General features: G+C 71.3%; 101 protein-coding genes, 7 tRNA genes and 1 pseudogene (1 of these 109 running past the window's edge). 48 read left to right on the plus strand and 61 right to left on the minus strand.

The features are described from left to right. Nucleotides 1-319: 319 nt before the first annotated feature. Nucleotides 320-805: a hypothetical protein gene (locus tag ABH941_RS17515; RefSeq protein ID WP_370130219.1), complete on the plus strand. Its 486-nt coding sequence runs from the start codon at nt 320-322 to the stop codon at nt 803-805. Nucleotides 806-980: 175 nt separating this feature from the next. Continuing rightward, a complete protein-coding gene (locus ABH941_RS17520; RefSeq protein ID WP_370130221.1) occupies nt 981-1,184 on the plus strand; it encodes a cold-shock protein in 204 nt (67 codons plus the stop codon). 92 nt (nt 1,185-1,276) lie between these two features. Here the strand turns inward: ABH941_RS17520 and ABH941_RS17525 are convergent, their stop codons facing one another. Beyond that, nucleotides 1,277-1,663: a hypothetical protein gene (locus ABH941_RS17525; RefSeq protein WP_370130222.1), complete on the minus strand. Its 387-nt coding sequence runs from the start codon at nt 1,661-1,663 to the stop codon at nt 1,277-1,279. A gap of 476 nt (nt 1,664-2,139) precedes the next feature. Between ABH941_RS17525 and ABH941_RS17530 the strand changes: the two genes are divergently transcribed. Then, entirely contained in the window at nt 2,140-2,787 is a 648-nt protein-coding gene (locus ABH941_RS17530) for a DUF4328 domain-containing protein (protein ID WP_370130223.1), read from the plus strand. Nucleotides 2,788-2,850: 63 nt separating this feature from the next. On the opposite strand, the gene cyaB is transcribed toward ABH941_RS17530, so the two are convergent. After that, nucleotides 2,851-3,405 (minus strand): class IV adenylate cyclase, encoded by a 555-nt coding sequence (gene cyaB, locus ABH941_RS17535; RefSeq protein ID WP_370130224.1) that lies wholly within the window; start codon nt 3,403-3,405, stop codon nt 2,851-2,853. 14 nt (nt 3,406-3,419) lie between these two features. Next, entirely contained in the window at nt 3,420-4,262 is an 843-nt protein-coding gene (locus ABH941_RS17540) for a helix-turn-helix domain-containing protein (protein WP_370130225.1), read from the minus strand. A 116-nt stretch (nt 4,263-4,378) separates the two neighbouring features. Here ABH941_RS17540 and ABH941_RS17545 point away from each other — a divergent pair, with 116 nt between their 5' ends. From ABH941_RS17545 to ABH941_RS17560, 4 genes are all read left to right on the plus strand, one after another. Beyond that, nucleotides 4,379-4,603, plus strand: a complete 225-nt coding sequence (locus ABH941_RS17545; RefSeq protein WP_370130226.1) for a hypothetical protein — start codon at nt 4,379-4,381, stop codon at nt 4,601-4,603. Then, on the plus strand, nt 4,600-4,833 hold the full coding sequence (locus ABH941_RS17550; RefSeq protein WP_370130227.1) for a hypothetical protein: 234 nt from the start codon (nt 4,600-4,602) through the stop codon (nt 4,831-4,833). The genes ABH941_RS17545 and ABH941_RS17550 overlap by 4 nt, the downstream gene beginning before the upstream one ends. Beyond that, nucleotides 4,830-5,078 carry a hypothetical protein gene (locus tag ABH941_RS17555; RefSeq protein ID WP_370130228.1) on the plus strand — a complete coding sequence of 83 codons (249 nt, stop codon included), beginning with the start codon at nt 4,830-4,832 and terminating at the stop codon, nt 5,076-5,078. Before ABH941_RS17550 ends, ABH941_RS17555 begins: the two co-directional genes overlap by 4 nt. A 135-nt stretch (nt 5,079-5,213) precedes the next feature. Beyond that, nucleotides 5,214-5,354, plus strand: coding sequence for a hypothetical protein (locus ABH941_RS17560; RefSeq protein WP_370130229.1), 141 nt, complete (start codon nt 5,214-5,216; stop codon nt 5,352-5,354). A gap of 323 nt (nt 5,355-5,677) precedes the next feature. Here the strand turns inward: ABH941_RS17560 and ABH941_RS17565 are convergent, their stop codons facing one another. Continuing rightward, entirely contained in the window at nt 5,678-5,803 is a 126-nt protein-coding gene (locus ABH941_RS17565) for a hypothetical protein (RefSeq protein WP_370130230.1), read from the minus strand. 675 nt (nt 5,804-6,478) lie between these two features. Here ABH941_RS17565 and ABH941_RS17570 point away from each other — a divergent pair. Then, the gene (locus ABH941_RS17570) at nt 6,479-6,688 is read left to right on the plus strand and encodes a hypothetical protein (RefSeq protein WP_370130231.1); all 210 of its coding nucleotides are present in this window, start codon (nt 6,479-6,481) and stop codon (nt 6,686-6,688) included. A gap of 111 nt (nt 6,689-6,799) precedes the next feature. Here the strand turns inward: ABH941_RS17570 and ABH941_RS17575 are convergent. The 4 genes from ABH941_RS17575 to ABH941_RS17590 form a co-directional block, all read right to left on the minus strand. Further along, a tRNA-Lys gene (locus ABH941_RS17575) sits at nt 6,800-6,875 on the minus strand. 420 nt (nt 6,876-7,295) lie between these two features. Then, nucleotides 7,296-9,608: a DEAD/DEAH box helicase gene (locus ABH941_RS17580; RefSeq protein ID WP_370130232.1), complete on the minus strand. Its 2,313-nt coding sequence runs from the start codon at nt 9,606-9,608 to the stop codon at nt 7,296-7,298. Between the two features lie 281 nt (nt 9,609-9,889). Beyond that, nucleotides 9,890-10,513: a hypothetical protein gene (locus ABH941_RS17585; RefSeq protein WP_370130233.1), complete on the minus strand. Its 624-nt coding sequence runs from the start codon at nt 10,511-10,513 to the stop codon at nt 9,890-9,892. A gap of 116 nt (nt 10,514-10,629) precedes the next feature. Beyond that, nucleotides 10,630-10,980, minus strand: coding sequence for a metallopeptidase family protein (locus ABH941_RS17590; RefSeq protein WP_370130234.1), 351 nt, complete (start codon nt 10,978-10,980; stop codon nt 10,630-10,632). A gap of 153 nt (nt 10,981-11,133) precedes the next feature. Between ABH941_RS17590 and ABH941_RS17595 the strand changes: the two genes are divergently transcribed. The 5 genes from ABH941_RS17595 (at nt 11,134) to glsA (ending at nt 14,134) form a co-directional block, all read left to right on the plus strand. Beyond that, nucleotides 11,134-11,206: transfer RNA gene (locus ABH941_RS17595), tRNA-Glu, on the plus strand. A gap of 33 nt (nt 11,207-11,239) precedes the next feature. After that, nucleotides 11,240-11,313: transfer RNA gene (locus ABH941_RS17600), tRNA-Asp, on the plus strand. Between the two features lie 28 nt (nt 11,314-11,341). Further along, nucleotides 11,342-11,415 (plus strand) — tRNA-Phe (locus ABH941_RS17605). 251 nt (nt 11,416-11,666) lie between these two features. Then, a complete protein-coding gene (locus tag ABH941_RS17610) occupies nt 11,667-12,866 on the plus strand; it encodes a hypothetical protein (RefSeq protein WP_370130540.1) in 1,200 nt (399 codons plus the stop codon). Further along, entirely contained in the window at nt 12,863-14,134 is a 1,272-nt protein-coding gene (gene glsA / locus ABH941_RS17615) for a glutaminase A (RefSeq protein ID WP_370130235.1), read from the plus strand. The genes ABH941_RS17610 and glsA overlap by 4 nt, the downstream gene beginning before the upstream one ends. Nucleotides 14,135-14,307: 173 nt before the next feature. Here glsA and ABH941_RS17620 read toward each other — a convergent pair whose 3' ends face one another. The 3 genes and pseudogenes from ABH941_RS17620 to ABH941_RS17630 form a co-directional block, all read right to left on the minus strand. Beyond that, complete coding sequence (locus ABH941_RS17620; protein WP_370130236.1) at nt 14,308-15,969, minus strand: AbgT family transporter; 1,662 nt, start codon at nt 15,967-15,969, stop codon at nt 14,308-14,310. Between the two features lie 84 nt (nt 15,970-16,053). Then, nucleotides 16,054-16,677: a hypothetical protein gene (locus ABH941_RS17625; RefSeq protein WP_370130238.1), complete on the minus strand. Its 624-nt coding sequence runs from the start codon at nt 16,675-16,677 to the stop codon at nt 16,054-16,056. A gap of 97 nt (nt 16,678-16,774) precedes the next feature. Beyond that, nucleotides 16,775-17,960 (minus strand): annotated as a pseudogene (locus ABH941_RS17630) (IS701 family transposase); the annotation flags it as partial. A 128-nt stretch (nt 17,961-18,088) separates the two neighbouring features. Here ABH941_RS17630 and ABH941_RS17635 point away from each other — a divergent pair. The 3 genes from ABH941_RS17635 to ABH941_RS17645 all read left to right on the plus strand — a co-directional run bounded on the left by ABH941_RS17635 (nt 18,089) and on the right by ABH941_RS17645 (nt 19,699). After that, the gene (locus ABH941_RS17635; RefSeq protein WP_370130239.1) at nt 18,089-18,769 is read left to right on the plus strand and encodes a glycerophosphodiester phosphodiesterase; all 681 of its coding nucleotides are present in this window, start codon (nt 18,089-18,091) and stop codon (nt 18,767-18,769) included. A 59-nt stretch (nt 18,770-18,828) separates the two neighbouring features. Beyond that, nucleotides 18,829-19,545, plus strand: coding sequence for a VIT family protein (locus tag ABH941_RS17640; protein WP_370130240.1), 717 nt, complete (start codon nt 18,829-18,831; stop codon nt 19,543-19,545). Between the two features lie 80 nt (nt 19,546-19,625). Beyond that, a tRNA-Asp gene (locus ABH941_RS17645) sits at nt 19,626-19,699 on the plus strand. 256 nt (nt 19,700-19,955) lie between these two features. Here ABH941_RS17645 and bldC read toward each other — a convergent pair. Then, nucleotides 19,956-20,162, minus strand: coding sequence for a developmental transcriptional regulator BldC (gene bldC / locus ABH941_RS17650; protein ID WP_003949541.1), 207 nt, complete (start codon nt 20,160-20,162; stop codon nt 19,956-19,958). 590 nt (nt 20,163-20,752) lie between these two features. Next, nucleotides 20,753-21,718 (minus strand): hypothetical protein, encoded by a 966-nt coding sequence (locus ABH941_RS17655; RefSeq protein ID WP_370130241.1) that lies wholly within the window; start codon nt 21,716-21,718, stop codon nt 20,753-20,755. A gap of 118 nt (nt 21,719-21,836) precedes the next feature. Here ABH941_RS17655 and ABH941_RS17660 point away from each other — a divergent pair, with 118 nt between their 5' ends. Beyond that, a complete protein-coding gene (locus ABH941_RS17660) occupies nt 21,837-22,955 on the plus strand; it encodes a Glu/Leu/Phe/Val dehydrogenase dimerization domain-containing protein (RefSeq protein WP_370130541.1) in 1,119 nt (372 codons plus the stop codon). Nucleotides 22,956-23,295: 340 nt separating this feature from the next. Beyond that, nucleotides 23,296-23,556 carry a DUF3073 domain-containing protein gene (locus tag ABH941_RS17665; RefSeq protein ID WP_134002249.1) on the plus strand — a complete coding sequence of 87 codons (261 nt, stop codon included), beginning with the start codon at nt 23,296-23,298 and terminating at the stop codon, nt 23,554-23,556. Nucleotides 23,557-23,715: 159 nt separating this feature from the next. Here ABH941_RS17665 and purM read toward each other — a convergent pair whose 3' ends face one another. The 3 genes from purM to ABH941_RS17680 form a co-directional block, all read right to left on the minus strand. After that, nucleotides 23,716-24,819 (minus strand): phosphoribosylformylglycinamidine cyclo-ligase, encoded by a 1,104-nt coding sequence (gene purM / locus ABH941_RS17670; protein WP_370130243.1) that lies wholly within the window; start codon nt 24,817-24,819, stop codon nt 23,716-23,718. A gap of 32 nt (nt 24,820-24,851) precedes the next feature. Beyond that, a complete protein-coding gene (gene purF, locus ABH941_RS17675; protein WP_134002253.1) occupies nt 24,852-26,435 on the minus strand; it encodes an amidophosphoribosyltransferase in 1,584 nt (527 codons plus the stop codon). A 100-nt stretch (nt 26,436-26,535) separates the two neighbouring features. Beyond that, a complete protein-coding gene (locus tag ABH941_RS17680) occupies nt 26,536-27,408 on the minus strand; it encodes a sterol carrier family protein (protein ID WP_370130245.1) in 873 nt (290 codons plus the stop codon). Between the two features lie 63 nt (nt 27,409-27,471). Between ABH941_RS17680 and ABH941_RS17685 the strand changes: the two genes are divergently transcribed. After that, nucleotides 27,472-28,422, plus strand: coding sequence for a DMT family transporter (locus ABH941_RS17685; RefSeq protein ID WP_370130246.1), 951 nt, complete (start codon nt 27,472-27,474; stop codon nt 28,420-28,422). A 771-nt stretch (nt 28,423-29,193) separates the two neighbouring features. Further along, entirely contained in the window at nt 29,194-29,583 is a 390-nt protein-coding gene (locus ABH941_RS17690; protein ID WP_370130247.1) for a MerR family transcriptional regulator, read from the plus strand. Here ABH941_RS17690 and ABH941_RS17695 read toward each other — a convergent pair. The 6 genes from ABH941_RS17695 to purS form a co-directional block, all read right to left on the minus strand. After that, a complete protein-coding gene (locus ABH941_RS17695; RefSeq protein WP_370130248.1) occupies nt 29,531-30,457 on the minus strand; it encodes an RNA polymerase sigma-70 factor in 927 nt (308 codons plus the stop codon). The genes ABH941_RS17690 and ABH941_RS17695 overlap by 53 nt on opposite strands. Next, nucleotides 30,454-31,041, minus strand: a complete 588-nt coding sequence (locus tag ABH941_RS17700) for a carboxymuconolactone decarboxylase family protein (RefSeq protein WP_370130249.1) — start codon at nt 31,039-31,041, stop codon at nt 30,454-30,456. Before ABH941_RS17700 ends, ABH941_RS17695 begins: the two co-directional genes overlap by 4 nt. 244 nt (nt 31,042-31,285) lie before the next feature. Further along, nucleotides 31,286-31,813, minus strand: a complete 528-nt coding sequence (locus ABH941_RS17705) for a hypothetical protein (protein WP_370130250.1) — start codon at nt 31,811-31,813, stop codon at nt 31,286-31,288. 136 nt (nt 31,814-31,949) lie between these two features. Continuing rightward, a complete protein-coding gene (gene purL / locus ABH941_RS17710) occupies nt 31,950-34,205 on the minus strand; it encodes a phosphoribosylformylglycinamidine synthase subunit PurL (RefSeq protein ID WP_370130251.1) in 2,256 nt (751 codons plus the stop codon). After that, entirely contained in the window at nt 34,205-34,885 is a 681-nt protein-coding gene (purQ, locus tag ABH941_RS17715) for a phosphoribosylformylglycinamidine synthase subunit PurQ (RefSeq protein WP_370130252.1), read from the minus strand. Before purQ ends, purL begins: the two co-directional genes overlap by 1 nt. Then, nucleotides 34,882-35,130, minus strand: a complete 249-nt coding sequence (gene purS, locus ABH941_RS17720; protein WP_134002269.1) for a phosphoribosylformylglycinamidine synthase subunit PurS — start codon at nt 35,128-35,130, stop codon at nt 34,882-34,884. The genes purQ and purS overlap by 4 nt, the downstream gene beginning before the upstream one ends. Before the next feature lie 457 nt (nt 35,131-35,587). Between purS and ABH941_RS17725 the strand changes: the two genes are divergently transcribed. From ABH941_RS17725 to ABH941_RS17735, 3 genes are all read left to right on the plus strand, one after another. Then, entirely contained in the window at nt 35,588-35,905 is a 318-nt protein-coding gene (locus ABH941_RS17725; RefSeq protein WP_370130253.1) for an Lsr2 family protein, read from the plus strand. A 158-nt stretch (nt 35,906-36,063) separates the two neighbouring features. After that, nucleotides 36,064-36,135, plus strand: a tRNA-Gly gene (locus ABH941_RS17730). A 113-nt stretch (nt 36,136-36,248) separates the two neighbouring features. Further along, a tRNA-Gly gene (locus ABH941_RS17735) sits at nt 36,249-36,324 on the plus strand. Nucleotides 36,325-36,442: 118 nt separating this feature from the next. On the opposite strand, the gene ABH941_RS17740 is transcribed toward ABH941_RS17735, so the two are convergent. The 4 genes from ABH941_RS17740 to purD all read right to left on the minus strand — a co-directional run bounded on the left by ABH941_RS17740 (nt 36,443) and on the right by purD (nt 42,432). Then, nucleotides 36,443-37,357, minus strand: coding sequence for a phosphoribosylaminoimidazolesuccinocarboxamide synthase (locus tag ABH941_RS17740; protein ID WP_370130254.1), 915 nt, complete (start codon nt 37,355-37,357; stop codon nt 36,443-36,445). 103 nt (nt 37,358-37,460) lie between these two features. Then, a complete protein-coding gene (locus ABH941_RS17745) occupies nt 37,461-38,987 on the minus strand; it encodes a N,N-dimethylformamidase beta subunit family domain-containing protein (RefSeq protein ID WP_370130256.1) in 1,527 nt (508 codons plus the stop codon). Between the two features lie 106 nt (nt 38,988-39,093). Further along, nucleotides 39,094-40,788, minus strand: a complete 1,695-nt coding sequence (locus tag ABH941_RS17750; RefSeq protein ID WP_370130257.1) for a hypothetical protein — start codon at nt 40,786-40,788, stop codon at nt 39,094-39,096. A gap of 402 nt (nt 40,789-41,190) precedes the next feature. Then, complete coding sequence (gene purD / locus ABH941_RS17755) at nt 41,191-42,432, minus strand: phosphoribosylamine--glycine ligase (RefSeq protein ID WP_370130258.1); 1,242 nt, start codon at nt 42,430-42,432, stop codon at nt 41,191-41,193. Nucleotides 42,433-42,836: 404 nt separating this feature from the next. Between purD and ABH941_RS17760 the strand changes: the two genes are divergently transcribed. Further along, a complete protein-coding gene (locus ABH941_RS17760; RefSeq protein WP_370130259.1) occupies nt 42,837-43,619 on the plus strand; it encodes an SLATT domain-containing protein in 783 nt (260 codons plus the stop codon). Nucleotides 43,620-43,684: 65 nt separating this feature from the next. Here ABH941_RS17760 and ABH941_RS17765 read toward each other — a convergent pair whose 3' ends face one another. From ABH941_RS17765 to ABH941_RS17790, 6 genes are all read right to left on the minus strand, one after another. Beyond that, entirely contained in the window at nt 43,685-44,332 is a 648-nt protein-coding gene (locus ABH941_RS17765; protein ID WP_370130260.1) for a hypothetical protein, read from the minus strand. 89 nt (nt 44,333-44,421) lie between these two features. Next, entirely contained in the window at nt 44,422-45,216 is a 795-nt protein-coding gene (locus ABH941_RS17770; protein ID WP_370130261.1) for a GntR family transcriptional regulator, read from the minus strand. 138 nt (nt 45,217-45,354) lie between these two features. Then, the gene (locus ABH941_RS17775; RefSeq protein ID WP_370130262.1) at nt 45,355-46,710 is read right to left on the minus strand and encodes an aspartate aminotransferase family protein; all 1,356 of its coding nucleotides are present in this window, start codon (nt 46,708-46,710) and stop codon (nt 45,355-45,357) included. Between the two features lie 87 nt (nt 46,711-46,797). Further along, nucleotides 46,798-47,253, minus strand: coding sequence for an N-acetyltransferase family protein (locus ABH941_RS17780; RefSeq protein ID WP_370130263.1), 456 nt, complete (start codon nt 47,251-47,253; stop codon nt 46,798-46,800). 4 nt (nt 47,254-47,257) lie between these two features. Continuing rightward, entirely contained in the window at nt 47,258-47,860 is a 603-nt protein-coding gene (locus tag ABH941_RS17785) for a GNAT family N-acetyltransferase (protein WP_370130264.1), read from the minus strand. A 525-nt stretch (nt 47,861-48,385) separates the two neighbouring features. Then, nucleotides 48,386-49,672: an adenylosuccinate synthase gene (locus ABH941_RS17790; protein WP_370130265.1), complete on the minus strand. Its 1,287-nt coding sequence runs from the start codon at nt 49,670-49,672 to the stop codon at nt 48,386-48,388. A gap of 132 nt (nt 49,673-49,804) precedes the next feature. Here ABH941_RS17790 and ABH941_RS17795 point away from each other — a divergent pair, with 132 nt between their 5' ends. Together ABH941_RS17795 and ABH941_RS17800 are read left to right on the plus strand one after the other, a co-directional pair. After that, the gene (locus ABH941_RS17795) at nt 49,805-50,797 is read left to right on the plus strand and encodes a diacylglycerol kinase family protein (RefSeq protein ID WP_370130266.1); all 993 of its coding nucleotides are present in this window, start codon (nt 49,805-49,807) and stop codon (nt 50,795-50,797) included. A gap of 204 nt (nt 50,798-51,001) precedes the next feature. Beyond that, nucleotides 51,002-51,424 carry a DUF3151 domain-containing protein gene (locus ABH941_RS17800; RefSeq protein WP_370130267.1) on the plus strand — a complete coding sequence of 141 codons (423 nt, stop codon included), beginning with the start codon at nt 51,002-51,004 and terminating at the stop codon, nt 51,422-51,424. A gap of 119 nt (nt 51,425-51,543) precedes the next feature. Here ABH941_RS17800 and fbaA read toward each other — a convergent pair whose 3' ends face one another. Then, nucleotides 51,544-52,566, minus strand: coding sequence for a class II fructose-bisphosphate aldolase (gene fbaA, locus ABH941_RS17805; protein WP_370130268.1), 1,023 nt, complete (start codon nt 52,564-52,566; stop codon nt 51,544-51,546). Between the two features lie 318 nt (nt 52,567-52,884). Between fbaA and ABH941_RS17810 the strand changes: the two genes are divergently transcribed. Next, on the plus strand, nt 52,885-53,922 hold the full coding sequence (locus tag ABH941_RS17810; protein ID WP_370130269.1) for a hypothetical protein: 1,038 nt from the start codon (nt 52,885-52,887) through the stop codon (nt 53,920-53,922). 33 nt (nt 53,923-53,955) lie between these two features. After that, the gene (locus ABH941_RS17815; protein WP_370130271.1) at nt 53,956-54,729 is read left to right on the plus strand and encodes a DedA family protein; all 774 of its coding nucleotides are present in this window, start codon (nt 53,956-53,958) and stop codon (nt 54,727-54,729) included. A gap of 47 nt (nt 54,730-54,776) precedes the next feature. Here ABH941_RS17815 and pyrE read toward each other — a convergent pair whose 3' ends face one another. The 8 genes from pyrE to ABH941_RS17855 all read right to left on the minus strand — a co-directional run bounded on the left by pyrE (nt 54,777) and on the right by ABH941_RS17855 (nt 64,287). After that, nucleotides 54,777-55,313 (minus strand): orotate phosphoribosyltransferase, encoded by a 537-nt coding sequence (gene pyrE, locus ABH941_RS17820; protein ID WP_370130272.1) that lies wholly within the window; start codon nt 55,311-55,313, stop codon nt 54,777-54,779. Between the two features lie 25 nt (nt 55,314-55,338). Further along, a complete protein-coding gene (locus ABH941_RS17825) occupies nt 55,339-56,238 on the minus strand; it encodes an aldose 1-epimerase (RefSeq protein WP_370130274.1) in 900 nt (299 codons plus the stop codon). A 36-nt stretch (nt 56,239-56,274) separates the two neighbouring features. Further along, a complete protein-coding gene (locus tag ABH941_RS17830) occupies nt 56,275-57,333 on the minus strand; it encodes a CoxG family protein (RefSeq protein ID WP_370130275.1) in 1,059 nt (352 codons plus the stop codon). 104 nt (nt 57,334-57,437) lie between these two features. Then, nucleotides 57,438-59,114: a spermidine synthase gene (locus ABH941_RS17835; protein ID WP_370130276.1), complete on the minus strand. Its 1,677-nt coding sequence runs from the start codon at nt 59,112-59,114 to the stop codon at nt 57,438-57,440. A 141-nt stretch (nt 59,115-59,255) separates the two neighbouring features. Further along, the gene (locus tag ABH941_RS17840) at nt 59,256-59,774 is read right to left on the minus strand and encodes a DUF2617 family protein (RefSeq protein ID WP_370130277.1); all 519 of its coding nucleotides are present in this window, start codon (nt 59,772-59,774) and stop codon (nt 59,256-59,258) included. Nucleotides 59,775-60,211: 437 nt separating this feature from the next. Next, entirely contained in the window at nt 60,212-61,657 is a 1,446-nt protein-coding gene (locus ABH941_RS17845) for a serine/threonine-protein kinase (protein WP_370130279.1), read from the minus strand. Beyond that, the gene (locus ABH941_RS17850) at nt 61,654-62,121 is read right to left on the minus strand and encodes a hypothetical protein (protein ID WP_370130281.1); all 468 of its coding nucleotides are present in this window, start codon (nt 62,119-62,121) and stop codon (nt 61,654-61,656) included. Before ABH941_RS17850 ends, ABH941_RS17845 begins: the two co-directional genes overlap by 4 nt. 75 nt (nt 62,122-62,196) lie before the next feature. Continuing rightward, the gene (locus tag ABH941_RS17855; protein WP_370130542.1) at nt 62,197-64,287 is read right to left on the minus strand and encodes an N-6 DNA methylase; all 2,091 of its coding nucleotides are present in this window, start codon (nt 64,285-64,287) and stop codon (nt 62,197-62,199) included. A 145-nt stretch (nt 64,288-64,432) separates the two neighbouring features. Here ABH941_RS17855 and ABH941_RS17860 point away from each other — a divergent pair, with 145 nt between their 5' ends. Continuing rightward, nucleotides 64,433-65,200: a hypothetical protein gene (locus ABH941_RS17860; RefSeq protein WP_370130283.1), complete on the plus strand. Its 768-nt coding sequence runs from the start codon at nt 64,433-64,435 to the stop codon at nt 65,198-65,200. A gap of 103 nt (nt 65,201-65,303) precedes the next feature. Here the strand turns inward: ABH941_RS17860 and ABH941_RS17865 are convergent, their stop codons facing one another. Together ABH941_RS17865 and ABH941_RS17870 are read right to left on the minus strand one after the other, a co-directional pair. Further along, on the minus strand, nt 65,304-65,588 hold the full coding sequence (locus tag ABH941_RS17865; protein WP_370130285.1) for a hypothetical protein: 285 nt from the start codon (nt 65,586-65,588) through the stop codon (nt 65,304-65,306). 79 nt (nt 65,589-65,667) lie between these two features. Next, nucleotides 65,668-66,339: a TetR/AcrR family transcriptional regulator gene (locus ABH941_RS17870; RefSeq protein ID WP_370130287.1), complete on the minus strand. Its 672-nt coding sequence runs from the start codon at nt 66,337-66,339 to the stop codon at nt 65,668-65,670. 101 nt (nt 66,340-66,440) lie between these two features. Between ABH941_RS17870 and ABH941_RS17875 the strand changes: the two genes are divergently transcribed. Both ABH941_RS17875 and ABH941_RS17880 read left to right on the plus strand, forming a co-directional pair. Next, nucleotides 66,441-68,165, plus strand: coding sequence for a cytochrome bc complex cytochrome b subunit (locus ABH941_RS17875; protein ID WP_370130289.1), 1,725 nt, complete (start codon nt 66,441-66,443; stop codon nt 68,163-68,165). 28 nt (nt 68,166-68,193) lie between these two features. After that, a complete protein-coding gene (locus ABH941_RS17880; protein WP_370130291.1) occupies nt 68,194-68,541 on the plus strand; it encodes a PPOX class F420-dependent oxidoreductase in 348 nt (115 codons plus the stop codon). Between the two features lie 84 nt (nt 68,542-68,625). Here the strand turns inward: ABH941_RS17880 and ABH941_RS17885 are convergent, their stop codons facing one another. From ABH941_RS17885 to ABH941_RS17895, 3 genes are all read right to left on the minus strand, one after another. Further along, nucleotides 68,626-69,192, minus strand: coding sequence for a YbjN domain-containing protein (locus tag ABH941_RS17885; protein ID WP_370130293.1), 567 nt, complete (start codon nt 69,190-69,192; stop codon nt 68,626-68,628). A gap of 132 nt (nt 69,193-69,324) precedes the next feature. Continuing rightward, nucleotides 69,325-71,946, minus strand: a complete 2,622-nt coding sequence (clpB, locus tag ABH941_RS17890; RefSeq protein WP_370130295.1) for an ATP-dependent chaperone ClpB — start codon at nt 71,944-71,946, stop codon at nt 69,325-69,327. Between the two features lie 232 nt (nt 71,947-72,178). Then, nucleotides 72,179-72,673 carry an LURP-one-related/scramblase family protein gene (locus ABH941_RS17895; RefSeq protein WP_370130297.1) on the minus strand — a complete coding sequence of 165 codons (495 nt, stop codon included), beginning with the start codon at nt 72,671-72,673 and terminating at the stop codon, nt 72,179-72,181. Nucleotides 72,674-72,820: 147 nt separating this feature from the next. On the opposite strand from ABH941_RS17895, the gene ABH941_RS17900 reads away from it, so the two are divergent. Further along, on the plus strand, nt 72,821-74,653 hold the full coding sequence (locus ABH941_RS17900) for an NHL domain-containing thioredoxin family protein (RefSeq protein ID WP_370130299.1): 1,833 nt from the start codon (nt 72,821-72,823) through the stop codon (nt 74,651-74,653). A 75-nt stretch (nt 74,654-74,728) separates the two neighbouring features. Here ABH941_RS17900 and ABH941_RS17905 read toward each other — a convergent pair whose 3' ends face one another. Together ABH941_RS17905 and ABH941_RS17910 are read right to left on the minus strand one after the other, a co-directional pair. Continuing rightward, nucleotides 74,729-76,042: a M18 family aminopeptidase gene (locus ABH941_RS17905; RefSeq protein WP_370130301.1), complete on the minus strand. Its 1,314-nt coding sequence runs from the start codon at nt 76,040-76,042 to the stop codon at nt 74,729-74,731. Nucleotides 76,043-76,263: 221 nt separating this feature from the next. Then, complete coding sequence (locus ABH941_RS17910; RefSeq protein ID WP_370130303.1) at nt 76,264-78,096, minus strand: acyl-CoA dehydrogenase; 1,833 nt, start codon at nt 78,094-78,096, stop codon at nt 76,264-76,266. Between the two features lie 164 nt (nt 78,097-78,260). Between ABH941_RS17910 and ABH941_RS17915 the strand changes: the two genes are divergently transcribed. From ABH941_RS17915 to ABH941_RS17925, 3 genes are all read left to right on the plus strand, one after another. Beyond that, nucleotides 78,261-78,794, plus strand: a complete 534-nt coding sequence (locus tag ABH941_RS17915) for an SseB family protein (protein WP_370130305.1) — start codon at nt 78,261-78,263, stop codon at nt 78,792-78,794. 135 nt (nt 78,795-78,929) lie between these two features. Further along, the gene (locus ABH941_RS17920; RefSeq protein ID WP_370130307.1) at nt 78,930-79,889 is read left to right on the plus strand and encodes a pirin family protein; all 960 of its coding nucleotides are present in this window, start codon (nt 78,930-78,932) and stop codon (nt 79,887-79,889) included. Nucleotides 79,890-80,102: 213 nt separating this feature from the next. After that, nucleotides 80,103-80,945 carry a hypothetical protein gene (locus ABH941_RS17925; protein ID WP_370130309.1) on the plus strand — a complete coding sequence of 281 codons (843 nt, stop codon included), beginning with the start codon at nt 80,103-80,105 and terminating at the stop codon, nt 80,943-80,945. 18 nt (nt 80,946-80,963) lie between these two features. Here ABH941_RS17925 and ABH941_RS17930 read toward each other — a convergent pair whose 3' ends face one another. Then, complete coding sequence (locus ABH941_RS17930; RefSeq protein WP_370130311.1) at nt 80,964-81,785, minus strand: integrase; 822 nt, start codon at nt 81,783-81,785, stop codon at nt 80,964-80,966. Nucleotides 81,786-81,962: 177 nt separating this feature from the next. On the opposite strand from ABH941_RS17930, the gene ABH941_RS17935 reads away from it, so the two are divergent. The 4 genes from ABH941_RS17935 (at nt 81,963) to ABH941_RS17950 (ending at nt 85,032) form a co-directional block, all read left to right on the plus strand. Continuing rightward, a complete protein-coding gene (locus tag ABH941_RS17935) occupies nt 81,963-82,187 on the plus strand; it encodes a hypothetical protein (protein ID WP_030257961.1) in 225 nt (74 codons plus the stop codon). Between the two features lie 83 nt (nt 82,188-82,270). Beyond that, complete coding sequence (locus ABH941_RS17940; RefSeq protein ID WP_370130313.1) at nt 82,271-82,969, plus strand: hypothetical protein; 699 nt, start codon at nt 82,271-82,273, stop codon at nt 82,967-82,969. A gap of 91 nt (nt 82,970-83,060) precedes the next feature. Then, nucleotides 83,061-83,867, plus strand: coding sequence for a thioredoxin domain-containing protein (locus ABH941_RS17945; RefSeq protein ID WP_370130315.1), 807 nt, complete (start codon nt 83,061-83,063; stop codon nt 83,865-83,867). 115 nt (nt 83,868-83,982) lie between these two features. Then, nucleotides 83,983-85,032 (plus strand): PucR family transcriptional regulator, encoded by a 1,050-nt coding sequence (locus tag ABH941_RS17950; protein WP_370130317.1) that lies wholly within the window; start codon nt 83,983-83,985, stop codon nt 85,030-85,032. Here ABH941_RS17950 and ABH941_RS17955 read toward each other — a convergent pair. From ABH941_RS17955 to ABH941_RS17970, 4 genes are all read right to left on the minus strand, one after another. Next, nucleotides 84,966-89,675 carry a DNA repair ATPase gene (locus ABH941_RS17955; protein WP_370130319.1) on the minus strand — a complete coding sequence of 1,570 codons (4,710 nt, stop codon included), beginning with the start codon at nt 89,673-89,675 and terminating at the stop codon, nt 84,966-84,968. The two genes, ABH941_RS17950 and ABH941_RS17955, sit on opposite strands and share 67 nt — an antisense overlap. A 34-nt stretch (nt 89,676-89,709) precedes the next feature. Further along, nucleotides 89,710-91,743 carry an SPFH domain-containing protein gene (locus tag ABH941_RS17960; protein ID WP_370130321.1) on the minus strand — a complete coding sequence of 678 codons (2,034 nt, stop codon included), beginning with the start codon at nt 91,741-91,743 and terminating at the stop codon, nt 89,710-89,712. A gap of 59 nt (nt 91,744-91,802) precedes the next feature. Beyond that, nucleotides 91,803-92,501, minus strand: a complete 699-nt coding sequence (locus tag ABH941_RS17965; RefSeq protein WP_370130323.1) for a hypothetical protein — start codon at nt 92,499-92,501, stop codon at nt 91,803-91,805. 178 nt (nt 92,502-92,679) lie between these two features. Then, nucleotides 92,680-93,306: an alpha-ketoglutarate-dependent dioxygenase AlkB gene (locus ABH941_RS17970; RefSeq protein ID WP_370130325.1), complete on the minus strand. Its 627-nt coding sequence runs from the start codon at nt 93,304-93,306 to the stop codon at nt 92,680-92,682. Between the two features lie 130 nt (nt 93,307-93,436). On the opposite strand from ABH941_RS17970, the gene ABH941_RS17975 reads away from it, so the two are divergent. Further along, complete coding sequence (locus ABH941_RS17975) at nt 93,437-94,999, plus strand: hypothetical protein (RefSeq protein ID WP_370130327.1); 1,563 nt, start codon at nt 93,437-93,439, stop codon at nt 94,997-94,999. Nucleotides 95,000-95,027: 28 nt separating this feature from the next. On the opposite strand, the gene ABH941_RS17980 is transcribed toward ABH941_RS17975, so the two are convergent. Then, nucleotides 95,028-95,381: an ArsR/SmtB family transcription factor gene (locus ABH941_RS17980; RefSeq protein ID WP_370130329.1), complete on the minus strand. Its 354-nt coding sequence runs from the start codon at nt 95,379-95,381 to the stop codon at nt 95,028-95,030. A 34-nt stretch (nt 95,382-95,415) separates the two neighbouring features. Continuing rightward, a complete protein-coding gene (locus tag ABH941_RS17985) occupies nt 95,416-96,036 on the minus strand; it encodes a LysE/ArgO family amino acid transporter (protein ID WP_370130331.1) in 621 nt (206 codons plus the stop codon). Nucleotides 96,037-96,106: 70 nt separating this feature from the next. On the opposite strand from ABH941_RS17985, the gene ABH941_RS17990 reads away from it, so the two are divergent. The 3 genes from ABH941_RS17990 to ABH941_RS18000 all read left to right on the plus strand — a co-directional run bounded on the left by ABH941_RS17990 (nt 96,107) and on the right by ABH941_RS18000 (nt 100,350). Further along, complete coding sequence (locus ABH941_RS17990; RefSeq protein ID WP_370130543.1) at nt 96,107-97,048, plus strand: LysR family transcriptional regulator ArgP; 942 nt, start codon at nt 96,107-96,109, stop codon at nt 97,046-97,048. 102 nt (nt 97,049-97,150) lie between these two features. Then, the gene (locus ABH941_RS17995) at nt 97,151-99,334 is read left to right on the plus strand and encodes a transglycosylase domain-containing protein (protein WP_370130333.1); all 2,184 of its coding nucleotides are present in this window, start codon (nt 97,151-97,153) and stop codon (nt 99,332-99,334) included. Between the two features lie 353 nt (nt 99,335-99,687). Continuing rightward, nucleotides 99,688-100,350 carry a LuxR C-terminal-related transcriptional regulator gene (locus tag ABH941_RS18000; RefSeq protein ID WP_370130335.1) on the plus strand — a complete coding sequence of 221 codons (663 nt, stop codon included), beginning with the start codon at nt 99,688-99,690 and terminating at the stop codon, nt 100,348-100,350. 355 nt (nt 100,351-100,705) lie between these two features. Here the strand turns inward: ABH941_RS18000 and ABH941_RS18005 are convergent, their stop codons facing one another. Continuing rightward, nucleotides 100,706-101,632, minus strand: coding sequence for a helix-turn-helix domain-containing protein (locus ABH941_RS18005; RefSeq protein ID WP_370130337.1), 927 nt, complete (start codon nt 101,630-101,632; stop codon nt 100,706-100,708). Next, nucleotides 101,629-103,428, minus strand: coding sequence for an ABC transporter ATP-binding protein (locus ABH941_RS18010; RefSeq protein ID WP_370130339.1), 1,800 nt, complete (start codon nt 103,426-103,428; stop codon nt 101,629-101,631). Before ABH941_RS18010 ends, ABH941_RS18005 begins: the two co-directional genes overlap by 4 nt. A gap of 569 nt (nt 103,429-103,997) precedes the next feature. Between ABH941_RS18010 and ABH941_RS18015 the strand changes: the two genes are divergently transcribed. Both ABH941_RS18015 and ABH941_RS18020 read left to right on the plus strand, forming a co-directional pair. Next, entirely contained in the window at nt 103,998-104,135 is a 138-nt protein-coding gene (locus ABH941_RS18015) for a hypothetical protein (protein ID WP_370130341.1), read from the plus strand. Between the two features lie 178 nt (nt 104,136-104,313). Then, nucleotides 104,314-104,841 carry an NUDIX hydrolase family protein gene (locus ABH941_RS18020; RefSeq protein ID WP_370130544.1) on the plus strand — a complete coding sequence of 176 codons (528 nt, stop codon included), beginning with the start codon at nt 104,314-104,316 and terminating at the stop codon, nt 104,839-104,841. 39 nt (nt 104,842-104,880) lie between these two features. Here the strand turns inward: ABH941_RS18020 and ABH941_RS18025 are convergent, their stop codons facing one another. Both ABH941_RS18025 and ABH941_RS18030 read right to left on the minus strand, forming a co-directional pair. Continuing rightward, nucleotides 104,881-106,287 (minus strand): aminobutyraldehyde dehydrogenase, encoded by a 1,407-nt coding sequence (locus ABH941_RS18025; protein ID WP_370130344.1) that lies wholly within the window; start codon nt 106,285-106,287, stop codon nt 104,881-104,883. A gap of 9 nt (nt 106,288-106,296) precedes the next feature. Further along, nucleotides 106,297-107,607, minus strand: coding sequence for a glycosyltransferase (locus ABH941_RS18030; RefSeq protein WP_370130346.1), 1,311 nt, complete (start codon nt 107,605-107,607; stop codon nt 106,297-106,299). Nucleotides 107,608-107,723: 116 nt separating this feature from the next. Between ABH941_RS18030 and ABH941_RS18035 the strand changes: the two genes are divergently transcribed. Beyond that, nucleotides 107,724-108,365, plus strand: a complete 642-nt coding sequence (locus tag ABH941_RS18035) for a TetR/AcrR family transcriptional regulator (RefSeq protein ID WP_134002384.1) — start codon at nt 107,724-107,726, stop codon at nt 108,363-108,365. Nucleotides 108,366-108,389: 24 nt separating this feature from the next. Here the strand turns inward: ABH941_RS18035 and ABH941_RS18040 are convergent, their stop codons facing one another. Both ABH941_RS18040 and ABH941_RS18045 read right to left on the minus strand, forming a co-directional pair. Next, nucleotides 108,390-109,343 carry an SIS domain-containing protein gene (locus ABH941_RS18040; RefSeq protein ID WP_370130349.1) on the minus strand — a complete coding sequence of 318 codons (954 nt, stop codon included), beginning with the start codon at nt 109,341-109,343 and terminating at the stop codon, nt 108,390-108,392. Beyond that, nucleotides 109,340-110,494 (minus strand): hypothetical protein, encoded by a 1,155-nt coding sequence (locus tag ABH941_RS18045; RefSeq protein ID WP_370130351.1) that lies wholly within the window; start codon nt 110,492-110,494, stop codon nt 109,340-109,342. Before ABH941_RS18045 ends, ABH941_RS18040 begins: the two co-directional genes overlap by 4 nt. Nucleotides 110,495-110,686: 192 nt before the next feature. Between ABH941_RS18045 and ABH941_RS18050 the strand changes: the two genes are divergently transcribed. Next, complete coding sequence (locus ABH941_RS18050) at nt 110,687-112,294, plus strand: APC family permease (protein ID WP_370130353.1); 1,608 nt, start codon at nt 110,687-110,689, stop codon at nt 112,292-112,294. 76 nt (nt 112,295-112,370) lie between these two features. Beyond that, nucleotides 112,371-112,664, plus strand: the 5' portion of a protein-coding gene (locus tag ABH941_RS18055; RefSeq protein WP_370130355.1) for a VOC family protein. It continues 57 nt past the right edge of the window; the window shows 294 of its 351 coding nt (coding positions 1-294); the start codon lies at nt 112,371-112,373; its stop codon lies off the right edge, out of view.

Here is a 112,664-nt window from a genome sequence, read left to right on the forward strand (position 1 = left end):
CCGCTCTTTCATGCCCACCCCACCACCAGCACCTGCGTGCGAGGCATCACCCACACCGAGACAGCCGAACGCCAATCGCTTCACCACCACGCTCTCATTCCGTCAGGGTTCCCTGCTGCGACCCTGCTACGCCTTCGCCGCAGATAGGCGTTGCGGAACGATGGCCGGAGTCCGAGAGGGTGCGCGAGGTACGGGGGTCCCGCTCGACCCATGCCGGGATCCCCGCACGCAGCGTAGCCGCCGACCAGGCACCAGTGTCATGATGCACGGCGAGCGGTTCGCGCCGTCGGGTCGCTCAACGGGGGACGGGGAACCTGGCATGGTCGTGAAGGGAAATGCCGCGCGACGGCGGGGCGGGACACTGCCCGGGAGCCGATTCGTAGCCTCAGGCATCTTCCTGATTGTCGCGCTGATCCTCTTGGGCTCCGGGCTACTCAACCTCGGCCCCGACTGGGCCGCCCACACAGGGCACGGCAATCCTGGGACCTTCACCGCCAAGTACTACCAGTGCAACCGGGGCGACTGCCGGTGGTACGGAACCTTCCAGCCCACCGACACGCTGACCGTGCCGCGCGACGATGTCGGGATCGTCGGCGGGGCTCACATCAACGGCGGCTGGTCACAGGTCCCCGCGGTCGACACCGGCGACTGGTCCTACGTCTATGCCAAGGGCGGCGGGGACCAGTGGGAAGGCTCCGTTGCCATGGTGTCGGTCGGCGCTGTCGTCTTGCTCCTGTGGCTGTGGTTCGTGGTCGCTCGCCGTTTGCTGCGCCGGCGCCGCGGGCGAGTCGACGGCAGAACCTGATCGCGCGCCGAAGCATCTTGCTGTGATCCCCCGCGCGGGTGATCGTTCCGGGCGCAGCGTTGGGGTCGAACGCGCGGTTCGAAGTCCAGCTGTACCAGCAGTCCGAGGACCAGGGCGATCAACACCCCAAGGGTCCGGGCTGGTGCGGACCCTGTGATCCCGGACAGGGAGCATTATGGCCAGCGGCACCGTGAAGTGGTTCAACGCCGAAAAGGGCTTCGGCTTCATCGCCCAGGACGGCAGCGGCCCGGACGTCTTCGCCCACTACTCCAACATCAACGCCCAGGGGTACCGCGAGCTCCAGGAAGGCCAGAAGGTGACCTTCGACATCGCGCAGGGCCAGAAGGGCCCGCAGGCCGAGAACGTCACCCCGGCCTGACCCGACCGCGCAAAGGCCCCGGCTGCCCGTGATGGGCGCCGGGGCCTCCGCGAGGCCGACTTGTTCGATCAGCCGCTCAACTGGCGGGCCGCCTAGTTGACCCAGGCCCCGGGGCCCTCGGCACCCGAGGTGCCGTCGTAGACCCAGACTCGGAGCTTGTGGACGCCGTCGTTGTGGTAGAGCGGAGTCGTCAGGCCACTCGACCACTGCGTGAACTGCACGCCACCGGTGTTGACGTTCGTCGCCTCCAGGATGACTTGGCAGTTCGCGTCGCCTTCGACGATCCCGTCGGCCCAGTTCCAGCTGTTGCCGTTGGAGACAATCCAGGCGTGGCAGTTCTGGGTGACCGTGTCGCCGCCGAAGTAGTAGGTGCTGCTGGCGTTGGCGGTCCCGCCGAGGCCGATGGTGGCCCCGCCGGCGAGGGCGAGGGCAGCAGCGGCGATGGTGATGGTGCGTCGGGTCTTGCGGAGTCTGAGCATGGGTTGCTGTCTCCCGTTCGATGGTTGGCCTCCACCCCCGTGGGGAGGCCGGTAGCGGCGGCTGGTGGGGCCGTACGCATGCCAGTCTTGGCCACCGCCAACTCCCTCCCCAAGGTTTCCGGTTGAACCCAGTTGGACCCGGTTGAACCCGGTTACGTGCCCTCGCGATGCCGGCTCTCGGGACCCAGGGGAACGACGCCCGTCGGGGTGGACACGGGGGCGCCCGAATACTCGCTCACCGGGCATGAGTAGAACATCGCCCCGGCCTGACCCCCCGGCGCCCCGCACAAGCCGTGCAGGGCGCTGCTGCGGTACGGCGGTTCAGGTTGGAGGCCCGCTCGACCCGTACCAGGGTCCCCGCGCGCAACGTAAATGATTGAGGGCCTGTAACTGGGCGCGCCGTCCTGCTCTATGATCCGCTTCCGCCTTTCTCGCAAGTATCGAGAGGGCATACATCAACAGAAGCGGCATAACCGATGACCGACGCAGTACAGCCAGGGTCTCTACCAGCCGCAGCCGACGGCACTACGCCCGTTGATGCTTTGGCTCAGGCACGCAATGCGCAGATCGCCCTGGCTCTGGCCGCCCTCGTCGAGCCGGCGAGGGCGGCCTCCGGGATCTGGGACCGCACGGTTGTCGTCAACGGCGTCACGCGGGCAAGTACCTTCTACTCGCTGGCCAGCGTCCTCAATACCATTGCTGTGTTGGGCGCCGTCGTTGCCTTCCTGCTCTGGCTGCGCCGCTGCCGCACCAACGCCGACATCCTGGCCCCTGGCACGGCTACCTACTCCACCGGCTGGGTTGTGGGCGCCTGGTTCACGCCACTGCTCATGTGGTGGCGCCCGCGACGCATCGTCTTGGACATCCACAGAGCGAGCCACGCCGAAGCTCCTGACCACACTGGGATCCGGCTCATCAACTTTTGGTGGGCGGCTCGCGTCGGCTACAGCGTTACAGTCACGATCATCGTGGCACTGACGGGAAGCATCGTCCGTGTCAGCCCAGTGATCACCATCGTCCTTGAGGTCGTGTACATAGCTAGCGCCGTGCTCCTCATCGTGGTGATCAACCGCGTGACCGAGGCTCAAGCGAGGCGATTCGCACCGTCGAGCGTCTGGGCCTGAGCTGGCTTCGCAGGCGCCCCGCACCAGTCGGTGCGGGGCGCCTCGCCGTTCCGGTAGGTGTGCTCAGCGCTTCGCTGCGACCGCATCGGTGTAGAGCTCGTTCGTCAGGTCCTTGTCCTCGATGCCCAGCTCGCGCAGCACCCCACGGACATCATCAAGCGCCGCCGGCAGCTCCGACTCCTCCAAGACCATCGTCTCCAGTTCCAGGAACGTCCCGTCCAGCTCGGGCACCCGGACCAGGGTGGCCAGCATCTTCCGGCCCGCGGCATCGAACCGGTAGTTCCGGCACCGCTTGGTGAAGGCGATGCTCTGCACATAGCCCAGACCGCGCAACAGAGCATGAACGGCCTCGGGATCCTCGACCACCGTCTCGTGCTCCGGCTTGGAGCCGGACACGTCGTCGACCCGGGCGCCCTTGTAGGTCAGCAGTGACCGGGTGGACTCCGGCCCGTGGACAGTGCGCACTCGCAGTTCCCGGTCGTCGCGACTGAGAGAGCCGTCGGCTGCGTCGTAGTACGTGTCTTCGTACACCTCGGCCAAGCCGGTGCCGCACTTCTCCAACTCCTGCAGGACGTACTCCGGGTCACGGACGTGAGCCTTCACTTCGGCCTCGATCATCGTTGCTGCACCCCTCAGACGCTTCGCTCTCCGGCGTCGACCATGGATTCGAACATGCGGCAGAAGCCGCGGAACAAGGGGCCGGACGGAGTTGCCATGATCTTGTACACGGCAGAGTCGTGCCCCTCCCAGCCCGCGTCGAACGCGGACAGGTACAGGGCCGTGTCCAACCTGACGATCCGCCATGTCGGCAGGCCACGATAGCGGTACACCTGGACGCCTCCGGCGTCGACGAGTTCGCGTAGTCGTGCTTCGGCCAATCGGATGCCAGAGGCGAAGGACTCCGCCGACTCGCCGATCTCAGCGGCCCTCACCGCTGCTGCCGGCGCACCGGGGTGGAGGATCAGGACACGCACCCGTGGCGGCGGATCGAGCCGGATCAGCGAGGCGCGCAATAGGGAGTCGTTGAGGCCGAGAAGCCCGAGGCCGCGGACGGCCAGGACATCGATCTGAGCAGCTGACCGGGCCTGCCTCTGGATCTCAGCTGCGGCGCTGGCCTGGTCGGCGTAGACCCGGACGACTTCCGGGAACGCCGCCAGGTCGAAGGCCGCTCCGCCGATTCGCCGTTCCCTGCGGGCAGCCAGCCCGAGCAGGTGCCGGGCGTCGTCGGGCATGGCGAGGCCCTCGGCGATGCGCTCGTAGACGTCCAGGCGCGAGACTTCCCGCCGCCCGTTGATGATCTCGTTGACCCGGCCCTGCGTCATGCTGCACGCTGCGGCGATTCTGGCTTGGCTGAGGCCGAAGGTCTGCACATGCTGGAACACCACAGCGATGTCTCGGGTGCGCAGTGCCTGGTGGAGGTCGGCATTCTGCCATGCCCAGTCCGGCAGTTCGACGGGGAGCAGCGCTGTCGACATGGCATTCCTCGGCGTGGGCCCGACTCGCATTCATCTCACGGTGAGATTACCGCTTGGGTATCGAAGCCTCACGGTCAGTCACAAGATCCTGTCGGTGAACCGCTGAAAGGGCACCCATGGATACGACGACCGCACTGCCTCCGCTCGCCCTCCCGGTCGACGATGTGACGCTCGGCCGACTGCACGCGCTGGCGTGCTTCTCCTGCGGCGCCACGATCGGCCCCCTGGTCCCGGCCGGCCACGTCTACACCAGCGACGGTGACGGCGGCCGGTACGGCTGGCCGGTCGTCGCCTGCCCGGAGCATGTCGTCGACGAGCCTGCACGGGCGGACCGGCCGTGACCGCCCCGTCCTTAGCCGCCGGGGCCACCCTCAGGGTGCTGCCGCATCCGTGGGATCTGCACATCGACCAGTGCCGCGGCCTGCGCTGCCTGTGGTGCAAGACCACCCTCACCAGCGCCCGGGTACCGGTCGGCACCACCGAGAGCGTCCACCAGCACGGCACCCACCGGCGCGTGGTGACGTTCCGTCTCTTCTCCTGCCCGGCCTGCACCGAGGAACCGACGCCATGACCGACCCGCACCCCGACGACGCGGCGTTCCTGAACAGCATCGCGTTCACCTCGACGTACCTGCGCCGGTACTGCGACCGATGCAAGAAGGAACGCCACACCGTCATCGTCGGCGGCATCGAGGCCGGTACCGGCCCGGGCTGGGACATCCGGTTCTGCCGCCCTTGCCTCGCGGTGATCCTCGCCGACGCCCGCAGACTGGCCGACAACGGCGACCACATCCCGGCGCTGCCCGCCTACTACTGAACTCCCGCCCAGGGCCACACCTCCGAGCCGATCGAGCTGAACGTCGCCACCGCCGACGGCAACAGCGAGCTGTACGCCCTGGCCGAACTCGTCTGGTACCCGCTGTCCGACCTGCCGGAGAAGCGGCTGATCTACGTGTCCATGCACGGGGAGGACGGCGATCAGCCCCTGGGCCCGCCCGATCTTGTCGCGGTCGCCGACGGCCTGGTCGACTACGCAGAGCAGCTACGCCAGCTCGCTGACCAGCTGACCGTACCGCGGGCCGAGCAGGGATAGCGCCGATGGCCAGCGGCAAGAAGATCTAGATCTGCCCCTTGCCCCACTCGGGCCAGTCCTCACGCGGGACACGCTCGCGGCCGTGATGGTCGGCGTGAACAAGGCACTGGAAGTGGGCCGTCTGGTGCAGCGTCAGCATCACCTGTGGGTCCTGCCAAGCAGGCAGGGAGTCCTACTCCAACCGCCAGTCTGTCCACTCGGCGTCCTTTGGGCAGAGCCCGCACTTGTGAATCTCTCGCCGCTCATTGCTCATCGCGCGCCTCCGCTGTTCGCCCCTACGTTCAGCGTGCCCGCCTGTCGCCTCCCGCACTCGGGCCGACGGGCTACTCGACGTGCCCGGGGGCCTGGTCGCGGCGCTTCCTCCGGCGCGTGGCCAGGAACGCGCCCAGTGCCCAGAGCGGGAGTTCGGCCAGGCCGGCACCGAGGGCGTGTACCCAGGTGTCCGGCACCCAGAAGTGATCTAGCAAGAGCCCTATGCACCAGATCAACGCCAGGCCCGCAACAAGTGCCGTCCAGTGCGGCTTTCTCCTCATGCGGGTCAGGGTCCCACGGCCGGCCGGGTGCTGCGGGAGAGGGGTACGCAAGCCCGAGTACCCTTCGCGGACGAGTGCGGCATTCTGACACCACTCCGGCTCGGGTTCAACGAGGAGTTCGGGACACTCGACGGGAATCACCCGATCGCTGTGGCCATCCGACTCGGTCTGGACACGGTCCCGGTCGCCCTAGTCCTGGAACCGCTGACTCCGCGACCCGGCCACGCACAACCCATGCTGGCCGAGGACTTCGCTGTACTCCTCGAAGCGGCCACGCCTTAAGGCTGCGCCAGCTCTGGGCCCGTCGCCAGCACGGGCTGAGGAGACTCGAATACTGAGTACGACACCACCCGACGCCTCCGCGCGATGGCGAGTGGGAGCCGTTCGAGGCTGCGACGCGGGCCGTGTATCCGGAAGGCCGGAGCCCGTGCGGGCGTGTGATCCGCGAGTTCATGCGCTTGTACATGCGCCGCCCCGGAGCCAAGTTGCCCGAGCGCCGCCCGCCCACGGTCCAACACCACGGCGGAGCCGACCGAGCGCATCGCGGCGAAGGCCACGGCCGACAAGACCCGCCCCCAGCTCGAGTAGCCGATGGACCTCTCCCATCTGACCGACGACCAGTTGCGTGCCCTCTCCGACGGGATCTTCCTCTCGGCCGACCCGGGCCAGCTCATCCAACTCACGGCTGCCATCGCCTGGATACGGACCACCAGGACCACCGCCACGCAAAGCCGTATGGCCGCGATCAAGCACGCCGTGGAACTCAGCGTCGTCACCGAGGCGGACGTCCTCCGCTGGTAGATCGATTGCAGCTCGGGCCAGCAGCGGGCCAGCAGAGCCCGTTTTGGACCGCCATCAGGACGCAGAAAAGGCCCCGCTCCCAGCGAAGTTGCTGGTCGGGGCCTGATCACATGGTGGGCCGCGTGGGGCTCGAACCCACAACCTACGGATTAAAAGTCCGCAGCTCTGCCAATTGAGCTAGCGGCCCGGGCAGCGGTGCCGCTGTCCCCGGAGGGGGCAGGGCGCGGTGCCGAGTGAAGCCTACCTGGATCTACGGCCGGTTCCGCCACCGGATTGCCGTGCCGTCCAAGATGGCCCTGGATCAGGTGGCGGCGGGATTCCCCCGGTGTCCCGGACGGGCGCCGACGCTGATCACGATCCGGTCGGCGACGCCAGGCCCGGAAGCTTCGCCGTCCCCCTGATCTACTGGGCGCCGCCGGGGATGTACACCATCCAGGCGGTGCCTGTTCCGCAACCATTGCCGCCGGTGGTACCGGGGGCCGACCCCGGGTCCGCCGCCGTCGGTCCTCTTGGCCTCGGCAAGGCTTCAGTCAAAATGCCGCTGCCCCGCCGGAATTCCGGCGGGGCAGCGGCATGTGGTCCGTTACTTCAGATACTGCGCAGGCGCTCAGTTCTTCCAGCGCGGCTTGTTGCGGTCGGCGCCGCCGCCGAAGGACGGGCGGTCGTCGCGGCGCTGGAAACCGCCGGGACGGGTGTCGCGGTCGCCGAAGGAGCGGGCGCCGCCGGAGGCCGGGCGGTGGTCGTCGCGGCGGCCGAAGGCCGGGCGGCTGCTGCCGGCACCGCTGCGGTCGTCACGGCTCTTGTACGGGCTGGACGGACGGCCGCTGCGCTCGCCGAAGGACGGACGGTCGTCACGGCGCTGGAAACCACCACGCTCGCCACCGCGCTCGCCGCCACGGTCCGAACCGCGGTTGTCGCGGTCACCGTAGGAGGGACGGCTGTTGCCGTAGGACGGGCGGTCGTCACGACGCTGGAAGCCACCGCCGGAGCGGTTGTCACGGTCACCGTAGGAACGGCCGCCCGAAGAAGCCGGACGGTCGTCACGACGCTGGAAACCACCGCGCTCGCCGCCGCGCTCAGCGCCACGGTCGTCACGGCGCTGGAAGCCACCGCCGGAGCGGTTGTCACGGTCACCGTAGGAACGGCTGCCCGAGGAGGCCGGACGGTCGTCGCGACGCTGGAAACCGCCACGGTCGCCACCGCGCTCACCGCCACGGTCGTCACGGCGCTCGAAGCTGCGACCCTCACGGTTGTCACGGCTGTCGCGACCCCGCTCGTCCCGCACCGACTGGGTGCGCGCCGGGCGGCTGTCCTCGGCGTCCACGGCCTGGCTCTGCGCCGGGACGGTCGCCTCGACGATGCCCTCCGCCGTAACCTCCGCCACCGGCTCGTCCTCGATGCCCAGCTCGGCCCGCTCACGCGCGGCCCGGGCCGCCAGACGTTCGGCGTCGGCGCGCAGGTCGGCGGCGTGCTTGGTGGCACGCTCCAGCTCGCGGGTCAGCTCCTGGACGTCCTTCTCGGCCTGCTTGGCCTGGGTCGCGACCGACTCGGCCTGAACCTCGCTCAGCGAGCGGGCGCCGGTGATCTTGATCAGGTCGGCGTCGAAGGCGCCGCCGACGATGTGGCGGGTGGCCTCGACCCCGGCGTCCTCCAGCAGGCGGAACGCGCCGCGGCGCTGGTGCGGCAGGATCAGGGTGACGACCGTGCCGGAGCGGCCCGCACGCGCGGTGCGGCCGGAGCGGTGCAGGTAGTCCTTGTGGTCACCGGCCGGGTCGACGTTCAGCACCAGGTCGACGTCGTCGACGTGGATGCCGCGCGCCGCGACGTCGGTCGCGACCAGGACGTTGACGTAGCCGTCCTTGAAGTCGCCCAGGGTGGCGGTGCGCGCGCCCTGGGTCATGCCGCCGTGCAGGGCGTCGGCGAGCACGCCGGCGTCGCGCAGCTGCTCGGCGACCCGGTCGCAGCCCATCTGGGTGCGGACGAAGATGATCGTCCGGCCCTTGCGGGCGGCGATGGCGTTGGTGACCGGGGCCTTGTCCTTGGGCTTCACGACCAGGACGTGGTGGGACATGGTGGTGACGGCGCCGGCCGACGGGTCGACCTCGTGCGTCACCGGGTTCTTGAGGTAGCGCTTGACCAGGCTGTCGATCTCGTTCTCCAGCGTGGCGGAGAACAGCATCCGCTGGCCGCCGGCCGGGACCTGGTCGAGGATCTCGGTGACCTCGGGCATGAAGCCCATGTCGGCCATCTGGTCGGCCTCGTCCAGGACGATGACCTCGGTCTCGTCCAGGGTGCAGGCACCGCGGTTCAGCAGGTCGCGCAGGCGGCCGGGGGTGGCGACGAGGATGTCGACGCCGCGCTCCAGCGCGTAGATCTGGTTGGACATCGAGGTGCCGCCGCAGACGACCTTGAGGCGCAGGTTGAGCACCGAGCCGTACGGCTCCAGGGCGTCGGCGACCTGCATGGCCAGCTCGCGGGTCGGCACCAGGATCAGGCCGCGCGGGCGCTTGGCCTGGCTGCGGCTGCCGCCGAGGCGGGTCAGCAGCGGGAGGCCGAAGCTCAGGGTCTTGCCGGAGCCGGTGCGGCCGCGGCCGAGGACGTCCTTGCCGGCCAGCGCGTCCGGGATGGTCGCGGCCTGGATCGGGAAGGGCTCGGTGACCCCGCGCTTGGCGAGGGTGCGGACGATGTCCTGGTGCAGGCCCAGGTCGCCGAAGGTGACCTTCGGCTCGGCGGGGGCGGCGTCGGTGTCAGTGTCGATGGCGTCGGCGTCGATGGTGTCGGCGACGTCGGTGGTGTCGATGGAGTCGGCGCCGTCCGTGGAGTCGGTCGACTCCGCGATGACGTCCGTGGTGACGGTGGCGGCGGGGGCCTCGATGCCGTATGCGGGCATGGCGAAGCGGTCGTCGTCAACGAGAGACATGAAGAACCTTCCGGAATATGGCACGCGCCAATTCCGCGGGGTTCACCTACAACCGCCTCAATGCGGTCAGCCACGGAGTGCACGGTACGCGCCAGGGCGCCTGATGGAGTAGCAGCAGCGCCGGGCAAATGAAACAAACAACGATCTACCAAGATAGCCTAGGGCCGACCCCCGACGCAAACAGCCCTAGCTGGGCACAAGACGTCAGGAGCAACCCGAAGCTCATCCGCACGCTGCCGCACACATCCGACAGCGAACGGGATCCTGATTCTATTCCCGCCTCAGGAGGGCGAGTTGGAGGGGGCGGACGGGGACGGGTCGGCGGGGGCGGAGCTCGGCGGGGTCGTCACCGGCTGGGTGGCCGGGGCGGTCGAGGGAACCGCGGAGGGTGTGGGAGCACCGGTCATGCCCCCGGCCGAGCCTCCGGAGGTGGAGCCGCCGGCCGTACCGGCACCGGCGCCGCCCGACGTGCCGGCGGCGCCGCCCTGTCCTGAGCCGGCGCCGGCGACCGGGGTCTGCCCCGCGCGGACGGCGCCGGGAGCAGCGGGACCGCTGGGCTGCGCGGCTCCCGACGCGGCGTTGCCGGTGCCGCTGGGCGCGGCGGTCGCGGACTCCCCCGGCCCGAGGTGGTGCTGCGCTCCGGTACGGGTCCGGCCTCCGAGGCCGTCCTGCGAGTGGCCGGGGGCCGAGGCCCCCTCGGAGACGGGCCCGCCGGACACGGCCGGGCTGCCCACGCCGCCCACCTCGGTGCACCCGGTCAGCGCCAGCGCCGCGAGCGCGCCGACCGCGGCCCCCACCGCGGCGGCCCGAAGCCCGGAGCGCGGTCGGGAGTGCGGTCGGGAGTACGGTCCGAACCCACGGCCCGACCGCAGCCCGGCCCCGCCACCATCAATCCTGCTGCCCACCGTGCGCGGCCCCGCTTCCCGTTCGGTACGGCGACCGCCACCGACGGCCCTGCTCCGTCCAACGGCAGGGCCCGGCGAAAGGACACGGCCATCCGGCTCACACCGGCACCCGGGACTCAGCCGTACCCGAGCGCGTGCAGCCGCTCGTCGTCGATGCCGAAGTGATGGCCGATCTCATGGACCACGGTCACTCCCACCTCGGCGACCGCCTGCTCCTCCGTCGTGCAGATCCGCAGGATGGGGTTGCGGTAGACGGTGATCCGGTCCGGCAGCACCCCGGCGTACCAGTCGCCGCGTTCGGTCAGCGGGGTCCCCTCGTACAGCCCGAGCAGTTCAGGCATGCCGGGTTCGGGCTCGTCCTCCACGAAGATCACGACGTTGTCCATCAGCCGGGCCAGTTCCGGCGGTATCCGGTCGAGTGCCTCGCCCACCAGCTCCTCGAACCGCTCTCGGTCCATCTCCAGCACGCTGCTCCTCGGGACTGTGTTCGGGACTGTGTACGGCACGGCACGACCAGCGGCACGACCAGGGACGGAACGAAACCATTTTGGCGTTACCCGTCCCCATCCCATATGCTTCTGAACGTCCCCGACGGCCGAAAGGAAGCCGGGAGGGCCAGCGCCCTCATCGTCTAGTGGCCCAGGACGCCGCCCTTTCAAGGCGGTAGCACGGGTTCGAATCCCGTTGGGGGTACGCATTACACCGCGCGCAGGTTCGCCTGTGCGAGGCCTCGTGGAGCAGTTGGTTAGCTCGCCACCCTGTCAAGGTGGAGGTCGCGGGTTCAAGTCCCGTCGAGGTCGCAGTGTTCCTCCTTTCGAGGGGGATCACGGCCAGGTAGCTCAGTTGGTACGAGCGACCGCCTGAAAAGCGGTAGGTCGGCGGTTCGACCCCGCCCCTGGCCACAGCGGAAACACTGCACCGAGCAGTACGGAAAGCCCCCGGCGATATCACCTGCCGGGGGCTTTTCGGCGTCTGCGGCGGTCGGCTGCCGCTCCGTAACGGACGCATGCTTTCCTCTTACGTCCGACCCGTACTCTGTGCGCGCCCCATCGGGCGGATGTGCGATCGCGCGGGAGAGGACCAGGTGAGCAGCCGAGCCGGCAGAGCAGCCGCCCGCGACGACTACGGCAGGCGGACCGGGCGGATCTGGTTCCTGCCGCTGCGCCGGCACACCGCGCTGCTGGCGCTGTGGACCGTGGTCTGGTTCCTGCTGGTGGCCCGGAGCGGCGGGGTGTCCTGGCACTACCTGCAGCAGGGCGAGCAGCTGCTGTTCGGCGGCGCCCCGGGGGGCGGTCTCTCCCTCTACGCCCAGCATCCGGAGCTGCAGATCGGGCCGGTCAGCCTGCTCGCCGCACGGCTGTTCGCCCCCTTCCAGCCGCAGACCGGGCAGCTGGTGGCCGAGGCCGTGATGTCGGCGCTGGGCCTGGTGATGCTGATCCTGGTGGGCCGGACCGCGGCGCAGTACCACCTGGGCACCGGGACCAACCACCGGCGGTTGCAGCAGCGGATACTCATCGCCGGCCTGGCCTTCATCCCGATGTGGGTGGAGGTGTCGGTCCGGTTCGCGCACCTGGACGATGTGCTGGCGCTGTTCTTCACCACCCTGGCGGTGCACTCGCTGAGCCGGGGCGGCAGCACCGCGGTCGGGGTGTGGCTGGCGCTCGCCGTCGACGCCAAGCCCTGGGCGCTCTCCTTCGCCGCGCTGCTGTTGGTACTGCCCCAGGGGCGGCGGCTGCGGGTGGCGGCGCTGTTCTGCGGTCTGGTCGCGGTCGCCTGGCTGCCCTTCTACCTGGGCAACCTCGACTCGGTGGCCGCCGCCAGGTTCGCCATCCCCAACCAGCCCGCCTCCTCGCTGCGCTGGCTGGGGGTCAGCGCGCAGTCCACCCCGCCCTGGGACCGTCCGGCGCAGCTCTCGCTGGGGCTGGTGCTGGGAGCGCTCGCGGTGCTGCGCGGACGCTGGCCGGCCGTGGTGCTGCTGGGCGCCGACGCCCGGATCCTGCTGGACCCCAGCGTCTACACCTACTACACCGCCTCGGTGCTGCTGGGCACGCTGATCTGGGACGCGGTGGGCCAGCGGCGGCTGGTGCCGTGGTGGAGCTGGATAGCGCTGCTGTCGCTGTACGGGGGGACGCTGCTGATCCCTTCGGACCCGGCGCGCGGCCTGGTGCGGCTGGGCTTCGTCGCGCTCTCCACCGCGTATGTGCTGCTCTGGCCCACCTCACGGAAGCGGAAGCGGAAGGGGAAACGGGACCGGACCCGAACCGGAGGCCGAGCCCAGGCCCGTACGCCGGAGCCGGCGGGCGCGGCGTCCGAGTGGCCGGGCCCGCCCCGGTCCAGCACGATCGGAGCATGACGCCGCCTCAGGGACCAGCCGGTATCCAGGGACCAGCCGGCATCGATGTCGTCAGCGAGGCCCTGGCCGACCTGTACCGGCGCTGCCGGGGCCTGGACCAGGGCGCGGTGGCCGACTACATCCCCCAGCTGGCCCTGGCCGACCCGGACTGCTTCGGCCTGGCCCTGGTGAGCATGGACGGGCACCGCTACCGGGCCGGCGACTCCGGAACCGGCTTCACCCTGCAGTCGGTGACCAAGCCCTTCGTCCTCGCCCTGGCCCTGTCCGAGCTGGGCCCGGACGAGGTGGGCCGCCGGGTCGGCTGCGAGCCCAGCGGCGAGGCGTTCAACGCGATCAGCCTGGACGCGGTGACCGGACGTCCGGCGAACCCGATGATCAACGCGGGCGCCATCGCGGTCACCGCGCTGGTCCCGGCTGCGGACCCGGGGGAGCGCTTCGCACGGATCCTGGACTGCCTGGGCCGCTTCGCCGGACGCCGGCTGGACGTCGACGAGGCGGTCTGCCGCTCGGAGGCGGCGACCGGCGACCGCAACCGGGCGTTGGCCTACCTGATGCGCGGGACGGGCGCGCTCCGCGGCGACCCCGTCGAGGCGGTGGAGACCTACTTCCGCCAGTGCTCGGTGCTCGCCACCGTCGAGGACCTCGCGGTGATGGCGGCGACCCTGGGCAACGGCGGGGTGAACCCGGTGACCGGCGAGGCGGTCGTCCCGGAACCGGTCGCCGTGCAGGTGCTGGCGGTGATGGCCACCTGCGGGATGTACGACGCGGCGGGCGAGTGGATGCTGCGGGTGGGGCTTCCGGCCAAGAGCGGGGTGTCGGGCGGCCTAGTCGCGGTGGCGCCGGCCCGCTTCGGGGTGGCTGTGCACAGCCCCCGGCTGGACCGGGTGGGCAATCCGGTCCGGGGAGTGGCGGCCCTGCGGGAACTGTCGGAGCGCTTCGGCCTGCATCTGATGCACAACCCCGCCCCGGGAGCGGCGACGGTGCTTCCGAACGGAGCCGACACAGTCCACCCCACCCGGCTCGCGGCGCAGGGCGCTCTGGACTTCACGGCGGCGGAACGGCTGCTGTTCGCCCTGGCCGACCGCGTGCCGGCGGCCCCGGGGCGGCTGGTCCTGGACCTCGACCGGGTGACGGCCGTGGACGCGACCGCGGAAGCGATGCTGACCAGGGCGCTGACCCTGCTCGCCGAGCGGGGCCACCGGGTGGTCCTGGTCGGAGACGTGCTCGGGAGCGGGCCGTGGGAACGGGTGCGGTCTGCGGGCGCCTGAGGGATTTTCGGCTGCGGACCGTAGCGGGCTTGTCGCGCAGTTCCCCGCGCCCCTGAGGGGGCTGCAACTGAACCTCTGTGGATGAGTTGCAGCCCCCTAGGGGCGCGGGGAACTGCGCGACAAGCCAGGCAGATGCCGCTGTCAGGCTCCGACGGAAACCACCCGCCCGCGCCCTAGAGGTGCACCGGTGCGCCCGGGCCCAGCGGGATGCCGATCAGGTACCACGCGACGAAGAACACCAGCCAGGTGGCGGCGACCACCAGCGTGTAGGGCAGCATCATCGACACCACCGTGCCCACCCCGGCCTCCTTCTTGTACTTCTGGGTGAGCAGCACGATGAAGGGGATGTAGACCATCAGCGGGGTCACGATGTTCATCGGTCCGTCGCCGACCCGGTAGGCGGCCAGGACGGTCTGCGGGGCCACGCCGAGGCGGATGAACAGCGGGATGAAGATCGGCGCGAAGATCGCCCATTTGGGGATGACGCCGGGGATGATGATGTCCAGGACCAGGGTCACCAGGATGAACCCGATCAGCAGCCAGACCGCCCCGATGTTCGCCCGCTCCAGCGCGTCGGCCAGCTTCACCGCGATCACCGTGGCCATGTTGGAGTAGTTGAAGTAGGCGATGAACTGGGCGATGATCAACAGCAGGAAGATCAGCCCGCCCAGGCCCGCGAAGGTCTTGGTGATGGCGGCCATCGCGGCGGCACTGCCCTTGAGGGTCCCGGCCCCGGCCCCGTAGCAGACCCCGGCCACCAGGAAGAGCAGCATGATGATGAAGATCAGGCTGTCCATGAACGGGGAGTTGTCGAAGACGCTGCCGGTCTCCGGGTTGCGCAGCGGGGCGCTCGGGAACGCGGTGAGCAGCACCAGCACCACCACGACGGCCAGCAGCCCGAACAGCGCGAACTTCAGGCCGCGCGCCTCCGCCTCGGGCGCGACGGCGTCGCCGTCCTCGTCCGCGGCGGCCTGCGCCGGGGGCAGGTACTGGCCCAGGCTCGGTTCGACGAACTTCTCGGTGAGCACGGTGATGATGATCGCCAGGAAGAACGTCGAGGCGATGCCGAAGTAGAGGTTGGAGGTCAGGTCGATGCTGCCGTGCGGGTCGACCAGGTGGATGGCCTCATTGGTGACCTCGGTGACGATCCCGTCGGTCGGGGTGATCAGGACGTTCACCCCGAAGGTGGCGCCGACGGCCGCGAAGGCGGCGGCCAGCCCGGCCAGCGGGTGGCGTCCGACGCTCTTGAAGGCGACCGCCCCCAGCGGGATCAGCACCAGGTAGCCGGCGTCCGAGGCGATGCTGGACAGGATGCCGAGCAGCACGATGATGAAGGTCAGCGTCGCCGGCGGGGAGACCGCGACGAGTTTTCGGATCAGCGCCCCGATCAGGCCCGCCTCCTCGGCTAGCCCCACCCCGACCATGGCCACCAGGATCACCCCGACCACGCCGAAGCTGGTGAAGTTGTCCACCGCCGAGGTGAAGACGAAGCGGATCCCGTCGGCCGTCAGCAGGCTCTTGACGTGGGTGGTCTCGGTGGTGACATGCACCTCGGGGTGGAGCTCCGCACCCGGCGGGTAGGTCACCGTCGGCTCGCTCGACCCCTGCGGATAGGTGACCGAGCCGGCGACCGGCGCGGGTGAGGCGGTCTCGTAGGTCGCGTGCACGCCGAAGGCCGACAGGATCGCCGACAGCACGACGACCAGGACGATCAGCAGCAGGAAGATCACGGCCGGGTGCGGGACCTTGTTGCCCGCCTTCTCGACGCCGTCCAGCAGACGCTGGGTGAAGGACCGTTTGCCCGAGTCGTCGGGGGCGGCTGCGGCAGTACTCATGGGCCATATGTCCCATATGTATATCTGATCCTTATGCGGGCGCGCCGTCGTCCCCGAGAGAAGTACTCGCTCGGCCGAACCGGCTCAGTAGCGCTGGGCCTTGGCGACCCTGGGGACCAGGTTGAGCTCGGACGGCTTGGTGCTGAAGGCCACCGGCTGCGCCTTCTGGCCGGCCGCCAGATCGGCGGCGCCCACCACATCGCTGTCGACGACCTTGCCCGAGCCGTCCACGAAGTCGACCCGCACCGCGAAACTGGCGGTCGATCCGGTCCGGTTGGTGATGGTGACAATGGCCGCGTACAGGCCACCGGTCCGGTCGCGGTTGAGACCGGTCAGCCCGACGTCGGCGACGGCGTTGCCGCTGCCCTGGACGTTCGCCAGCGCGGCCGTGGCGGCGGCCTTGATCGCGGCGGTGCCCGCGGCCGCGGAGGAGGCGAACGCGGCGGCGGCCGAGGCGGAGGAGGCGGCCGCCGATGCGGCGGACGCCACGGCCGAGGCGGCCATCGAGGCCAGCGACGAGGGGCCCTCCCCCGAGAACGACGCGGTGGCGGGCCCGGTGGCGGACATGGAGGCGGCCGCGGACGAGGCTGCGCTGCCCGTGCTGGTGGAGGAACTGCCGCAGGCCGCCAGTCCGACCACCGCGGCCGTTCCCCCGGCGAGAAGCGCGCCGGCCAGCGTCAGCCGCCCCGCACGCGTGCCTGAACCCACCTGAAATCCGCCCACCGTCGCACCCATCGTCCAGGGCCGGGTTCCTGATCCCGCACCTGGCCTCATCCTGGGTCCGGACCCGGACGCCCCGCGACCGCGCAGACCCGTCCGGGGTATGCGGGTCGGTGCGCGGCGCGGTGGGCGGGAGCTCAGCCGAGTCGCTGCTCGACGGTGAAGGCGAGGGCGGCGGTGCTCAGGGTGACATGGTGGTGCCAGCCCGGCCAGGAGCGGCCCTCGTAGTGCCCGAGCCCCAGCCGGTCCCGCAGCACCCCGCGGTCCTGCGCGACCCTGCTGCGGCTCCCGGCCAGCCGGACCAGCTCGGCCGGCGGAGTCCGCTCCGGCAGGTCGGTCAGCCAGAAGCCGCTGGGCGCCGCCGCCGCGTCGGGCCACTCCACGAGCAGTCCGGCTTCCGGCAGCACCCCGTCCCACCGGCCCTCGCGGGCCACCGCCGCCTCCCGCGCGAGCCGCCGGGCCCGGGCCCCGGCCGGGCGGACCCGCAGCAGCAGGAAGCGCGTCGGCGGGCCGGTCCCGTCGACCCGGGTGTACGCCGCCCGCCCGGCGCTCTCGGCCGTCGCCCGGACCGAACGCGGCGCCTCGCGGTAGCGCGGCAGTCCGCGCCCGCGCTGCCCGGCGGTGGCCAGGGCGGGGCGCAGCTCCGCCGGAAGCACCGTCAGCTCGCTGTGGACGCCGACCAGATGGGGTATCCCGCGTGCGGTCAGCCCGGCCCGGAAGCCGGTGCTCGTACCGTAGGCCGAGTCGGCGACCAGCAGCGGCGGGGTGAGCCCCCAGCCGGCCAGCTCGTCCAGGGCGTCCAGGGCCAGCCGCCACTTCTCCCGGTGCCCGACCCCGCCGGGCACCCGGGCCCGCTGCCGCCGCTCCGCGTCGTCGGCCCACTCCTGGTTCAGGAACAGCCGCCACTGCAGCGGGCAGGACGCCTCCGGGGCGACGGCGTGGACGCCGACCGCGACCTGGCAGCGGGCCTTGCGGCCCAGACCGACGCTGAACTGCCGGGCCACCCCCACCGACAGCCGGCCGTGCTTGGGGAAGGAGACGTCCTCGACCACCCAGGCCTGCGGACCGATCACCGGCAGCACCCGCTCGGCGATCCGGCGACGCACCGGCGCCGGGTCCCAGGGCGAGCGGTTGACGAAGTGGCGCAGGTTCCGCGGCACGCCGCCGCCGGCCCCGCCGTCCAGCACCAGCCGCCGCAGGCAGCCCACCGCCCGCTCCCGCTGGTCCCGCCGCCGCAGCGACCCGAGCACATCCGCCGCGTACGCCGCCAGCGCGTCCGTCCCCGTTGCCGTGCCCGTTGCCGTGCCCGCCGTCACGTCCCCGCCCCCAGGTGTCTCCACCCCTCCACGGTGCGCCGTCCGCGGTGTCCGGGGAAGACCCTCTCGGTACCCTCCCTTGCATGACACTCCTGGTCGCGCACCGCGGTGATCCGCTGCGGCTGCGGGAGAACACCCTGCCCTCGGTGGCGTCGGCGATCGGGCTCGGCGCCGACTGGGTCGAGATCGACGTACGGCTGACCCGGGACGGGGTCCCGGTGCTGCTGCACGACGAGACGCTGACCCGGTTGTGGGGGTACGACCTGCGGGTCGATTCCCTCAGCCACGCCGAGCTGGACGGGCTCGGCCACGACGGCGGCTGGCGGATCCCGACGCTGCGTCAGGCGCTGGAGCTCGCCGCCGACAGCAGGGTCCCGCTGATGCTGGACGTCCCGGCGCCGTCCGAGGCGCGGGTGGCGGTGGAGCTGGTGCGGTCGATGGGGCTGCTCGGCGGGAGCGTCTTCACCGGGGGCCCGGCCGCGCTGGCGGACGTCAGGGCGGCTGCGCCCGAGGCGGCCGTCGCCATGAGCTGGGAGTCGCTGCTGCCGCCGCGCGCCGGGCTGCTGCGCCGGGTGCGCCCGCAGTTCTTCAATCCGCACCACCGGCTGCTCACCCGGGCCAGGGTGGCCCGGATCCAGCGCCGGGGCCTGAAGGTGAGCACCTGGACCGTGGACGACCCGCGCCGGATGGCTGCGCTGGCCAGGGCCGGAGTGGACGCCATCATCTCCAACGACATCCGGGCGCTGCGGTCCGCCTGCGGCTGAGCCGCTTCGAGCAGCCGCTTCGAGTGGCTGCCGCGCCGTCCCGCGGGCAGACTCCCGGAGTGACCACCGACAGCAGTACCGCGACGCCCGAACCGCACCAGAACGGCCTGGCCACCCGGCTCAACTGGCTCCGCGCCGCGGTCCTCGGCGCCAACGACGGCATCGTCTCCACGGCCGGCCTGGTGGTCGGCGTCGCCGGGGCGACCAGCTCCGCCCGGACGCTGCTCACCGCCGGGCTCGCCGGGCTGCTGGCCGGCTCCCTGTCGATGGCGGCGGGCGAGTACGTCTCGGTCAGCACCCAGCGCGACTCCGAACAGGCCGCCCTGGACCTGGAACGGCTGGAACTGGACCGCACCCCGGACGCGGAGCTCACCGAACTGGCCGGTCTGTACGAGCAGAAGGGCCTCACCCCGACCCTCGCCGCCGAGGTGGCCGAGGAGCTCACCGCCCACGACGCCCTGGGCGCCCACGCCGAGACCGAGCTTGGCATCGACCCGGACGAGCTCACCAACCCGTGGCACGCGGCCGGGGCGAGCTTCCTGGCCTTCACCGCCGGCGCTCTGCTACCGCTGCTGGCGATGGTGCTGCCGCCGGCCTCGGTCCGGCTGTACATCACGGTGGTGTCGGTGCTGGCGGCGCTGGCCCTGTGCGGCTGGGGCAGCGCGCGGCTGGGACGCGCTCCGGTCCGCGCCTCGATCCTGCGCAACGTCGCCGGCGGCGCGCTCGCCATGGGCGTCACCTACCTGGCCGGAACCCTGCTGGGAGCAGCCGACTGATCGCCGCAGCCGGTGCCGACCTGCGGTTAGACCTCACCCCCCGGAATGGAGTATGGTCTGGGAGTCGAACAGCACAGCCTGGCCTCGTGGAGCAGTTGGTTAGCTCGCCACCCTGTCAAGGTGGAGGTCGCGGGTTCAAGTCCCGTCGAGGTCGCAGTGATCAGCCCGAGTCCTTACGGATTCGGGCTGATGTGCTTTCCGGGTCCGCAGCACCGGTCACACACCACCTGTCACACCTGTGACACAGGTCACTTATATTTTCCGGAGATACTCGCACGTAAACGCCTCATCGGCGGGCATCAATTTTATATGTACAATTGCACCGGCTTAAAAAGCTCTCCTGACCAGCAAAAAGAAGTCGCACCGAACCCGGCGGAGTTCGGTGCGACTTCTCTTGTCTTTCAGATGCCTCAGGCCTCGCTGCGCTGCTGCGGAATGCCCGCAAGCAGAGCACGGACCTCCGCCTCACGGTAGCGGCGGTGCCCACCGAGCGTACGGATCGACGTGAGCTTGCCGGCCTTGGCCCAGCGAGTGACCGTCTTGGGGTCAACGCGGAACATGGTGGCAACCTCAGCCGGCGTCAGCAGCGGTTCGGCGTCAGGGGTACGAGCGGTCATGAGCGGCCTCCTCGGGAGAACCGAACCAACGCGGTTCTTTCCTTCAAATTCTGCACCTTGGTCTGCGATGCCCGAAATGGCATGCGCCGACCGAGTCGGTAATAGGACGAACGGCTTGTCCTCGGCACTACAACTACACCATCCGTCCAGCACCGACGGCCAAACCATCGGAATTGACCCTCACGGGCTCAAGCTCGACGGATGGCCATGGACCATGTCATAGCGGACAGTCACCCTTTAGTGACGATCAGTCATGACATGACCAGACCCCCCGCGTCCCCCGCGAAGTCTCTCGATCCTCCGCAGATCTCCACAGGTTGTGGACACAATGATCTGCGGTGAGGCTGGTTGTCCTATTTTGACACCCTGAGAGTACTTCGCGTCAACGGTGAGTCACGTCACGTTCGTGGGGTATTGACCCGATCCAGGACGTTGGTCCTATGTGGGCGGGAGATAAGCCCCCGTGTGACGTATGAGGGAAGGATGCCATGCGTCCTCAGGGGTGGTCTGGTCCAACCCTGGCGTGAACTGTCGTGGCGGAACCCCGCCAGAGCTCATCCGGCACACCCGTACCGCGAACCGAGCGGCCGTCAGTTCGCGTACTGCAGCTCCTGCACCCGGCGCCAGCGCTCGGTCAGCGCGCGGTAGGAGCGGCCCGCCCGGGACCCGTCGCCCTCGCGCAGGGCCGCTATCCCCTCGGCGACCTCCTCGACCGAGCGGTCCCCCGCCAGACCCTCCTCCGGGATGACGTCCACCAGGCCGCCGTAGTCCAGCTCCACCAGTGAACGGGGGTGGAACTCCTCCAGCCAGCGGCCGACCTCCTCCACCCCGGCGACCATCGGCCCCTCGTCCAGGGTGTCCCGGAGCACCCGGTAACCGCGCGCGACCCTCCTGCGCGCCTGTGCCATGGATGTCCGGTAGCGCATTACCGGCGCGGTCCGCCGCTTCACGCCCCCTGCGGGCTCCTCCGCGCCCTCGTCCGGGCCGTTCGCACCCGCTGCGCCGAGTTGGTCGTCCGGGTCGGCCCCGTCCGTCCAGCGGCCCGGCTCGAACTCCCGGTCCTCGGCGCCGAAGAGCAGGAACCAGCGCACCGGGACGTTCCAGGTCTCGGTGAGGATCCACGGCCGGCCGTCCGGGTTCTGCGCCCGCCAGCGGTCCCAGTCCGCCTCCGCCTGGGCCCGGACCCTCGCTGGTACCGCCGCGTCCAGCAACGGGGCCGGGAGCAGCTCCTGGAGCTCCTCCAGGGCCATCCAGGTCCGCAGCCGGGTCCGCCACGGGCAGAGGTAGACCACGCCGTCCGCCTCGTGGACGAAGGCCTCCCGGCTCTCCTGCTCGGGAACGGCCACCGGCGGCACCGCGATCAGGTCCGCCAGCCGCCGCCGCGCCTCCTCCAGGGCGGTCGCCCCGGCCACCGCCGCCGGCCCGCGCCGGGCCGCGGCATAGCCCTGCCAGTACGACCGCTCCGGCTCCCGGAAGGCAGCCAGCGGCTCGTACACGCGCAAGTACGCGGCGTAGGGAGGTCGCACCGAGGTCCGCAAGGTAGCCACGTCCCGCATCGTCGCACGGCGGCACACACCCGTCCTACGCTTCAGCCACAACGCCCGCACCACAGCAGCGGGCGCCGTCGACAATGGAGTCACCACCGTGACCGAAGTCAGTGAGCGTTCCGGTGTACTGCACCGGATCTTCGCTTCCGAGACCGCAGCGGCCCCCGGCGACAGCCACGAGCAGGTCGTCCTGTGCCACGATCGCGACAGCGGCCTGAAGGCCGTCATCGCCATCCACTCCACCGCCCTGGGCCCTGCCCTCGGCGGCACCCGGTTCCACCCCTACGCCTCCGAGGAGGAGGCGGTCCAGGACGCCCTGAACCTGGCCAGGGGGATGTCCTACAAGAACGCCCTGGCCGGCCTCGACCTGGGCGGCGGCAAGGCCGTGATCATCGGCGATCCGGCCCCCCGCGCCGAGGGCGGCGACAAGAGCGAGGCCCTGCTGCGCTCCTACGGCCGCTTCGTCCAGTCCCTCGGCGGGCGCTACGTCACCGCCTGCGACGTCGGCACCTACGTCGCCGACATGGACGTGGTCGCGCGCGAGTGCGACTACGTGACCGGCCGCTCCCCGGAGAACGGCGGCGCGGGGGACTCCTCCGTGCTGACCGCCTTCGGGGTGTTCCAGGGCATGCGCGCCTCGGCCCAGCACCGCTGGGGCGCCCCCTCGCTGGAGGGCCGCCGGGTCGGCGTGGCCGGCGTCGGCAAGGTGGGCCACTACCTGGTCCGGCACCTGGTGGAGGAGGGCGCCCGGGTGGTCGTCACCGACGTCCGCGAGGACGCCGTCAACCGGATCCGCGCCGCCCACCCGGAGGTGGAGGTGGCCGCCGACGCCGACGCGCTGATCCGCGCCGACCTCGACGTCTACGCCCCCTGCGCCCTCGGCGGCGCGCTCGACGACACCACCGTCCCGGCTCTCACCGCCGGAATCGTCTGCGGTGCGGCCAACAACCAACTGGCCCACCCCGGCGTCGAGAAGGACCTCGCCGACCGCGGGATCCTCTACGCGCCCGACTACGTGGTGAACGCGGGCGGAGTGATCCAGGTCGCCGACGAGATCCAGGGCTTCGTCTTCGAGCGGGCCAGGGCCAAGGCCGCGAAGATCTTCGACACCACCCTGGAGATCTTCGACCGGGCCCGGGCCGACGGCGTGCCCCCGGCCGTCTCCGCCGACCGCCTCGCCGAGCGCCGGATGGCCGACGTCGGCCGGCTCCGGTCGATCCTGCTCACCGGACCCCGGAAGCAGTAGCCCGACAGGCGATCGGACAAGAACCGCATTCTCACCTGACAGGGCCGTCCGAGGGATACGGAGTGCCCGGACGGGGGACAATCGTCCTGGAGCGCCCCCTTCCGGCGCTCCGGGACGACTCCTGCGAAAGCCACCCATTCCTGCCTTGACCTGCATCGATATGGTCACAACCCGAGCCGGGGTGCGGCATGTCGCACGGGCGGCGTACCGTACGGCCCTGTAAGCAGGTACCGTTATTGCTCTAAGGACCGACCCTCTCACTCCGGCGAGGGGTCGTTCCTCATCATGAACGCGTGTCAAGACTCGGGGCCATGAGCCCCGTCGTTGAGGGGGTCGAGCCATGGGGCGCGGCCGGGCCAAGGCCAAGCAGACAAAGGTCGCCCGCCAGCTGAAGTACGGCGACGTGGGTTTCGACCCGTCACGTCTGGCCAACGAGCTGGGCGCATCGCCAACGAGGGAACCGGTGAATCCGGAGCCTCTTGATGACGATGAGGATGACGACGACGATCCGTACGCCTCGTACGCACAGCTGTACAACGGCGAGGACGACGACGAAGAAGAGGACGAGCCAGCGGGCCACCACGCCCGCAAACACGCTTGACCTCTTCGAGCCGACCGAAGAGCCGATCCGGTGCCGACCGGGTCGGCCCTTCGGCGTATCCGTACGCCGAAGGCGGCTGACCGAGCATGAGTAGCTGAGCAGCTGAACTGGACGGGGGCGCTGCCGTGACCGGCCGCGCCCCTCGTGCCCCCAACTCTCCTACTCCGCGTACGCGCCGTACAGAGCTGCGCCGCCGTCCGACCAATCGCCGCCGCGTTCGACGATGTCGCCCAGCGGCCAGGCCTCGACGTCGCGGTCGGCCAGGACCGCCAGCACGGTGTCCACCGACTCGGCCGGGACCACGGCGACCATGCCGATGCCCATGTTGAGGGTCTTCTCGATCTCCAGGGTCTGCATCCGGCCCACCTGGGCCACGGTCTGGAACACCGGCAGCGGCGTCCAGGTGCCCCGGTCCAGCCGGGCGTGCAGGCCCTCGGGGATGACCCGGGCCAGGTTGGCGGCCAGGCCGCCTCCGGTGACGTGCGAGAAGGCGTGGATCTCGGTGGCGCGGATGAGCGCCAGGCAGTCCAGCGAGTAGATCCTGGTCGGCTCCAGCAGCTCCTCGCCGAGGGTCCGGCCGAACTCCTCGACCTTGCGGTCCAGCTTCCAGCCGGCCTGGTTCAGCAGCACGTGCCGGACCAGCGAGTAGCCGTTGGAGTGCAGCCCGGACGCGGCCATGGCGATGACCACGTCACCGGCCCGTACCCGCTCGGCGCCCAGCAGCGCGTCGGCCTCGACCACGCCGGTGCCGGCGCCGGCGACGTCGTACTCGTCCGGGCCGAGCAGCCCGGGGTGCTCGGCGGTCTCGCCGCCGACCAGGGCGCAGCCGGCCAGCACGCAGCCCTCGGCGATGCCCTTGACGATCTGGGCGACCCGCTCGGGGTGGACCTTGCCGACGCAGATGTAGTCGGTCATGAACAGCGGCTCTGCGCCGCACACCACCAGGTCGTCCACGACCATGCCGACCAGGTCGTGGCCGATGGTGTCGTGCTTGTCCATGGCGGCGGCCAGGGCGACCTTGGTGCCCACGCCGTCGGTCGCGGAGGCGAGCAGGGGGCGCTCGTACCGCTTCAGCGCGCTGGCGTCGAACAGCCCGGCGAAGCCGCCGAGGCCGCCGACGACCTCGGGCCTGGTGGCCTTGGAGACCCACTGCTTCATCAGCTCGACGGCGAGGTCGCCGTTCTCGATGGAGACTCCGGCGGCGGCGTAGGTGGCGCCGGCGCCGGGACCTGCGCCGGGCGTGGTGGGGGTCTGGTCGCTCATCAGAACGGCCCTTTCAACAGGGGAAACGAAATTCAGGGGCGGCGCAGGGCATCGGCGGCGCCGATGCCGCCCAGCATGGACTGCACGCCATCGGCGTCGCTGCGGTTCTTCCCGGCGTTGCGCACTCCGGGAGCGCGGCCCGCCGAGGCGATCTCCGCCTCCAGCAGGTGCTTGCCGAGCAGCTGCGGGTCGGGCAGCTCCATCGGGTACTCGCCGTCGAAGCAGGCGCAGCAGAGCCGTTCCTTGGGCTGGTCGGTCGCCTCGACCATGCCCTCGGTGCTGATGAAGGCGAGCGAGTCCGCGCCCAGCGAGGCGCCGATCTCGTCCACCGACAGGCCGTTCGCTATCAACTCGGCCCGGGTGGCGAAGTCGATGCCGAAGAAGCAGGGCCACTTGATCGGCGGCGAGGAGATCCGGATGTGCACCTCGGCGGCGCCGGCCTCGCGCAGCATCCGGACCAGGGCGCGCTGGGTGTTGCCGCGGACGATCGAGTCGTCCACGACGACGAGCCGCTTGCCCTTGATGACGTCCTTGAGCGGGTTCAGCTTGAGCCGGATGCCGAGCTGCCGGATGGTCTGGTTGGGCTGGATGAAGGTGCGCCCGACGTAGGCGTTCTTCACCAGGCCCGAGCCGTAGGGGATGCCGCTGGCCTCGGCGTAGCCGATGGCGGCCGGGGTGCCCGACTCCGGAGTCGCTATCACCAGGTCGGCCTCGGCCGGGGCCTCCTTGGCGAGACGGCGGCCCATCTCGACCCGGGAGAGGTGCACATTGCGCCCGGCGATGGTGGTGTCCGGACGGGCCAGGTAGACGTACTCGAAGACGCAGCCCTTGGGCTTGGACTCGGCGAAGCGGGAGCTGCGCAGGCCGTTCTCGTCCACGGCGATGAGTTCGCCCGGCTCGACCTCGCGGATGAACGAGGCGCCGACGATGTCCAGCGCGGCCGTCTCGGAGGCGACGACCCAGCCGCGCTCCAGGCGGCCCAGCACCAGCGGGCGGATGCCCTGCGGGTCGCGGGCGGCGTAGAGGGTCTGCTCGTCCATGAAGACCAGCGAGAAGGCACCCTTGACCTGGGGCAGGATCTGCCGGGCGGTCTCCTCGATCGACAGGTCCGGGTAGCCGGCCAGCAGGGCCGTCACCAGGTCGGTGTCATTGGTGACCGCCGAACGGCCGGAACGGGAGACATGCTGCTCGCCGGGGAGCCGGGCGACCATCTCCGCCAGTTCGGCGGTGTTGACCAGGTTGCCGTTGTGGCCGAGGGCCAGCGAGCCCTGGGCGGTGGCCCGGAAGGTCGGCTGGGCGTTCTCCCACACCGAGGAGCCGGTGGTGGAGTAGCGGCAGTGGCCGACGGCGATGTGGCCGAGCAGCGAGCCGAGGGAGGTCTCGTCGAAGACCTGGGAGACCAGGCCCATGTCCTTGTAGACCAGGATCTGGGAGCCGTTGCTCACTGCGATGCCCGCGGACTCCTGTCCGCGGTGCTGCAGGGCGTACAGCCCGAAATAGGTGAGTTTGGCGACCTCTTCACCGGGGGCCCAGACACCGAAGACACCACAGGCGTCCTGGGGGCCCTTCTCGCCGGGAAGGAGGTCATGGCTGAGTCGTCCGTCACCGCGTGGCACGCCACCGAGTCTAGGGCAGTCCGGCGGTATCGGCCGAACAGGGGACGGCCGCAGGTCACGCAGCGGATCGCTGACGCGCGTAGATTTCGGGCGAAACGGATCAACCCATCACCGGGAGTAGCGAAGAAAGATCACTGCGCTCCCCCGAGGCCGTGAGTTGCGCCACGTCCAGCAGCTCCGCCCAGGCCACCCGGCCGGTCGCCAGCCGGATCCAGGGCAGCGGGGCCGTCTCGACCACATTGGGCGGGGTGCCCCGGGTGTGGCGGGGGCCCGCCACACACTGGACCACGGCGAACGGCGGGATGCGCAGTTCCACCGAGCCGCCGGGGGCCTGCGCGGCCAGGGCGTCGGCGAGCAGCCGGGTGGCGGCGGCCAGCGCCTGCCGGTCGTGCGGGATCTCGGCGCCCAGGGCGTCGGCGAGGTCGTCGCCGTGGACGACGGTCTCCAGAAGGCGGGTGACCAGGAAGTCCGAGAGCAGCATCGGGCCGTACCGGGTGGGCAGGGCCAGGCCGGGTGGGTGCTCCTCGGCGAGGGTCTTCAGGAGCAGGTCGGCGGCACGGTCGAACTCGGCGGCGACCTGCGCTGCGCTGCCCCCGAAGGCGTCGGCCGCGTGCCCCCGCACTCCTTCGTCGATGTCCGCTGCTGCGCTGCGGGTGCCGGTGACCCAGGAGGTCAGCGAGAGCAGCTCGGCGCCGGCCGGGACGTCGGCGCCGAGGTTCTTCGGCACCCAGTCCAGGACGAAGCCCAGATGGGCCACCAGCTCCCTGACCCGCCACCCGCCGAGGCGGGTGGGCCGGGCCAGCAGCGCCTCGGCCGCGTCGTCCGCGCCGTCCGCGCCGTCCGCGCACAGGCTGTGGACGGCGGTGCGGAGCACCTCCGTCTGGGCGGCGAGGGCGGCCCGGGTACGGGCGGGGTCGTAGCTGCGGGCCCGGGGGCCTTTTCGGTCTCGGGGGCTGCGGTCGGCTGGCGGCATGTGAGCGAGAGTAGGCACGAATCCCGCTTGCCGCCAGGACATTGGGGCGTGGACGCTGCTGTCATGACCGCCGAACCTGCCGTCCGAACCAGCACCGACACGCCCGCGCCCCCACCTTCGCCGTCCCCCGCCCGCCGACAGACGCTGCTCGCCTCGGCCGCCGCCGGGACCACCGTGGTGCTGTGGGCCTCGGCCTTCGTCGGGATCCGCGCGGCGGGCCATGCGCTGGCACCAGGGCCGCTGGCGCTGGCGCGGCTGCTGGTCGGCAGCCTGGTGCTCGGTGCGATGGTCGCCGTCCGGCGCGAGCCGTTCCCGGCCCGCCGGGACTGGCCCGGGATCGTCGCCTGCGGCGTGCTCTGGTTCGGGCTCTACAACGTAGGCCTGAACGCCGCCGAGCGGCTGGTGGACGCGGGGACGGCGGCGATGCTGGTGGGCGTCGGGCCGATCCTGATCGCGCTGATCGCGGGCGTGGTGCTGCGGGAGGGGTTCCCCAGGGCGCTGGTGCTCGGCATGCTGCTCTCCTTCGGCGGCCTGGTCGTCATCGGCCTGTCCTCCTCCGGCGGCGGTGGCGGCTCGGTCGGCTGGGGCGCGCTGCTGTGCTTCGTCGCCGCGCTGGCGTACGCCAGCGCGGTGGTGATCCAGAAGCCGCTGCTGGCCCGGGTCTCGGCGCTCCAGATCACCTTCCTGGCCTGCACCGTGGGCGCCGTGGCCTGTCTGCCATTCGCCCCCGCGCTGGTGCGCGAGGCCGGACACGCCCACGCCTCCCCCATCGCCTGGGCCGTCTACCTGGGCGCGCTGCCGACCGCCGTCGCCTTCACCACCTGGGCCTACGCCCTGGCCCGCACCAGCGCCGGCCGCCTGGGCGTGACGACCTACCTGGTGCCGCCCATCTCGGTGCTGCTGGGGTGGCTGGTCCTCGGCGAGGTGCCCGGCTGGACGGCCCTGGTGGGCGGCGTGCTCTGCCTCTCGGGCGTGGCGGTGTCCCGGCTGCGACTGGAGCGGTGGAAGCGGTGAAAGCTGTGGAGGCGGTGAAAGCGGTGGAACCGTCAGAGCGCGGAGCGTCGCCGTACCTGAACGGGATCCCTACTTCGGCCGAGCCCCCGTCCCGCTGCCGTCTCTGACGTGCGCGTTCGCTCCCGATGACCCGTCCGTCGCCTCCGTGGGGCACGCCGGTCGGTCCCTGGCTGGGGTGGCTCGGCTCCGCCTCGCGGCAACCACGACGAGGGGAGGGGGTGGCGGGGCGTGCGTTGCCGGGTGGCGCGCTGGTGCCGGGCTTGCAGAAACCTTTCTTCGGGCCGGATTGCCCGTGCTGGGGGGAGTTACAACCAAGCTGGGGTGAATTACACCCATATATGGTTGCTACGCCCCCCAGCGTGGTTGTAACTCCCCCCAGGTAACCCGATTGGGGGACGCACTCGCCCCGCCCCGCGCCCCAGGCGAGCGCTCCGCGCCGGACCCGGGCCGCCCCGGCCCTTGTCGCGCGGCGGAGCCGCTTCTGTCCGGGCGGAGCCCGGGAAACGGCGGGCCACGCGCCCCACCACACGCTGCCGTTGCAACCGTGGAGCGCCACCCCCGCCCACCGCCAAACACTCCGCACCAGAGCGCCCCCACTCCCCGCCCCAGTTGCCGGCGCGAAGCGCCTTCCTTCCGGGCGGAGCCCGGGAGACGGTGAGTCAGGTCGCGGCACGGGCGTTGCCGTTGCAGGCGTGGAGCGTCCCCTGGCCGACCCAACGCTTCGCCCGCCCCCTTGACCTGGAGTGGGGTCCAGGTGTGAGGCTTCGTCATATGACGGACTTCCTCTCGCCCGGCCAGGTTGTCGAACGCAGCGGCTTCAGTCTGGACACGCTGCGGTACTACGAGCGGATCGGTCTGCTCGACCGGATCGAGCGCGGTCCCGGCGGTCGGCGCCGTTACGCGGACGAGGACCTGGAGTGGCTGGGCGTGCTCCGCTGCCTGCGCGACACCGGGATGCCGATCGCGCAGATGCGCCGCTACGCCGAGCTGGCACGGGAGGGCGACAACACGATCGCGGAGCGGATGGCGCTGCTGGTCGAGCACGACGAGCAGGTCGAGCGCACCGTCGCCGACCTGCGGGACCAGCAGGCCCATCTGAAGCAGAAGATCAGCTGGTACCGGACCCAGCTCCCGGGTCCTGAGGCGGCGTCAGAGCAGTGACGTGCCGAAGCTTGTCGGGATTGCGGACCACCCGGATGCCGGTGATCCCGGTCTCGTCCATCTCCAGGACGAAGACGCTGTCGGTCACTCCGGCGGAGGTCACCAGCAGGCCGGGCTGACTGTTGACGTCCGCGGGGTGCACGGCCATCTCCGGGAGCGGACGACCGGTCATCACGCCCAGGATCCAGCGGGCCGCCTTGTCCGCGCCGATGATCGGCCGCAGCGCGGCGCGGATCTTGCCGCCGCCGTCCGACCAGACCGTCACGTCCGGCGCCAACAGCTCCATCATCCGGTTGAGGTCCCCGCCCATGCAGGCCGCCAGGAACTCATCGGTGACCCGGCGGCGTACCTCGGCCGGGGCCTCGTAGCGGGGGCGCCGGGCCTGGACATGGCTGCGGGCCCGGGTGCCGACCTGGCGCACCGACACCTCGGTGCGGTCGAGCATCCCGGCGATCTCGGCGTAGGGGAAGCCGAAGACCTCCTTGAGGATGAACACGGCCCGCTCCAGCGGGGAGAGGGACTCCAGGACCACCAGCATGGCCATCGAGACCGCCTCGGCCCGCTCGATGTCGCCGCTGGCGTCCGGCGCGGTCACCAGCGGCTCCGGGAGCCAGGGGCCGACATAGGACTCGCGCTGCACCATCGCCGACTTGAGCCGGTTGAGGGACAGGTTGGTGACCGTACGGGCGAGGTAGGCCCTGGGCTCGGCGACCGCGGCGGTGTCCACCCTGCTCCAGCTGAGCCAGGCGTCCTGCAGGATGTCCTCGGCGTCGGCCGCGCTGCCGAGCATGCGGTAGGCGATGCCGAAGAGGACCGGGCGGTGCTGCTGGAACACCGTGAGGGCGACATCGGTGGCGTCGGTGGCGTCGGTCACGCCTCGGAAGCTACCTGACGGAGCGGGATCTCGCAGCGATCCCGGCTCCCGCCTTTGAAGAGGGCTTGTCCCACCAGCCCGAAGGCGCTGTTCACCCGGGAGCGGAGGTTCTCGACGGCGATCATCGCGGTGAGTTCGACGAAGGCCGGCTCACCCAGGTCGGCGATCAGACACTGCGTCATCTCGTCGGTGACGGCCGGCACCGTCTCGGTCATGGCCTCGGCGTACTCCATCACCAGCAGTTCGAGGTCGGTGTACACCTCGGTGTGGTCGCGCCAGGCGGGGACGTTGCGGAGCTTGGCGGCGGGAACGCCCTTGCCGTGGCTGTCCCAGTAGCCGAAGTCCAGGCACCAGGAGCAGCCGATCCGGGCCGCGACCGCCATCACCGCGAGGGACTTGAGCGTCGGGTCGAGCCGGTTCCAGCGGGCCTCCCCGCGCTCGAAGCGGGTGGTCGTCAGGAGCACCCTGGCATGGTGGGCATAGGCCTTCCCTGGGTCGAGCACCTCGCCGTAGACGCGCCTGGAGTACCACTCGCCGAGGCGGAAGAGCACGGTGCGCGGCGGGTCGAGGGAGATACGGGCCATGGCTTGCTGCCTCCTTGGAGCGCGGGGGATCGCGGTGTCCACAGGTAAGACAGATCAGCGGCAGCAAACGTGACAAGGCGGGGCACGGGACATGGTGGATGCTGTGAGTGACGCCTTCTCTACACCCTGTTGACAGATGGCGGGTATTGGCTATCCTGGATCTGCACGCGGCAATAGCTTCGTGAAGTGAACTCGGCAGCCTTCCGGACGGTCGGCCCGCCGAGTTTTGCGCTTTCCGGGCCCCTCAGAGGCGCCGGACGCCATGGAGCATCGGGCGAATCCTCCGCGTCCAGTCACTTCCCTTGGCGAAGCTCCAAGCGATGGCGTCGGGGATCCACAGCAGGTTCTCCTCATGGGCCCTCATATGCTCGTAGGACAGTCCTTCCTCGTGGTCAGCCTTGCTGATCCGGGCGGAGAGCAGCCGGTTGTCCCGTAGCACCGCGGAGTCGTCCCGCTCCAGGACCAGCCGGTTGGCTCCCACCTCGAACGCTTCCTGGATCAGGGCTTCAAGGCACAGAGGCCGGGCCGACACCTCGGACAGCCCCGCCGGAGCGACGTAGACCCTGGCCTCGACATCCAGCTCGCACATGGTCGACAGGATGGCCCGACGTCGGTCATCGCGCTCCTTGGTGAAGTGAAGCCGCCGCTGCCCCGGCAGGAGGAGCATGCGCATGGCTTGCCGCATGGGTGCAAGCCGTCGGGGCTCGACGAAGGCCGCCACGACGATGTACTGCCGCAGTTTCGCCTCGTCGACGAAGATATGGGCTCCCACAGCCACTCCTTTGTTCACGTTCAGTGACATGTGAACAGCAGAAGTAGCCAAAAGGTCACCCTTGTGGCGTAATGTGCCTCTGCCCCCGTGACCTGGGCGGTCAACGGGGGCAGCGGGCAGGGGCTGTGACGGGGTGTCAGCCGAGGAGGGCCTCGATGACGCCGGTGTGGGCCTCGCGGAGCTCGGTCAGGGGGAGCGTGAACTGGTCCTGGACCTCGATGGTGTCGCCGTCGACGACGCCGATGCGGGTGGCCGGGAGGCCCCGGACGCCGCACATCTCGGTGAAGCGGAGCTCCTCGCTGCGGGGGACGGAGACGATCGCGCGTCCCGCCGACTCGGAGAAGAGGAACACGAAGGGGTCCAGACCCTCGGGCACGACCACCCGCGCGCCCTTCGCGCCGCGCAGGCAGCTCTCGGTGAGGGCCTGGATCAGGCCGCCGTCGGAGAGGTCGTGCGCGGCGTCGATCATGCCGTCGCGGGAGCCGGAGATCAGGATCTCGGCGAGCAGCCGCTCCCGCTCCAGGTCCAGCCTGGGCGGCAGGCCGCCGAGGTGGTCGTGGGCGACCTGGGTCCAGGCCGAGCCGCCCAGCTCGTCGGCGGTGTCGCCGAGCAGGTAGACCAGCTGGCCCTCCTCCGCGAAGGCCATCGGCGTACGGCGGTTGACGTCGTCGATCACACCGAGCACGGCGACCACCGGGGTCGGGTGGATGGCCACCGCGCCGGTCTGGTTGTAGAGCGAGACATTGCCGCCGGTGACCGGGGTGCCCAGGGTCAGGCAGGCGTCGGCCAGGCCGCGGGTGGCCTCGGCGAACTGCCACATCACGTCCGGGTCCTCGGGGGAGCCGAAGTTGAGGCAGTCGGAGACGGCCAGTGGCTTGGCGCCGGTCGCGGCGACGTTCCGGTATGCCTCGGCCAGGGCCAGCTGCGCACCGGTGTACGGGTCGAGCTTGGCGAAGCGGCCGTTGCCGTCGGTGGCGATGGCGACGCCGAGGTTGGACTCCTCGTCGACGCGGATCATGCCGGAGTCCTCGGGGGTGGCCAGCACGGTGTTGCCGAGGACGAAGCGGTCGTACTGGCTGGTGATCCAGGACTTGTCGGCCTGGTTCGGCGAGCCGACCACCTGGAGCACCGCGGCGCGCAGCTCGTCCCCGCCGGCCGGGCGCTTGAGGCGCTCGGCAGTGGGGGCGTCGGCCTGCAGCGCGTCCTGCCAGGACGGGCGGGCGAAGGGCCGCTGGTAGGTGGGACCGTCATGGGCGACACTGCGAGGCGGCACATCCACGATCTGCTCGCCGTGCCAGAAGATCTCCAGCCGCTCGCCCTCGGTGACCTCACCGATGACGGTGGCGATGACGTCCCACTTCTCGCAGATCTCCAGGAAGCGGTCCACCTTCCCGGGCTCGACGATCGCGCACATGCGCTCCTGCGACTCGCTCATGAGGATCTCCTCGGGCGAGAGTGTCGCGTCGCGCAGCGGAACGGTTTCCAGCTCGACCCGCATGCCGCCGGAACCGGCCGAGGCCAGCTCGCTGGTCGCGCAGGAGAGGCCGGCGCCGCCGAGGTCCTGGATGCCCAGGACCAGCTTCTCCTTGAAGATCTCCAGGGTGCACTCGATCAGCAGCTTCTCCTGGAACGGGTCGCCGACCTGCACCGCGGGGCGCTTGGTCGGGCCACCGTCCGCGAAGGTCTCCGAGGCGAGGACCGAAACGCCGCCGATACCGTCGCCGCCGGTGCGGGCGCCGTAGAGGATGACCTTGTTCCCGGCGCCGGAGGCCTGCGCGAGGTGGATGTCCTCGTGCTTCATCACGCCCACGCACAGCGCGTTGACCAGCGGGTTGCCCTGGTAACAAGGGTCGAAGACGACCTCGCCGCCGATGTTGGGCAGGCCCAGGCAGTTGCCGTAGCCGCCGATGCCGGCGACGATCCCGGGCAGCACCCGGCGGGTGTCGGGGTGGTCAGGGGCGCCGAAGCGCAGCGGGTCCATCACCGCGACCGGGCGGGCGCCCATGGCCAGGATGTCGCGGACGATGCCGCCGATGCCGGTGGCCGCGCCCTGGTAGGGCTCGACGTACGACGGGTGGTTGTGCGACTCGATCTTGAAGGTGACCGCGTAGCCCTGGCCGACGTCGACCACGCCGGCGTTCTCGCCGATGCCGACCAGCAGCGCGTCGGTCTCCGGCTTCTTGTCGCCGAACTGCTTGAGGTGGACCTTGCTGGACTTGTACGAGCAGTGCTCGGACCACATGACCGAGTACATGGCCAGCTCGGCGCCGGTGGGACGGCGGCCGAGGATCTCGCGGATGCGGGCGTACTCGTCGGCCTTGAGGCCCAGGGCGGCCCAGGGCTGCTCGGCGTCCGGGGTCGCGGTCGCGTGCTTGACCGTGTCGAGAGTCATCAGGAGCTCACCAGCTGCTTCAGGATCGAGGTGAAGAACCCGAGGCCGTCGGTGCGGCCGGTGCCGACCAGCGGCTCCACGGCGTGCTCGGGGTGCGGCATCAGGCCGACGACGTTGCCGGCCGCGTTGGTGATGCCGGCGATGTCGTTGATCGAGCCGTTGGGGTTGACGTCCAGGTAGCGGAAGGCGACCCGGCCTTCGGCCTCCAGCTCGTCGATGGTCCGCGCGTCCGCGACGAAGCGGCCCTCGCCGTTCTTCAGCGGGACGGAGATCTCCTGGCCGACCGTGTAGTCGACGGTCCAGGCGGTCTCGGCGTTCTCGACCCGGAGCTTCTGGTCACGGCAGACGAAGTGCAGGCTTTCGTTGCGCAGCATGGCGCCGGGCAGCAGGTGCGACTCGGTCAGCACCTGGAAGCCGTTGCAGATGCCGAGGACCGGCAGCCCCGCCCTGGCCTGCTCGATGACGGTCTCCATCACCGGGGAGAAGCGGGAGATCGCGCCGCTGCGCAGGTAGTCGCCGTAGGAGAAGCCGCCGGGCAGGACCACGGCGTCGACCTGGTGCAGGTCCTTGTCGCGGTGCCACAGGGCGACCGGCTCGGCGCCGGCCAGGCGCACGGCGCGCTGGGCGTCGCGGTCGTCGAGGGAGCCAGGGAAGGTGACGACGCCGATGCGAGCGGTCACTTCTCCTCCACCCTCACGGTGAAGTCCTCGATCACGGTGTTGGCGAGGAAGGTCTCGGCGGCTTCGCGGATCCGGGCGAGGGCGGCGTCGTCCACCGGCCCGTCCAGTTCCAGCTCGAAGCGCTTGCCCTGACGGACGTCCGCGATCCCGGCGAAGCCCAGACGCGGCAGCGCGCGCTGCACCGCCTGGCCCTGGGGGTCGAGGATCTCCGGCTTGAGCATGACGTCGACAACGACGCGTGCCACGGGTACTCCCGGTGAGTGGTGGTGCGGGGGGAGTACCCACTCTACTGGGGGAGCGAGGGCTTCTTGGATGATCACCCGGCCGGACGCGCGTAGACCGGGGGCAGCGTGCGGAGGTTCACACAAATGACTACCACTCGGTAGCCGGTGATTGAACGCCGGAAATTCCCTCATTCGCCACATTCAGCCTTGCAATAGCAGCCCTGCCGAGAGCCCGTCCAGAGGTATCGGTCAGGTATCGGCGAGGTCTCGAACCGACACGGAATAGGGGGCAGGAAAAGCTTGCCTCTTCGATTTTGGGACACTTGAGGGGCAGAATGGCGGGCACCGGCCGCCGCTTCCGCGCGCGCTCGGTGGGCAAGCGGCGCTCCCAGCCTCGCGACCTCCCGAAACGTACCTCCGACCTGCGGGTTTCAGGCGCCGCCAAGGCGGCGTGGAAATCCGAGAGGATTGGCATCCCATGGCTCAGCGCGTAGTGGTAACCCTCTCTGACGACATCGACGGAGGGGTGGCCGAGGAAACCGTCCAGTTCGCCGTCGACGGCAAGTCGTATGAGATCGACCTGTCTGCCCGAAACGCGGAAAAGCTGCGGAAGGCGCTCGCCCCGTATGTGACTGCGGCCCGCAAGCAGAGCCGAACCGGCAAGACCCTCCGCCGGACCGAGGTGGCGCCGGACCCGGCGACGGTGCGCGCCTGGGCGCAGTCCCGTGGCATCGACCTGCCCGCGCGCGGCCGGCTGCCGAAGCATGTCTACGAGGCGTTCGCCGAGGCGAGCTGATCCGGTCCGGAGCTGGACGGGTTCAAACCGGACTTTCCTTGACCTAACGGTCAAACCGCCCACCCTCGTGGATCGCCCGGTGATCCATGGGCTAGTGTTCTCTTCAGCGGAGCACGCCGGAGACGGAAGCCGAAAGGCCAGGTCAACGGGGTGGGCTCGCAGGTGTAGCTCAGTAGTAGAGCGCTCCCCTTCCAGGGGAGAGGCGCAGTGTGCAATCCCTGTCACCTGCTCAACTCGACGTTCCTTTCGGCTGGCGCAAGCAGCCGAAAGGATCAGGTAGAGTAGAGCTCGCCGGAACGGACCGGAGGCCATCTGGCCGAAGGAACGGGACGGCGAACACCATGCGGACGTGGCTCAGTTGGTAGAGCATCACCTTGCCAAGGTGAGGGTCGCGGGTTCGAATCCCGTCGTCCGCTCCAGATCAGAGAAGGCGCACTCATTCAGAGTGCGCTTTCTGCGTTGTACGCCTGACGGTGCACCAGTTCGGTGCCGGGGGCATGCGGTGGCACGGCTCCGGCATGCCCCCGGCTCCGGTGCTCAGGCCCAGGTCTGGCCGGTCAGGCGCTCGTAGGCCTCGACGTACTTGGCCCGGCTGTCGGCGACGACCTGCTCGGGCAGGGCCGGCGGCGGCAGCTCCGAGGCGGGGTCCCAGCCGGAGGCCGGAGAGGCCAGCCAGTCGCGGATGAACTGCTTGTCGAAGGAGCGCTGGGACCGGCCCGGCTCCCACTCGTCGGCCGGCCAGAAGCGCGAGGAGTCCGGCGTCAGCACCTCGTCGCCGAGCACCAGGCTGCGGTCGCCCGGCTCGCCGTCCGCCAGGCCGAACTCGAACTTGGTGTCGGCCAGGATGATGCCCCGGTCCCGCGCGATGTCCCGGGCCCGCCCGTACACGGCGATCGTGGTCTGCCGCAGCTGGGTCGCGACCTCGGCGCCGAGCCTGCGGGCGACCTCCTCGTAGGGCACGTTCTCGTCGTGCTCGCCGACCTCGGCCTTGAGCGCGGGCGTGAAGATCGGGGCGGGGAGCTCCGAGCCGTCCACCAGCCCGGCCGGCAGGGCGATGCCGCAGGCCGTCTGGTACTTGAGGTACTCCTTCAGACCGGAGCCGGTGAGGTAGCCGCGGGCCACGCACTCGACCGGCAGCATCTCCAGGCTGCGGCAGACCAGGGTGCGGCCCGCCCAGTCCGCCGGGGCGCCGGCCGGGACCTCGGTCGAGATCACATGGTTGGGCACCAGGTCGGCCAGCCGGTCGAACCACCACAGCGAGAGCTGGGTGAGGATGCGGCCCTTGTCCGGGATCTCGGTGGGCAGCACCCAGTCGAAGGCCGAGGTCCGGTCGCTGGCGACCATCACCAGCTCACCCGCGTCGTTCCGGTAGAGGTCACGCACCTTGCCGGTGTGCAGATGAATCAGGCCGGGCACCTGCACCGGCTGGGGCTTCTCGACGAATCCGCTCAAGACATGTCCTCGGTCAAGTGAATCTCGGGGTGGGAGCTTGCAAGGAGTCTTTCACAAGGCCCTTCCCGGCCGTTCGGACGGCGTCGGCGGACCTTATGCAGATTCAGTGGACCTTGCAGATGCGGTCCAGCAGGTTCGCCGTGGCGCGCTGGACCCGTTCGTCGGTGTGGCCGGGCCGGTCCAGCGCCGGGGACCAGGCGAAGGTGCCGCTGGCGAAGACGTAGGCGCCGCCCGGGGCCCGGTACAGCGAGGTCTCCTGGTGCTGCAGCGCCCCTCTTGCGTCCCGGTACGGGGAGTGCGCCAGCAGGGTGCGCTCGGTGTGCGAGGGCAGCGGCACCCGGGGGAAGTAGTGGTCGGACTCCCCCGCGACCAGCCCGGGCAGCCGGTCCTCGTCCCGCAGCCCGGTCCCCTCCCAGACCCAGTGGTCGGTGTTGCGGACCACCATGGGCGCGGGTTCCGGGACCCGGCCGCAGTACTGGATGCCCAGCAGCAGCTGCTCCGGTGCGCCCAGGTCGCGCCAGAGCACCGACGGGGCCGCCCCGGCCGACGCGTCCACCGGACGGCGGCGCTTGCGGCAGGTCAGCAGCCGGTCCGGTTCGCCGTTCATGCCGGGGTCGAGCTCGACCTTCCAGTACATGGTGTTGGCGCTGAGGAAGACCAGCGAGGTGCCGCCGTCCCTGGCGTCCTCCACCGACCGCCGCATCGGCGCCGACCAGTACTCGTCGTGGCCGGGGAAGATCAGCCCCCGGTAGCGGCCCGGGTCGATCCGCCCGGCGTGCAGGTCGGTAGCGTTGGCGTAGGCCAGGTCGTAGCCGTAGCGCTCGGCCCAGCGGATGAAGTCGTAGGCGTGGCCGATGTGCAGCGGCAGCCCCGCGCCCGCGTAGGGGCGGTCGAAGGACACCGTGGTGGCGGCCTCCTCCTCGCCGAGCAGCTCGCCCTTCTCGTTCCAGGCGTGGTAGAGGCTGGCGCCGGTCCTGCCGTCCTCGGGGTAGAGGTTGTAGGCCTGCCAGGTGACGTCGGGGAGCAGCAGCAGCAGGTCCGCGGCCTTGTTGGCGCGGACCGTGAAGGGGATGTGGCTGCGGTGGCTGTGGTCGGCGGTGGTGAGCACGGCGACGTACGCGCCGGGGCTCCAGTGCGCGGGGATCTGCAGCCGCCAGGACATCCACCAGTGGTGGCAGGAGACGGTGCGGCCGGCGACCATCGGAGCGGGCTGGACCAGCCCGGAGATCCGCGGACTGGCGGCGAAGTGCCGCGCTCCGGCGCCGCCGTAGTGCCCGATCCGGTAGACGTCGACGGTGAACTCACGGGCGGTGCTGACGCTGACCCGCAGGTCCAACGAGCCGCCCGGGTCGGCGGCGGCCGCGGCGAAGCCCTTGAGCTGGCCGCCGACGTCGTCCGAGGGGCGCGGTCGCCCCAGGGCCGGGCGGGGTTCGGCACCGGGCGGGCGGCGGGACCGCGGCAGCTGGCCCTCGGCCTGGCCCAGGTCGACGTACCAGGGGACCTGCAGGCCGGTGTCGTCGAAGTACTGGTCCGCGCCTCGCAGCCAGGGCAGCGGGCCCTGGCCGAAGGGATCGGTGGCCCCGTGCGCGAGCGCCCCCGACTCCCAGCGACGGCTCTGCTCCGCACCCACGCGCCCCTCCCCTGGTTGCGGTGGCGAGGTGACGAGATGACGATATGTCACCAAAAGCGTTCGTCAGATCACCCCGTGTGTACTCATCGTACGTGCTGACGACTTGTCAGGGCAGTCTCACGGGCTTCTCGACCCGGACCCCGATCCCGGTGAGCCAGGCCCACAGCGGTTCGCCGTCGCCGTGCTCCACGGCCAGCGCGACCGGGGCGGCCAGGTCCGTCCTGCGGGCGCCGTCGACCAGCAGCACCGGGCCGTCCAGCCAGTCGAGACCGGCCTCCGCGGCGCCGCTGCCGACGGCGACGCAGCAGACCAGCGCGCTGAGGTGTTCCCCGAGCAGGTCCCGGCCGGTCCGCGGCGGCTGCAGCTGCAGTGCGGGCTGCCGCGCGGGATCGGCGGCGGCGGCCCGGAGCCTGCGGCTGGTGAGAGCCCCGGCCAGGGCGTCGGCGGCGCCGTCGTCGCGCAGCCGGACCAGCAGCTCGCTGATGTCGCGGGCCGTGGGGGCACCCTCGGCGCCGGCCACGAGCGGGTTTCGCTGGGGTACCGGGGGTCGCTCCCCGGGAACGTGGAGCAGGCCGGCGACCGCCAGCAGGTCGTCGGCGTGCGAGCGCCACACCCGCTCGACCACGGCCTGCGGATAGTCCTGCCAGTCGACCGGGGACCAGTGGGCCGCGGCGGCGGAGGGCTGGGCCGCGCTCCAGCTCTCCGGGGCGGCGGCCTGCGGGCCGCCGTGGAACAGCCTGGCGGCCAGCAGCGACACCGCCTCGTCGATCCGGCCCGGTTCCTCCAGCAGGTCGCAGGCCGGGCGCTCGCCGAGCCGGGTCTCGAAGCCGTCGGCGAGCCGGTCGCGCCGGGACAGCTCGGTCAGCGCGGAGACCACACCCGCGTCCAGACGGCCCGGCCAGCGGCCTATCTGCCAGGCCGGCAGCGCGACCCGGGTGAGCAGCCGGTCCCAGCCCGCGTAGGCCAGTCCGACCTGCTCCTGGGCGGCGATCCGCAGCCCGTAGTCCACCTGCCTGGCCTGCTCGGAGGCCCAGCCGGCGACGGCGCGCTCCATCTCGGCGGCGTGGCCCCGGCAGCGGCGCAGGAGCAGGGCGGCGATCCGGCCCAGCAGGGCCGGCGCGGGACGCTGCCAGGGCGGGGCGGTGGTCCGGTCGGCGGCGAGGCCGAGGGCGGCGTCCAGGGCCCGGACGAACCGGCGGGCCGCGGCGATGTCGGGGTCGGCCGAGCAGGCGGTGCCGGCCACCACCGGCGCCAGCAGGGCGCGCAGCTCGGCGACGCGCATCCACCACATGAACGGGGAGCCGATGACCAGGGTGGGCGCGGGCAGGGCCGCGGCCTCCCGGCCGAGGGCGTCGCCGCCGGCGGGTGCGGGTGCGGGCGGAGCGGGGGCGGCGGCGGGGGAGGGGTCCTCCAGCCAGCTGTCGCAGTCCGGGGTGAGCGCGATCCGGGCCGGGGCCGGCACGTCCATCCGCTCGGCGAGGTCGCGGACCAGCCGGTAGAGCTCCGGGGCCTCGGTCGTACTCAGCGGGACGGCCGGGACCAGCGGCGGCCTGACCCGGCGCAGCACCACGGCGAACGCCAGCGCGCCGAGCAGCACCACGGCGGCCACGGCGGAGACGGTCCAGCGGGCGACGTCCCAGCCGGCCGCGTCGGCGGATCCGGCGGCGCCGAGGCGGCCGGTGACACCGCCCGCGATCAGCACCGCGGCGGCAGCGGCCGGCAGCGCGGCCACCGCGAGCGCGGCGCCGCGCACCCGAAGCACCGCCTGGGCGCGACCGCGCGCCGCTTCCACACCGGCCATGGATCAGTCACCCCCTGCCTGCTCTGCCGCGGATCCACCGGACCCGGTTCTGTCGTCCCCCGTCGACTATTGACGACGAGCGACCCGGGCACGGTGTTCCAGGAACGGTTCGGAACCACTCGGATAAGTGATTCCCTCTGAACCGCAGCCTCCCCCCTCGACGCCCGGAGTACCCGGCACCGGCATCAGGACGCGGACGAGGACGCAGCGGTCTGCGGTACCTTCGGGGCACCATAAGGCCGGGGGGCGACGGACGTCAGCCGGATGGGGTTCCCGTCACCCGATGGGCTGGGTCCTTGGGCTTGTTGCCCCGGGCAGGGAGCGGCCGGCTTCAGCGGAGCGGCATTGCGCCCTGCGAGTGGCGGCGGGCGACGGATACTTGTCGATTGCGCAGATCCTGGCTCAGATGCCGGCGGCGATGTCACCGCGGTGGTGCGAGCCCTTCAGCCCGATCCGGGCGGCGGCCTCGTACGCACGGGTCCTGGCCTGGGGGATGTCCTTGCCGGTGGCGGTGACGGAGAGGACCCGGCCGCCGGCGCTGACGGTCCCGCCGTCCGCGCCGGTGGCGGTGCCGGCGTGCAGGACGTAGGCGGTGCCGTCGGGGGCCTCGGCGGCGTCGAGACCGGTGATCGGGTCACCGCTGCGGGGGTTCTCCGGGTAGCCCTCGGCGGCGATGACGACGGTCACCGCCGCGCCGTCGCGCCAGCGCAGGTCCGGGAAGTCGGCCAGGCGCCCGGTGGCCGCGGCGTACAGCAGGCCGTTGAGGGGGGTCTTCAGCCGGGCCAGCACGACCTGGGTCTCCGGGTCGCCGAAGCGGGCGTTGAACTCGATCACCCGCACCCCGCGCGAGGTGATCGCCAGACCGGCGTAGAGCAGCCCGGAGAAGGGGGCGCCGCGGCGGCGGAGCTCGTCCACGGTCGGCTGCAGGACGGTCGCCATGACCTCCTCGACCAGCCCGGGGGCGGCCCAGGGCAGCGGGGAGTATGCGCCCATGCCGCCGGTGTTGGGGCCCTCGTCGCCGTCGTAGGCGCGCTTGAAGTCCTGGGCGGGCTGCAGCGGGACCACGGTGGTGCCGTCGGTGACGGCGAACAGCGAGACCTCGGGGCCGTCCAGGAACTCCTCGATGACGACGCGGTCGCAGCCGGCCGCGTGCTCCAGGGCGGCCTGCAGGTCGGAGGTGACGACCACGCCCTTGCCGGCGGCCAGGCCGTCGTCCTTCACCACGTACGGCGCGCCGAAGGCGTCCAGCGCATGGGCCGCCTCGGCCGGGGTGGTGCAGAGGTAGGAGCGGGCGGTGGGGACGTTGGCGGCGGCCATCACGTCCTTGGCGAAGGCCTTGGAGCCCTCCAGCCTGGCGGCCTCGCCGCTGGGCCCGAAGACCGGGATGCCGCGCTCGCGCACCGCGTCCGCCACCCCGGCGACCAGCGGCGCCTCCGGGCCGACGATGACGAACTCGGCGCCGAGGGAGACCGCGAGGTCCGCCACGGCGGCACCGTCGAGCTGGTCGACCGGGTGGGTCCGGGCGACCCGGGCGATCCCGGCGTTGCCGGGGGCGCAGTGCAGCTCGCCGACCTCGGGGTCGAGGGAGAGGGCACGGCACAGGGCGTGTTCGCGGGCACCGCCGCCAATGACAAGGACCTTCACGGGGCTGAGCCTAGTCGGTGCCGGGCGAGAGCCGGTCCGCCGGTCCACGTGGTGACCGGCGGGGCGACCCGCGGGGCGAACTGCAGCGCGACCGGAGGGCAGGCGGCAGCGTGACGGACGCAACAGGCGGGAGCCTCCGGGTCAGGTACGCTCCTGCGGGCCACCCACCCGTAAGGGTGAGAATCGCGGATACCCGCCGCAGCCGCCCGTCCGGGTTTCTGTCTGGGGTTTCTGTGAGGGTTCCGGTGACGGTTTTACAGCCGAATCCGAGCGGAACGGTCACATGGTCAGCCATTTGGCGGTAAGAAGTGGTGCTTGGAACCAGGAGGGCTGAGGGCAGTGCTTGTGTCAGTGGCACCTGGGACGATCGGACCCGATGGGCCGAAGGACAGGGAGTTCCCACGGTGAGCCAGCCCGAAATGCAGCCCGAAGAGAGTCCCTGGGGCACCGACCCCGGGATGGAGGAACCGGTGACCGCTGCACCCCCGCAGCCGGAGGCGTCCGGCGGTCGTGATCTCAGTACCAGGCAGTTCCCGCTGGGCGACTGGGGCGAGCCCGCCGAACGTCTGGAAGAGCTCTACCGCTGGTCGGAGGAGCGTGCCGTCGAGGCGATCGACTGGTACCAGCGGGACCGCCGCTGGAAGCGCCGCGGCGCCCGTACGCTGCGGTATCTTGCCGCGCTCGCGGGCGTGGGCGGGGCGGTGCTGCCGCTGGTGCACCTGACCGGCGTCTGGCACGGCGCGGCCGACTGGGGCTATGTACTGCTGCTGCTCGCCGGTGCCTGCCTGGGCGCAGACCGGGCCTTCGGCCTGACCAGCGGCTGGATGCGGGACGTCAGCACCGGGCAGGCGCTGCAGCGGCGGCTGGAGGCGTTCCAGTTCGACTGGGCCTCGGAGTGCGTGCGCGAGGTGCTCGGCCCGACCGAGGGCACCGCGAGCGAGGCCGCCGAGCGCTGCCTCGGCGTGCTGCGCCGGTTCTGCGAGGACGTCTCGGACATGGTCCGGATGGAGACCTCGGAGTGGATGCTGGAGTTCCGCGCTTCGATGACGCAGCTGCCGACCCAGGCCGCGGGCAACTGGGGCGGCCGCACCGAGGGCATCGGCGCCCAGGTCCGGGTGCTGCCCACGCTCGGAAGCGGCCGGCCGACGATGCCTCGGCAACGCCCGCCGGAGCCCCCGCTGCGGTAGGGGAAACGTAGGTACGACGCGAGCTGAGGGGGCGCCCACTGGGCGCCCCCTCGGCTTTCCCGCGCTCAGGCGAAGACGACCATGGAGCCCTGTCCCAGCGCGCGGACCGCCGCCGCGTGCAGGCCGGTCCAGGCATGGCGCTCGCGGGAGAAGGGGCCGTCGTTGCCGGGCGGCGGGTGCGCCGGGCCCTCCAGCGTGGTCGGCGCCACCGGCCTGACCGGGACCGGCGGGGCCTGGTGGTCGATGCCGATCCAGGAGGCCACCGCCTCCAGCTCCCGCAGCAGCCCGTGCAGCGAGCCCAGCGGCCCGCCGGTGGCGAGCAGCGCGTCGTCCACGATGGGGGTCTCGAAGTCGATCGGGACGTACGCCCCGGCATGGTCGAAGTGCCAGACCAGGTGCGACCGCTCGGCGGTGTCCTCGAACATCTCCAGCAGCTGCTCGTAGTCCCCACCGAGCTCGTCCACGGGTGTGACCGGCAGGTTGGTGAGCTGCAGCAGATACGCGCGGCGGAGGAAGTGCAGCGACTCGTAGTCGAAGGCGGCGACGGGTTCGACGTCGCCGCTGAGACCCGGCATGTACTGGAAGACCGGCACCGCCGGCAGGCCGTGCGCGCCGAGCGAGGCGTTGTAGATCGCCAGGTCCTCGGCGAACGGGTTCTCGGGGCTGTGGACGAGTACGTCGACGAGCGGGACGAGCCAGATGTCACAGGCCACGGGCACTCCTGGGCGCGTACGCGCCGGTTGCGACGACGGTTGGACGTAGTGCTCTCATCGCAGCCACCCTAACGCTCTGCGGCGAAGCCTCACAGGGAGTCGCGCCGAGCGGGAATCGGCAGGATGTCGGCATAGCCGATGAGGGTGCCCTCGGCGCTCTCACCGCAGAGAGCGGCCATCTGCCGGAGCGACTCGCGGTTGTAGTCGATCAGCATCCGGTGCACCGTGTCGCGGTCCTTGGCGACCAGATGCTCCATCAGTTCCCGGTGCCCGGACCAGCAGTAGTCGGCTATGTCGGGACGGCCGCGCAGATAGGGCGCTGCGAAGATCCAGTACTGCACCCTGAGCCAGTCCAGGTACCCGGTGAGCCTGGCGTTGGCGACCAGGCCGGCGAACTCCCCCCAGAACCGCAGGTCGCAGCCGACCAGCACGTCCAGGTGCCCGGCCCGGGCCGCACGGTAGGCGGCGTCGGCGCGGCGCTGCAGCGAGGGCAGCCGCTCCCAGTCGATCGCCTTGAGATGGACCGCGAGGCGGCGGAACATCCCGTCCGAGACCAGGGTCCTGGCCTCGACGATGTCGACGAAGTCGTCCCAGCCGAGCCGGGGGACGGTGAAGCCGCGGTGGTGCTCGGTCCACAGCAGGCCCTGGGCGGTGAGGTCGAGCAGCGCCTCCCTGACCGGGGTGGCGGACACCCCGTACAGCTCGGCGATCTCCTTGACGGTGAAATGCGATCCGGCCGGGAGCCGGCCTGCCATCATCTCGTCGCGCAGGGCGCCCGCGACCTGCTCGCGCAGACTGCTGCGCCGGAGCGGGGACGGCGAAGCCGCCAAGGCCTGTGCGGCCTGTGAGGCCCGCGGTCCCGAGGACGGCAGGTCGGACGGCACGACCCCTCCTCGGGTGGCTTCAGTGGTTCGGGCCTCCCAAGGGTAAGGCCCCGAACCCGGGGAAGCATCGGAATTCGGGGCCAAAATGGTCTAGACCTTATGTCGAAACAGTAAAGATCGCCTGAAAGTAACCCCAGCTCAGACCGTGTGCGCATCCGCGATGGTGAGCACCTCGTCCAGGATGGCCAGGCCCTCCTTGACCTCCGCCTCGCTGCTGTTGCACGGCGGGACGACATGCAGCCGGTTCATGTTGACGAACGGCCACAGGCCGCGCTGCTTGCAGGCCGCGGCCAGCTCGGCCATCGGCGCGGCAGCGGCGCCCGCCGCGTTGTAGGGGGTCAGCGGCTCGCGCGTGGCCCGGTCCCTGACCAGCTCCAGCGCCCAGAACACACCCAGGCCGCGGACCTCGCCGATGACCGGGTGACGCGTCGCCAACTCACGCAGGCCGGGCCCGATCACCGTCTCGCCGAGGTGCCTGGCGTGCTCGACGATGCCCTCCTCCGCCATGGCGTTGATCGTCGCCACGGCCGAGGCGCAGGCCAGCGGGTGACCCGAGTAGGTCAGCCCGCCGGGGAACGGACGCTCGGCGAAGGTCTCCGCGATGGCGCCGCTGATGGCGACGCCGCCCAGCGGGACATAGCCGGAGTTGACGCCCTTGGCGAAGGTCAGCAGGTCCGGGGTGACCCCCCAGTGGTCGGCGGCGAACCACGCGCCGGTACGGCCGAAGCCGGCCATCACCTCGTCCAGGATGAAGACGATCCCGTAGCGGTCGCAGATCTCGCGGACGCCGGCCAGGTACCCGGCCGGGGGGACCAGGATCCCCGCCGTGCCGACCACGGTCTCCAGGATGATCGCGGCGACGGTCTGCGGGCCCTCGAAGGCGATGGTCTCCTCCAGGTGCTGCAGCGCGCGCTCGCACTCCTGCGCCTCGTTCTCGGCGTGGAAGTTGGAGCGGTAGGCGTAGGGGCCCCAGAAGTGCACGACACCGGACACCCCGGTCTCGTTGGCCCACCGGCGCGGGTCGCCGGTCAGGGCGATCGCGTTGGCGGTGGCGCCGTGGTACGAGCGGTAGGTGGAGAGCACCTTCTGCCGACCGGTGTGCAGCCGCGCCATCCGGATCGCGTTCTCGTTGGCCTCGGCGCCGCCGTTGGTGAAGAAGATCTTGTCGAGGTCGCCCGGGGTACGCTCGGCGATCAGCCGGGCCGCCTCGCTGCGCACGTCCAGGGCGAAGGCCGGGGCGAAGGTGCAGAGCTTGCCGGCCTGCTCCTGGATCGCCGCGACCACCTTGGGGTGCTGGTGGCCGATGTTGGTGTTCACCAGCTGCGAGGAGAAGTCGAGGAAGCGGTTGCCCTCGTAGTCCCAGAAGTACGAGCCCGCGGCGCCGGCGACGGCGAGGGGGTCGATCAGGGCCTGCGCGGACCACGAGTGGAAGACGTGGGCGCGGTCGGCAGCCTTGACGGCCTGCCCCGCTGCGGAGTCGACAGAGATGCTCATGGCCGCAGCCTACGGAGCAGGCCGCCGCCCCGGCAGCGACAGCCTGTTCGCCGATGGCGAGGCAGCGCTACAGGCTGTCAACCGGGGTCAGGAGGCCGCAGCGTCCATGCTGTAGGTCAGGAAGACGGTCCTGGCCGCATGCCGGTCGTAGACGGCCCGCGCCCGGTAGTTGTTCTCGGCGGTGTTCCAGCGGACGGTCGACCACCCCTCTTCCGCCGCGACCCGCGTCAGCGCGGCGAGCAGCGCGTCCGCCGCACCGCTGCCCCGGCGGGCCGGGTCCACGAACAGGTCGTCGAGGAAACCGCTGGTCCCGCGCAGCGGCGAGTCATAGGCCCGAAAGTGCGCCAGCCCCACCGGCACGCCGTCCGCGTCCCGGGCGACCAGACAACGCGTCTCCCGCTCGGGATCATGGATCCAGGCCCAGACCCGGTCGTAGTCGGCCTCGGTCAACTCCACCGAGTAGAACGCGCAGTAGCCCTCGAACAGCTCCCGCCAGCGCGGCAGGTCCGCGGCCAGGACCGGGGTGATCGTCAGATCCGACATGGCGTCAGCCCTCCAGGAGTCGGTTCGCAAGACGGGCCTTGGCCTCGGGCCACTCGTCCACCAGCATCGAGAAGTAGACGCTGTCGCGCCAGGACCCGTCCGCGCGCAACCGGTGCCGCCGCAGCACACCTTCGCGCTGCGCGCCGAGACGGGCGATGGCGTTCTGCGAGCGGGTGTTCAGGTGGTCGGTCTTCCACTGGACCCGGCCCATGCCGAGGTCCTCGAAGGCATGGGTGAGCAGCAGCAGCTTGGACTCGGTGTTCACCGCGGTACGCCAGACCGAGCGGGCGTACCAGGTCCAGCCGATCTCCAGCCGCTCGTCGAAGGGAACGATGTCGAGAAACGTCGTCCACCCGACCGGCTTCCCGGTCGACAGATCGATCACAGCAAACGCGACAGCCACACCCGCCTCCACCTCCGCGAGCCGCTCTTCGAGCAACTCCCCCAACTCCCCCTCGCTCTCCGGCGGAGTGACCGTAAGCCAGCGCCACACCTCCTCGTCCCGTCCCCCGGCCAGGAACAGCTCAGGCAGATGATCGCGGGACAGTGGCTCAAGGCGGACATGGGTTCCGGTGAGCGTCGTGGACGCGGGTGTCTTCGCAGGCATGGTCAGACAGTAGGCAATGTTTGAACTAAGCGCAATCACATTATGCACTAGTTCAAACTTGTCCGGGAGCGGGGGAGGCGGGCCGACACCGCAGCGCGAACGCGCCCCACGGTTGCAACGGCAGCGTTGGGTAGAGCGAGTTGCCCGCCGTCTCCCGGGCTCCGCCCGGAAGGAAGGCGCTTCGCGCCGGCAACTGGGGCGGGGAGTGGGAGCGCTCTGGTGCGGAGTGTTTGGCGGTGGGCGGGGGTGGCGCTCCACGGTTGCAACGGCAGCGTGTGGTGAGGCGTGTTGCGCGCCGATTCCCGGGCTCGCGCCCGGACAGAAGCGGCTCCCTCCCCAAGCACTTCGTGCAGGGGATACCCCATGCGCGACAGGGGCCGGGGGCGGCCCGGGTCCGGCGCGGAGCGTGCGGCGGGGGCGCGGGGCGGGGCGACGTCGCCCCGCCTCCCCCGACCACAGACAGTCGACGACCCCGCCCACCCACGGCAAGGGCGAACGGGGTCACCAACAGAACCACCGCACCGACTACGACAGGAACGACCGAACCTGAATCGTCTCCGTACGGCCCGGGCCCACGCCGATGGCGGAGATCGGGGCGCCGGACATGTCCTCCAGGGCCTTCACGTACGCCTGGGCGTTCTTCGGGAGGTCCTCGAAGGTCTGGGCCTTGGTGATGTCCTCGGACCAGCCCGGCAGGTTCTCGTAGATCGGCTTCGCGTGGTGGAAGTCGGTCTGCGAGTAGGGGAGTTCGTCCACCCGCCGGCCGTCGATCTCGTAGGCCACGCAGACCGGGATCTGCTCCCAGCCGGTGAGCACGTCCAGCTTGGTGAGGAAGAAGTCCGTCAGGCCGTTGACGCGGGTCGCGTAGCGGGCGATCGGGGCGTCGAACCAGCCGCAGCGGCGGTCGCGGCCGGTGGTGACGCCGCGCTCGCCGCCGATGCGGCGCAGCGCGTCGCCGTCGGCGTCCAGCAGTTCGGTCGGGAACGGGCCCGAGCCGACGCGGGTCGTGTAGGCCTTGAGGATGCCGATGACCCGGTCGATCTTCGTCGGGCCGATGCCGGAGCCGGTGCAGGCGCCGCCGGCGGTCGGGTTCGACGAGGTGACGAAGGGGTAAGTGCCGTGGTCCACGTCCAGGAGGGTGCCCTGGCCGCCCTCCATCAGCACGACCTTGTTCTCCTCCAGCGCCTTGTTCAGGACCAGGACGGTGTCCGCGACGAACGGGCGCAGCTTCTCGGCGTAGCCGAGGTACTCCTCGACGACCAGGTCGACCGGCACCGCGCGGCGGTTGTAGAGCTTGACCAGGATCTGGTTCTTGTCGTGCAGCGCGGCTTCGACCTTCTGGAGCAGGATGCTCTCGTCGAACAGGTCCTGGACCCGGATGCCGACCCGGTTGATCTTGTCGGCGTAGGTCGGGCCGATGCCGCGACCGGTGGTGCCGATCTTGCGCTTGCCCAGGAACCGCTCGGAGACCTTGTCCAGGGTCCGGTGGTACGGGGTGATCAGGTGCGCGTTGCCGGAGACCAGGAGCTTGGAGGTGTCCACGCCGCGTTCCTGCAGACCCACCAGCTCGGAGAAGAGCACGGCCGGGTCGATGACCACGCCGTTGCCGATCACCGGCGTGCATGTCGGGCTGAGAATGCCCGAGGGAAGCAGGTGCAGTGCGTACTTCTGATCGCCTACGACCACCGTGTGACCGGCGTTGTTGCCGCCCTGGAAGCGGACTACGTAGTCGACCGAGCCACCGAGGAGGTCGGTGGCCTTCCCCTTGCCCTCGTCGCCCCACTGAGCGCCGACCAGCACGAGTGCGGGCACAGGCGTACACCCCTTTCGGGCGGGGCAAAACAGACGGCGGAAGGCCGCCGTTCTGGCCCCGGATAGACCAAGCCCCTGGCGCAACAGCGCAAGGGGCTCTTACACCGAGAGATTACCCGAGGAAGGAGAGCGGTGTCGGCTGTGCGATCGGCGGGAGAGGCGCTCCTGGTGGTGGTCTCCCCCGCCGCCCTGGCCCTGGACGCGGAATCGGTCAGGGTGGCCAGGGACGTTCTCGGGGCAGCCTTCGCGGTGAAGCTGGTGGTTCCGGGGAGCCTGGCCGAGCTGGAACAGGCCCTTTCGCGCAGGGGCGGGAAACGACTTGTTGTGATAGGTGATGACCGTGCGGTGCACCAGGTGGTGCAGGTGTTGCACCAGCGTGCGGAACTGGCGTCGAGCCCCCTCGGGATCATCTCGATCGGAAATGGCGAAAAAGTGACCTTGACCAGGTCACTGGGGGTGGCCGCGCGCCCCGTGGATGCCGCCAGGACGGTCGTCGGCGGCGCCGAACGCACCCTGGGTCTGCTCGTGGACGAGAGCGGCGGAGTGGTCCTCGGCGGGCTGCGGATCCCCGGCCGCAACCATCCCGGATCCGCGCCCGGAACAGCGGCGGAGCGGCTCCACCCGGACGGCCCCAAGGACTCCGGGGACACCTCCGGCGGCAGGCCCGCGAGCGCGCCCGCATCGAGCGCCTCCGCTTCCGAGCCGCGTTCGCTCAGGGCGAACAAAGCTGCGGCTGGGCGAGGCGGTCTCATTCCGTCCCTCTGCCTCGGTCTGGGCCTCCAGCTCGGCCGAGCCGCCCGCAGTGTTGCCGCGCAGGTGCGCCCGCTCCGCGGCGACCCCGGACAGGCCCTGCTCGTCGAGGCGGACGGACAGATGCTGGCCGACCTGGACCACCCGGTGTACCTGGTCGCCGCGCCCGACGACGGCCTGATGGAGGTTCTGCTGAGCCCCTCGTCGGGGCCCGGCGGACCGTTGCGGGTCCGGGTCCGGCGGATCACGGTGAGCGGCGGTCCCGCCACGAGCTTCACTTATCTGGCGGACGACGCCCCAGGCGGCCCGGTCCAGCACCGCACCTGGACGGCCGAACCTGCCGCCTGGCGGCTGACAGTGCCGCCTGCCGCCTGACGCCAGCCGCCTGACTGCCCCTCAACTCCCTTGACTCTCCGCGCCCAGGTGCAGTTGGTCGCCGGACCGGGTGGTGACGCCGAAGCGGGCGAGGGCCTTGGCGGCCGGGCGTACGGCGGGGAAAACGCAGGCCTCTGGCGCCCCGGTTCCGCTCGACAGGCCGGACTTACGGGACATTGACAGCCTGGTGGCAGACTGCAGGGCATGAGCATCCACAAGAATCTGCTGGACGGACCGGAGCCGACGCTGCTGACCGAGGACGAGCAGCCCTACCGCATGCTGGCGGAGGAGTCCGCCTCGCCCGCGCAGGTGGCGGCGGAGTTCCCGACCTTCTCGCTGGCCTGGGCCATGCTCGCCGACGACGCTTTCGCGGCCGGTCATGTCGTCGAGTCGTACGCCTACGCCCGCACCGGCTACCACCGGGGCCTCGACGCCCTGCGCCGCAGCGGCTGGAAGGGCCACGGGCCGGTGCCGTGGGAGCACCGGGCCAATCGGGGCTTCCTGCGCTGCCTGGCGGCGCTGGCCCGGGCCGCCGACTCGATCAAGGAGACCGAGGAGGCCGACCGCTGCTGGCAGTTCCTGAAGGACAGCAGCCTGCTCGGCTACGAGGAGCTGAAGGGGCAGTAGCACAGAGCCGCACACGACGGAGGCCCGGTCCGCGATGATGATCGCGGACCGGGCCTCCGTCGTGTGCGGCGCTGTGCCGTGTACAGCCGCGTGCAGCCGTCTACAACGGCCTGCGGCGACTACTTCAGCCGGTTGCCGGCCGAGCGCAGGCTCTGGGTGGCCTCGACCACGCGGGCCGCCATGCCGGCCTCCGCGAGCTTGCCCCAGGTGCGCGGGTCGTAGGTGCTCTTCTTGCCGACCTCGCCGTCGACCTTCAGCACGCCGTCGTAGTTGCGGAAGATGTGGTCCACGATCGGGCGGGTGAAGGCGTACTGGGTGTCGGTGTCGAGGTTCATCTTCACGACGCCGTTCTCCAGCGCGGTGGCGATCTCCTCGGCCGAGGAGCCGGAGCCGCCGTGGAAGACGAAGTCGAACGGGTCGGTCTTCCCGTACTGCTTGCCGATGGCGTCCTGCAGCTCGCGCAGCAGCTCCGGCCTGAGGACGACGTTGCCCGGCTTGTAGACGCCGTGCACGTTGCCGAAGGAGGCGGCCAGCAGGTAGCGGCCCTTCTCACCGAGGCCGAGCGCCTCGGCGGTGCGGACGGCGTCGTTGACGGTCGTGTAGAGCGAGTCGTTGATCTCGTGCGAGACGCCGTCCTCCTCGCCGCCGGTCGGGGTGATCTCGACCTCAAGGATGATCTTCGCGGCGGCGGCCTTGGCCAGCAGCTCCTCGCCGATGGCCAGGTTGTCGGCGAGGGTCTCGGCGGAGCCGTCCCACATGTGCGACTGGAACAGCGGGTTCTCGCCGCGGGCGACGCGCTCCGCGGAGATGGCCAGCAGCGGGCGGACGTAGCCGTCCAGCTTGTCCTTGGGGCAGTGGTCGGTGTGCAGCGCCACCGTGACCGGGTACTTCGCGGCGACGATGTGGGCGAACTCGGCGAGCGCGACCGCTCCGGTCACCATGTCCTTGCTGTACTGGCCGCCCAGGAACTCCGCACCACCGGTGGAGATCTGGATGATGCCGTCGCTCTCGGCCTCTGCGAAGCCGCGCAGGGCCGCGTGCAGCGTCTGGGTCGAGGTGACATTGATGGCCGGGTAGGCGAACTTGCCTGCTTTAGCCCGGTCCAGCATCTCGCTGTAGACCTCGGGGGTGGCGATAGCCATGACGAATCCGCTCCTGTCGGTGATGCGTTTACGGACACTGCGACCCCGACCAGGAGTCGGGCACCGGCGCCATTGTCCCATCCCCGCCCGTGGGCTTCACCCCCGCGGGGGACAGCGGGGTCGCATCCACCCTGGCACACCCGAACGGATTAAAAAGGATCAATCCGGCCAAGCCGGGCAGCCGAGTCGGGAAGCGTCTCCCCAGCAGGGCTCGCGGATCGACAGGACGGGGGCACCCGAATGGTGTTTCGGGCAGACGCAGAGCGGACGCCGGGCGCAGGAACGCGCAGGCCACGGCCAGGTTGGCTGAACGCCGCGGTGCCGGCGGCGGCACTGCTGCTGCTCGCCGGGGTCCCGGCCGCCGGCACCGCGCGTGCCCAGGTCCAGGCACGGGTCCGGACGGAGCCCCGCCACCTGCCGGACACCTGCGGGGCCACGGCACCGCAGCTGCGACCGGTGCCGGCCGAGGCCCCACCCTCCGCCAGCCGGACCGTGGGGGCGCCGTCGAACGAGGCGGCGGCCCGGCACCTCTGGTACGGCCAGGCCGACCAACTGCCGATCGGGCTGTGGTCCGACGCCACCGTGGTCCTGCGCGCGCCCGCGACCCATGGCACCGTACGGCTCGACCTGACCAGCCACGGCTTCAGCACCGACTCCGTCGAGGTCCAGCGCTGGGTCCATGCCTCGCACCGGTGGGTGGACCTGGCCATGCTGACCACGGCCGGCAGCGGTGACGCCTTCCCCACCCGGGGCGGCTTCAGCTTCCCTGTTGCCACCCGCGCCTCCCTCGCCCACCCCGAGACCGTCCCGTTGCGGCTCCAGGACCTGGACCGGCCAGGTCGGCTCGGCGTCACGGCCTCCTTCGCCGACGGGCACGGCCACACCTACCGGGCTCCGGTCGTCACCTCGGCGGTCACGCGACCGCACACCGCCTTCACCGGCTGGCCCGCCCACGCCGCGCTGGTCCGCGGCGGCCCGGCCCAGCCCTTCGGCCTGACCGTGCGGAACACCACCGACCGCGCCTACCCCTCCCTCACCGCACTGTTCTACGCCTACGGCATGGGCGGCGGACGGGCGCTGACGCCGCGTGACCTGGTGCTCCAGCAGTATCTGCGCGGGCGCGGCTGGGTGGGTCTGCCCCTGGTCGCCAGTGCCTGCGACCCGGGGATGAGCGCCGCGCTGCGACCGGCCGCGGGCGCCGCGCTCGCCCCCGGCGCCGAGGAGACCGTGCAGCTCCGGCTGGCGGTGGCGCCGGGCGCACCGCACGCGGTGGGCTCCGGCTTCGGCGGACTGGCCGTGCAGGGCGGGGACACCGCGCTGGCTTCGGAGAGCCTGCCGTTCACAGTGCGGAGCTAGGGAGCTCTTAGCCTCAGGCGTTACTCTGCGCGGGTGACCACGACTCTCGCGTTGAACGTATCGACACTGCTCGACGCCAAAGCCCTGATCGCCCAGGTGGGTGCGATCGGCCTGCTCGCCATCATCTTCGCGGAGACCGGCCTGCTCATCGGGTTCTTCTTCCCCGGCGACTCACTGCTGATCCTCGGCGGCGTGGCCGCGTCCAGCGCCGGTATGAAGGTGCTCGGCGTGCAGATGTCGATCGCCGAACTGCTCGTCGCGGCGCCGCTGTGCGCCATCGCGGGCGCGCAACTGGGCCATCTGCTGGGGGCCAAGGCCGGACCCAGGCTCTTCCGAAGGCCCAACTCCAAGCTGTTCCGCCAGGAGCACGTGGACAAGGCCGAGGAGTACTTCCTCAAGTTCGGCCCCGCCAAGGCGGTGCTGATGGCCCGCTTCATCCCGGTGGTTCGGACCTTCCTGAACCCGGTGGCCGGGACGCTGGAGATGCCGGCGAGGACGTTCTTCCTCTGGAACGTGATCGGCGGGGTGGTCTGGACCGAGTCGATGCTGCTGATCGGCTACGAGTTCGGGGCCTCGATGGCGCCGGTCATCGACAAGTACCTGGTCCCCGCCATGGCGCTGATCATTCTGCTGTCGATCTCGCCGATCCTGGTGGAGCTGGTGCGCGAGCGGCGGAAGAAGCGCTCGGGCGAGGCCGGTGGAGTCGTCGGGGCCGTCGGAGCCGTGGAGGCGGCCGTCGCCCCGGTGTCGGCCCAGCGGCCGGCCGAGGACGAGGCCACCGCGGGTGGGCGCCACCGCAGGCGCTGACGCCCGAACGCACGCCCGACCACAGTCCCGACCGCACGCCCCCGCCGCTACAGCCCGAGCTCGGCCAGCTGGTAGGCGGCCAGGTACGGCAGGCCCTCGGCCTCGACGGCGGGGGCCGCGCCGCGCTCCACGATGACCGCGACTGCGACGACCTCGCCACCGGCCTCCCGTACCGCCTCGACGGCGGTCAGCGGCGAGCCGCCGGTGGTGGAGGTGTCCTCGACGACCAGCACCCGGCGGCCCTTGACGTCGGCGCCCTCGATCCGGCGCTGCATGCCGTGCGCCTTCTGCGCCTTGCGGACCACGAAGGCGTCCAGCCGCTGGCCGCGCGCGGCGGAGGCGTGCAGCATCGAGGTGGCCACCGGGTCCGCGCCCAGGGTCAGCCCGCCGACGGCGTCGAAGTCCAGGTCCGCGGTGAGGTCCAGCATCACCTGACCGACGAGCGGTGCGGCCTGGCCGTCCAGGGTGATCCGGCGGAGGTCGATGTAGTAGTCGGACTCCAGGCCCGAGGACAGGGTGACCTTGCCGTGGACCACGGCCTTGGTCTTGATCTGGTCGAGAAGCGCGTCGCGGTGGGTGCTCATGAGGCCCCAGCCTATCGACGCCGGCCTACCGACGCCGCCAGGTCCAGGTGGTGCTGACCTCCAGCGGGTCGATGGGGGTGACCAGGCGCGGGGCGGTGTTCAGCCCGTTGGGCGGGCCGGTCTGGGGTTCCACGCAGATGGCGTCGTCCTGCTCGTCGAAGACCACCAGCCAGTCGCAGCCCGCGGTGATCTCCAGGCTGAGCTCGCCCTCCCAGACCAGGGTGGCCTCGACCCCGTACGGGAGGCCGAAGCAGTCGTCGCGCGGCCCTTCGAGGGGGCTGATGCGGTTGCCGGTCGGGAGGTGGTCGCTGCCGCGCTCCTCCTGCCAGGCGGGCTCGAAGTCCAGCCGGGCCGGGGCGCCGTCCGGGCTCAGCTGCTTGCGGAACCACGGGTGCCAGCCGGCCATGGCCGGGAAGGAGACCTCGGCGGTCTCCACGGAGAGAGTGGTGCGCAGCGACTCGGCGGTCAGTTCGAACAGCTGGGTGACCCGGCCCGCGTACGGCCAGGGCTCGGCCAGGTCGTAGTAGAACGCGGCACTGGTCGCGCTCACCGGTGCCGCCGCGCGCCAGGCGGTGCGGACGCCGGTGCCGTGGATGGCGTGCGGCGGCATGTCGATGGGCAGCGCGTGCCGCTCCCCGCCGTTGCGCCAGCGGCCGTGGTCGACCCGTCCGGCCCACGGCACCATCGGGAACGACCCGTAGGCGAACACGCCCTTGCCCTGCGCGGCGAGATCCTCCCCGGTCCGCAGCAGTTCGGTGCCGCCGATCCTGAGGCTGCCGAGGCGGCAGCCGTCACCCGGCAGCACCGTCACCTCCACATCGCCCGCCGTCAGCAGGACGGGGGCGGTCGCGGCGGCGGACCGGGCGGCGGCGGTCGGGGCGGCGGCCGAAGCGGCGTCACCCAGAGAACTGGCGGGGCGGGGCATCAGGCCTCCTGAGGTGCGGGGTCGTCGGGGTCGACGCTACCCGCGCCGACGCAGCACACGGACCAGGATCACGGCGCCGCCGATCAGCGCCGCTCCGCCGCCGACCACCCAGGGCACCCGGTTGGGCTCGCCGTCGGCGGACGGCGGCTCGCCCATCCGGCGGGACGGCGCGCCCCAGCGGGCCGCCGCGCGGGAGCGGGCGCTGCGCGGCGGCAGGCTGGGACCGTAGCGGCCGCTCGGCGGGGCGTGGTCCACCTCCTCGGCGGAGCGGCCGACCATGCTGCGCCGGGTCGCCGAGGGGTCCGGCCAGGGCTCGTTGAGCGCGGCGGCGGCGTTGAAGGAGGCGGCGGGCTCGTCGATCAGGAACAGCCCGGACTCGTCGATGCCGTCGATTCCTTCGATGCCGTCGGGGTCCTCGGCGCCGTCCGGGCCCTGCGCGTCGTCGAAGTCGGCGAGCTCGGAGAGGTCGGTGAGCTCGCCCAGCTCGGCGAGCTCCTCCAGGTCCGCCAGCTCGGCGAAGAGGATCGGATCGCCGTCGATGCCCTCCCCGGGGGCGGCTCCGTCGGCGCCGAGCAGGTCGGCGTCGGCGAGGTCGGCGACCATCGCTGCGCAGAAACGATCCAGCAGACGGCGCAGCGCGACCGAGACCACCTCCGGGTGCAGTTCCTCCACCCGGCCCTTGGCCGCGAGGTCACCGTGGAACAGCACCCGGGCCTGGTCGTCGCCGTCCGGCAGCACCTCGACCCGCAGCCGCCCGGAGACCGCGCCGCTGCCGACGGACTGCTGCGCCCGGACGGCGACGACCAGCTCGTCGGGGTTCCCGGCAGGGTCGCCGTCAGCGTCCCCGGCGGCGGTCACGGGCTCGAACTCCAGCTCGCCACGGTAGGTGATGGAGGAGCTGCCGACCCGGAGCTTCAACCGGCCGGCCAGCGCCGGGGTCGGAGTTCGGCCCGGACCGGCCCCGGTGCCGACTTCGGGCCGGTCCTCGGGCTGCTCCGCCGTGAATCCCGGCAGGCAGCGCGCCAGCAGCTCGGGGCGGCGCAGCGCCTCTCGGACGGCCTGCTGCGGAAGCGGTACCAGAACCTCATGCTCCATGCCTTGGAAGCCTACAGATCACCCGCCGCCTGGGCGGGCGTATGCGCCTGTGAACCTCACGCAACGTGAAGCCGGCACCGTCTCAGCGCGGGATCAGCGCGGGATCAGCGCGGGTTCAGCAGGGTCGAGGGGGCCGGTTGGTGCGCGGGGCGGCGCAGGTCGGCGAGGGTGGCGGCGATCCGCAGCGCGGCCGCGTCCAGGCTGCCCGGCGCATCGTCGGGACGGGCCGGCGGCCGAAGCCTCGGCGCCGCGACAGAGGCCAGGATGAAACCCCAGTCGGTCGGCCCGGCGCAGGAGCGGTCGGCCGGCACCGCGTACTCCGCGGTCCGCAGCCCGGTGGAGCGCAGCGTGGCCTCGGCCGCCCAGAAGGCGTCCGCGGCCACCGGTCCGGCGTGGACGGCCAGCCGCCCGTCCGGGTCGAGCACTCGGCGGACCATGCCGTAGAACTCCTGGGTGTAGAGCTTGCGTCCCTCGTCCAGGTCGGGATCGGGGAGGTCGGCGACGACCACGTCGTAGCGCCGCTCGCCGTGGGCCTCCGTACGCAGCCAGTCGAAGGCGTCGGCGATGACCACCCGGACCCGGGGGTCGGCGAGGGCGTCCCGGTTCAGCCGGGTGAGCCCCGGGTCGGTGCGGCCCAGGTGCACCACCGCGGGGTCGATCTCGACGACGGTGACCTGGCGCACCCCGGGCACCCGCAGGGCCTCGGCCGCGGCCAGGCCGTCGCCGCCGCCGAGGACCAGGACCCGGGCGTGCGTGCCGACCATGGCGGGCTGGACCAGCGCGGCGTGGTAACGGGGCTCGTCGGCGCCGCACACGGCGAGCCTGCCGCCGAGGTACATCCGCAGCGGGGACGCGGACGCGGCGTCCCCGGCCGGGCCGTCCCCGGCGGGGTGCGGGGCGGGCCGGGACTCCTCCCCCCGCACTTCGCGCGGCGGATACCCCATGGCGGCCGTGCGCGGCGGGGGCACCCGGCCGGGGCCGGTGAGCACGATGTCCTGGTAGCGGCTCTGGGTGGTGAAGCGGATCGGCGCCCCGTACAGCGCCTGTCTGGCGGCGCGTTCGAACGCCCCGGTGAGCGCGGCGGCGACGGCCAGGACCACCAGCACCGCGCCGCAGAGGCTCCAGAGCAGCGCTCTGACCCGGCGGCTGGGCTCCCGGGGGAACAGCCAGAGCACCACCACCGCCCCGGCGACGGCGTTGACGGCCCCGGTCAGCAGGGCGCCGGTGGCCTGGCCCAGAATCGGCAGCAGCAGGAAGGGAAAGGCCAGGCCGCCGACCAGGGCGCCGACATAGTCGGCGGCGAAGAGGTCGGCGACGGCACGGCCCGCCTCCTGCCGGCGGATCCGCTGGATCAGCGTCATCAGCAGCGGGATCTCCGCCCCGATCAGGATCCCGATGAGCAGGGCGACGCCGACCAGCGCGGTCCGGTAGTGGCCGACCCAGACGAAGCAGCCGTAGAGCAGCAGCACGGACAGGCCGCCGACCAGCGCCAGCGCGCTCTCGACCAGGGCGAACGAGGTGGCCGGGCGGCGGGTGAAGCGTTTGGCCAGCAATGAGCCGACGCCCATGGCGAAGACCATCACCGAGAGCACCACCGAAGCCTGGGTGACCGAGTCGCCGAGCAGGTAGCTGCCCAGGGCCACCAGTTCCAGCTCGTACACCAGACCGCAGGCGGCGCAGACGAAGGCGGCGAGCAGCACCAGCAGCCGGGCGGCACGCCTGCCGCCGACGGGTCTGCCCTCGGCCGACGGCGGCGAGGAACCTGCGGAATGGTTGATCACGAACAAACGCTAGGCGACGTCAGGTCACGGCCACTTCCCCCGCAGGAGTGATAGGGACATACTCCACATTGACGCTTCGATCATGTGCTCGGACAAGTGCTTCGGACAAGTCCGGGAAATTCCGGGGCCGCTGCCGATCCGTCAACTCCGGTACCAGTCCTGAACTTTCAACGACGAACGGGTGCACACCAGACGCCCCTCCTGCGGATAGGCGTGCCAGGTCCGCCAGTGGATCCCCTGTGCGTCTCCGCCGGCGAGCAATGCGGTGAAGGCCGTCGGATCGCCCGGGAACACCCCGGCGAGCCCATAGGGATGGTTCTCGACCAGCGCGAGCAACTCCTGTGCTCTACCGGCGAAAGACTGTTCCTCCCATGTTTCCACCCGGGCCGCGAATTCGTACTCCCGGCCCTGGACCCGCTCGGCGACCCGGGCCGGCAGCGGCGAGCGCCGCCCCGGCAGACAGGCCACGGTCTCCGAGCACCGGCCGGACTCCGTACCGAGGACCACCTGGTGAGAGGCGCCCAGCAGGCGTAACTGGAGGTCCACCGGACCGATCCGGAGATCCAGGACCGCCAGCGCGGGCAGTTCCTTGCTGCCCAGGCACCAGGCCAGATCCCCGGCGCGGGTGTCGGTGTAGGAGGTGTTCAGGGTGGTGAGCATTCTTGGCTCCGCGTACTCGGGTCACTCGAGGGCACCGGGTCGGAACTGCCGCCGGGCACGCGCACGGCCCTGCGGGCGTGGCGCATCGGGGCATGGCTGCCCTGCGGCAGCAGTCATTCGGGGGACTCAGGAGCAGGGAAGCACGAATACTCCGTGTTCGTAGAGCATTTACCCAACTTCACCGCCCTACCATCATTCCCGGATGGATTCCTTCTCCTTGTGTCCGCCGACATGACCGACCCTGCCCGTTGACGTGGGAAAACCCTGCTCCTGGGGATAACCGGAAGCACCCGGGGAACTGCTCCGGCAGAGCCGGCGAAGGAAATCAACGATTGTCACATGCCCTCGGCAATCGTCCGCTGCACAGTCCCCCGCTGTTCTCACTCCTTCGAGGGTCACTCGTACGGCACACTCCGCTGTCAATCGTCGTCGTTCGCTCACCCCTGGGGGTGGCGCAGCCCGCCGATCCGACGGCGCACTTCCGGGGCCAGTTCCGGATACGGCAGCAGGGCCCGGTACTCGGTGAGCGCGGCCGCGGTCTCGCCGAGGTGCTCCAGGCACTGGGCGGCCTCGAAGCGGTATCCGATGCCCTGACGGTCCGTCACTCCGAACTCCGCCTCCCGCTCCTCGGCGAGGAGCCGGAGCTCGGGCAGCGCGGTGCGGTATTCGCCGACCTCCATCAGCGTCGCCGCGTACTGCTTGCGCAGCAGGCGCACCACCGTGGAGTCGCGGCCGTGCACCTCGGCGGCGGCCGGCACCGCGTCGGCGAGCACGCCGACGGCCTGGGTGATCCGTCCGGCGTCGAGGAGACCCCTGACCCGGTCCACGGCGGCGAGGACGTCCTCCTTCCCGACCGACGGCTTCCCGACTGACGGCTTCCCTGCTGCTGGTCGCGGCGGGGCAGCGACCGCAGTCGCCGGGAGGGCCGGCCGGGAGCCCTCCCAGGGCGCGGAGGGGTACCGGAACGGGCGGCTCGGGTCCATCGGCCCCACCTGCCCCGTCGATCCTGCCGGTCCCGTGCACGGCGCGGCGCCAGGAGCGGGCAGCAGCGGCACCAGGGCCCGGTACACCTCGGCCGCGTCCGCGGGCCGTTGCCGGGGGTCCTTGGCGAGCAGCCGCAGCACCAGGCTCTCCAGCAGTTCCGGCACCTCGGGACGGACCTGGCGCAGCGGCACCGGCGGCTCGTTGAGATGCCGGTGCAGGACGCCCAGCGCCGAGGAACCCGCGAAGGGCACGGTTCCGCTGAGGAGTTCGTGCAGCACCACCCCGAGCGCGTAGAGGTCGGCGGCCGGGCCGACGTCGCCGCCCATGGCCTGTTCCGGCGCCATGTAGGCGGGACTGCCGATGGGTGAGCCGGTCAGGGTGAGCCGGGTGGTGTCGCTGTTCAGCACGGCGGCGACGCCGAGGTCGAGCACGACCAGCGTGCCGTCCGGACGGACGATCAGATTGCGTGGCTTGAGGTCGCGATGGACCACCGGCACAGCGTGCACCGCCGTCAGCACCGGGCACAGCTGCGCCGCCACGGCGACCGCCCACGGCCAGGGGTACGGATCGTTCTCGGCGAGGTGGTCGGCCAGATCGGCCCCCTGGACGTACTGCATCACCAGGTACAGGTCGTCCCCGTCGTCGCCCGCGTCATGGACCGTGACCAGGCCGGGGTGCTCCACGCGGGCGGTGATCCGGCACTCCCTGGCGAAGCGCCGGCGCAGTTCCCGGCCGCCGTCGCCGCCGTCGCCGGCCTCGGCGACCCGGTCGGGCCGGAGCAGCTTCACGGCCACCCGCCGGTCCAGCCGCCGGTCGTGGGCCGTCCACACCTGGCCCATACCGCCCTGGCCCACGAGTGCCGACAGCTCGTAACGGCCCGCGACCACGCGGCCGTTCACGCGCCCTCCTGCTTCCGCAGATAGGCGCTGAGCTCGTCGAGTTCGGCCCTGACCTGGTCGATGCGCCCGTTGGGAGCGGCCGGCGGGTGGACCGGGACCGGGAAGTACACCGGCGGTGCGGTCCCCGCCCGGTGCGCGTCGTGCCACCGCAGGTCGGCGACCAGGAAGTACACCGGCACGCCGAACGCGAGCAGGATCAGCACCGCCGTCCCCAGTCCGGCCTGCCAGCTGCCGTCGTTGTGGCTCACCCCCACCAGCACGAACGAGGCGGTGGCCGACACCGCCACCGCTCCGCACCAGAACCAGTCCCAACCCCTTCGACTGCGGACGGCCAACCGGACCATCGGGATCCACGACAGGATGCCGATCGTCGCAGGGGGAACGGCGACGTACAGCACGCGAAGGATCACTCGCACGGCCCGCGCACCCCGGCGGGGCGGCGGTATCGGGGCGGGGCCGGACATGGCGCAGCTCCTGACGGTCGGTGTCGCACGCATCGGTGGCGGACGAGGCGAGCGTACCGATGCGTACCGACGCCCTCAGCCAGACCCTGCGCTGCCGTCCGTCAGTTCGTCGTGGAGGCCCTGGAGCAGCTGCTCGCCGAGCCGCCCGGCCAGCCGCAGTGAGTCCTCGAACGCGGCCAGGGTGCGGAAGCGCTCGCCGTAGCGGCGCTGGGCGTCGAGCGGCAGCCGGGGTGCCTGGAGCCTGCGTACGTCCAGCCGGGTGGCGGTCGAGGTGTAGCTGCTCGCCTGCCGGCTGTTGGCGCTGCCGCGCAGGAAGCCGGCGAGGAACCACGGATCCAGGGACGTCGGGTCGGGGCGCAGCAGATGGACCCCGCGGCCCAGCAGGGCGCCCGCCTGCGCCTGGTCGACCACCCGGGCGACCGAGCCGCGGCCGAGGGCCGGGATCACCACGTCGCCGGCCTCGGTGAGCACCGGCTCCTCCTCGTCGCCGTCGCCGTCCAGCGGCGCCCCCGAGGGGGGTGCGCCAGTGACGATGTCGTGCTCGGTCAGCACCACCTGACCGCCCGCAGGGCCGCCCGCGGTGCCGCCCGCAGGGCCGCCGCCGGTGCCGGCCGCCGCCGGCCCGCCACTGACCGCCGTGCCGGTCCGGATCAGCAGCGCCCCGGTCCGGGCCAGCTCGCCGACACTGGTCAGCGACCAGTGCGCGGGCTGGGCCGGGCCGGCGACGACGGGGGCGAGTTCGGCGGACCGCTTCAACTCGGCGGCCAGCCGGTCCCGCACCGCGGCGAGACCGGCCGCCCCTCCGCCGACCGCGCGCTGCGGAAGATGCCGGGCCGGAGTGAGGTCCACATCGTCGTCCAGCAGCTCGACGACCTGGAGGGCACGGCTGACGCCGGGGGTCCCGGTCACGGTGCCGTCCCGGTCGAAGGCCCGCCAGGCGTCCGCCACCGTGGTGCGCAGCGACTGCCAGGAGGGCTTCTCCGCACCGTCCACCGGGCCGCCGGTGTCGACCAGCAGCAGCTGCTGCGGCGCGGGCGCGCTTGCGCCCGGACGGCGCAGCACCCAGAGGTGCAGCGGAATCCCGTACGGCGGCGCCGCACCGGCCGGGAGGGCGATCACGGCCCGCAGCGCTCCGCGGCGCAGCAGGTCCGCCCGGATCCGACGGCCCGACCTGCGCGAGGCGGCGGCCGGCGGCATCAGCATGACCACCGTGCCGCCCTCGCGGACCCGGGCCAGGGCGTGCTGCACCCAGGCCAGTTCGGACTCGGTGCGCGGCGGCAGGCCGTACTCCCAGCGGGGGTCGTAGGCCAACTCGTCATGGCCCCAGTTGCGTTCGTTGAACGGCGGATGGCAGAGCACCGCGTCGGCGGCGGCGGTGCGGAAGTCGTCCGCCCGAAGGCTGTCGCCGACCCGGATGCGGACCGGGCCCCGGGTGGTCAGCGCGAGGCGCAGGGCGGTGAGCGCCGCGGGCCCGGGGTCCGCCTCCTGACCGAGGAGCGCGCTGGACGCTCCGGCGGCGCGGAGCAGGCCGCCGAAGCCGCAGGCGGGATCCAGCACCTGGGCCGCGGGGCCCGCGAGTTCGGCCATCAGCTCGGCCGGTTCGGCCGGGGTCAGCGTGTACTGGCGTGGCCCGGACTCCAGATGACGGCCCAGCAGGAACTCGAACGCCTGCCGGGCACCCAGTTCAGCGGCCAGTTCGACGACGCCCCGCAGCAGTGTGGAGCGGGCGGAGATGGCCTCCGCGCCCGAAACCGGAACCGGGTGGTCGTCGCCCAGCCGCTCGCGCAGCGCGGCGGCGAGCGCCGATGCCAGCCGAGTTGCCCGGGACCGGCCTCCCGCAGTGGTGGGGGCCGGGTCGACTTCGGGCTGATGATGCATCAGCACCAGGAGCGAGCCCGCGAGTTGCAGGGCGGCGAGAGCTCCGTCGGGGTCCTGCTCGACCTGCTGCCAGACCCGTTCCCGGGCCGGGACCTGACCGATCTTCCCCTGCTCGCGCAGCCATCGCTCGACCTCGGCCAGGTCGAAGGTCGGGCTGGTGTCGGTGCCGCCGACCGGCCGGGGGAAGTCCGCGTGGCGCCGCCGCCAGTTGCTGACGGCGGCACGACCCACACCGGCCAGCCGGGCGATCCCGCCTGCCGTGACCGCGGCTCCGTCGCCCCGCACCATCGCGCACCCCACTTCTGCAGTCACCGACGGCCGATCATACACAGCAGCCTTCACATCAGATAGTTCTGTTGACGGTGTTCACAGGACATGGTCTGATTATCCCGCCGATCACCCTCATTCCTGCCTGGAAGGTCCAAACCTCGTCATGTCTGCGCCCCTTCGCCGGATCGCTCTGACCGCCCTCTGCGCCACAGCGGCCCTCGGCCTCACCGCCTGCTCCTCCACCTCCACCTCCAGCGGAAGCACCGCGGGCGCCGCCGCGGCGGCATCGTCGGGCGCGTCGGGCGCGGCTTCCGCGACGCCCGCCGGGGACTCCGCCGCCACGCCGTCCGCCTCCGCCCCGCCCAACGGGAAGAAGCTCAACTCCCTGCTGCTGCCGGCGTCGGCGCTGCCGAAGGGGTTCAGCATCGACTCCGCCGGAACGGTCAACACCGGCGACGGCTACAACCCATCCGCCTCCCCCTCCACCGTGTCCGCCTCGAAGGCCTGCGATGTGATCCAAGGCACCAGCTGGATCAATTCCACCGGCCTGAGCAGCCTCTCTTTCGCGCAGAACGACTACACCGACTCCGCGCAGAACCTCTTCGGCCAGGAGGTCGACAGCTACCAGGGCAACGACGCCAAGGCCGTCATGAGCGACTTGCGGAAGGTCTTCGCCGAATGCGCCAACGCCAAGGTCAAGGTGAACGGTACGGCCTACAGCGCGCACACGACCCACAAGACCCTCACCGGCCTCGGTGACGACGCGGTGGAGGCGGTCTCGACCTCGTCCGCGCTCTACGGCGGCACCACCCTGATAGCCGTCCGGGTCGGCGACCTCGTCGTCACCACCATCTACAACGACCAGAAGAACACCGGCAGTGCCGACCTCGCCCTGACCCGGCGTCTGGTCGCGAACGTCAGCGCCGGCTGAGCCGGCAGGGCGGACGGGCCGGCTCCGTGCCGTGACAGAGGGCGGCACGGAGCCCGAACACCGCCCGGGCCGCCCCGGCGACGCGGCCCGGGCCCCGGCCCGATCAACGGCTGCGTTCGGGCATCGGGAGCTCGCGCCCGTCCAGGAGCAGGGTGCAGGTCAGCGAGCGGGTGGCGTGCCGGAGGTGATCCAGGCGGAGTTCGAAGGGCTGCGGGGGGTCCTCGGGCAGTTCGCCGGTGAGGACGGTGGCGTCGGCGCCGCGCTGATGACGGTAGCCGACCTCCTTGCCGTCGACGAGCAGGGCGACCTCCGGGGTGTGCCCGGTGCGGGCCTCGACGGTGATCGAGTGTCCGGCGTGGTCGAGGTGGAATCGGTGCGGGCGGGTCATGGCAGCCTCCGGAGCCGGCCCCCGCCTGTGACGTACCTATCGTGCACGTATCACGCTACGCCGAACCGTCATCGGGGGCTCAGGCGCGCACCGGGGCGGCGAGTTCGTGCATGGCGGTGTCCAGCTGGGCCCGGGTGAGCGTCGGCACGGGGAGGGGGCGGGCGCCCTCGGCGCGGAAGCCGTCCAGGAGCAGCGCGAGGTAGCGGCGCCAGGCGTCGGGCGCCGCCGCGGAGAGCGCGGGTACGGCGCCGCACAGGGCGCCCAGGCTGACCAGCAGGTCCTCCGGGGTGACGTCGGTGCGCATGGTGCCCTGCCGCTGGGCCCGGCGGACCAGGAGGGTGACCGTCTCCAGGTTGTGCTGCTTCAGCGCGTCCAGGGTCGGTATGCCGCGGATTCCGGTGGTGAGCAGGTCCTTGGCGCCGTGGTCGGTGACCAGCAGCGCGCAGATCTCCTCCTCCAGGGCGGTCAGGCCGGCCCAGGCGTCCTCGGCCTCCCGCGCCTGTTCACTGGCGCGCAGCACCATGGCGAGGCCATCGTGGAAGACCGCCTCGATCAGGGCCTGCCGGGTGGAGAAGCGCCGGTAGAGGGTGGCGTTGCCGACGCCGGCCCGGCGGGCGATCTCGTCCAGCGGGGCGTCCAGCCCCTGGGCGGCGAAGACCTCGCGGGCCGCGGCGATCACGGCCTCCCGGTTGCGCCGGGCGTCCGCCCGCAGGGGCGGGGTGTCCGTGGGGCGCGCGTTGCTGACGTGCATGGCAGTAGGATAGCAGGGTAACCGGGGACCCCTGTCCGGTTGATGCTACGATCTCTTCGGGAAGTGGGGAGCTGACCCCACTTGATCGCGGGGGGTGCTCCATGTCGCAGCAGGAGGCACAGCACGAGGCACAGCACGAGGCACAGCCGGAGGAAGGCCCGGCGGTCGCGGCCGCGGACTGGGTCGACGGCCGGCTCGGCCTCTACGCGATGGCCAAGGCCAACCTGCGCAAGCTGTTCCCGGACCACTGGTCGTTCATGCTCGGCGAGATCTGCCTCTACAGCTTCATCATCATCATTCTCACCGGCATCTATCTGACGCTGTTCTTCCAGCCCAGCATGGGTGAGGTCGTCTACCACGGCAGCTACACCCCGCTGGACGGCATCCGGATGTCGGAGGCGTACAAGTCCACCCTGGACATCAGCTTCGACATCCGCGGCGGCCTGCTGATCCGCCAGATCCACCACTGGGCCGCCATCGTCTTCGTCGCCGGGATGACGGTGCACATGATGCGCGTCTTCTTCACCGGCGCGTTCCGCAAGCCCCGCGAGATCAACTGGCTGTTCGGCTTCACCCTGCTGGTGCTCGGCCTCTTCGACGGACTGCTGGGCTACTCGCTCCCGGACGACCTGCTGTCCGGCACCGGCATCCGCTTCGTCGAGGGCGCGGTGCTGGCGACGCCGGTGGTCGGCACCTACATCGCCATGTTCCTCTTCGGCGGGCAGTTCCCCGGGAACGACGTCATCCCGCGCTTCTTCACCATCCATGTGCTGCTGATCCCGGGCGCCATGGTGGCTCTGCTGACGGCCCATCTGATCCTGGTCTTCTACCACAAGCACACCCAGTTCGCGGGCCCCGGCCGCAGCGAGAAGAACGTGGTCGGCGCCCCGCTGTTCCCGGTCTACGTCGCCAAGGCCGGGGGCTTCTTCTTCCTGGTCTTCGGAGTGACCGCGGTGGTGGCCGCCATCGCCACGGTCAACCCGATCTGGGCCTACGGCCCCTACCGCCCCGACCAGGTGTCCACCGACGCCCAGCCGGACTGGTACCTGGGCATGGCCGAGGGGCTGATCCGGATCATGCCCGGCTGGGAGATCAGAGGCTGGGGCCACACCCTGGAAATGGGCATCCTGGTCCCGCTGACGCTGTTCCCGCTGGTGCTGGTGTCCATCGCGGTCTACCCGTTCCTGGAGAGCTGGATCACCCGGGACAGACGCGAGCACCACATCCTGGACCGCCCGCGCAACGCCCCGGTCCGGACCGGGGTCGGCGTCGCCTGGATCGCCGAGTACCTGCTGCTGCTCGCCGCCGGCGGCAACGACCTGTTCGCCCTGCGCTTGGGCATCTCCGTCAACGCCATCACCTGGGCCTGCCGGATCGGCTTCTTCGTGGTGCCGGTGGCGGCGTTCACCATCACCAAGCGCTGGTGCATCGGCCTGCAGCGGATCGACCGGGAGAAGGTGCTGCACGGGCGCGAGACCGGCACCATCAAGCGGCTGCCGCACGGTGAGTTCGTCGAGGTCCATGAGCCGCTCCCGGCCGCGCGACTGCATGTGCTGACCGCACACGAGCAGTACCGGCCCGTGGAGCTGCCACCGGCGGTGGACCCCAACGGCGTACGCCGCACGGTGCACGCAGCGGAACGGCTCCGGGCGCTGCTCTCCCGGAGCTGGTACGGCGAGGCTGCCCAGATACCCAAGGCGACCCCTCAGGAGGCGAACGGCCATGGCACTGACGAGGCGGCACCACAGCGGCACGAGGCGGAACCACGGCAGGACCCGGCAGCTCTCGGAGAGCAGCCATCTCCTGCTCACCGCGTACTCCCCTGACGGAGTCTCATCCAGCGTGGTGTGCAAGGTGGTTGCCGACGGCGACGCCCTCGGTGTGCTGCTGGCCGCGGACTCGCCGGTCGCCGTCCGGATCCGGCGCCGCCCCGGCGTCCTGGTCGCCCCCTGCGACGCCCACGGCGTCCGCACCGGCGGACAGTCCCCGGCCAGGGCCGTGCTGGGCACCGCCGACCTCGGCGCCCAGTACCGGGGCGCCCTGATGAACAAGTACGGCTTCACCACCGCTCTCGCCCTGGGGCTGGCCCGGCTCGCCCACGGCCTGACCGCCAGCACCGCCGTCCGGCTCACCCCGGCCGGCAGAACCTGGCCGCTGCTCTGCCCCGACTGGCGCCCCACCATCACCTACAGTCCGAACTGAGCCCTCGCCCGGCGACGGCAGCAGCAACGCGAAGAGCCGGCACGCGGCGTTCGCGTACCGGCCCTCACCTGCGGGGGAGCGGCGTCAGCTCTCGGCCGGACCGTCCTCGCCGGCGTCGCCTTCAGCCGGACCGTCCGCGTCCTCGTCCTTGTCGACGTCGGTGGCGAGGCCGAGGCGCTCGACGAGCCACTGGTCGAAGCCGACTGCGGCCTGGGTCCAGTTGGCCGTCATCGCCACGAAGTAGTTGATGTTGACGCCCATGCCGACGATCATCTGCGACTCGCCGATGACCCGGACCACGCCGTCGTCGTGGACGTGGGTGTAGACCTTCGGCCAGAGGGTCTCCCGGTTCCACTCGTCCAGGGCCTCCAGCAGCTCGGCCTTCTTCTCGATCGGGTGGGGCCGGTCGTAGAAGGCGCGGACCGCGAAGAGCTCCTTCTGCTCGCCGCGGAACATGTAGTAGACGCGGAAGCCCTCCCAGGGGGCGAGCAGGTCGCCCTCCTCGTCCACGGCGTGCTTCAGCTCCATCTGGTCCAGCAGCTGGGTGACCAGCTCCTGGTTGGGCACGACGACCGGCGGCGGCCCGTCCTGGCCCGACGGCTGCGGCTGCGGCACCCCGAAGGAGGGGATGGAAGACGGGTCGATGCTCATAACTTGGCCGGGTTCCCTTCGAATGAACTTACCGACCCCATCCTGCCTCATCCCGGGGGCCCGGCGAAGCCCCGGAAGCCCTTGTGACGGGGTTCCGGGGCCTGCGGTGCCGGGGGCCGCGGGCGGCGGCCGCTACTTCTTCTCGAAGGAGGTGGCCGTGCGCTCGGCCGGGCCGACGGTGAGCCGGTCCGCGTCCGGTGCGGAGTCCACGACGACGGTGTCCCCGTCGCGGACCTCGCCGCTCAGGATGGCGCGGGCGAGCTGGTCGCCGATGGCCGACTGGACCAGCCGGCGCAGCGGGCGGGCGCCGTAGGCGGGGTCGTACCCGGTCAGGGCGAGCCAGTCGCGGGCGGCCGGGGTGACGTCCAGGGTGAGCCTGCGGTCGGTGAGCCGCTTGGCCAGGGACGCGACCTGGAGGTCGACGATCCGGGCCAGCTCCTCGGTCCCCAGCGGGTCGAAGACCACGATGTCGTCGAGCCGGTTGAGGAACTCGGGCTTGAAGGAGGTACGGACCGTCTCCAGCACCCGCTCCTTCTTCACCGCGTCGTCCAGCGTGGGGTCAATCAGCCATTGCGAGCCGAGGTTGGAGGTCAGGATCAGGATCGAGTTCCGGAAGTCCACGGTCCGCCCCTGGCCGTCCGTCAGCCGGCCGTCGTCCAGGACCTGCAGCAGGATGTCGAAGACCTCGGGGTGGGCCTTCTCCACCTCGTCCAGCAGCACCACGCTGTACGGGCGGCGCCGGACGGCCTCGGTGAGCTGGCCGCCCTCCTCGTAGCCGACATAGCCGGGCGGGGCGCCGACCAGCCGGGCGACGCTGTGCTTCTCGCTGTACTCGCTCATGTCGATGCGGACCATGGCCCGCTCGTCGTCGAAGAGGAAGTCGGCGAGGGCCTTCGCCAGCTCGGTCTTGCCGACCCCGGTCGGCCCCAGGAACAGGAAGGAGCCGGTCGGACGGTCGGGGTCGGCGATGCCGGAGCGGGAGCGCCGCACCGCGTCGGAGACCGCCCGAACCGCGGTGGTCTGGCCGATCAGACGACGGCCCAGCTCGTCCTCCATGCGCAGCAGCTTGGCGGTCTCCCCCTCCAGCAGCCGCCCGGCCGGGATGCCGGTCCAGGAGGCCACGACGTCGGCGACGTCGTCCGGACCGACCTCCTCCTTGACCATGGAGGCGCTGGTGGCCTCGGAGCGCGCGTCGTCCTGCGCCTCGGCGAGCTCCTGCTCGGCGGCGGGGATGTCCGCGTACATCAGCCGGGAGGCGGTGGTGAAGTCGCCGTCGCGCTGGGCCCGCTCGGCCTGGCCGCGCAGGTCGTCCAGGCGCTCCTTGAGCTCGCCGACCTTGTTCAGGGTCGCCTTCTCGGCCTGCCAGCGGGCGGTGAGCCCGGCCAGCTGTTCCTGGCGGTCGGCCAGGTCGCGGCGCAGCCGCGCCAGCCGCTCCACCGAGGCCGCGTCGGACTCCTTGTCCAGCGCCATCTCCTCCATCCGCAGCCGGTCGACGGCGCGCTGCAGCTCGTCGATCTCCACCGGGGAGGAGTCGATCTCCATCCGCAGCCGGGACGCGGCCTCGTCGACCAGGTCGATGGCCTTGTCGGGCAGGAAACGGGAGGTGATGTAGCGGTTGGACAGGGTCGCGGCGGCGACCAGGGCGGCGTCCGAGATCTGCACCTTGTGGTGCGCCTCGTAGCGGGACTTCAGACCACGCAGGATGGCGATGGAGTCCTCGACCGAGGGCTCGCCGACCATGACCTGCTGGAAGCGGCGCTCCAGCGCGGCGTCCTTCTCGATCCGCTCGCGGTACTCGTCCAAGGTGGTCGCGCCGACCATCCGCAGCTCGCCGCGGGCCAGCATCGGCTTGAGCATGTTGCCGGCGTCCATCGCGGAGTCCCCGCCGGCGCCCGCGCCGACCAGGGTGTGCAGCTCGTCGATGAAGGTGACGACCTCGCCCTCGGACTGCTTGATGTCCGCGAGCACCGCCTTCAGCCGCTCCTCGAACTCGCCGCGGTACTTCGCCCCGGCGACCATCGCACTGAGGTCCAGCGAGACCAGCCGCTTGCCGCGCAGCGACTCGGGGACGTCGCCGGCGACGATGCGCTGGGCCAGTCCTTCGACCACGGCGGTCTTGCCGACGCCGGGCTCGCCGATCAGCACCGGGTTGTTCTTGGTCCGGCGCGACAGCACCTGGACGACCCTGCGGATCTCCTGGTCCCGGCCGATCACCGGGTCCAGCTTGCCGTCGCGGGCGGCCTGGGTCAGGTCGGTGCCGTACTTCTCCAGCGCCTTGTAGGTGCCCTCGGGGTCGGCGGAGGTGACCCGCGCGCTGCCCCGGACCTCCTTGAAGGCCGCCAGCAGTGCCTTGGCGGTGGCGCCCTCGCCCTTGAGCAGCTCGGCGACCGGACCGCCCTCGGCGGCGAGGCCGACCAGCAGGTGCTCGGTGGAGACAAAGGCGTCGTCCAGCTCGGCGGCGCGGGCGGCGGCCTCGTTCAGAGTGGCGACGGTCTGCCGGGCCAGCTGCGGCCCGGAGACGGTCGAGCCCTGCGCCGTCGGCAGCGCGTTCTGCTGCCGGGTGGCGGCCGCCCGGATCCGCGGCAGATCCGCGCCGACGGCCTCCAGCAGCGGGCCGGCGATGCCCTCCGGCTGCTCCAGCAGCGCGAGCAGCAGATGCACCGGGGTGACATCGGGGTTGCCCGCGCTCGACGCCTGCCGGATCGCCGCCGACAGGGCTTCCTGTGCCTTGGTGGTGAGCTTGCTCGCGTCCACGCTTGTATGTCCTCCCGTGCTCTGCTGTTCGACCGGCTCTGTTGTTCGACTGCCCATGGCCATGCTGTCGCCACGTTATTGCCATGTACAGCATGACGTAAGTTGAGTCTATTCCACTCAAGGCAGCAGTGAACCCCAAACTGCCCCAGGACACGAACAGCGCGCCCCGTCCGAAGGACGGCGACGCGCTGCTCCAGGAACTGCTGCCGGATGAACTACCGGCCCCCGTCCGTCAGACCTCGTGCCCCTCCAGCCGCTGCAGGTGGTCCACGCACACCGCCACGCACAGCAGCAGCGGGACGTCCTGGCCGTCCTCGATGTCGATGCCGTAGGTGTCGCGGAAGCTGAACCACTTGCGCGAGATCCGGGCCACCCGGTTCCCGTTGTCGTCCTCGATGTCGAACTCGTGGTCGAGGATGTTGCCGTGCACCTCGAACTCGCGTCCGTCGGCGAGCTTCGCCTCGTACTTGTCGCGGAACGGGGTGAACAGCTTCTTCTTCACGGTGGCGATCGTCTCGCCGTCCCGCTCGATCTTCATGGCGTCACGGACGCTGACGATCTTCTTCTTGATCACCGCGACCTTGACCCCGGACGGGTCCTTCAGCTCGAAGGTGTCGGAGATCCGCAGCACCTTGCCGTCGACCAGGAACGCCTTGTCGCCGTGCTCGGTGGTGATCCAGTGATCGTCACCGATCGAGAACATCCGGTCCCGCATCAGGAACTTCATGACGTTTCGCCTCCGGGAGTGGTCCTGTACCGAGTAGGACGCCTTCCCGCAGGAGGGAGTTCCTAGCCGCTCCGGACGACTGTCCCACTACCCGGCGGCGAACCCGGCCCCGGAATGCGGCCCAGCGGCATGCTGTTGGATGGGGACATGGCTTCACGTGCACGCGTTCGCGCTCCCGAACTGGTCGGCAAGGGCGGTTGGCTCAACACCGGCAGCAAGGAACTCACCCTCGGCGATCTCCGAGGAAAGATCATCTTGCTCGATTTTTGGACCTTTTGTTGCATTAACTGCCTGCACGTCCTGGACGAGCTGCGGGAGCTGGAGGAGAAGCACCGCGACACCCTGGTGATCGTGGGGGTGCACTCGCCCAAGTTCGTGCACGAGGCCGAGCACGGTGCGGTGGTCGACGCGGTGGCGCGGTACGACGTGGCGCATCCGGTGCTGGACGACCCGGAGCTGGTGACCTGGAAGCAGTACGCGGTGCGGGCCTGGCCGACGCTGGTGGTGGTGGACCCCGAGGGGTACGTCGTCGCGCAGCACGCGGGTGAGGGCCATGCGCACGCCATCGCCGCCCTGGTGGAGGAGTTGGAGGCGGAGCACGCCGCCAAGGGGACGCTGCGACGCGGCGACAGCCCCTACGTCCCGCCGGTGGCCGAGCCCGGGGTGCTGCGCTTCCCCGGCAAGGCGGTGCGGCTGCCGCACGGCGGCTATCTGGTCGCCGACTCGGGGCACCACTCGCTGGTCGAGCTGGCCGAGGACGGCGAGACCGTGCTGCGCCGGATCGGTGACGGCGAGCGCGGGTTCGTCGACGGGCCGGCCGACGCCGCGCGGTTCAGCGAGCCGCAGGGCCTGGCGCTGCTGCCCGGGGACGGCGACGAGGGCGGCGGCGCGGTGGTGGTCGCCGACACCGTCAACCATGCGCTGCGCCGGGTGGACCTGGCCAGTGGCGAGGTGACCACGGTGGCCGGGACCGGCCGCCAGTGGTGGCAGAACTCCGCGACCTCGGGCCCGGCCCGCGAGGTCGACCTCTCCTCGCCCTGGGACGTCGCCTGGTTCGACGGCCGGGTGTGGATCGCCATGGCCGGCACCCACCAGCTGTGGGCCTGGGACCCGGCGGACGGGACCGTCGCCGTCGCGGCCGGGACCACCAACGAGGGCCTGGTCGACGGCCCGGCGGACGAGGCCTGGTTCGCCCAGCCGTCCGGACTGGCCGTCAGCCCGGACGGGGAGCGGCTCTGGGTGGCGGACTCGGAGACCTCGGCCGTGCGCTGGGTCGCCGCCGGCACGCACCGGGTCAGCACGGCCGTGGGCACCGGCCTGTTCGACTTCGGGCACCGGGACGGCGCGGCAGGCCAGGCGCTGCTGCAGCACCCGCTTGGGGTGACCGTGCTGCCCGACGGATCGGTCGCGATCGCGGACACCTACAACCACGCTCTGCGCCGCTACGACCCGGCCTCGGGCGAGGTCACCACCCTGGCCACCGACCTGCGCGAGCCCTCCGGCGCGGTGGTCGTCGACGGCGACATCGTCGTCGTCGAGTCGGCCCGGCACCGGCTCACCCGGCTCCGGCTGCCCGAGGAGGCGGTCCAGGTCGAGGCGGCGGCGCACCGCACCCAGCGTCCGGCGACCGAGGTCGCCCCGGGCGCGCTGCGGCTCGACGTGATCTTCACTCCCCCAGCCGGACAGAAGCTGGACGAGAGCTTCGGGCCCGCCACCCGACTGCTCGTCAGCTCCACCCCGCCCGAGCTGCTGCTCTCCGGTGAGGGCTCGGACACCGCGCTCGACCGCGAGTTGCGGCTGAACCCGGCCGTCACCGAGGGCGTTCTCCACATCAGCGCGATGGCCGCCTCCTGCGACGACGACCCGGCGATCGAGTACCCGACCTGCCACGTCCACCAGCAGGACTGGGGCGTCCCGGTCCGACTGGTGGAGGGAGCGGCCTCGCGGCTGCCGCTGGTCCTCGCGGGGATGGACCGGTAGGGCGGTGCTGCATGGGATGCGGCGTGTGCCTGGTCGGCCGCGCGCGCCGCAGCCCATGCGGCACCGCCGACGGCCTCAGCCCTCCAGGAAGGCCTTGAGCGCCGCCGCCAGCAGGTACGGGTCGTCGGCCCCGCACAGCTCGCGGGCCGAGTGCATCGACAGTGCCGCGATGCCGCAGTCCACCGTGGCGATGCCCAGCCGGGCCGCGGTGATCGGGCCGATGGTGGTGCCGCAGGGCATCGAGTTGTTGGAGACGAAGCTCTGCCAGGGCACCCCGGCCCGCTCGCAGGCGGCGGCGAAGACGGCCCGGCCGACGCCGTTGGTCGCATAGCGGTTGTTGACGTTGACCTTGAGGATCGGTCCGCCGTTGGGCAGCGGGTGGTGCCCCGGCTCGTGCCGCTCACTGTAGTTGGGGTGCACCGCGTGGCCCATGTCCGAGGACAGGCAGATCGTCCCGGCCAGGGAGCGGGCGCGGTCCTCCAGGCTGCCGCCGCGGGCGAACACCGAGCGCTCCAGCACGTTGCCGAGCAGCGGGCCCTGGGCGCCGGTGTCGGACTCGCTGCCGTTCTCCTCGTGGTCGAAGGCGGCGAGCACCGGGAGGTACGGCAGGTCGGCGGCGCCCGGCGTGGAGGCGACCGCGGCCAGCGCCGCCGTGGCGGCGTGCACCGAGAGCAGGTTGTCCAGGCGCGGCGCCGCCAGCAGCTCGCGGTCGCGACCCAGGTAGGACGGCGGCTGGACGTCGTGGGTCATCAGGTCCCAGCCGACCACCTCGTCCGGGTCCAGGTCGGCGCTGCGGGCGACGTAGTCGATCAGTGCCCCCTCGGTGGGCCGGCCCAGGCCCCAGACCGGGGTGAGGTGCCGTTGCTTGTCCAGCGTCATGCCGTCGTTGACCTGGCGGTCCAGGTGGATCGCCAGCTGCGGCACCCGGAGCAGCGCCTCGTCGAGCTGGACCAGCCTGGCGGTGCCGTCGCGCAGCGCGAGCCGTCCGGAGAGCCCGAGGTCGCGGTCCAGCCAGGTGTTCAGCGGGACGCCGCCGTAGATCTCCACGGCAACCTGGCGCCAGCCGACCGAGCCGGTGTCCGGGAGAGGCTTGACCCGCAGGTTGGGCGAGTCGGTGTGGGTGCCGACGATGCGGAACGGGGTCGCCGCGGTCACACCCTCGGGGACGTACCAGGCGATGAGCGCACCACCGCGGATGACATAGCGCCCTCCCGCTGTGCCCTCCCAGGAAGCGGTCTCCTCGACCTGCCGGAAGCCCGCCTTCTCCAGCCGCTGCGCGGCACTGGCCACCGCGTGGTACGGCGAGGGGCTGGCCTGCAGATAGGCGATGAGGTCGTCGGTGTGGCTGCGGTCGAAGGCGACGCCGCCCGCGCCGGCTGCGCTGGTCAATGCTGCTCCAGGGGTGAGGGGAGGGCTGGGTACGGGGGCGGGGCCCTTCCTGGGAAGAGCCCCGCCTTCGTTTCCTGCCGTCCGAGCCTACGCCCGGCCGCGTACCGCATTCTCTGTACGGCAAGGGGCCGGTGTCGGAGAAATGCCCCTTGACGTGTTCTTGTCCGACATCGTCTCGCTCAAGATCTGGTCAAGGATCCCGTGGAGTAGACCGGTCCGGATCAGAACGCCGCCTCCGGAAGGTCCATGATGGCATTGTCGATCCCCTCGGCGATCAGCCGCTGGGCGTGCACCGTCGGCAGCACCGTGCGGCTGAAGAAGCGCGCCGCGGCGACTTTGCCCTGGTAGAACGCGGTGTCCTTCTCGGAGGTCCCGCCCTCGGCCAGCTTCGCCTGGGCCACGGCCGCCTGGCGCAGCAGCAGCCAGCCGATGACCACGTCACCGGAGACCAGCAGCAGCCGGGAGGTGTTCTGGCCGACCTTGTACATGTTCCGGACGTCCTGCTCGACCGAGCCCAGCTGGTTGAGCATGGCGCCGACGATGGCCTCCAGGTCGCCGGCCGAGGCGGCGAGCTGCTCGCGCTCGGCGGCCAGTTCGTCGCCGCCGAGGCCGGAGGCGATGGCCTTCTGGATCTGCTCGGAGAGCGCGGTCAGGGCCTGGCCCTGGTCCTTGACGATCTTCCGGAAGAAGAAGTCCTGGCCCTGGATCGCGGTGGTGCCCTCGTAGAGGGTGTCGATCTTGGCGTCCCGGATGTACTGCTCGACCGGGTACTCCTGCAGGTAGCCGGAGCCGCCGAAGATCTGCAGCGACTGGGCGAGCTGCTCGTAGGACTTCTCCGAGCCGTAGCCCTTGACGATCGGCAGCAGCAGGTCGTTGAGGCGCTCGGCGGCGTCGGCGGACTCGCCGCGGGCCTTGAGCAGCTGGATCTCGTCCTGGACGCTGGCGGTGTAGAGCACCAGGGCGCGCATGCCCTCGGCGTACGCCTTCTGCGTGAGCAGCGAGCGGCGGACGTCCGGGTGGTGGGTGATGGTGACCCGGGGGGCGGCCTTGTCGAGGAACTCGGCGAGGTCCGGGCCCTGCACGCGCTCCTTGGCGTACTCCAGGGCGTTGAGGTAACCGGTGGAGAGGGTGGCGATGGCCTTGGTGCCGACCATCATCCGGGCGAACTCGATGATGCGGAACATCTGCCGGATGCCGTCGTGCTTCTCGCCGAGCAGCCAGCCGCGGGCGGGCTGCTTCGCGCCGAAGGTCATCTCGCAGGTGTTGGAGGCCTTGAGGCCCATCTTGTGCTCGACGTTGGTGGCGTAGGCGCCGTTGCGCTCGCCCAGCTCGCCGGTCTCCCAGTCGAAGTCGTACTTCGGCACGATGAACAGGGAGAGGCCCTTGGTGCCCGGGCCGTGGCCCTCGGGGCGGGCCAGCACCATGTGGATGATGTTGTCGGACATGTCGTGCTCGCCCGAGGTGATGAAGCGCTTGACGCCCTCGATGTGCCAGGAGCCGTCGGCCTGCCGGACGGCCTTGGTACGGCCGGCGCCGACGTCCGAGCCCGCGTCGGGCTCGGTGAGCACCATGGTGGAGCCCCACTGCTTGTCGGCCATCAGCTGGGCGATCTTGAGCTGCTCCTCGGTGCCCTCCTCGGCGATGACGCCGGCGAAGGCCGGGCCGGAGGAGTACATCCACACCGCGGGGTTGGAGCCCAGCACCATCTCGGCGTAGGCCCAGATCAGGCTGGAGGGGGTGGGGGTGCCGCCGATGGACTCGGGGATGCCCAGGCGCCACCACTCGGCGTCCATGTAGGCCTGGTAGCTCTTCTTGAAGGTCTCCGGCACCGGGGCGGTGTTGGTCTCCGGGTCGAAGACCGGCGGGTTGCGGTCGGCGTCGGCGAAGGAGGCGGCCAGCTCGTTCTCGGCGAGACGGGCTATCTCGGCGAGGATGCTCTTCGCCGTCTCCACGTCCATGTCGGCGAAAGGACCGCTGCCGTAGACCTCGTCGCGCCCGAGCACCTCGAAGAGGTTGAACTCAAGGTCGCGGAGGTTGGACTTGTAGTGACCCATGGAACCTTCTCCGGTCATCGCGTCGGTAGGTGCCGGGATGTGCGCGGACGGTGTGCAGACAGCGTCCCCTACCCAGCGGTAATGACTATGATGCTACCCGCAGGTAACTTATTTCAACCCCACCGGGCCGTCCGAGTGGCGTCGAACTCGATAACCTTGGCCCCGTGTACGGCTACGAGCAAACGACGAGCGGCGCCGGACCCGGCTACCAGGGCGGCCCCTATCAGCAGCAGAACCCCGCCGGAATGGGCCCCGACCTGGGCGCCGGGATGGGCGGCAGCGGCATGGGCGGCTACGGGCAGACCCAGCAGCCCCAGCAGCCGCTCTACCCCGAGCCGTCGCCGCCGTCGCTGAGCGACGCCGTCCGCGCCTTCACCACCGGCGGCCTGCCGGTGGAGGACTTCCAGTCGATCTTCATCACCTCCAAGGTCTACTGCCCGCGCGGCGAGCGCCCCGGATTCCTGGCGCTGCACAACACCCCGCAGCCGGTGATCCCGATGTTCAGCTCGCTGAAGGAGCTGCGCCGCTACGCCGGCAAGGAGTCCAAGTACTTCACCGTGACCGGCGCCGAGGTGCTCGACCTGCTGCCGACGGGCTACGGCTTCGCCATGGACATGGAGGGCGAGCACCGGATGGTGTTCGACGCCAAGGCCGTGGAGCAGATGGTCGACTTCACCATGCGCCGTATGTACGGCTGAGACCCGCAAGCAGGGACGGCTGCGCCGCCGCATGAGCACATGGTTGAAGTTTCAACTTGCTTTCGGTTGATGTATCAACTAATCTCATGGGTGTCGGCAGGATCTGCCGCTCATGCTTCGTCAGAGGAGGACGCCATGCCCGCAGTGACAGTCGAGAACCCGCTGGTCCTGCCGCGGGTCGAGGCTCCGGACCCGACCACGGCGACGGCCCGCCCGGTGCTCCAGGTCGTGACCGCTCCCGAGGGCTACGAGGGCGAGGGCTTCCCCGTCCGCCGGGCCTTCGCGAAGATCAACACCAAGTACCTGGACCCGTTCATCATGATGGACCAGATGGGCGAGGTGGAGTACGCGCCGGGTGAGCCCAAGGGCACCCCCTGGCACCCGCACCGCGGCTTCGAGACGGTGACCTACCTGATCGACGGCAAGTTCATCCACAAGGACTCGACCGGCGGCGGCGGCTTCCTCGGCGACGGCGACACCCAGTGGATGACGGCCGGCGCGGGCATCCTGCACATCGAGACCCCGCCGGAGGACCTGGTGGTCTCCGGCGGCCTGTTCCACGGGCTCCAGCTGTGGGTCAACCTGCCGGCCTCCGACAAGATGATCCAGCCCAAGTACCAGGACATCTCCGGTGCCAACGTCAAGCTGCTGACCACCCCGGACGGCGGCGCGATCCTGCGGTTGATCGCCGGCGAGATCGGCGGAGTGCAGGGCCCCGGCGCCACGCACACCCCGATCACGATGATCCACGCGACGGTCAGCCCCGGCGCCCGGATCACCCTGCCCTGGCGCAGCGACTTCAACGCCCTGGTGTACGCGCTGAACGGGCGCGGCACGGTGGGCGAGGAGAACCGTCCGCTGCAGATGGGCCAGGCCGTGCTCTTCGGCGACGGCGACAGCATCACCGTCCAGGCGGACGCCACCCAGGAGTCCCGCTCCCCCAACCTGGACCTGGTCATCCTCGGCGGGCAGCCGATCCGTGAGCCGGTGGCCCACTACGGGCCGTTTGTGATGAACAGTCACCGCGAGCTGCAGCAGGCCGTGGAGGACTTCCAGTCCGGACGTTTCGGGGCCATCCCGGCCGAACACAACTGAGCCCCACCGCACGTGGGTTGACCTGGACCGAGTCCGGCGCAGCGACTGCGCCGGACTCAGCTCTGTAACAGGACTGTCACAGGAGACCCCCAGCTCCCGATTGTCAGTGCGGTGACGTAGCCTCACTCCGTTGACTGCGGCAGCAGGGAGCAGGGGGTGTCCCTGCCCGCGCCGCGGCACCGTGCGTTCGCACGCGCAACTGGGGGCTCATCAGTGAAACTTCGTACCTCTGTCGGCACCGCTCTCGCCGCCGCCACGGGCATCCTCGCCCTGGCCGCCACCCCGGCGCTCGCCTCCGCCTCGCCGGTCGGCCAGGCCACCGCCAGGCTGAGCGCCGGCAAGGGCGCCGCCGTGTCCGTCCGCGAAGCCGGCTCCGTGGCCGCCGCGGGCCAGAGCAGCACCGCCGTCTCGCAGCCCAGCGCCACCATCGCCACCCACCTGACCATCAGCTCCAGCTCCGGCTGGATCTCGGCCGGGCAGACCGTCACCCTGACCGTGCACCTGGACAAGCACGGCACCAACCACAACGTCACCATCTGGGGCCAGGACTGGGCGCACGGCCCGCAGTACGTCGTCGCCAGCGGCCCGGTCGACAGCCACAACAACTTCACCGTCACCTACCGCACCTACCAGAACCACAGCTTCTGGGCCACCTTCGGCGGCGGCGCGGTCTACCAGGCCTCCACCTCCGCCCGCACCTATGTGCACGTCGCCGCGGTCACCAGCGAGTCGCTGCTGAAGACCTACGGCACCACCACCAACGGCGGCCACCTGGTGTACAAGTACCACCAGAGCCAGCAGCCGCTGCTCGCGGTCAGTGTCAAGGGCGGTGCCTTCATCGCCATCAACACCCAGGTCTACTACAACGGCCAGTGGGTCTCGGCCACCAACACCAACCCGCTGACCGGCACCCTGGACAGCACCGGCAGGGCATTCATCCAGTACAGCGGCTTCACCGCCGTCCCCTACCTGTTCCGGGTGGAGACCTCCTTCGCGGGTGACGCCCGCAACGGCGGCAGCAACAGCGGCTGGAAGTACTTCACCATCACGAAGTAACCCGAGCTGGGCGAAGTCTCAACGGAGGCGGGCGTAGACCACCGTGGCGTCGTCACGGGCCTTGCCGCGCGGCCAGCGCGTGCAGGAGGTGTCGCCCGCCTCCGCCTCCCGGACCCGGCGGAGCAGCTCCGCCGGGCCGTGGTGGTCCAGCAACGCCATGGCGTCCGGCCAGCTGCCGAGGTCGAAGCGCTCCACATAGCGCGAGGAGCCGTCGGTCAGCGCGGCGAACGAGCGCAGTTCGGCCAGCGCGACGGAGCCGGTCTGCGCGTGGTCGGCCGCCTTCGGCAGCGCCGCGGCGATCCACGGGCCGCGGCCGGTGTTGCGGGCCGCCCGCACCGCGAGCGCGTAGCGCATGTACAGGGCGGCGCGTTCCGGGGTGCCGGGGGGCATCGCGTGCACCTCGCGCCGCAGCGCCTCCCCCGCCGGGAACGGCTGGTTGTCGCCGATCACCTCGACCGACCCGAAGCGGTCCAGGACCAGCAGCGAGTCGCCGAGCACCAGGTACTGCAGCACCGGGCCGTGGTGGCGTACCGCGACCACCATGGCGGCGGGCGTGTTGGGATGCGCCAGGTCGCAGCGGGCGCCGTGCAGCGACGCGGTCTCGGCGATGGCGTCGCTGAGGCACTGCGCCATGGTGCGGTCGGGCCGGTCCACCAGCCTGGCCAGCAGATGGGCGCCCAGCCGGCGCGCGTACCAGGCCGTGCCGTGCTCACAACCCGACTCCAGCGTCGCGGGCGAACTCGACCCGTCCAGCAGGACCAGCGCCTCCGGCGTCATCACCGTGTAGTCCTCGCTCACCCGATCAGGGCGTTGCGCCTCCCCCGCCATCTCCACGCGCATAGCTGACAGTGTGCGCGACCAGCGCGTTGTGGGACAGGTCTTCGTCGGCCGTTCCCCCGCAGAGGTGGACGGCAGCACGGCTGTACGCCCGGGCCGCAAGGGCTCTCCAGGCACGAATGCGTCTCGACTCGGCAGCGGATCTGCCCCTCGCGCTTCACCTGGCGCATACTTCAGGTAATGACCAGAACCGCCGCGACCCGGCGCCACATGCCCACCAGTCCCTTCAAGGCACCTGCCGCACCGCCGACTCCGGAGACTTTCGTCGTCGGAGACATGGTGACGGACGACCAGTACGGGCTCGGACGGATCACCGGAGTCGAAGGGGAGACCGCGGTTATGGTCGACTTCGGCGCCCGGCAGGTCCGAGTCACCACTCCGTTCTCCAAGCTCAGCAAGCTCTGAGGCCACCCAGGCACTCCTGAGAGCTCCTCCGCCGTTCACCGGGTCCCTGTGCCGGGTGGGCGGCGGCTGGCATACTCGCCGGTGTGGGCAGCGGACTTCCGACAGTGAGGGTGGCACGCGCGGCGGTCTTCGCCGGCGTCTCGCTCGCGCTGTCCGCGGGCGGCCAGGTCCTGGTCACCCACGCGCCGCTGCCGATCGCCACCGTGCTGTGGGCCTGGCTGGCGGTCTTCGCCCTGGCCCTGCTGCTGACCGGCGCGGAACGCGGTTTCGCGCGGATAGCCGCCGTCCTGGTCCCGCTGGAACTGGCGCTCAACGCCATGTTCAACCTGGGCCAGCAGAGCTGTGGTCCCGCCGTGCCGACCACGACCCCGTCGACCGGACTGATGAGCGGGCTGCCCACGCTGCTGCTCTGCGGCCGGGGCAGCGTCCCGCCGCACACCGCGGCCGTCGGCTCGGGGCCGCTGAGCGGACTGTTCCGGCTGACCCTCCCGGCCGATCCGACCCTCGGGCAGTTCAGCCTGCTGCTGGCGGTGCACCTGATGGCGGCGCTGCTCGCGGCGGCCTGGCTGCGGCGCGGGGAGGCCGCGGTGTTCCGCACCCTGCTCGCCGTCGCGCTGGCCGCGACCGCGCCGCTGCGGGTGCTGTTCGCGGTGCTGACGCCGCCGGTGCAGCCCGGCGTCGCGGTGCCGGCCGCGCCGAGGCGCAGCCAGCCCGGACCGCAGCAGGTCCTGCTCAGGACCGCGCGCAGGCGCGGTCCACCGCTCTGCCCGGCCGTGTGCTGAGCAGAAGCAACCCCCGTAGGGGCGCTGCTGTTGTTCGCGCACATCAGCGGACCAGTCGGAGCATCCCCCACGGAGCAGGAGCACCATCACCATGAGCAGCAACAACACCAAGAACAACAAGAGCAACAGGACCGACGCCCGAACCCGGCTGAGCGCCGAGCGGGAGCGCGAGCAGCGGGTGGCCGCGCTGCGCAGGAAGATGCTGATAGGTCTGTCGACCGTGGTCGTCCTCGCCGTCGGGGCCGGGGTCGCGGTCGTCGCCACCAGTTCGGGCTCCTCCGGGGGCAGCAGCACCGCGCTGGCTGTGCCCGCCAACACCACCGGGACCAACGGCACCGTGATCACCTACGGCAAGGCCGACGCCGCCAACACCCTGGACGTGTACGAGGACTTCCGCTGCCCGATCTGCGACGAGCTGGAGAAGGCGGACGGCTCGACCATCCTCAAGCTCGCCGACAACGGCACCTACAAGATCCAGTACCACATGGCCACCTTCCTGGACAGCAACCTCGGCGGCTCGGGCTCCGCGAACGCGCTGGCCATGGCCGGGGCGGCGGTCAACGAGAGCGCGGCGAAGTTCGTCCAGTTCCACACGGTCCTCTACGCCAACCAGCCGGCCGAGACCACCGATGCCTTCGCCGACACCAACCACCTGCTCGACCTGGCCCGCAAGGTGCCGGGGCTGGTGACCCCGGCCTTCGAGCAAGCCGTGAAGAACGGCACCTACAAGCCCTGGGCGCAGCAGGTGAGCAACGCCTTCAACAACAGCGGCGTCACCGGCACCCCGACGCTCAAGCTCAACGGCAAGACCATCACCGTGTTCGACAACAGCACCGGCAAGCCGATCAGCGCCGCCGCGTACGAGGCCCTGGTGGCGCAGACCATCGCGGCCAAGTAGCGGGACCGAGTAGCCGACGGCCGCCGCGGCTCCGGCCGTGGCGGCCGCCATCTCCTTCTCCGGCTACGGGCGTTACGCTTGCGCGTCGCAGTTCGTACGGGGGAGGGAACCGCAGATGGCCACTGCTGTCACGGCGGCACAGGATCCGGGTGAGTGGGCCGGACTGCTGGAGGATGTCGCCAGGACCGGACGGCGGCTGCGCCGGGAGGAGCTGGAGCGGCTGCGCTCCTACGGCGACCGCGCGGCCCAGGAGGGCCGGGGGCTCGCCGAGCTGGTGGACGAGCGGCTGGTGGAGACCGGCGCGGTGTGGACCGGACGGACCGTGGACGGCCCGTCGCTGGCCGCGCTGCGGGCCGCGGTCGCGGCGCTGGCCACCGGACACGGACGGGCCTACCGGGAGCGGCTGCAGCGCGACGAGTCGGGCCGCCGGGAGTTCGTCGCCGACCTGCTCAGCAGCCGCAGCGACCTCGGCCGGCTGGCCGAGCACGCCGAGCGCTTCGGCCTCAACCTGGCCTGCGCCCATGTCGTCGCGGTCGCCGACGGCGACGGCTACGACCTGGAGGACCCGCTGGTGCGGGGCGTGGAGCGGCAGTTGCTGGGCCGCTTCGGCGAGCAGGACGTGCTGCTGGCGGTGAAGCACGGGCGGCTGGTCTGCATCGTGCCCGGCGGACCGGGCGAGGCCGCGGCGTTGCAGGCGTTCGCCGCGCTGACCGAGGGCCGGCGGGTGGTGGTGGGCCGGCCGCACAGCGGTCCCGGCGGGGTGGTGCGCTCCTACGAGGAGGCGCGCGGCGCGCTGGAGCAGGCCAACCGGCTGCGGCTGCCCGGCCAGTTGCTGCGCGCCGCCGACCTGTTGATCCTGCCGGTGCTGCTGCGCGACCGGGACGCCCTGGAGGAGCTGATCCACGGGGTGCTGGAGCCCCTGGTCGGCGCGCGCGGCGGCCCCGGGCCGCTGCTGGAGACCCTGGCCGCGTACGCCGACTCCCGCTACGTCGCGGCGGAGGCCGCCCGGCGGCTGGGGCTGAGCGTCCGGGCGCTGTCGTACCGGCTGGAGCGCATCGCCCGGCTCACCGGGCTGGACCCGGACGACGCGCTGCAGCGCTACACCCTGGAGACGGCGGCCTTCGGGGCCCGGTTGTTGGGGTGGCCGGACCAGGCGGGAGCGTAGTCGGCCGGGGTGTACTCGGCGCAGAGGTGGCGCCAGCGGGCGGTCTGTTCGGCTCCGGCCCGGCCGCGCAGCAGCGCCAGCCTGATCAGGTTGGCCTCGGCGGCGCTGCCCAGGGTCTGCGCCTCGGCCAGGTAGTGGTCGTCGACCAGGGCCTCCAGTTCGGCGTCGTTGAGCACCGGGTCGATCCGGGCAGCCAGCGCGGCCATGGTCCGGTAGGAGCCCTGCAGCAGGAACGGCGGCTCGGTGCGGGCGGCCTCCTCCTGGCCGGCCGAGGCGATGTAGGCGCGGTTGACGTCCAGCACGGTCTGCTGCACCCGGCGCATCCGGGCCAGCACGGCGAGCACCCGGTCCAGGTCCTGGACCGGACGGGCGAGCTGGTCGGCTTGGGCCGAGGGGTCGCCGGAGGCCATCCTGACGAGCAGTCGGAGCTCCGCCGCGGGGCTTCCGGCGAGCGGCGCCAGCACCGGGTTGGCGGCCAGCGCGTTCTCCAGGAAGCTCTGGGCGAACAGTTCCTCACGACCCGTCAGCACCTCGCCGAGATTCCATACGTCGGCGCGGTTGGCGAGCATGTCGGGGATCCGGAAGCGCTGTCCCGACGAGGTGTAGGGGTTGCCGGCCAGCGAGACCGCGAAGCGGCGGCCGCGCAGGTCGAAGCTGCGGGCCCGGCCGTCGCTGACCGCCTCGATCCGCCGCTGGGCGTCGCAGAGCGGGATGAACTTCTGCAGCAGGTCGGAGGAGACATGCTGGATGTCGTCCAGGTGCAGCAGCACATTGCTGCCTGCCTCCAGGGCGAAGACGATCTTCTCGACCTCGCGCCGGGCGGCGGCGTCCGGCGCGCGGTCGGGGTCGAGCGAGGTCGTTCCGGCGCCGAGGGCCGGGCCGTCGACGCGCACCATCAGCAGCCCGAGGCGGTCGGCGACGTACTCCAGCAGCGTGGACTTGCCGTAGCCGGGCGGGGAGAGCAGCAGCAGCAGGCCGCTGCGGTCGGCGGACGCGGAGTCGAGCGAGCCCAGCTGCTTGGCCAGGTTGTCGCCGATCAGCGGGAGGTAGACCTCGTCGATGAGCTGGTTGCGGACGAAGCCGGCCAGCGGGCGCGGGCGGTAGTCGTCCAGGCGCAGCCGGGCCCGTTCGGTGGCCAGTGCGTCCGCGCGCTGTCGCTGGAAGGCGCGGAACGCACTGACCCGCTCGGTCCTGAACCGAGCGGCCTGGTAGGGGAGTTGGTCGATGCGGACGGTGAGCCGGCCGTCCTGGATCCGGGGGTGGCTGCCGAGCAGGCCCTCGACGGTCTCGCTCAGTGGCGCGTCCACGGGGTAGCGGGGCAGCTCCGGGGCGCAGAGCAGGGAGACGGCCTCGGGCAGCGCGGCAGCGGCGTCCGGGGCGAAAGCGCTCAGCCAGGCGGTGGCGAGCTGGTGCCGGGACGGAAGGTCGTCGGCGAGTTCTCGCAGGTCGGCGGCGAGCAGCGGGCCGCCGGGGGTCTGTTCGAAGGCGTCCAGCAGGGTGCGCGCGTCGGCGCCGGCGGCGAAGCCCTCGGTCGGGTCGGCGAGTTCCTCCAGCAGGTAGTCACCGGCCGGCGGGGTCTGCGGAAGCCCGTTGGCCGAGCCGAACCGGGCGACGGCGTCGGACAGTTCGGCGGCGAGGTCGGCCAGGGCGGCCGCCGGGCCGAAGGTGGAGCGGGCCAGGACCAGCGAGCGGGCCCGGCGCTGCCAGCCGCGGCGCTGGGCCTCGTCCGCACCGTGGGCCCAGAAGAGCTGGGCGGAAGCGCGGACCTCGGCTGGGTGCTGCAGCAGTCCGGCCCCGGCGCGGAGTCGGAGCAGCGCGCCGAGGATGAGCACCGCGTCCTGGTCGTGGACGCCGCGCTCGTAGCCCTCGTCGTACGCCGCCTCGGCGGCTCGGCGCACCTGCCGTTCCAACGGTTCGTCAGTTGTGGCACCCAGCAGACCGGTTGCCAGGTACTCGGAGCGGTAGAGCGCCGGTGACTCGCTGACCAGCGGCTGGGTCCAGAACTCGCGGCCCGCCAGCAGCGCCGGGTCGTGCGCCTCGCGCCGGTAGCCGGTGCCGGTGACCGAGAAGGCGAGGCCGTCGCCGTCCGGGAGCAGGGTGAGCTCGACGGGTTCGCGGCGGACCGCGAAGCGGTGCCGGCCCAGCCGGACCGTGGCGCCGCCGTCGGCAGAGAGGTCGGCCCGGTCCCGCAGGGTGCGCACCGCGGTCTGGCCGGCGCCGGTGAGGCCGTCCTCCAACTCCTGGGCGCGGACCCGGTCGTCGAGGGAGCGCAGTTCGGCGGCGGCGCTGCGGACCCGGAGTGCCATCGGGTCGGCGGCCAGCGCGGCATGGATGTCCTCGGCGGTGCCCAGTCCGGCCAGCCTGCGGCGCAGCGCCTCCAGGGATCGGGTGGCGGAGGCTGCGAGCCGGTCGGCGCGGGCGGCGGCCTCGTCCAGCAGGGTCTGTCGGCGGGCGGCGAAGGCCTGCTGGATCGACTCCCGGCGGTCGGCGAGCTCGGCGGCCCCACCCGAGAGTTGCAGATCGGCCTCGGCGAAGCGGGCCTCCAGGCCGTCGAGCCGCAGCAGCAGCCTGGCCAACTGGTCGTCGGCGGCCGCGGGGGAGTCGGCAGCGGCCAGGGCCGCCGTGGTGGCCTGGGCCAGCAGCGCGGACTCGGCGGCATGGGCGGAGCGGTGCTCGGTCTCCAGCAGCGAGCGGCGGCGGGTGTCCAGGATCGCCCGGGCCCGGTTGACGGCGGCCAGCACCTCACCGATGGCGAGGAGCACGGCGGTGCCCGCGCCCGGATCGGCCGTCACCGCACCGGTGACCAGGTCGGTGACGGTCGCCAGAGCCTCCGCCTGCTCGGCCAGCCGGTCCGCGAGCCGTCCCGCCTCGGCGGCGGTGGTCAGTCCCGCGGCGCTTTCCGCGGCTTCGCGGGCGGCGGCGAGCGGGGCGGCGAAGGCGTCCGGCCCGGCGAAGTAGCCGAAGGCACGTTCGGTCGCCGACTCCAGCTCGGCGGCCAGCGCGGCCTCGACGGCCTCCAGCGCGGGCAGGTCGAGCTGCGGCAGTTCGCGGCAGGAGCGAGTCCGTCCCTGGGCCCGGCGCAGGTCGCCGAGCAGTGCCGTCCAGCCGTCGGCGTCGGTGGGGGGCTCGCCGTGGGAGCGGCGGACCAGGGCGGCGGCGTCCTCCCGCGCCGCGGCGACGGCATCGGCGGCCCTGGCCGCCAGGGCGCCGATACGGGCCTGCTCGGCTCCGACCTGTTCGGCGGCGTCGCGCAGTTCGGCGAGGGGTTCCAGCAGCCCGGCGCCACCCAGCCAGTAGTGCCGGTCGGCGGCCTTGGCGCAGGCGTCCAGGATCAGCGCGGCGTCCACCAGGTCGGCGCCGGAGGCACTGCGGACCACGTCCAGGCAGTCGGCGATGCCGCGTACCAGGTCGGCGTTGCCGATCCGCTCCAGCGGGTCCTCGCCGACCTGCTGCGAAATTGCGGCGTCGGCCGAGGCGAAGGGGCTGTGCCACAGCTGCACCTCGTGGCCGCGTACGGGTTCGCGGTCCGGCTTGAGCAGGACCAGCGTGCCGTCCGGCAGCAGGGTGTAGCCGGTGCCGTGCAGCGGGGCGGCCGCCTCGCGGCGCACGGTGTTCCAGGACAGCAGCAGCACCTGGGCGGTGCCGGGCCGGCGCAGGACGTAGAGCAGGTCCTCGCCGCCCAGCGAGGGCAGCACCGCGTCGAAGCGCAGCCCGTCGGTGCCGTCGGTGCGGAAGGCGCGGTTGGTGCCGTCGGCGAGCTCGTAGCCGCCGGGGAAGATCAGGCCCTGCTCAGCCGGCAGCAGCCTGGCCCCCTGGCCCAGCGAGTCCTGCCTGCGGACCGAGCCGGTACGGGTGTTGACGACCAGGTAGCGGTCGGCGGCCTCGTTGTAGGGGCGGACGCAGAGCACCAGCAGCGGTGCGGCGACGGTGTAGGCGACGGCGGCGTCGGCGAGGCTCTGCAGCGGGTCGTCGACCGGCTCCGCGTACAGCTCGCGCCCGTCGACCGCGGAGCGGACGGTGAGGCTGCCGCCGGTGGCGGTCACCGTGACCTGGCCCTCGATCAGGACCCGGCCGTTGTCGTGGTGCTCGCGCCCGGTGGTGGTCCAGGGCAGTTCGAACACCGGCGGGCTGGGGATCTCCCGCTCGCCGTGGTTGTCCAGGTACTCGGCCTGACGGTCGCTCACTTTCCATTGCAGGACCCGGATGTCGCCGTCCTGCTCGCCGGTGCGGAAGACAGCGAGCAGCCGGGCGGAGGCGGTGCGGACCAGCTCGACCAGGCGTGCGTCGCGGTAGTAGCGCAGCAGCTCGGCCAGGTCCCGGTGGAACCGCTCGTCGTCCAGCAGGCCGGGGACGGTGCCGGGGTCCAGCGGCTGTCCGTCCTGGTCGTGCAGCGAGAGCATGCCCTCGGCCAGGCCCGGCGCCGACGTCCCCAGCAGCAGGACGCCGGGCCGGATCGCGATGATGCCGCAGGCGGTGGCCTCGGCGGCGGTGCGCAGCCGGGCCGAGGCCGCCAGCTCCAGCACAGGGGCGCCGAAGACCTCCTGCCGGCGGGTGTTCAGCTCCGCCGCCCGGCGGCCGAGCTCGGCCGCGCGGTCCGCGAGCCGGGTCCGCAGGATCTGGAAGGTGCCGTCCTCGACGCCCATGGCTGTTCCTTGCTCCTTCTGCTTCGATCCGCGGTTACTTGGTGCTGCCGTTGACGATCTGAGCGGGCACGGCCGGCACGGTGGGCGCCGTTCCGTCGGCTCCCGTTCCCAGCAGCTTCAGCAGCATCGCCAGGTTCCAGGGGCCGCCGGCCGCCAGCGAGCCGAGCACCTCGGTGGCGTCCTTGCTGAAGCTCTTCTCGCCGCTCAGCCATTCGGCACCGAGTGCCTTGATGACGTCCGAGTTGTCCACCGCCGCGTCGATGCCCCTGCCGAAGGACACCGCGCCGATCAGCTTCTCGAAGAACATGCTGTCGCCGCCGACGATGTCGATGTCCGCGCTGGTCAGACCGGCAGCCAGGACCGAGGCCTGGGCCTCGGCGACCTTGCGCTGCACCTCAAGCCCGGCCAGCCTGACCTCCTTGTCCGCGGCCAGCCGCAGCCGGAACTCCTCGTGCGCCCGGGACACCTCGTCCAGCGCGGCCATCGCCGCCGCCTTCTCCTTGAGGCCGGCCGCCTCACCCAGCAGCCGCTCCCGGATGCCGACCGCGTCCGCCATCGCCTTGCTCTCCGCGACCGCGGCCTCGGCCAGACCGGCCTTCTCGATGCCGACGGCCTTCTGCTGCAGGCCCTCGGCCTCGGCCTCCATCTTCGCCCTGATGCCCGCCGCGTCCGCCATCGCCTGACGCTCCGACACCTCGGCCTGGGCCAGCCCGACCGCGCCGACCCTGGCCCGCTCGCCCTCGGCCAGCCGGATCGCCGCGGTGGCGTCCAGCTCCGCGGTCTGCTGCCGGGCCTCGGCCAGGACCAGCTGCTCCCTGGCGCTGAACTGCGCGGTCTGCTCGGCGGCCTCGGCCGCCTTGATGTCCTTGACCAACTGCTCCTGGGCCTCGCCCTCGGCGGTGATGATCACGGCCTGACGGGTGCGCTCGGCCTCCTGGACCAGCCGGACCCGCTTGATCTCCTCCTCCTGCTCGGCGACCGTGCGGTCCACCGCGACGCGCTCGCGCACCACCTCGGCGACGCCCCGGCGCTCCACCTCGACCTGGCGCTCCATCTCCGCGCGGGACAGCTCGACCTCGCGCTCCCGGTTGACGACCTCCAGCAGCCGGTCCTTCTCGATCCGCTCGGTCTCCACGGCGATGACCCGCTCGCGGTTCTTCTCGGCGACGGCGATCTCCCGCTGCTGGTTCTCCCGCTGGACGCCCAGCAGTTCCTCGGTGCGCAGCAGGGCGCTGTGCGACTTCAGCCGCTCCTCCTCCTGCACCTGCAGGGTGGCCGCCTCCTCCTGGGCACGCAGTGTCTCGATGCCCTTGCGCTGCCGGATCTCGGCCTCGGACCGGCGGCGTTCCAGCTCCAGCACGGCTTCGCGGGCGTCGACGTCCTGGCGGGTGATCTCCATCTGCTCGTTGCGCTGGAAGTCGTTGGTGCGGATGTGCTCCAGCGCGGTCAGTTCGGTGATCTTGCGGATGCCCTGGGCGTCCAGGATGTTGGCCGGGTCGAGCTGCACCATCGGGGTCTGTTCGAGGTGGTCGATCGCCGCGTCCTCGAGGTGGTAGCCGTTGAGGTCGGTGCCGATGGCCGCGATGATCCGGTCCCGGAACTCCTCGCGCTTGGTGTAGAGGTCGATGAAGTCGAGCTGCTTGCCGACGGTGCGCAGCGCCTCGGCGAACTTGGCGGCGAACAGGGTCTGCAGGGTCTCCTGGTGGCTGGCCCGGTCGGTGCCGATGGCCTGGGCGACCTTGACCACGTCCTCCTTGGTCTTGTTGACCCGGACGAAGAAGGTGATCTTGATGTCCGCGCGGATGTTGTCCTGGCAGATCATCCCCTCGCGGCCGGAGCGGACGATCTCGATGGTCTTCACCGAGATGTCCATCACCTCGGCGCGGTGCACCATCGGCAGCACCAGGGCGCCGGTGAAGGTGACGTCGACGTTCTTGGGCTTGTTGACGATCAGGGCCTCGCCCTGGACCACCTTGCGGAACAGCCGGCCGAAGAGCAGCAGCGTGCCCAGGCCGATGAGCAGGAGGACGGCGATGAGCACGCCGATTCCGATCGTGACAGCAGACATGACTGATCCCTTGGGCGGCCGCTTGAACGGCCTTGAAGTGAATGGTTTCTGAATGGACGTCAGCTGAGCTGGCGTGGAACGGCACCGGGGATTCCGGGCATCACCCGGAAGAACTCGCCCTCGGCGTCGTAGTCGTAGATCAGTGCGGAGGCGCCCTTACTGAGCTCGCTCCCCGGCCCGGCCGCTTCGTCGAGGCTCTGCCGTACCTGCACCAGGGCCGCGGATCCGTCCTCCGCGCGCACCTCCGCCTGGCCGAAGTCCGGGCCGACCCGCCCGGTGCGGATGACGCAGGGGCGTCCGACGAAGTCCCGGCGGGAGGGCGGCGGGGCGGGCGCCGGCATGATCCGCCGCAGCGGCCATGCCAGCACCCGGGCCCCCGCCCAGCCGACGACCAGGGCCCCTGCCAGGACGGCACCCCCGTGCCTGCCGTTCAGCAGGGTCTGGCCGGTCAGCGCGCCGAACCAGGCGAAGGCGACCACCAGCGAGACCGCCACCGTGATCGGGACCCCGCCCAGTCCGAACGTTCTCTGCAGACCCCCGTTGAGGTGGCGCAGGCCGGCGCGGACGCCGCCCTGGTGGTGTCCAGCGGGGCCCCCGTGACCACCGCCGTGACCACCGCCATGACCACCCCCGTGGTGTCCGGCATGCAGATGCGCTCCCCCGAGCAGCACCAGCACCCAGTACGCCACGACGACGACCAGTGCGAAGCTGAAGACCACGGTCGGATACCCCGTGACCACCCCCGTGAAGCCACCCACTGCTGTCGCCGCCTCTGCAGATCCTCCGTGGTGGCACTCTGTGCCACCTGCGCCAGAGTGGCAGCGGCGGAGCAGCCCGCGCACTGCGTGATCCCGGCAGTCTTAACGGGTCCTTGGCATCCTGGTTCTGATCCAATTCTCCGGGGGCGACCCCCCGTGCCCCCACGTGAAGGCAGGCTCAGGCCACTCCGCGCGGCCGGTACTGGATGCTGATCCGGGGGCCGACCGGCCTGGCCGTCTTGGGCACCGCGTGGTCCCAGGTGCGCTGGCAGGAGCCGCCCATCACCAGCAGATCGCCGTGGCCCGGCATCAGCCGCAGCGAGTCGCCGCCCTCCCTGGGCCGGAGCAGCAGGGCGCGGGGCTCGCCGACGGAGACGATCGCGACCATGGTGTCCTCGGTCCGTCCGCGGCCGATCCGGTCGCCGTGCCAGGCGACGCTGTCCCGGCCGTCGCGGTAGTAGCAGAGCCCGGCGCTGCGGAACGGCTCCCCCAGCTCGTCGGCGTAGTGGGCACTCAGCGCGGCCCGGGCCCGGTCCAGCACCGGATGCGGCAACTCGGCCCGGTCCCCGTAGTACGCCAGCAGCCGCGGTACGCCGACCACACGCTCGTACATCTCGCGCTGCTCGGCCCGCCAGGGCACGGTCGTCGCCAGGTGTTCGAACAGCGTGTCGGCACCGGTGAGCCAGCCGGGGAGCAGATCGACCCAGGCCCCGTGCGCGAGCGGGGTACGCCGCAGCCCGGACAGGCCAAGCAGGGCGGGCGCCTCCGCCTCGCCGAACAGGGAGTTTTGGAGTGCGACGGTCATGGGATCCAGCGTACGCCTCTTTCGAACATATGTACTAGTCAGCCCGAACTCATCAGCGAAAACCACTGCCGCACGAGCCTCCGCTGTCGCTATGATCCGCTTCTTCACCCCGCGTTCATAGGAGCCCGCTGTGCGGCGCATACCGCTGACCCTTGCCGCGACCGCCGCGTTGCTGCCGGTCGTCTACGCCCTTTCGGCTGTCCCGGCACAGGCCGCGAACGGCTCGCTCGCCGTCACCACGATCGGGCGCAACGGAGCCAGGATCACCTCGACGGTGAACATCCTGTCCATGTCCACCTGGGCCGTCTCCACGGTGCACAGCGGACAGCGCGCCTCGCTGGCCAAGGGCCGGTACGCGGTCCTCACCGACATCCAGACCCCGGACACGTCGCCCGCCGTGATGGGGATGACCGACACCCTCGCCGCCCAGGAGATCACGGTCTCCGGCAGCGACTCGCTCACCCTGGACGCCCGCAAGGGCAAGCAGATCAAGATCTCCCTCGACGCGACCTCCGGGAGCGCGGCCAAGAACTACACCGGGTTCGTCAACGGCGCGGTCTGCGCCGGGCCCACGACGCTGGGCCAAGTCGGCGCCTACAACGAGCCGGGCGGGCTGTACGAGATCCCCAACTCCTCCCGGGACCTTTCCTTCGCCTGGCTGCAGAGCTGGCAGGGCGACAGCAACGGCACCGGCTATCTGCTGAGCTCCCAGAGCACCGGCCTGCCCGCCGTGCCCAGCGCCGGCTACCGCAAGTCCCAACTGGCCCAGGTGAACGCGACCGCACGACGCAGCGAGCAGGCCTCGGGAGCGACCTCGATCGAACTCCAGCCCACCCCGGCACAGCTGGACTGCCAGACCGACCTGTGGGGCGGCGGCTATCAGCAGGACGCCCCCTTCAGCCGCACCTTCTACGTCACCCCCGGCGTCTGGACGTCCCGTACCGACATCTTCGGCAGCCAGGGCGACATCGGCGGTGCGTTCGCCAGTCCCACCGACTTCCTCGCCGGACACAGCTACTCGCAGATCTTCGGCAAGGCGGTCTGGGGTCCCACCTCGGGCATCCCCTACGTGTCCGGACGGGCCGTCAGGTTCGACTCCTCCGGACTGATCAACGACGCCACCGGCGGCACCGACGGTTCGGCCGGCTCCCGCGGCACGGTGACGCTGACCAGGAACGGCAAGACCGTCAAGAGCCAGTCCTACTCCGGCGGTGCCGCCTTCTCCGCCGGCATCAACGCGGCGGGCTGGTACAACCTCGTCCAGTCCGGGGCGCGCACCACGGCCGGCACGCTGTCCTCCAACGTCACGGTCAACTGGCACTTCTACGCCAACCCAGCCACCTCGCAAGTCCTCCCCGGCTACACCGCGCAGCTCTCCCCGGCGGGGCTGGGCGGCTTCAACCAGGCCACGCCGAAGAGCACCACCGATGTCGCCGTCTACCTGAGCCGCACCCAGGGCAACGGCTGGTACGGCCCCGGCTTCGCCAAGGAGACGGTGAAGTCGCTCCAGATGTGGTCCTCCGGCGACAACGGCAAGACCTGGCAGACCATCCAGGTCAGCAGGAGCGGCAACCACTTCGTCGCCGCGGTCCACAATCCGGCCTCCGGAGCGGTGGCGCTGCGCACCCTGGTCACCGACACCCAGGGCAACACCTCGGACCAGACGATCGTCCGCGCCTACGCGATCGGCTGAGCCGGGCGCGGTTCCCCGGCCGCTCCGGTCAGGGCTCCCCGGCCTCGCTCAGGACCAGGTCCAGCAGGCCGGGGAAGCGCTCGTCGAACTCGGCGCGGCGCAGCCGGTTCACCCGGCGGGCGCCGCTGTCGCGCTGCTCGATCAGGCCGGCCTCGCGCAGCACCGCGAAGTGGTGGCTCAGTGCCGCCTTGCGCACCGGTACGTCGAAGCTTCCACAGGCCCGCTCCCAGTCCTGACTGGCCGCCAGTTCCCGTACCAGAGTGAGCCGGACCGGATCGGCGAGGGCCGCGAGCGCACCCTGCAGCGGCACCTCGCGCGGATGCCGGTGCTCCGGCTGGGCCCGGCCCCCGGGTGCTTCGGCGGCTGGCACGGGTGCTGACACGACGGCCTCCTCTGTTCGCGCTTGGTCGAACAGTTTAGCCGCGCAGCGCCAGGCCGGCGCCCATCGCCAGCATGGTCGCGGCGATCAGCAGGTCCAGGGTCCGCCAGGCGCCCGGCCGGGCGAACACCGGGCGGAGCAGCCGGGCGCCGAAGCCGAGACCGCTGAACCACAGCATGCTGCCGGCCGCGGCGCCCAGGGCGAACATCCACCGGGCCGATCCGTAGCCGGCCGCGACGGTGCCCAGCAGCAGCACCGTGTCCAGGTAGACGTGCGGGTTGAGCCAGGTGAAGCCGAGGCAGCTCAGCACCGAGGACGAGAGCGACCCGCCGGTGGCATCCGGTGCCGCCGACTCGACCAGCCGCCCCGGCCGCAGGGCCCGCCGGGCGGCCAGCAGCCCGTAGCCCACCAGGAACGTCGCGCCGATCCAGGTCACCCCCGTGATCACCCCGGGAAAGGACTGCACCAGCGCGCCCAGACCGGCCACCCCCAGCACGATCAGCGCCGCGTCGGAGAGGGCGCAGATCCCCACGATCGCCGGGACGTGCTGCCGCCGGATGCCCTGGCGCAGCACAAAGGCGTTCTGCGCGCCGATGGCGACGATCAGGGAGAGGCCGGTTCCGAGCCCGGCTGCGGCGGCGGCGATGTCTGCGTCCATGCGTCCGACCGTAGGAGCGGTCGGTCGCATGAGGCCAGCTAAAGTTTCTTACGTATCATTAGCAGCTGTGATGTCGGAACTCCCGCTGGACCTGGTCCGTACCCTGCTCGCCGTCGTGGACGAGGGCAGTTTCGACGCGGCCGCACGGGAGCTGCGGCTGACGCCGTCGGCGGTCAGCCAGCGGATCAAGGCCCTGGAGCGGCGGGTCGGCCGGGTCCTGGTGCTGCGCACCAAACCGGTGGGACCGACCGAGTCCGGCGAGGTGCTGGTACGGCTGGCCCGGCAGCTGGTCCGGCTGGAGGACGACGCGGCCGCCGAGCTGGGCCTCCCGGCCCCCGGCGACGACAGCGGCAGCGCCGAGGGGACCGGACGCGCCACCACTCTCGCGGTCGCGGTCAACGCCGACTCGCTGGCGACCTGGTTCCTGCCCGCGCTCTCCCAACTCCCCCCTGAGCTGCGGGTCTGCTTCGAACTGCACCAGGAGGACCAGGCCCGCACCGCCGACCTGCTGCGCCAGGGCCTGGTCTCGGCCGCCATCACCGCCGCACCGCACCCGGTGGCCGGCTGCACCGTGAGCCCGCTGGGCAGCATGGCCTACCGCGCCTGCGCCACCCCCGACTTCGTCGAACGGTGGCTCACGCCCGGCCCGCTGGCACAGACCCTGCCGTCGGCCCCGGTGATCGTCTTCAATCGCGACGACGACCTCCAGGACGCCTTCCTCCGCGACCTCGCCCCGGACGCCGGCCCCGGCGCGGGCCGGCTCCGCCACTCCATTCCCGCCTCGGACGCCTATGTCCGCGCGGTCGCGGCCGGCCTCGGCTGGGGCCTGCTGCCCGACGAGCAGGCCGCGCAGCTGCCCCCCGGCACCGTGGTCGACCTGGCCCCGGGACGTACCGTCGAGGTCGCCCTCCACTGGCAGCAGTGGAAGCTGGACTCCCCGCCGCTGGCGGCCCTGGCCGCCGCGGTCGCCCGCGCCGCCGCGGGAACGCTGACCCCGCCACGGCGACGCTGAGCCGCAGACCCGGCGGGCTCTCAGCATTTTGTGGCAACTCCGTGACAGTAGTGACAGGCCCTCCGTCGGATCCTCTTAAGATCGCCGCTTATCGTGGGGCCCATGGCAGCGAACCGCAGCAGCAGCACCCCCCTCCAGAAGGTCGGCAACGGCCTCGGCCTTGTCGGCGCGAGTGTGCTGGCAGGTGCGATCGTCGCCGGGCTCGCCATCCCGGCGGTGGGCGCGGTCGGTCTGGGGGCGAAGACCACGGCCGACGACTTCAACAGCCTCTCGGACAGCCTGGCGATCCCGACCCTGTCGCAGTCGTCGACGATCTACGACTCCGCCGGCGGGGTGATCGCCACGGTCTACTCGCGTGACCGACAGGTGGAACCGTTGAGCAAGATCGCTCCGGTGATGCAGAACGCGCTGATCGACATCGAGGACCACCGGTTCTACCAGCACGGCGCGATCGACCTGACCGGCACGCTCCGCGCGCTGACCCGGAACGCCTCCAGCGGCTCCACCCAGGGTGGTTCCACACTGACCCAGCAGCTGGTCAAGAACATCTTCATCGAGGAGGCCGGCGACGACGCGACCCTGGTCGCCCAGGCCACCGCGCAGACCACGGACCGCAAGATCAAGGAACTGCGGTACGCGATCAACTTCGAGAAGACGCTGACCAAGCAGCAGATCCTCGCCGACTACCTCAACATCACCTACTTCGGCGGCAAGGCCTACGGCGTCGAGGCGGCCGCCGAGCAGTACTTCAGCGTCCACGCGAGCGAGCTGTCCCTGCCGCAGGCGGCCCTGCTGGCCGGCCTGGTGCAGGCGCCCTCGACGTACGACCCGATCGCCAACCCGCAGACGGCGCTCAAGCGCCGCAACGAGGTCCTCAACTCGATGGCCTCGTACGGCTCCATCACCCCGGCAGCGGCCAAGGCGGCCGAGGCCACCCCGATCAAGCTGAAGATCAAGCACGCGTCGGAGGGCTGCATCACCGCCAAGAAGGGGGAGGAGTTCTTCTGCGACTACGTTAAGTCGATCATTCTGAAGGACACCACCTTCGGCAAGACGGCAGCCGAGCGGTCGGCGGTCTGGTACACCGGCGGGCTGAAGATCTACACCACGCTCAACCCCACCGACCAGGCCGCCGACGTGAAGGCCGTGGCCGACCACGCGTACGCGAGCGACAAGGCCGTCGCCGCCTCGACCATGGTCGAGCCCGGCACCGGCAAGATCCTGGCGATGACGCAGAGCCGCCCCTACGGCACCGGGTCCAACCAGACCGAGATCAACTACAACGTCGACTCGCAGCACAGCGGCGGCGGCGGTTTCCAGACCGGGTCCATCTTCAAGGCGATCACCGCGGCGGCCGCCCTGGAGCAGGGCATCCCGCTGAGCTACACCATCAACGCGGTGGCCTCGGCCGACTTCCCCGAGATGACCGACTGCAACGGCAACCGCCTGCTGGCCACGCCCGGTGACCAGAACGACACCACCGTGCCGTTCGGCAACATCAACATGGTGAAGGCCATGGCCTCCTCCGTGAACACCTACTTCGTGCCGCTGGAGGCCAAGGTCGGCCTCTGCAACGTGGTGAAGATGGCGCAGCGGCTGGGCCTCGGCTACCAGGGCAGCGCGGATTCCAAGAGCTCGACCGGGCTGACCCCGATTCATCAGGTCCAGACGCTGACCCTGGGTGTCAACGACCTGACCACCCTCCAGATCGCCAACGCCTACGCCGCCTTCGCCGCCAACGGCACCTACTGCAACCCGACCGCGATCACCCGGATCACCGACACCAAGGGCAAGGACCTCAAGGTCCCCAGCTCGAACTGCCAGCAGGTCGTCAGCACCAGCGTCGCCGCCTCGGTCAACACCCTGCTGCACTCCGTGGTCGCGGACCCGGGCGGCACCGGCGCCACGGTCGGCAACATCGGCTACGACACGGCCGGCAAGACCGGTACCACCAACAGCGAGGACCAGGCCTGGTTCGCCGGTTACACCAAGCAGATCTCCGACGCGACCATGATGACCAACCCCTCCGCCCCGAGCACCTACTCGCTCGACGGCAAGACCATCGGCGGGACGTACTTCTCCACCGCGTACGGCTACCTGACCTCGGGGCCGATCTGGAAGCAGGCCATGCTCGCGGCCATGAGCGGACTCCCGCACCTCAGCCTGACCTTCGCGGCCGAACCGGCGGCGACCACGAACAACAACGGCAACAACAACGGCAACAACACCAATAACGGGAACAACGGCAACAACGGAAACACCGGAAACACCAAGAACGGCGGCTGACGCCTCCGGCCCAGGCCGCCCAGCACCGAACGAGTGCCGCACCGCTCCCCGCGGTGCGGCACTCGCGCCGTTGACCCTTCCAGGCTCCGAACTTCCCTGTACTATCCGGGCAGTTGTGACCTGAGTCGGGTGCGAATGCGTCAAGAACCTGCCGGGGCGGGCGAGTAGCCACCATACTGAACTATGACTCGTGCATATGCCGCTGGCCTGATCCGCAGCGGCCCGCGCGGGCCCGGCCGACGGCCCCTGCGCCAGGGGGCAGGGCTGGTGGCCTACAGGTTGATGTGCGAACAGGCACATGCCCGAAAGCCGGAGGTGGACTGCATGGACAGAGTCGGGAAGTCGGGTCCGCCATGGTGAACAGACGGCTCGCACTGGTGGGTGCTTCCTCGATATTCCAGGACGGACTCCGTGCGGTTCTCGACGCCGTCGACGAATTCAGCATCGTCGGCGAAGCACAGGACATGACCGAGGCTCTCCATGCGGTCGGCCGCTGCCATCCGGACGTGCTGGTGATCGACACCGAGTCGGTGGAGAGCGGATGGCTGGCCCGGATCCCGGATCTGCAGGGCCATCCCGACGGGCAGGCGCCCCGGGTGCTGCTGCTGATCGTCTCCGCCGACGACGGCCAGCTGCTGCGGGCCGTCGCGGCGGGCGTGGACGGCTGGGTGTTCAAGGGCGAGGAGACGGCCGACCTGATCGCCGCGGTGCGGGCCCTGTCGTCCGGCTACGCCTGGCTGTCGCCGCAGGTCGCACGCCAGTTGCTGGACCACTGGCGGGACACCCTGGCCTCGCCCGCCAAACCGCCCTCCGAGGAGGTGGACCGGCTCAGCCGACGGGAGTTGAGCGTGCTGGGGCTGGTCGCCCACGGCTGGTCCAACGCCGAGATCGCCGAGGAACTGGTCCTCGGCGAGGCCACGGTGAAGACACATGTGTCACGGATTCTGACCAAGCTCGATCTGCGCAACCGCGTCCAACTCGCCGCCTTCGCCCACCGCAACGGGCTGACGGTATAGCGGAACGGCCGAACAATGCGACATTGTTCATCCTTTCGACGGAACTGTGGATTCCCGCTCACGGCCGACGACGACGGTGCGGCACAGCCCTAGCGTGGTGTTGCCCGCCCATGCATTCCCTGCGCCGCCGGAAGGCCCCAGGACGGCATGCGGACGCAGGGAAAGGGGCGGGAACGGCGGTGCATGCGGACACCGCCGGACCGCAGTACGGAGGTGGGTTCCGACAACGCGGTCAGCCGCGCCGACTGAGCGAGGCCGAGCAGTCGGCGCACCCGGCAGGTCAGGCCGAAGGCCCCCGAACCAGGGGAACTCCGGGCTGGCCTGCCGTGCGCCGCGGGCTGCCAGAAGCCGCGGACTACCAGAACTTGACCCCGGCGACACTGCTGATCAGCGCCAGCGAAGCGGTCGGGCCGGCCGCCCGGGCCAGCAGGGTGCCGACGGCGAAGCGGTACCGGCTCACCGAGGGCTGGTCGTCGAGCAGTTCCACACCCGTCAGCTGCTCGCGGACGACCACCGGTGACGATCCGTCGGCGAAGCCGAAGACGGAGAACGGGCCGCCGAGGCCGGGCACGGCCGCCCTGCTGAAGGGCAGCACCCTCAGCTCGACGCCGGGACGGCGGCCCAGCTCCGCGAGCCGGCGCAGCTGCCCCCGCAGGACCTCCCGGTCCCCGAACGCCTGGTGCAGCACCGCCTCGGTGAGCACCACCCGCAGCCGCGGCGGACCGTCGGGCCGGTCGAGCACCGCCCGTCGCCGTTTCCCCGCCGCGACCAGGGTCCGCACCCGCGTCGACGACGGCTCGCCGGGCGGCCGTCCGGACCAGCCGGGGAGGGCGGCGACGGCGGCGCTGTACTCCTCGGTCCGCAACAGTTCCGGCACCGACTCCGGGTCGTAGAGGGCGATCTCGGCGGCGGCCGCCTCCAGGCCGAGGTGCCCGTCGGCTCCGGGCGGGAGCTGCCGGCGGTACTCGCGGGCCTGCCACCACTGCGGCGTACGGGTCCGCGCCGCGCACTCGGCCAGCACCGCCGCCCGGTCCCCGGGGACGTGGTAGAGCGCGCAGACCGCACGCACCTCGGCGTCGCGCAGTGTGCCCTCGGCGCGTTCCAGCCGGGACACCTTGGCCACCGACCAGCCCATCGCCTCGGCCACCTGACGCCCGGTCAACCCGGCGCCCTCGCGCAGCAGTCGCAGCTCGGTCCGGAGCCTGCGGCGGCACAGCGCGGGCGCCCGCGGCGCCGGGGCCACCGCCGTCCCCGCGTCCTGCATCTCCTCGACACCGGTCATGCCGACCCCCGCAGACCGAGCGCGGCCGGAGCGACCAGCCCTCCGTGCTCGACCGAGAGGAAGGCGTCGGCCTGCTCGGCGAGGTGCGCGTCATGGGTGATCAGGAAGGTGGTGCGGTCGGCCATCAGCCGTTTCAGCGGCTCCATCACCCGCGCCGCCGACGCGGCGTCCAGGCCGGTGGTGGGCTCGTCCAGGACCAGCACCGGCGTGTCCCGCACCAGCGCGCGGGCGATCGCCAGCCGCTGCCGCTGGCCGCCGGAGAGCAGCCGTCCGCGCGGGCCGATCGGCGTCTCGTAGCCCTCCGGCAGCGAGGACACGAAGGCGTCCAGGTCGGCGCCGGCCGCGGCGCGGCGGATCTCCTCCATGCTCGCCCCGGGCCGCCCGTAGGCGATGTTCTCGCCGATGCTGGCGTCGAACACCATGGTCTCCTGGGGGACCAGGGTGACCGTGTCGCGGAGCCGGCTCAGCGGCAGGCCGGCGATGTCCTGGCCGTCCAGCAGGACGCTGCCCGAGGTCGGGTCGTACAGCCGCAGCAGCAGCTTGGCGACGGTGGACTTGCCGGCGCCGCTCGGGCCGGCGATCAGCACCAGCTGGCCGGGCCAGGCCGTGAAGCTGACGTCGTCCAGGATCGGCCGCCGGGTGTTCGGGTAGGTGAAGCCGACCCGGTCGAAGGAGAGCACCCCGCGGGCACGGGGGCCCGGCACAGCCACCGGGGCCGCAGCGGGCCGTCCGGTGCGCGACAGGACCTGCGGGTCGCGCACCGAGGGATGCGTCTCCAGGATCTCCAGCACCCGCTCGGCCGCCGCGGTGGACGAGGCGAGGCTCAGCTGCACCGAGCCCAGCGCCTGGATCTGCGGGTAGAGGTAGCCGAGGTAGGCGGAGAAGGCCAGCAGTCCGCCCAGGGTCAGCCGTCCGGCGGTGATCTCCCAGGCCCCCGCCACGATCACGCTCAGCAGGCACACCGTCTCGACCAGGGTGGCCAGCGGCCCGTAGGCGTAGGAGAGCTTGTACTGCCTGATGACGGCGCCCATCCAGGCGACGCTCTCCCGGTGCACCTTGGCGCCCTGGGCGTCCTGCCGGTTGTACGCCTGGACCAGCGTCATATTGGCCAGGCTCTCCTCGATGGCGGCGGTGAGCGCGCCGTTGCCGTCCCGCTCCTCCCGGGAGACGCTGCGGATCCGCTTGCTGAACACCCGTGCGGCCAGCCAGAACAGCGGGGCGGCGGCGAAGGTGAGCAGCGCGAGGCCCCAGCGGACGTAGAGCGCGGCGCAGGCGAAGAAGACCGTGTTCGCCGCGCAGGTGACCAGGGTGACCGGGGTGGTGACCACCAGCCCCTCGATGGCGTCCACGTCCGAGGTGAGCCGCTCCACCAGGTCGCCGGTGGGACGGCTCTCGAAGAAGTCGGGGGAGAGCTGCTGCAGGTGGTGGAAGGTCCGGTCGCGCAGCCTCCGCAGGAAGTTCTCGCCGACCCAGCTCAGGGTGTAGCTGCCGGCGAAGGTGGCCAGACCTTCGACGGCGGCCAGCCCCAGCCAGAGGAAGGCCGGCTGCCACACCAGGGTGAGGTCGCCCTTCGACAGCACATGGTCGGTGATGTAGGAGAACACGGCGACGATGGCGACGTCGCAGGCGGAGGAGACCAGCAGGCACAGCGCGGCCAGGGCGAGCCGCAGCCGCCAGACCCGGGCCAGCGGCCAGAGGTTCCGGAATGCCTCCCGCGCGGAGATCCTGGCCCGGCGCCGTTTCGGCGCCAGTTCCGCCAGGTCCCCCAGCCTGATCATGAGGGTGTTGTCGTTCATGGCCCCCCTTTCCTTGTGGCGCAGCTCAGCGACCGCAATTCGTGTATACGCACCCGAGAATTACGAACTTTCAGACTCGGGCGGCGGACCGCCGGTTCCCCGGAATCGAGGCCGATCCGGAGTGGGGCCGAACTCACAGGTTGCTGACGACCGGGACACAGGATTGACAGCATTCACAGGGTCCGACCGGCACTCGTGGGCGCCCCCAGCGGCCGAGTCCATCGACATAACAGCAGGTGGACGGTGCATGATGGCCCTGGGGCGGAAGCGTGAGGAAAGTGTGGCGGCCCGAGAATTACACCCCGGCGACGGAGCTCCGGGGTTTCACAGGATCGGCTCTCCGCGGCACAGCTCCAGCACATAAGGGCAGACGGGAACGCCTCCCGAAACAGGCCTTTCCTGTGAAATGCAGCGCACTGCGGAACCCGTCCGGAATCACGGAACCAAGCCGGTCCTGGAGAGGTCTGTATGGTCAGTTCCACCGCAAGGGGCCGACCGGAAAAGCCGGTTCCGAACGGAAAGCAATTGGTGCCCCTCCGAACCCGGAGGGGAATAGGAAAGGATTCACCATGGCCCTCCCCCCGCTGCCGCTGCCCAAGCCCAAGAAGCAGCTTCCCCCGCCGCCGAAGGCGGCCAACGGCAAGAAGCCGCCGCTGCCCCCGAAGGGCCCCCAGGGCCCGAAGCCGCTGGGTCTGCCGAAGGGCTGATCCCGCAGCGCCGAACCTTCCCCGGGTTCGGCGACCCCCTGCCCAGGGCGGGGACCCCGTGTGAGGCGGGGTCCCCGCCCTGCGGCATGCCCGGCGGCATCTGCCCCGGCCCATGTCATCTGCCGAGAGCTGCACGCGAAGTGCCCGGGGATGCACGTACGATCAGCCAATGTCAGACATGACGGAAACCACGCCCGGCTGGCTCGCCTCCGACGAACTGGAACTGGCGCGCGCCCGGATGCCGATCCTCTACGTCGAAGCCGTGCCGGTCCGGGTGGACGACAGCGGCGAAGTGACGCACATCGGGCTGCTGCTGCGGATCGGTTCGGACGGGACGGTCAGCCGCACCCTCGTCTCCGGACGGGTACTGCACCATGAACGGGTCCGCGACGCCCTGCTGCGCCATCTGGAGAAGGACCTGGGCCCGGTGGCGCTGCCCCGGGTCCCGGCCTCGCTGCAGCCGTTCACCGTCGCCGAGTACTTCCCCACCCAGGGGATCACGCCGTTCCACGACCCCCGGCAGCACGCGGTGTCCCTCGCCTACATCGTCCCGGTCAGCGGTGACTGCCGCCCGCGTCAGGACGCGCTCGACCTGGTCTGGTTCAGCCCGCAGGAGGCCGCGTCCCCGCTGGTCCAGCAGGAGATGCCCGGTGGGCAGGGGGTCCTGCTCAAGCAGGCCCTCGCCCACGCCGGCTGCCTGACCTGACCTCGCTGCGGCGGCCCCGGGCCCGTTCAGGCAGCCTGTTCAGGCGGGCCTGAAGGAGTCCCGGGGCGCCGGAGCCGCGTGCTTGATCATGAGGTGGCGGGTGACCGAGTACTCCTGCACGGCCTCCTGGCTCATGTCCTTGCCGAACCCGCTGCCCTTGACGCCGCCGTGCGGGGCCTCGGAGGCGATCGGCAGGTGGTCGTTGATCCAGGTCACCCCGACGTCGAGCCGGTGGGACACCCGCAGCGCCCGGGAGACGTCCGAGGACCAGACCGAGGACGCCAGTCCGTACGGGGTGTCGTTGGCCAGCCGCACGGCCTCGTCCTCGCCGTCGAACGGCAGCACGACCAGCACCGGCCCGAAGACCTCGCCCTGGACGATCTCGCTGTCCTGGGCCGCTCCGGTGATCAGCGTCGGCGGGTAGTAGAAGCCGGGACCGTCGAGCGGCTTCCCGCCGCACAGGGCCTCGGCCCCGGCGGCGACCGCGCGGGTGACGAAGCCGTGCACCCGGTCCCGGTGCGCGGCGGAGATCAGCGGGCCGATGTCGGTTCCCGCCGCCCACGGATCGCCGGGAGTCACCGCTCCGAGCGTCCCGCGCAGTGCGTCGACCGCCTCGTCGTAGCGGCTGCGTTCCACGTACACCCGGGTCGCGGCAGTGCAGTCCTGGCCGGTGTTGTAGGTGGTGCCCAGCACCACCCCGGCTGCCATCTGCTCCAGTTCGGCGTCGGCGAAGACCAGCGCCGGCGCCTTTCCGCCGAGTTCCAGATGGACCCGCTTGATGCCCGCGACGGCGCCGCGCATCACCGCGCGCCCGGTCTCGGAGGACCCGGTGACGCTGACCATGTCGACACCCGGATCGGCGACCAGGGCGGTCCCGGTGTCGGCCGCACCGGTGACGACCTGCAGCAGCCCCTCCGGGCCGCCGGCCCCGGCCGCCAGCTCGGCCAGCCGCAGGGTGGTCCGCGGCGTCTGCGGAGCCGGCTTGATCACCACGGCGTTCCCGGCCGCGATCGCCGGGCCGATCTTCCAGACCGCCATCACCAGGGGGAAGTTCCAGGGCGCGATCGAGCCGACGACGCCGATCGGACGACGCAGCAGCACCGAGGTGTAACCGGCGCTCAGCACCCCCGCGCCGCTTCCCTCCAGCGACCGGGCGGCCCCGGCGAAGTAGCGCAGATTGTCCACCGCGAACGGCAGTTCGCCGTCGCGGAACACCGGAGCGGGCTTGCCGGTGTCCTCGACCTCCAGCCGGGTCAGCTCCTCCGCGTCGGCCTCCACCAGGTCGGCCAGCCGCAGCAGGAACCGGGCCCGGTCGGCCGGGGTCGTCTCGCGCCAGACCTCGTAGGCGGCCCGGGCCCGGCGTACGGCCGCGGCCACCTCCTCGGCGGAGCTGTCGGCGACCTCGGCGACGGCTGCGCCAGTGGCGGGACTGATCACGGTGCGCACAGTGAACTCCTACTTGCTTGCTACGGCGGGGGCGGCCGAGGCTGCGCTCGCGACGGCGGTCTGCTCGATGACGTCGGCCGCCCGGCGCAGGCCGTCCCGGCCGCGGATCTCCTCGCCCGCCGCGGCCAGCCGTGCGCGCAGCTCCCCGTCCCCGAGCAGCGCGCCCAGCGCGGCGTGCAGCTCCTCGTCGGTGAAGCCGTAGGTGTCGAGGCGGATGCCCAGCCCCAGCTCGTGCACCCGCTGAGCGTTGTCGTACTGGTCCCAGAACAGCGGCAGGCAGATCATCGGCTTGCCGAAGTGCAGCGCCTCGGTGGTCGTGTTGTTGCCGCCGTGCGTGATGACCAGGTCGACCAGCGGAATCACGCTGGTCTGCGGAACGAACTCGGCGCCCCACATGTTGTCCGCGAGCTCGATCTCGGCGTGCAGCGGACCCTTGGAGACGACGTACCGGTAGGGGGTCCTGGCCAGCGCGCCGATGATCCTGCGCATCAACTCGACGTCCGCGGAGCCGAGCGAACCGAGCGAGAAGTAGATCAGGGGCCCGTCGCCGGACAGCGAGTCCGGCAGCTCGAAGGACTCCTCGGTTTCACGGACCGAGGAGTCCAGCCGGTGCCAGCCCTCGCCGAGCGGCCGCTCCGCGGTGTAGTCGGCGATCTCCGGATAGACGTACAGGTTCGCCGCGCCCTCGTGGACGAACTCCAGGTCGGGCAGCGGTTCGGCGCCCTGCGCGACGACCCAGGCGTTGAACTCCTCCCACAGCGGGCGGTGCGTCCGGTCGTACTCCGCGGCGAAGGCCGCCCAGCCGGAGCGGTCGGCGATCGGATAGCCGGAGAACGTGGGCGGGACGCCGGGGCCCTTCACCTCCAGCGGGTTGCAGGAGACCACGCGCACGAACGGGACTCCCGCCGTGGTCAGCGCGGGGAAGCAGACCACGTTGTCCTCGACGATGACGTCCGGCCGCACCCGTTCGATGATCGCTTTCAACTGGGGCTCGCAGTAGCGGGACCCGCTGATCAGCTCCTCCCAGACCGGCTTCACCCAGGTGTCCAACTGCTCGATGGTCGGCTTGCGGAACTCCGGTGCGGTGTCCCGGATGAAGTCCTTCCAGAACTGGCCGGCCTCCTGCTCGACATCGCTGGGCGGCGCCAGGGCGACGAGGTCCTCGTCGAAACCGAGCGGCGCCAGCTTGCCCTCCCAGGACGCCTCCGCCGCGAACACCACCCGGTGCCCCCGCCGACGCAGCACATCGCCGATGCCGACGCAGTTGTTGGTCGGACCGTAAGCGCTCTCCGGCACGAAAAGTACGGTCAGCGGCGCCATGACGACTCCCGAGTGGATCGGTGTTGGTCGATTTGAAGGCTGATTCAATTACGGGGTGCTGTCGGACGTCAAGGGCCGCCGGTAGGCTGACAGCCGAGTTGAAGGCGGAGGTGGCGATGGCCACGCGCAAGCGGGGCGCCGAACGGCGGCAGGACCTGATAGAGGCGGCCCGGCGCGCGATGTTCCGGCACGGCACGGACGCGGTGCACCTCAACCAGGTGGCCGAGGAGGCCGGGCTGACGTCGGGCGCGGTGCTCTACCACTACCCGGACCTGAGCGACCTCCTCATGGAGGCGCATCACGCGGGGATGGAGCGCTTCTACGACGCCCGGATGAAGAAGATCTCCGGGATCGCGGACCCCGCCGAACGGCTCGTGGTGATGGTCCGTTCGGGCCTCCCGGTCGACGCCGACGACGCTGACGTCCGCCTGCTGTGCGAGCTGGGCGGCTCGGCCGGACGCAACCGCGTCTACGCGGCCCTGCTCACCTCGCTGTACGACCGTCAGGTGTCGATGTATCAGATGGTGCTCGAATCCGGTGCGGTACAGGGGGTGTTCACGCTGGCCGGCGACTCGCAGGTGATCGCCCGCAACCTGGTGGCGCTGGAGGACGCCTACGGCTACCGCATCGTCGCGCGGCACCCGCTGATCGGGCCCGAGGAGGCGGTGGAGCTGATCCTGGCCTATGCCCGCCAGTCCACCGGCCACGCCCTGACCCCGGCCCGGGGCCACCGTCCCGCCGGAACGACGGCGGGCTGACCCCGGGTCCGTCGATCCCGTCCGTTACCGGCCGATCCACCAGGCGGCGGCGACCAGTTCGGCCACCAGCGTCTCGCTGAGCAGCGCGACGTCGGGGTCGTCGTCTCCCCGGTAGCGGATCACTCCCCTGGCGCCGGGGACGTCCGCGCCGACCGCCAGCACGGTCGAGCCTCGTTCCCTGATCCACTCCATCGCCTGCCCGTCGTACCGGGAGCCGGGGAACAGCAGGGCCCGGTAGTCGAGGGTCTTGGTCAGGTAGACGTCGACGTGGGCCCAGTCGCCGGTCTCGCAGGCGGTCGCGGCACGCCGGGGGCCCTCGCGGACCATGAGGGCGGACTGGTCCGCGGACGAGATCCGTTCCGCGGGCGCGATCGTGTAGACCCCGTGCGGCCCGTCGAGCAGGTCCAGCGCCCGGTCCAACCACTCGTCCCGCCGGTCGAGCAGGTCCGTGCTGGCAACTGCCGTGCGCCGTACCAGATCCGGGATATCGGGGCCGGTTCCGGTGAGCTGCCCGACCAGGGCGAGCAGCAACGCCAGGGTGTGCTGGAACGTGCGGCAGGCCACCCCGCCCTGCTCGACTCCGGCGAGCAGCGGGACGACCAGGTCCGCGCGCTTCGCCAGCGCCGACTGCGGATCGTTGGTCAGCGCCAGCACCGTCGCGTCACCGAGCGGCAGCTCCAGCGCGTCGAGCACCTCGCGGCTGTTCCCGGTCGCCGAGACGACCACGACCAGCGTGCCCGGGGCCGGCCGGCGGGGAAGCGCGGAGGCGTACTCGGCGACGGCGTCGATCCCGGCCGCGCGCAGGCGCAGCGCGGCGACCCGGGCGGCGTACCGGGAGCTGCCCATCCCGAGGAACACGACCCGCCGGATGTCGCGGGGAAGGGCCCGGAAGGGGTTCTCCGAGCCGAGCTCGCCCGCCAGGGCGTGCAGCGCGCCCGGCTTGGCCTCCAGGTCGGCGAGGAAAAGGTCGGGGTTCACAGTGCCTCGTCTCCCTCGGGGGCGTCTCCCTCGGGGGCGAACCAGGAGCGGAGAACGCCCATCGGGGCGTACCGCCAGCGCGGCAGGAACCGCGCCGCGTAGACCAGTTCGCGGCATTCCTGTTCGATCTCGTACGGGCGCAGCAGGCGGGCGTCGAACAGCTCGGCCTTGCCGTGCTCCGAGAGCCGGGCGGTGTAGGCGTCCAGACAGGCGCGCCGTGCGGAGCGGGCCCAGGCGAGCGCGGACTGCGGCGCGGAGCCACGGTTCACGGCGATCTGCGCGACGTGTTCCAGGCTGGTGAGCAGCTGCGCGATGTCCCGGGCCGCGGGCTGGAACGCGGCGGCGGCTGGCGTCACGTCGCCGTCGAGCGTCGGATTGCCGTCGAAGTCGATCACGGCGTAGCCGTCGCGCCAGCGCAGCATCTGGCCGACGTGCAGGTCCCCGTGGATCCGGATCTGCCGGACACCGTCCCCTACCGGCGGCCCGGCCGGCGCGGTCAGCTGGTCGGAGAGCTGCGGTTCCCTGGCACGCAGCCACTCGCCGTCCACACCGTCGGTGAGCGCGATCGCCTCGGCCAGCGTCGCTCGCGCGGATCCGGGACCGGGGAGCGGGCCGGATACGACCGGGTCCGGGAAGAGCTCCGACGGGGTGGCCAGAGCCGCGTGCAGATCGGCGGCGAGCTCGCCGAGATCCGCCGCGAAGCCCGGTGCCGGTTCTGGTCCCGGTCTCGGTCCCGGTCCTGGTTCTGGTCCGGGTCCCGGTGCGCCGGAGAGCTCGGCCTGCACGGCGTCGACGCACCACTCCCAGCCGTCACTGGCCTCCGGCAGGTACTCGGTGACCATCGCGGCCAGGCCGTGCCGCCCGAAGACCGCCGCATACAGGCGCGGCGTGCGCCGGAAACCGACCGCGGCCAGGTGGCCCAGCAGTTCGGGGGCCCGGCCGGCCCCGCTGTCCTCGGCCATCCACTTGACCACGATCTGCTCGCCGACGACCACCGAACGGTTGGTCTGGTCGACGGTGATCACCCGCTCGGTCAGGTCGCCGACGTCCGGCAGCGGCGCGAAGAGCCGCACCGTGTACGGGTCCGGGAGCGGGAGACCCGCGGCGAGGATCCCCACCAGCCTGCCCGCTCCGCCTTCACCTGTGAGCACGCCCTCATGATCCACCAGCATGGGCTATCCGTTTTCTGAAGCCGGGTTCAGTTGCGTTACAAAAAATAAACATCACTGCGCCTGGGTGAGTCTTGTTCACAACTGAGTTTCAGTGCAACACTCGCGTTCCAAAACGGGGCGTCTCCCCAATCGTCCGGTTCCGGCGCACGATTCCCCGCAGGAGGTCCAACGGTGGCTATCGACAGTCCGTCCGCTCCACCCCCGGCAACCGCCGTCTCGGACTACGAGACGGAGACCAGGAAGCTGCGCAAGCACTTCGGCCGGTTCGACATCCTCTTCTTCCTGCTCTGCACGATCATCGGCGTCGACGTCATCGGCAGCATCGCCTCCCATGGCGCGGAGGCGTTCACCTGGCTGATCATTCTGGGCCTCTTCTTCTTCATCCCCTCGGCCCTGCTGACAGCGGAGCTGGGCACGGCCTTCCCGCAGGAGGGCGGTCCGTACGTCTGGACCAGCCGGGCCTTCGGACGCCTGGCCGGCGCGGTGAACAACTTCCTGTACTGGGTCACCAACCCGGTCTGGCTGGGCGGCACCCTCTCGGTCTCCGCCGTCACCGCGTTCACCACCTTCTTCAACAACGGCAAGGACCTGAGCACCCCTGCCTTCTACGTCTTCACCCTGGCCTTCGTCTGGGTGGGCGTCCTGGCCGCGATCCTGTCCTTCGACGTCGGCAAGTGGATCCCGACAGCCGGCGCCTGGGCCCGCATCCTGCTGCTCGGCCTGTTCACACTCAGCGTGATCGCCTACGCGGTCAAGCACGGCGTGCACGGCTTCGGCGCGAGCGACTTCAAGCCCAGCTACGCCGGCTTCATCACCCTCGTGCCGCTGCTGATGTTCAACTACGTCGGCTTCGAACTGCCCAACAGCGCGGGCGACGAGATGACCGACTCGCAGAAGGACGTCCCGTACGGGATCTTCCGCAGCGCCGGGCTGAGCATCCTGCTCTACGGCATGCCGCTGCTGGGCATCATGCTGGTGCTGCCGACCACCGCGATCACCAGCCTCGGCGGCTTCCTCGACGCCATCCGCCAGGTCTTCACGATCTACGGCGGACATGTCGCCGCCGACGGCACGGCGACGCTCAGCGGATTCGGCACCGTGCTGGGCGACTTCGCGGCGATCCTGTTCATCCTCACCGTGCTGTCCTCCGGGGTGACCTGGATCATGGGTTCGGACCGTGCCCTTGCCGTGTCCGGATACGACGGGGCCGCACCGCGCGCCCTCGGGGTAATCTCGCAGCGCTTCGGCACGCCGGTCCGGGTGAACCTGCTCAGCGGCGTGGTCTCCACCTTCGTGCTCGTCCTCGCCCACGAGCTGACCAGCGGCAACGCGGCCAAGCTGTTCGGCGCCGTGCTGGGCCTGGCGGTGTCCACCACCCTGGTCAGCTACCTCGGCATCTTCCCGGCGCTGGCGGTACTGCGACGCAAGTACCCCGACGTGCCCCGGCCCTACCGGGCGCCCTTCCCGACGGTGATCTCCATCTTCCTCACCGCGCTGATCCTCTTCGCCACGGTGCAGCTGCTGGCGCCCGGTCTGGGCAGCGACTGGTTCGGGACGAACTTCGCACCGAGCGGCTGGACCCACGCCGAACGCTACAAGTACCTGCTCACCGAGGCCGTGCCGCTGGCGGTGTTCATCCTGCTCGGAGCCCTGTTCTGGGCCCTGGGCACACCGACCCGCCGCAGGAACGCAGCGCTGGCCCCGACCGCCGCCCCCGCCGAACCCCCGGCGGCTGCGGCAACCACGGCCGACGACGCATCGGCACAGCCCACCACCTGACCGATCGGACCTGGCACTCGCCCGCGCTGACGCGCGGGCGAGTGCCAGGTCGGCCGTCGAGACCTAACCTGGTCGCATGATCACTGGTGGGCACGTCATCATCTACAGCCGTGATGCGGAAGCGGACCGGGCCTTCTTCAGAGATGTGCTGGAGTACCCGCATGTCGACGCCGGACACGGCTGGCTGATCTTCAAGCTTCCGCCGACCGAGCTCGCCGTGCATCCGACCGACGGCCCGGAGACGCAGGAGCTCTACCTGATGTGCGACGACGTCGACGAAACCGTCAGGAACCTCACCGCGCAGGGCGTCGAGTTCACCCAGCCGGTCACCGACGAGCGCTGGGGACGGCTGACCAGATTCCGCCTGCCC

Source organism: Streptacidiphilus sp. EB103A (assembly GCF_041261405.1).
Taxonomy (GTDB): Bacteria; Actinomycetota; Actinomycetes; order Streptomycetales; family Streptomycetaceae; genus Streptacidiphilus.

Coding starts and splice junctions, on each gene's coding strand:
- ABH941_RS17515 (WP_370130219.1), top strand. CDS start 320: ATGGTCGTGAAGGGAAATGCCGCGCGACGGCGGGGCGGGACACTGCCC.
- ABH941_RS17520 (WP_370130221.1), top strand. CDS start 981: ATGGCCAGCGGCACCGTGAAGTGGTTCAACGCCGAAAAGGGCTTCGGC.
- ABH941_RS17525 (WP_370130222.1), bottom strand. CDS start 1,663: ATGCTCAGACTCCGCAAGACCCGACGCACCATCACCATCGCCGCTGCT.
- ABH941_RS17530 (WP_370130223.1), top strand. CDS start 2,140: ATGACCGACGCAGTACAGCCAGGGTCTCTACCAGCCGCAGCCGACGGC.
- cyaB (WP_370130224.1), bottom strand. CDS start 3,405: ATGATCGAGGCCGAAGTGAAGGCTCACGTCCGTGACCCGGAGTACGTC.
- ABH941_RS17540 (WP_370130225.1), bottom strand. CDS start 4,262: ATGTCGACAGCGCTGCTCCCCGTCGAACTGCCGGACTGGGCATGGCAG.
- ABH941_RS17545 (WP_370130226.1), top strand. CDS start 4,379: ATGGATACGACGACCGCACTGCCTCCGCTCGCCCTCCCGGTCGACGAT.
- ABH941_RS17555 (WP_370130228.1), top strand. CDS start 4,830: ATGACCGACCCGCACCCCGACGACGCGGCGTTCCTGAACAGCATCGCG.
- ABH941_RS17570 (WP_370130231.1), top strand. CDS start 6,479: ATGGACCTCTCCCATCTGACCGACGACCAGTTGCGTGCCCTCTCCGAC.
- ABH941_RS17580 (WP_370130232.1), bottom strand. CDS start 9,608: ATGTCTCTCGTTGACGACGACCGCTTCGCCATGCCCGCATACGGCATC.
- glsA (WP_370130235.1), top strand. CDS start 12,863: ATGACGCCGCCTCAGGGACCAGCCGGTATCCAGGGACCAGCCGGCATC.
- ABH941_RS17620 (WP_370130236.1), bottom strand. CDS start 15,969: ATGAGTACTGCCGCAGCCGCCCCCGACGACTCGGGCAAACGGTCCTTC.
- ABH941_RS17635 (WP_370130239.1), top strand. CDS start 18,089: ATGACACTCCTGGTCGCGCACCGCGGTGATCCGCTGCGGCTGCGGGAG.
- bldC (WP_003949541.1), bottom strand. CDS start 20,162: ATGACCGCTCGTACCCCTGACGCCGAACCGCTGCTGACGCCGGCTGAG.
- ABH941_RS17655 (WP_370130241.1), bottom strand. CDS start 21,718: ATGCGGGACGTGGCTACCTTGCGGACCTCGGTGCGACCTCCCTACGCC.
- ABH941_RS17665 (WP_134002249.1), top strand. CDS start 23,296: ATGGGGCGCGGCCGGGCCAAGGCCAAGCAGACAAAGGTCGCCCGCCAG.
- purM (WP_370130243.1), bottom strand. CDS start 24,819: ATGAGCGACCAGACCCCCACCACGCCCGGCGCAGGTCCCGGCGCCGGC.
- ABH941_RS17680 (WP_370130245.1), bottom strand. CDS start 27,408: ATGCCGCCAGCCGACCGCAGCCCCCGAGACCGAAAAGGCCCCCGGGCC.
- ABH941_RS17685 (WP_370130246.1), top strand. CDS start 27,472: ATGACCGCCGAACCTGCCGTCCGAACCAGCACCGACACGCCCGCGCCC.
- ABH941_RS17690 (WP_370130247.1), top strand. CDS start 29,194: ATGACGGACTTCCTCTCGCCCGGCCAGGTTGTCGAACGCAGCGGCTTC.
- ABH941_RS17700 (WP_370130249.1), bottom strand. CDS start 31,041: ATGGCCCGTATCTCCCTCGACCCGCCGCGCACCGTGCTCTTCCGCCTC.
- purL (WP_370130251.1), bottom strand. CDS start 34,205: ATGACTCTCGACACGGTCAAGCACGCGACCGCGACCCCGGACGCCGAG.
- ABH941_RS17725 (WP_370130253.1), top strand. CDS start 35,588: ATGGCTCAGCGCGTAGTGGTAACCCTCTCTGACGACATCGACGGAGGG.
- ABH941_RS17750 (WP_370130257.1), bottom strand. CDS start 40,788: ATGGCCGGTGTGGAAGCGGCGCGCGGTCGCGCCCAGGCGGTGCTTCGG.
- ABH941_RS17775 (WP_370130262.1), bottom strand. CDS start 46,710: ATGAGCATCTCTGTCGACTCCGCAGCGGGGCAGGCCGTCAAGGCTGCC.
- ABH941_RS17780 (WP_370130263.1), bottom strand. CDS start 47,253: ATGTCGGATCTGACGATCACCCCGGTCCTGGCCGCGGACCTGCCGCGC.
- ABH941_RS17785 (WP_370130264.1), bottom strand. CDS start 47,860: ATGCCTGCGAAGACACCCGCGTCCACGACGCTCACCGGAACCCATGTC.
- ABH941_RS17800 (WP_370130267.1), top strand. CDS start 51,002: ATGAGCATCCACAAGAATCTGCTGGACGGACCGGAGCCGACGCTGCTG.
- fbaA (WP_370130268.1), bottom strand. CDS start 52,566: ATGGCTATCGCCACCCCCGAGGTCTACAGCGAGATGCTGGACCGGGCT.
- pyrE (WP_370130272.1), bottom strand. CDS start 55,313: ATGAGCACCCACCGCGACGCGCTTCTCGACCAGATCAAGACCAAGGCC.
- ABH941_RS17825 (WP_370130274.1), bottom strand. CDS start 56,238: ATGCCCCGCCCCGCCAGTTCTCTGGGTGACGCCGCTTCGGCCGCCGCC.
- ABH941_RS17830 (WP_370130275.1), bottom strand. CDS start 57,333: ATGGAGCATGAGGTTCTGGTACCGCTTCCGCAGCAGGCCGTCCGAGAG.
- ABH941_RS17840 (WP_370130277.1), bottom strand. CDS start 59,774: ATGCTCACCACCCTGAACACCTCCTACACCGACACCCGCGCCGGGGAT.
- ABH941_RS17850 (WP_370130281.1), bottom strand. CDS start 62,121: ATGTCCGGCCCCGCCCCGATACCGCCGCCCCGCCGGGGTGCGCGGGCC.
- ABH941_RS17855 (WP_370130542.1), bottom strand. CDS start 64,287: ATGGTGCGGGGCGACGGAGCCGCGGTCACGGCAGGCGGGATCGCCCGG.
- ABH941_RS17860 (WP_370130283.1), top strand. CDS start 64,433: ATGTCTGCGCCCCTTCGCCGGATCGCTCTGACCGCCCTCTGCGCCACA.
- ABH941_RS17865 (WP_370130285.1), bottom strand. CDS start 65,588: ATGACCCGCCCGCACCGATTCCACCTCGACCACGCCGGACACTCGATC.
- ABH941_RS17870 (WP_370130287.1), bottom strand. CDS start 66,339: ATGCACGTCAGCAACGCGCGCCCCACGGACACCCCGCCCCTGCGGGCG.
- ABH941_RS17875 (WP_370130289.1), top strand. CDS start 66,441: ATGTCGCAGCAGGAGGCACAGCACGAGGCACAGCACGAGGCACAGCCG.
- ABH941_RS17885 (WP_370130293.1), bottom strand. CDS start 69,192: ATGAGCATCGACCCGTCTTCCATCCCCTCCTTCGGGGTGCCGCAGCCG.
- ABH941_RS17895 (WP_370130297.1), bottom strand. CDS start 72,673: ATGAAGTTCCTGATGCGGGACCGGATGTTCTCGATCGGTGACGATCAC.
- ABH941_RS17900 (WP_370130299.1), top strand. CDS start 72,821: ATGGCTTCACGTGCACGCGTTCGCGCTCCCGAACTGGTCGGCAAGGGC.
- ABH941_RS17910 (WP_370130303.1), bottom strand. CDS start 78,096: ATGGGTCACTACAAGTCCAACCTCCGCGACCTTGAGTTCAACCTCTTC.
- ABH941_RS17920 (WP_370130307.1), top strand. CDS start 78,930: ATGCCCGCAGTGACAGTCGAGAACCCGCTGGTCCTGCCGCGGGTCGAG.
- ABH941_RS17930 (WP_370130311.1), bottom strand. CDS start 81,785: ATGCGCGTGGAGATGGCGGGGGAGGCGCAACGCCCTGATCGGGTGAGC.
- ABH941_RS17935 (WP_030257961.1), top strand. CDS start 81,963: ATGACCAGAACCGCCGCGACCCGGCGCCACATGCCCACCAGTCCCTTC.
- ABH941_RS17945 (WP_370130315.1), top strand. CDS start 83,061: ATGAGCAGCAACAACACCAAGAACAACAAGAGCAACAGGACCGACGCC.
- ABH941_RS17950 (WP_370130317.1), top strand. CDS start 83,983: ATGGCCACTGCTGTCACGGCGGCACAGGATCCGGGTGAGTGGGCCGGA.
- ABH941_RS17955 (WP_370130319.1), bottom strand. CDS start 89,675: ATGGGCGTCGAGGACGGCACCTTCCAGATCCTGCGGACCCGGCTCGCG.
- ABH941_RS17960 (WP_370130321.1), bottom strand. CDS start 91,743: ATGTCTGCTGTCACGATCGGAATCGGCGTGCTCATCGCCGTCCTCCTG.
- ABH941_RS17970 (WP_370130325.1), bottom strand. CDS start 93,306: ATGACCGTCGCACTCCAAAACTCCCTGTTCGGCGAGGCGGAGGCGCCC.
- ABH941_RS17985 (WP_370130331.1), bottom strand. CDS start 96,036: ATGGACGCAGACATCGCCGCCGCCGCAGCCGGGCTCGGAACCGGCCTC.
- ABH941_RS17990 (WP_370130543.1), top strand. CDS start 96,107: ATGTCGGAACTCCCGCTGGACCTGGTCCGTACCCTGCTCGCCGTCGTG.
- ABH941_RS17995 (WP_370130333.1), top strand. CDS start 97,151: ATGGCAGCGAACCGCAGCAGCAGCACCCCCCTCCAGAAGGTCGGCAAC.
- ABH941_RS18000 (WP_370130335.1), top strand. CDS start 99,688: ATGGTGAACAGACGGCTCGCACTGGTGGGTGCTTCCTCGATATTCCAG.
- ABH941_RS18005 (WP_370130337.1), bottom strand. CDS start 101,632: ATGACCGGTGTCGAGGAGATGCAGGACGCGGGGACGGCGGTGGCCCCG.
- ABH941_RS18010 (WP_370130339.1), bottom strand. CDS start 103,428: ATGAACGACAACACCCTCATGATCAGGCTGGGGGACCTGGCGGAACTG.
- ABH941_RS18015 (WP_370130341.1), top strand. CDS start 103,998: ATGGCCCTCCCCCCGCTGCCGCTGCCCAAGCCCAAGAAGCAGCTTCCC.
- ABH941_RS18020 (WP_370130544.1), top strand. CDS start 104,314: ATGACGGAAACCACGCCCGGCTGGCTCGCCTCCGACGAACTGGAACTG.
- ABH941_RS18030 (WP_370130346.1), bottom strand. CDS start 107,607: ATGGCGCCGCTGACCGTACTTTTCGTGCCGGAGAGCGCTTACGGTCCG.
- ABH941_RS18035 (WP_134002384.1), top strand. CDS start 107,724: ATGGCCACGCGCAAGCGGGGCGCCGAACGGCGGCAGGACCTGATAGAG.